We start from the raw sequence: 112,851 nt of genomic DNA, 5'->3' as shown, positions 1-112,851 counted from the left end.
CGGCGGGCGCGCCGCCGGGGGGTTCGCTCCGGGGCTCGGACGGGGGGCGGACGGCCGCGCCCAGGGTCGGCACGTAGGGGGGCGTGGCGCGGGCGGCGCTGATCCGGCGGCTCAGTTCATGGGCGTCGCGGGGGCGGGCGTCGGGCTCCTTGGCGAGGAGGTCGAGGATGATCTCGTCCAGGTAGCCGGGGAGTTCGGCGCGGTGGGCGCGGGGCGGGGTGGGCGCGGTGTCCCGGTGGCCGACCAGGATCGCCCAGGGGTCCGCCAGGTCGAACGGGGGTGCTCCGGTGGCGATCTCGTAGAGGACGCAGCCCAGGGAGTAGAGGTCGCTGCGCTGGTCCACCTCGCCGCCGCCGATCTGCTCGGGGGACATGTAGAGCGGGGTGCCCATGGCGACGCCGGTACTGGTGAGCCGGGAGGTGAAGCCGATGTCGTGGCCGAGGCGGGCGATGCCGAAGTCGCAGATCTTCACCGTGCCGTCGGTGAGCCGGACGATGTTCGCGGGCTTCAGATCCCGGTGCACGACCCCTTGTTGATGGGTGTAGGCGAGGGCGGCGGAGACCTGTCCGGCTATCTCCACGACGTCGTCGACGGCCAGTGGGTGCTGCCGGTTGTCGTCCAGCAACTGGCTGAGGTTGCGGCCCTCCAGCAGTTCCATGACGAGGAACAGCACGCCCTCGGACTCGCCGAAGTCGTGGACGACGGTGATGCCGCGGTGCTGGAGCGCGGCGGCGACCCGGGCCTCCCGGCGGAACCGCTCACGCAGCACCCGGGTGAAGTCGGCGTCGTGCTGGGGGCCCATCGGCTTCAGGCACTTCACGGCGACCTGCCGCCCCAGTGACTCGTCGCGCGCCCGCCACACCTCGCCCATGCCGCCGCGCCCGACCTGGTCGAGCAGCCGGTACCGGCCCTGGATCAGCCTGGTCTCCGCCATCGCCCGCAGTCGCCCCCGTCACCGTTGCCGCGCCCTCCCCTGGCCCGTCCAGTATGCGACCGCCCGCCCGGCGTCGAACGCCGCCGGACACCCGTCACCGGACTCCGGACCCCACCCCATGTGATCGGGAGCGGGGCCAGCGTAACCGCGAGCGGAGGGTCCGCGACACGCGCGGGGGCCGCCGGAAGGGGGCAATCGCCCTGTTCCGGCGGGGGTTTCGGGGCGTCCGGGACATCTGTGGTGAACTCCGGCGGGGGCGCCTCCCTGGGGGCCGGGTGCGGTCAGCGGCGGACCCGGGGCAGGTCGATGACGCGGCGGCCGTCGGTCGGCTCGGTGTCCATGGCCCGGCGCTGGACGTCGGGCGCGGCGCGGATCGCCATGGTGCCGTGGGCGACGGGGACGCGGATGTTCTCGTAGTGGCCGGCCGGGGTGACGGCGGACTCCGGGAGGATTTGGCGATAAAAGGGGTATTTCGACTGGTCGTGGCACTCTTTTGGGGGTATCCATGAGGTATGAGCAGCGCACCGATGTATCTGGCAGCGCCCAGCGGACTGCTCAGCCTCGTCCTCTTCGTGGTCGCGGTGGCAGTCCTCGCCGTTCTGGCGGGCAGCTTCTGGCTGGGCAATCGGATCAAGGACCGTGAGCCGCCGCCGCCACGGCCCGAGGAGCAGCCCCGGCCGCCGGAGACCGGGCCGGTCCACGAGGTGCTGGAGAACCGCGAGCCGGACGAGGTCCCCAAGGTGCCCAAGGGCGGTCGCGCCCTCACCCCCTACGAGCTGACCAATATGCAGACCAAGCCGGGGACGGGCAAGGACCGGCCGCGCTGGAGCAAGGGCAGCAGCGGGTCCTTCGGCGGGGGCGGGCTCGGCGCCCACTGAGGGCGGCTCGGCGATCGAGGCCCCCGCTGAGCGCGCCCGGCCATGGGCGCGTCCGGCCATGGGTGGGCGCCGGTCCGCTGAGGCCCTGGAGGGTGCCTGTCCCCTGAGGACCTCGCTGAGGCTCCTGGGCCTCACGCCCGCTTTCCCGGGCTGCCCGGCCCACCCCCGTCGAACCCCGCGTAGAACGCCGCCGCCATGTCCTCCCCGCCGTGCCCCTGGGCCTCCGCGCGGGCGAAGCGGGCGGCGCTCGCGGCGACCAGGTCCAGGCGGACGCCGTGCCGCTCCCCCGCCTCGACGATCAGCCGGGCGTCCTTCGCCGCCGTGGTGACGGCGAACTCGGGCGGGGTGAGCCGTCCCTCCCGCAGCAGTGCGGCCTTGTTGCGCAGCAGCGGGGTGTCCAGGGGGCCGCCCTCGATGGCGTCGAAGAAGCTCTGCGGGTCGACGCCGAGCGCCTCGCTGAGGCCGAGGATCTCGCCGGTGGCGTTGGTGGCGGTGACCAGCCAACTGTTGGCGACCAGCTTCAGCCGGGTCGCGCCGCCCGCGGCGGCGTCCTCGCCGGTCCACACGGTCCGCGCGCCGATGGCGTCGAAGACGGGGGTGATCCGCTCGCGTCCCGCGGCGGGTCCGGCGGCGAGCACGGTCAGCTTCCCGGCCTCCGCCGGGCCCCGGGTGCCGAGGACCGGCGAGTCGTAGAAGGGGACGCCGTGCTCGGCGGCGGTCACGGCCAGCGCGGCGATGTCCTCCAGGCTCGCGGTGGTCGTCTGGGCCCAGACGGTCCCGGTGCGCAGCGCGGGCAGGGCGCGGCCGATGACCTCCCGGACCGTGCCGCCGTCGTAGAGCATGGTCACCACGGCGTCGGCCTCGCGCACCGCGTCCGCGGGGGTGTCGGCGACGGTGACCCCGTCGGCGGTCAGGTGCTCCGCCTTGGCGCGGCTGCGGTTCCAGGCGATGACGGTGTGCCCGGCGCGGGCCAGGTCGCGGGCCATCGCCGAGCCCATGATGCCGGTGCCGAGGACGGAGACGGTGAGCGGGTCGTTCATGGCGGCGGGTGTCCTGACTGTGGGGGTGCGGGGGGGGGATGTCGGGATCCGGGGGCGGCGGGATCCGGTGGGGACGGCTGGACCCGGGGGGGGACGGCTGGACCCGGGGGGGGGCGGGATCCCGGGGACGTCTGGTCAGTCGTCCGGCGGCAGCAGCAGCCGGGCGCTCTCCCCGGGGCCCAGCGTGAAGGCGCGGTCCGGGAGGCGCACGTCGATGGGGGCCGCCTCGGTGTGGTTGGGGACGGTGATCTCCAGGTTGCCCTGGCGCAGCCGGATGCGGACGCCCCAGTGGGCCTGGTAGCGCATGGAGAAGCCGTAGGACGAGAGTTCGGGCAGCGGGACCGGGTCGAGCCACAGGGCGCCGTCCCGGGTCTCCAGGCCGGTCAGTCCGCGCTGGACCAGGTCGAGGGTGCCGGCCATGGCTCCCAGGTGGATGCCCTCGCCGGTGGTGCCGCCCTGGATGTCGGCGATGTCGCCGCGCAGCGCCTCCTGCACGAACTCCCATGCCTCGGCGCGCCGGCAGCGGGCCAGGACCCAGCCGTGGACGAGGCCGCTGAGGGTCGAGCCGTGGCTGGTGCGGTGCAGGTAGTAGTCGACGGTGCGGCGCCAGGTCTCCTCGTCCAGGGGCATGCCGAGGCGGTGGAAGAGGGTGTGCAGTTCGGCCGGGGAGAAGAGATAGCCGAGCATCAGGACATCGGCCTGCTTGGACGCCTGGTAGCGGTTGACGGTGTCGCCCTCGGCCTCCAGGATCCGGTCCAGGCGGCGGATGTCGCCGTAGCGGTCGCGGTAGCGCTGCCAGTCGAGTTCGGCGAGGTCGCCGTAGCCGTCGAACTGGCTGATCACCCCCTGGTGGAAGGGGACGTGGAGCCTGCGGGAAACCTCGTCCCACCGGTCCAGTTCGCCGCCGTCCAGGCCGGTGCGCTCGGCGAGTTCGCGGCGGCGCGGCAGCGGCAGGGCGGTGAGCAGGTCCCGGGTGCGGGCGAGCACCCAGGCGGCGGTGACATTGGTGTACGCGTTGTCGACGAGGCCGGGTTCCTCGGCGTCCGGGTAGGCGTCGTGGTACTCGTCGGGGCCGACCACGCCCGCGATGCGGTAGCGGCCGAGCCCCGGGTCGTACACGGCGGCGTCGGCCCAGAAGCGGGCGATCTGGAGCAGGGTCTCGGCGCCCTTGGTGTGCAGGAACTCGGTGTCGCCGCTGGCCTCGCAGTACTGCCAGACGTTGTAGGCGATGGCGGAGCCCACATGGTGCTGGAGCCGGGAGTGATCGGGCAGCCAGCGGCCGGAGTTGGGGTTGAGATGCAGTTGCTGGGTCTCCTCGCGGCCGTCGCTGCCGCTCTGCCACGGGTACATGGCGCCCTGGCGGCCCGCGTCCCGGGCGGCGATCCTGGCCTGTTCGAGACGGCGGTGGCGGTAGAGCAGCAGGGCCCGGGAGACCTCGGGGAAGTGCAGATTGAGGAAGGGCAGCACGAACAGCTCGTCCCAGAACACATGCCCCCGGTACGCCTCGCCGTGCAGGCCCCGGGCGGGGACTCCGACATCGATGTCGGCGGTGTGCGGGGAGAGGGTCTGGAGGACGTGGAAGAGATGCAGCCGCAGGATCCGGCCCGCCTCGCCGGGGACGTCGAGGTCGGCGCGGCGCCACAACTGCGCCCAGGCGGTGCGGTGGGAGGCGAGCAGCCCGTCGAAGCCGGGCGCCCGGTCGACCCGGGCCAGCGCCGCGTACAGGGGGTCGCTGATCGCGGGGTCCCGGGAGGTGTGCAGGGCGACGGTCTTGTCGACGGTGGCGACGGCCCCGGGCACGAGCCGCAGGGTGAGCCGCTGGACCGCCCGGGGCGGGGTGTGGCGTACGGCGATGGCGGTGGCGGCGGTGATCCGGCTCGCCATGCCGATGCGGATGTCGGAGGTGCGGGTGCGGCAGCGCAGCCAGACGGTGTCCGGGGAGTGGGTGCCGGTGTGGGCGTGGGTGAGATGGCGGCCGTCGAGGTCGCGGTAGCGGGCCACCCCGGAGTTGCGCACCCCGCCGTCGAGGGCGGCCTCGACCTCCAGTTCCACCGGGGTGTCGGCGGTGAACTCGGTGCGCAGGGCGGCGAGATGCGGGTCGCCCATATGGACCAGACGGATCTGCCGGACCGTCAGTTCGCCACCGCCGGGCAGGCCGTAGCGGGTGCGGCGCTCCAGGGTCCCGGCGTCGAGGTGCAGGGCCTGGTGGTGGTCGAGGACGGGGGTGGTGTCCGGGGTGAGCCAGCGGTGGCCCGCCGGGCGGAAGCGCAGCGGGAGCCAGTTGGGGACGTTGACCATGTCCTCGTTGTCGACCTCGCGGCCCGCGACCACGGAGATGAGCCGGTTGTAGCAGCCGGCCACATAGGTGCCGGGGTGGTGAACGCCGTCGGCGCTGCACTCGGGGAAGGCGCCCCGGGTGGCGAAGCCGCCGTTGCCGAGGGTGCACAGGGACTCGCGCAGCCGCTGGTCGGCGGGGTCGTAGCCGTCGTACTCCCAGATCCAGCGGGTCACTCGGGCTCCTAGCGGTGGGGGGCTCGGGGGAAGGGGCCGGCGGCTGCGGTGGGGAGGGGTTGCTGCCGTGGGAAGGGGTTGCTGCGGTGGGGAGGGGTTGCTGCGGTGGGTGTGGGGGGCTTGCTGCGGTGGGGGCTCAGGGTGAGCCGGTCGGGGCGGGGCGGGCCTCGATGTCCGCCAGATGGGCGACATTGGCGCGGTCCTCGGGGTCGGTGCTGGGCCCGGCGGCGAACCAGGCGTCCAGGATCTCCCCGAGCAGGGGTTCGGAGGTCAGGCGCAGGCTCAGGGCGAGCACATTGGCGTCGTTCCAGCGGCGGGCGCCGTCCGCGGTGGCGGCGTCGGCGCACAGCGCGGCGCGCACGCCGGGCACCTTGTTGGCGGCGATGGAGGCGCCGGTGCCGGTCCAGCAGCACACCACGGCCTGGTCGGCGGTCCCGGCGGCGACCTCGCGGGCGGCGGCCTCGGAGCACACCGCCCACTGGGGGTCGTCGCCGGGGCTGAGCGCCCCGTGGACCACCACCTCGTGCCCCCGTTCGCGCAGCGCTGCCACGAGCCGGCGCGCGACGGGCTCGTCCATGTCCGAGGACACGGAGATCCTCATGCCCTGCTCCCCTCTCCCCGGGTCGGGGGACCCCGATGGTCGGCGACATCGCATTGTGGACATCGCCCCGTCCGGACCTCAACAGTGACACGACCCGCTCCGGCGGGCCCCGCGCCGACTACGCCGAACGGGCCGCACCGGCCCCGGCGCACCGCACGGCCCCGTGCCCGAACGGCTCCGCGTCCCCGCTCCCGCCGGGCCGGGTGGGCCGGTCCGGGTCATGCTGGAACCGGGAACCCCGCAGCCGGGGCGGCGGCGCGACGCGCGGTCCGCGCCGGTTCCCGACCGAAAGGGCTCCCGGCTGAAAGGGGTCCCGACCGAAAGGGCTCCGGCTGAAAGCAGGACGGGCAAGGACGGACACAGGACGCGGACACAGGACGGACGCAGGACGCACGAAGGGCGGACGGACCATGGGCCCTGCCGCAGCCGCCTCCCGGGGCGGCAGCCGGTTCGCCGCCGTGCTCGACAGCCCGCTGCTGGGCATGGCGCCCTGGATCGTCTTCTCGGTGCTGGTCGGCCCCTCCCGGTTCGAGCTGTCGGTGCTGCTCGCCCTCGCCCTCACCGCCGTCATCGTGATCGCGGGACGGCTCAGACGCCCCGGCGGCTCCCTCAAGCTGCTGGAGCTGGCGGACGCCGCCTTCTTCGCCCTGATGGCCGTGGTCGGGGCGCTGGCCTCGCCCGGGACCCACCGCTGGCTGGAGACCTACGCGGGCGAGGTGTCGAACATCGCCCTGGTCGTCATCGCCTTCGGATCGATGGCGGTACGGGTGCCCTTCACCATCCAGTACGCCCGTGAGCAGGTCGAGCCCCGGCTCTGGACCGCACCGGCCTTCCTGCACACCAACTACGTCATCACGGGGGTCTGGGGTCTGGCGTTCCTCGTCGCGGCCGTCGCCGGGGCCTACGGCGACCTCGTGCTGCGCAACCCGGGCAACCTCTGGACCGGGTGGATCATCCAGATCCTGGCGATCCTCGCCGCCCTGCGCTTCACCGCCTGGTACCCCGAGGTCGTCCGCGGACGCGCCCGGCCCGGCGGGAGCCCGCCGCCGCTGCGCGATCTGCTGGTCCCGCTGGGGAGCCTCGCGCTCCCCCTCGGTGTCGTCGTGCTCGCCTTCGACGGGGGCCCGGTCTGGTTCGCGGTCCTGCTGATCGCCGCGGGCCTGGTGCTGGGCGGTGCCCGGCGCAGAACGACGGCACACGGCGGGGCGTCCGGCTCCGGGGAGCCCCTGCCGGGCGACGGCTCCACGGAGGGCGGGCCTGCGGGCGGTGGCTCTCCGGGCGGCGGCCCATCGGACGGCGGGCCTGGGGACGGTGGCTCTGCGGGCGGCGGGCCTCCGGGCGACGGCTCCCCGGGCGGCGGGCCGCCCGGCCGGTGACGCCGGGCGCCCGAGCCCGATGACCCCGCGCCCGGGCGGCGGTCACACCGCCACGGTCGCCAGGTGGCCGGTGACCCGGCCGCCCAGGGCCGCCGAGAACAGGTCGGTGACCCGGGCCAGGGCCTCGGCGGGGGCCGGGGCCAGGGTCGTCGTGCCGTCGGCCGCCGTGCTGATGTCCTTGTCGACGGTGAACCAGCCCGGCACGATGTGCGCCGCGCCCATCGAGCTGAGCACCGGGCGCAGCGCGTAGTCGAGGGCCAGGACGTGGGCGGTGCTGCCGCCGGTGGCGAGCGGCAGCACCGTCTTGCCGGTGAGGGCGTACTGCGGCAGGACGTCCAGCAGCGTCTTGAGGAGTCCGGAGTAGGCGGCCTTGTAGACGGGCGTGCCGATGACGATGCCGTCCGCCCGCGCGAACCGGGCCGCCGCCCCGGTGATGGCGGGGTGGCCGAAGTCGGCGCCGAGCAGGGCCTCGGCGGGGAGGGTGCGGACGTCCAGGGTGGTCACCTCGTGGCCCTGGCCGCGCAGACGGTCGTCGAGGTGGCGCAGGAGGCGGGCGGTGCGGGAGGTGGCGGAAGGGCTGCCGGAGACGGACAGGACGGTGGCCATGGGCAGGGCCTTTCAGGGGGAGAGGGACGGAGCGGGGCGGGGCGGGGCGTGGCGTGGCTCAGGGGGTCAGGGGGTCACCAGGCGCTGGACTCCACCCTGATCAGCGGGGTCAGGTCGTTGCGCACGGTCTCCAGGAAGGTGACGATCTCGGCGGCCACCGAGCGGTGCTGGAGGTCGTTCAGGACGTCGTGGTGGGCGCCCCGGACCACCGCCAGCCGGGCGCGGGCCAGGGACTTGGCGGTGTGGGTGAGCGTCTCGTGGTCGGTGAGCGGGTCGGCGTCACCGGCCAGCAGCAGCACCGGCACCTCCGGCTCGGCCTGCCGGGCGGCGGTGAGCAGGGCCTCGGGGAGCGGGGTGGTGAGGGCGCCCCGGCGCACTCCGGTGTCCTCGGTGAGGGTGCCGCGGTGGGCGGGGCAGGAGGTGCGGAGGTCCAGTTCCTGTTCCCAGGTGGTGGCGGTGGCCGTGGCGGTGTGGTGGGCGGCGGGCGGACCGGCCAGGACCAGGGCGTCCGGGCGGAGGGCTGCGGGGTCGTCGTCGGGGCCGCCGTCCGGCACGGCGGCGACGGCGAGGGCTCCCGAGTCGGCGCCCAGCAGCACCAGCGGCCGGACCACCCCCTCCTCCCCCGCCGTGCCCGCGGCGGCGTCGGTGACCCGGTGGGCGAATCCGGCGGGGTCGAGGCCGGGTTCGGGGGCGTCGATCACACGGACCCGGTATGCGTCGGCGGCCAGCCGCCGGGCCAGCCGGGTGTAGGTCGCCCGGGTCTCGCCCCGGCCGGGCACCACGACGACGGTCCCGCGGGTGCGCAGACCGGCGGGGGCGTGGTGGTCGCTGTACTCGGTGGGGGCGGGGGTGGCGGTGGGGGTCGGGGCGGGGGTGGCGTCGGTCGTCATGTCGGGCTCACTCCTCGGGTCGCTGGGGGGTGGGTTCGGGGGCGGTGGCGGGTTTCCAGCCCAGGGCGGGGGCCACCTCGGTCGCGATGCGTTCCAGGGCGCGGAGCGCGGTGCCGTGGTCGAGGACGGCCGGGTTGAACTGGGTGATGAGGTCGGTGGCGACGGGCAGCACCCGCTCCCGCCGCAGCGCGGTGACGATCTCTTCGGGGTGGCCGTAGAAGCAGTGGAAGCGGCGCAGGGCCTCCTCCGGTCCCGGGCCGGGCGGGAGGGTGCCCCGGCCGGCCATGGCCAGGGCGGCGCGGTGGACGTCGTCGCGGATGTGGGCGAGGGCGGTGCGGCGGTCCTCGGCGGGAAAGACGAAGCGGGACAGTCCGACGCGGGGGCGGTGGGGGCGGTCCCAGGCGGCGAGGTAGGTGTCCGCCCAGGGGCGCTGGACCTCGTCGGTGGGGGCGTCGTGGCCGTAGGCGGCGCGGTTGAGGAGGAGGTGGGAGCCGGCCGCGGCGGCGTGGGCGGCGCCGGTGGGGCTGAAAACGCCCTGCCAGATCCGGTCGGCGAGACCGGCGGCGGGCGGCGGCTGGATACGGAAGCCGGGGGCGCCGACCTCCTCGCCGGACAGGGCGGCGCGGAGCACCCGGAGATGGTCGCTGGTGAGCCGGCGTCTGCGGTCGGGGTCCTTGCCGAAGGCCGTGTACTCCAGGGTGCCGGAGCCGCTGCCGACGCCGATCTCGACCCGGCCGCCGCTGAGGATGTCGACGGTGGCGATGTCCTCGGCGAGCCGGACCGGGTCCTCCAGCGGGAGGACGGTGACGGCGGTGCCGAGCCGGATGCGGCGGGTGCGGGCGGCGGCGTGGGCGAGGAAGGTCCAGGGCGAGGAGAGTCCGCCGCCGCCCGGCGCCACATGGTGCTGGGCGACCCAGCCGATGTCGAAGCCGAGCTGGTCGGCGGCGACGAACAGGTCCTGGGCGTCGCGGTAGGCGCGAGCGAAGTCCTGGTCGCGGCCCTGCACATGGGTGAGGAAGCCGAGCCGCAGGCGGGGTGCGCCCATCAGGCCGGGACACCGTCGGGCGCGGGGCGCTCCCGGGTCCAGCGGTTGGCCGGGACCGGCAGGCCCAGGTTGCCGCGCAGGGTGTCGGCGGTGTACTCGGTGCGGAACAGGCCGCGCTTCTGGAGGATCGGGACGACGCCGTCCACGAACAGGGTCAGCTCGTCCTCGGTGCGGAAGGCGAGGTTGATGCCGTCGAAGGTGCCCGCCCGGAACCACTCCTCGATGGTGTCGGCGACCGTCTCCGGTGCCCCGACGAACGGCGAGGCGTGGAACTCCGACACCAGTCCGGCGACCTGGCGCAGGGTCAGGTTCTCGGCGCGGGCGCGCGCGATGAGCTGGGCGGCGCCGGTGCGCCCGCCCTTCTCGGCGAGGTGGGCGACGTCGGGGAAGGGGGCGTCCAGGTCGTGGGCGCCGAAGTCGTAGGCGCCGAAGGAGCGGCCGAGGAGGGCGAGATTGCGGTCGAAGTCGTTGTCCTCCTCGAAGATCTCCCGCTCGCGGCGGCGGGCCGCCCCGTCGGTGGCGGCGACGACCGGGCCGCCGTGGATGAAGATCTTGATGTGCTCGGGGTCGCGGCCGTGGGCGGCGGTACGGGACTTGATGTCGGCGTAGTACCGCTGGGCCTGCTGGAGGCTGCCGCCGGGGGCGTAGATGCCCTCGGCGACCCGGGCGGCCAGGTCGCGGCCCTCCTCGGAGACCCCGGCCTGGAAGATCACCGGCTGGCCCTGCGGGGAGCGGGAGAGGTTGAGGGGGCCCGCCACCCGGAAGTGCTCGCCCTCGTGGTCGAGGCGGTGCAGCTTGTCCGGGTCGAGGAAGAGGTCGCGGGCCACGTCCGCCGGGAAGGCGTCGTCCTCGTAGGAGTCCCACAGGCCCTGGGCGACCTGGACGAACTCCAGGGCGCGGGCGTAGCGGGTGGCGTAGTCGAGGTGTTCGTCGAGGCCGAAGTTGCGGGCGGCGCCGGTGTCGAAGCTGGTCACCACGTTCCAGCCGGCCCGGCCGCCGCTGATGTGGTCCAGGGAGGCGAAGCGGCGGGCCAGGTTGAAGGGGGAGTTGTAGGTGGAGCTGGCGGTGCCGACGAGGCCGAGGTGCCGGGTGTGGGTGGCGACGGCGGAGAGCAGGGTGAGGGGCTCCAGCCGGTTGAGGTAGTGGGCGGGGTAGGTGTGGTTGATGAACTGGCTGTCCACGATGAACAGGGCGTCGAACAGGGCGTGTTCGGCGGCCTGCGCCTGGCGGATGTAGTACTGGATGTCGATGCTGGCGTTCTTCGCGACGCGCGGGTCCTTCCACAGCCCGTGCTGGCCGGGGCCGCCGACTCCGTAGGGGTGCAGGGCGAGATGGAGGGTGCGGGACATGGGCGGGTCCTTCCGAAGCGGGATGGGGTCGGGCGGGGCGGGGCAGGGTGGTCGGTGGTGCTGGTCAGACGTGCAGGAGGGCGCGGAGTGCCTCGCGTTCGGCGCGGTCGGCGGGGGCCGCGCGCAGGGTGGGCGCGGAGCGCACCAGGAGGCGGGTGTACGGGTGCCGGGGGCGGGCCACGACCTCGCGGGCGGGGCCGGTCTCGACGAGTTCGCCGCGGTGCAGGACCGCGATCCGGTCGGCGGTCCCGGCGACCGAGCCGAGGTCGTGGGAGATGAAGACGAGGGCGGTCCCGGCCGCGCGCAGTTCCTTGAGGATGGTGAGGATCTGGACGCGGTTGGCGGCGTCCAGGGCGCTGACCGGTTCGTCCAGGATGATCAGCCGGGGTGCGGTGACCAGGGCGCGGGCGACGGCGACGCGCTGGCGCTGCCCGCAGGACAGCTCGCCGGGCAGCCGGTCCAGCAGGTCCCCGTCCAGATGCACCCGGGCGAGCTGGGTCCGGGCGCGGGCGGCGGCCTCGGCGGCGGCCACGCCCCGCACGAGGAGCGGTTCGGCCAGGGAGGCGGCGACGGTGAGATCGGGGTCGAGACTGCGCAGGGGGTCCTGGAAGACGTATTGGAGCACGCCCCGGCGGCGCAGGTCGCGCCACTGGCGGGGGCTGTGGGAGGTGACCTCCTCGCCGTCGAGGACGATGGATCCGGCGGTGGCGGGGACCAGGCCGAGGACGGTCCGGGCGAGGGTGGACTTGCCGGAGCCGGTCTCGCCGATGATGCCGAGGATCTCGCCGGGCGAGACGGTCAGGGCGATGTCGTGCAGGATGCGGCGGCGGCGCCGGCGGGGGCCGTAGTGGACCTCCAGGCCGGAGACCTCCAGGACGGGGCGGGGGTCGCCGGTGGCGGGCTGTTCGCGGGGCTGCCGTTCGGTCACGGCGTCTCCTCGGGGGCGGGGCCGGATTCGGGTTCGGCGGGGCCGGATTCCGGTTGCGGGGCGGGGTCGAGGAACTGCTCCAGGCCGTACTGCTCGTGCTCGTCGACCAGGAGCCGGGTGTAGGGGTGGCGCGGGGTGTGCAGGACCTGGGCGGTGGGGCCCTGTTCGACGACCTCTCCGTGGCGCATGACGAGGACCTCGTCGCAGAGCTGGGCGACGACGGCCAGGTCGTGGGAGACCACGACGAGGGCGAGCCCGGCGCGTTCGCGCAGGTCGGCGAGGAGGTCGAGGATCTCGGCCTGGACCGTGACATCGAGCGCGGTGGTGGCCTCGTCGGCGATCAGGACGGCGGGGTCGGCGGCGACGGCCGCGGCGATCAGGACGCGCTGGAGCATGCCGCCGGACAGTTCGTGCGGGTACTGCCCGTACACCAGCTCGGGGTCGCGCAGCCTGACGTCCGCGAGGAGTTCGAGGGCGCGGCGGCGGGCGGCCCGCCGGGACGCCTTCTTCTTGACCCGGACGACCTCGGCGATCTGGGCGCCGACCGGCAGCGAGGGGTTGAGGTAGGAGGCGGGGTCCTGGAAGACGGCGGCGATGGTGGTGCCGCGCAGCTCGGTCCAGCGGGCGGGGCTGAGTCCGGCGATGTCGCTGCCGGCGAGTTCGATGGTTCCCCCGGCGATCTCGAACCGCTCGGGCAGGATGCCGAGGGCCGCCCGGCAGGTGAGGGTCTTGCCGCTGCCGGACTCGCCGACGATGCCGACCACCCGGCCGGGGGTGAGGGTGAATCCGACGCCGTGGACGGTGTCGTGGCCGGTGAGACGGTCGCGGATACGGACATCGCGGAGGGCGAGAACGGGGGCGCCTTCGGGGTTCGGGGCGCCCTTTCGTTCCTCGGCGCCCGGGACGGGGGTCCCCTCGGGAGCGGCCGGAGCAGGCTCCCCCGGGGACACCGGCCGCGTGGTCCGGTCGGGGACGATCTCGTCCGGGACGGTCGTCGTCGCCATCACGCACCCCCTCCGGTCGCCGCGGACCGCGCCCGCTCCGCGCGGGCCGCGCGGCCCGCCAGCAGGGCCCGGCCCGCCTCGCCCGACACATCGCGGACGGCGTCGGCGAGGAGGTTGCTCGCCCAGACCGTGGCCATGATGAGGAGGGCGGGGGCCACCGGTGCCCAGGGCCGCTGGGCGAGATAGCCGAGGTCGGAGGCGAGGAGCCCGCCCCAGGTGGGGTCGGGTGGCTGTACGCCGATGCCGAGGAACGTCAGGCTGGAGACGATGACGAAGCCGACGCCGATGGTCTGGGCGAGGGCGACCGCGATCGGCGGCAGCACCTTGAGCGCCACGTGCCTGCGCACCACCCGGCCGACCGAGGCCCCGGACAGCAGCGCGGCCTCGACGTACGGGGAGCGGGCGACGGTGAGGGTGGCGGCGCGGGAGACCCGGTAGAACAGCGGCGCCACCAGGACGCCGGTGACCAGCATGGCCTGGGTGAGGCCGTTGCCGAGGAGCGCGATCACGGCGACCGCGAACAGCAGGAACGGCAGCGCCACCAGGGTGTCGGCCAGCCGCAGGGTGACCCACTCGAAGGTGCGGCCCCAGTAGACGGAGAGCACTCCGGGCACGGTCCCCACGACCAGTGCGGTGACGGCGACTTCGAGGGCGCCGAGGACGCTGAGGCGGGAGCCGTCCAGGAGGCGGCTGAGGACATCGCGGCCGAGGTAGTCGGTGCCGAGCCAGTGCCCGGTGGACACCGGGGCGAGCACCTGGTCGCTGGTGGCGAGGGGGTCCTGCGGGGCGAGCAGCGGGCCGAGCAGGGCCAGCAGGGCGACGGCGGCGAGGATGCCGGTGGCGATCCGGCCCGACGGCAGGGCGAGGACACGGCGGAACACGGGGTCACACCCCCCTCTGGGCGGCCGGGGTGACCCGGGCCAGCACCAGGTTGACGACGAGGTTGAAGGCGACGACCAGGGCGATGGACACCACCAGGACGCCCTGGACGGCGGGGACGTCCCCGGCCTGGGCGGAGTCGTTGGCGAAGCGGCCGAAGCCCTGGAGGCCGAAGATCCACTCGGTGACGACGGAGGCGCCGACGAGGGCGGGGAACTTCAGGCCGAGGGTGGCGAGCGCGGGGCCGAGTCCGTTGCGCAGGACATGGCCGAAGAAGATCCGCCGGGGGCTGAGCCCTCGGACGATCGCGCCGGTCACGTAGTTCTCCCGGTACGCGGCGACCAGGCTGCCGCGCAGTTGGCGGGCGACATCGGCGATCACATCGAAGCTGAGGGCGATGGCGGGCAGGGTGATGTGGGCGAGCCAGGGGCCGAGTCCGTCGGCGGCGGGGACGTATCCGGCGGACGGGAAGAGGCCGAGGCCGACCGCGAACACCGCCACCAGCACGATCCCGACGACGAACGGCGGCATCACCGAGATGACCGTGACGAAGCCGGTGACGGCCCGGTCGATCCAGGTGGTGCGGCGCAGCGCGGCGAGGGTGCCGAGGGCGAAGCCCGCGCTCACGCCGATGAGCAGGGCGAGGGTGGCGACCGAGAGGCTGACACCCAGGCCGAGGCCGATGAGGGTGGAGATGTCGGCGCCATTGGTCCAGCTCACGCCCAACTGGCCCTGGAACACCCCGGCGAGCCAGTCGCCGTACTGGACCAGGAACGGCCGGTCCAGGCCCCATTCGGCCTCGACGCGGGCGATGGCCTCGGGGGTGGCCTGTTCGCCGAGCTGGATGCGGGCGGGGCTGAGGCCGCTGAGCGAGCGCAGGGCGAAGGTCACGAACGTGGCGACCAGGAACACCGGTACGAAGATCGCGACCGACCGGGCGAGAGTGGCCAGGACCCGGCCGAGGACTCTGCGGGCGCGGGCCGTGCCCGGCCTGCGAGCGGGGCGGGGCGGGGTGGCCGCCCGCGCCTCGGTCGTCGTCATGTGCTCCTCCTTTCTCGGGGGGGTGGACGGGGTGTCAGCCGGTGGCGCCGGAGATGGTGACGCCGGTCCAGTCGATGTGGGCGGGGTTCTTGGGCAGGTCGGAGATGGTGCTGCTCTTGGCGATGAGGTTGGGCTGCGAGTAGGTGAAGACCAGGGCGCGGCTGGCGAGTCCGGCGCGGGTGGCGGCCTGGAGACTGGCCTCGTAGTCGGGTGCGTCCAGGGGGGTCTGGCGGACCTTGGCGACGGCGTCGGCGAAACCGGCGGGCTCATGGGGCGAGCTGAGGTTCAGGGGTCCGTCGGGGCCGAAGTGGGCGGTGAGCGTCTGGACGGCGGAGTCGCGTCCGGTGGTGCCGTAGAGGGAGAAGGTGAGGTCCTTGGCGAAGAACGGGGTGGCCCAGTTCTTGTCGATCGTGATGTCGACGGTGATCCCGACGGCGGCGAGCTGGGACTGGACGATCTCCGCCTGCGGGTCCTCGGCCGGGATGACCAGGTCGAGGGTGATCTCGCCGCTGTCGTAGCCCGCGTCGGCGAGGAGCTGCCGGGACTTCTCCGGGTCGTAGGGGTAGGCGTTCTCGGACTCGGGGTCGTAGGCCACATAGCCCTTGGGGAAGGGCTGGTCCGTCACCTCGCCGTAGCCGAAGGTGAGTTTGTCGACGAACTCCTCGCGGTTGACGGCGTGCCGTACGGCGTCGACGACATCGGGGTTGTCGAAGGGGGCCTTGTTGATGTTCAGGCTGAGGTTGGAGGCGTTGAAGCCGGGCTGGACGAAGACAGCGAGTCCGGCGTCCTCGGCGGCCTCGGCCTGGCTGGGGTCGATGTCGGCGAAGTTGTAGACGCCGGTGCGCAGTCCGTTGACGACGGTGGCGGCGTCGGGCGCGGAGGTCAGCTCGACCTGGTCGATATGGATGTTCTCGGCGTCCCAGTACTCCGGGTTCTTCTTCAGGACGACCTTGGTGCCGGGGACGAGCTGGGTCACGGTGAAGGGGCCCGCGCCGATGGGCTGCTGGTCCAGTTTCTCCGGGTCCGCCGCCGCCTTGGGGCTGGCGATCTGGAGCACCCGCTGTCCGAGGAGCTGGGGGATCTGGTAGTCGACCTGGGTGAGGTGGACGGTGGCGTCGAGTCCGTCGGCGGTCACGGACTCGATGGAGGTGAGGTCGCCGAAGAGGGCGGAGTTCTTCTGTTCCTTGGCCCGCTCGATGGCCGCCTTGACGGCGGCGCCGTCGACGGGTTCACCGTCGCTGAAGGTGAGGCCGGGGCGGAGGTGGAAGGTGATCTCGTCGCCCGTGTCGTTGTACTCCCAGCTCTCGGCCAGGTCGGGCACCGCGGTGCCGTTCTCGTCGGTGCGGGTCAACGAGGCGTAGACCAGGGCGAGTTCGCGGAACTGGGCGCCGCTGCCGCTGACCACCGGGTCCCAGTGGGTGGGGAAGTAGGACGAGGTCCACTTGAGGGTGGCGGTGCCGGTACCGGCGCCGGCCTCGCCGCCGCAGGCGCTGAGCGCGGGGACGAGCACGGTGAGCAGGGCGGCGCCGAGCGCGGTGGAGCGCAGGGTGCGGCGGCGGGAGGGGGTCGCGGGGGCGGGGGCGGGACGGCGCTGGAGCAGACGTACGGGCATGGGTTTCTTTCTGCGAGGGTGCGCCCCGGTGCGGGGCGGTGGACCCCGGGACCGGCACACCGCGGCACCGGCGCACGGCGGCAGCGGCATGCGTCGGGGCACGGACGGGGGCACGGGTCGGCGCACGGTTCGGGGTGCGCCGGGGGCGGGGTGGACGGCGTCGGCGGTACGCGGGACCGGTCCGGGCGGGACCGGGAGGACGGCGGACACCGCGTCAGGGGTTGCCGGAACGGGCGCGCTCAGGGGCGCGGTACGGCGGGAGCGGCACGGCTGCGGGAAGGTCGGCCGAGGGGCCGCGGGAGCCGTGGGCGGTGGGACGGGGGCGGGTCAGCGACAGAGAGCGCTACAGGTGCGCCGCAGGTCCACGTAGCGGCACACCACACCGGGGTGCGTCGTGAGCATGCGGCAATCCTGGGGCCGGTTCTCGCCGTCTGTCAATGGACACCTTTTGATGTCTCATGGGGCGGGACGGGCCCGGTCGTCTTGATGGCTCACGGGGCGGGACGGGCCCGGTCGCCGTCGCCGTCGTTCCGGCGCCGGGGGTGCGGGGGCCGGTGGGCGGGCGGTTCGGCGCGGGGTCGGCGCGCGGTGTCAGCCGGGCGCGGGGGTGGTCGCCGGGTGCACGGCGGCCTCCTCGGGGTGCAGCCACAGGGGGGCGTTCGCGGTGTCGATCCGGACGGCCCCGGCGGGCGGCCAGGCGCCGCGGGTCAGCGTCCGGCGCTCGGGGTCGGTGAGGCTGCGGTAGTGCTCCAGGGCCCGGCCGGCGGGCAGTCGGGGCGGGGTGGGCGGCGGGGGCGGGGCGAGCGCGCCGACGGCCGCCGCGTACTCCTCGTACGGGCGCCAGCCGGGGACCACCCGGTGGGTGCGGCCGGACCGGACGAGGAGGGTGGGCAGGGCGTAGCGGAAGCCGCCGTCGGGGGTCTCCTTGGCGGTGCCCGGGTGGGGCGAGGCGCCGGGGGCCGGTCGGTGTGCCTCGGGGACGGGTCTGCGGGCCTCGGCGCGGTCGGCCCGGACGCCCTCGCGGACCCGGTCGGAGGCCGCGTCGGCGGTGAGCCGGGCGAGGTCCAGGGCCCGGCATCCGGTGGTGGCGGCGAGGGCGGCGGGCAGCGTGTCCGCGGGGCTGCCCAGCACGAACACGGTCTCCCGCAGCCGGCGCAGGACCCGGTCGGCGATCTCGGGGCCCTGGAGTTCGGCCGCCTTGGCGACCAGGGAGGCCGGCCAGGAACTCGCCGCGACCCGGTCCAGCCGGAGGGCGCGCGGGGCGCCGGTGTGGGTGGCGATCTCCTCGACGTACCGGGCGTACCAGGCGGTCTCGGCGGCGGGGTCGGGGGCGGGGTCGTCATCGTCGTCGAAGAGGACGCAGAACACCCGGCGCCAGACGGCCCGTCCGGCGACGGCGGCGCGCAGCTTCCGGAAGACGGGTTCCGCGCCCCAGGCCCAGGGGCACAACGGGTCGGTGTACTCGACCACTTCGAGCGGCGGCGGCCCGGGTGGGGCGCTCACGCCGCGCCCTGCCGGCTCAGCGGCCGGTCCCGGTCGGCGGCCCCGTCCTCGGGGAGCAGGGAGGCGACGGTCACCCCGCCGAGGATCGCGGCGGCCTCGGCCTCGATCCGCCGCCAGATGCCGGGGAGCCGGGTGGCGGCCCCGGGGTAGGCGAGCGCGCCGGGGGTCTCGCCGCGCAGGGTGAGCAGTTCGCCGTCCACGGCGCGGGAGACGTCGAGCAGGGTGATGGTGTCGGCGGGGCGGCCGAGCCAGTAGCCGCCCTCGCAGCCGCGCTGGCTGCGGACCAGGCCCGCTCTGCGCAACTCGCCGACGACGGATTTCAGGAAGCGGAACGGGATCTGCTGTGCGGAGGCGATGGCCTCACAGGTGAGCGGGCGGTCCGGTTCGCGGGCGAGTTCCAGCAACGCCCGTGCGGCGTAGTCCGCCTTCGCGGAGATATGCATCACCCCATCATGCCCGACCGGGCGGCCGTCGCAGGGGCGTCGCCCGGCCATCCTCGCGGTGGCCGTACCGCTTCATTGCGGGAACATTGCCGCAGGTGAACGAGAATGGACACCTCTTGACGTCCTTTACGGACCGCGCCTAGCGTCGCCAGCCATGAGCGAGCCCGTGACCCTTCCCGGCGAAGGCTTCCACCCCCATCTGCCCGGCACTCCCCCGGAGCCGGTGGCGCCCCTGAGCACCCGGCTGCACCACATCCGCGCCGACGCGCTCGACGGTGACACCGCCCAGACCGGGGGCATGCGCAGGTTCGCGGCGGTGAGCGGCCGGGCGGTCGGGTCGGAGAAGCTGTGGATGGGCCAGACCCATGTCGCCCCGTCCACCTCGTCCTCCGACCACCATCACGGCGAGTCCGAGACGGCCATCTATGTGGTCAGCGGGCACCCGGAGTTCGTGTTCCTCGACGGCACCGGGGACGGCGGCGAGGAGGTGCGGCTGCGGACCTCGCCCGGCGACTACATCTTCGTCCCGCCCTTCGTCCCGCACCGCGAGGAGAACCCGGATCCGGCCGAGGAGGCGGTGGTGGTGATCGCGCGCTCCACGCAGGAGGCGATCGTGGTCAATCTGCCGGAGCTGTACGCCCTGCCCGCCAACGGCAACTGACGGGGCCTCAGCCGGTGGTCAGCACCATCCGGAAGCGGGCCTGACCGGAGAGCATCCGCGCGAAGGCGTCGCCGACGTCCGCGAGCGGCACGGTCTCGGTCATCGGGCGGATGTGGTGCAGGACGCTGAAGGCCATGGTGTCGGCCACGTCCTGGGCGGTGCCCGAGGGGTGGCCGCGCAGGACGTACGCCTTGAAGATCAGGTCGGCCGGGCTGATGCCGAGGGGGGCGGTGTCCGCGCCGATGACGACGAGTTCACCGCGCGGCGCGAGCCCGGGGACGACGGCGGTGATCGCCTCCGAGCTGCCCGCGGTGGCCAGCACCACCCGGGCCCCGCCCAGCGCGGCCAGCGCCTCGCCGGGCGGGGTGGCGCCGGTGGTGTCGAGGTAGTGGTGCGCGCCCAGTCGCTTCGCGAAGTCGGCCTTCTGCGGGCCCCGGGCGAGGGCGGCGGTCTCGAAGCCCATGGCGACGGCGTACTGCACCGCCAGATGCCCGAGGCCGCCGAGCCCGAGGACCGCGACCAGGTCCCCGGACCGGGCGGAGCTGCGCCGCAGCCCGTTGAAGACGGTCACCCCGGCGCAGGCCATCGGCCCGGCGTCGGCGGCCGTGAGGGCGTCGGGGATCCGGGCCAGGGCGTCGACGGGGGCGATCACCTGCTCGGCGAAGCCGCCGTCGTAGGCCCAGCCCGGGACCTTCAGTTCCCGGCAGACGATGAAGTCGCCCGAGCGGCAGGGGACGCAGTGGCCGCAGCTCCCGCCGAACCAGCCGACCGCGACCCGGTCGCCGACCGCCCAGCCGTACTCCGCGGCCCGCTCGCCCAGGGCCGCCACGCGTCCGGCGATCTCGTGCCCCGGCACCTCGGGGAAGGTGACACCGGGCAGCGCCCCCGCCACGAAGGCGGCGTCGCTGTGGCAGACACCGCACGCCTCCACGGCGATCCTGACGTGCCCGGGGGGCGGGTCGGGGATCTCCCGCTCGGTGAGTGCGAAGGCGCCGTTCGGGGCGGTCACCTGGGCGACCCGGTAGGTGCTCATCCTCAGTCCTCCACCACGGCCCTGTGCGACACGGGCGTGCCTTCTTCGAGGATGACCACTGTGTCCGCGGGCGACAACTCGGGCGGAGTCAGGGTCGCGGTTCGGATTCGGTGGCCGTTGCGCCGGAGCGGGCGGCCAGGGCGCTCAGATGGGCCTCGATGTACGGGACGGCGGCCTTGTCGAGTTCGCCCGGGATGAAGGCGGGCTGGACATTGACCTCGAAGACCACCCCGCCCTGCTCGATCGCCAGGTCGACCCCGGCGAACGGCAGACCCATCGAGGCGGTGGCGGCGACGGCCAGTTCGGTGAGCCGGGGGTCCAGGGCGGCGGGCTCGATGAAGACGGCGGTGGCGCCCTGGCTGGTGTTGCAGGGCTGGTCGGGCCGGGGCTGGAGATGCTCACGGGCGTGCACCACCCGGCCGTGCAGCACGAAGACCCGGAACTGGTGGCGGGCCCCGTCGGCGGTGATGTTCCCGGCGTCCCGGGACAGCATCCAGTCGGTGCCGCGCCCGGCGTAGAAGGCGCGGACCTGCTCCAGGCGGTCGAGGTCGGTGACATGGAAGGTGTCGTGGCCGCCGGTGCCGATCACCGGGCGGGCCCAGACGTCCCCGCCGAGCTTCTCGAAGGCCGCGGCGGCCTCCTGGGGGCTGGGCCGGGACAGGACGGTGGTCTCCATGTGGGCGATGCCGTCGCGCTGGAAGCGCTCGACGGTGAGGTTCTTCTCGGTGGCCGTGCGCCAGGCGGCGACCCCGGTGCCCAGGGTGACCGCGTCGTGGCGCTCCAGCAGGCGCTGGAACCCGGCCAGGGTGTGGCGGGTGTGCGGCGGGATCTCGTACAGGACCACCACGTCCGGTTCCACCCCGGTGGGCGCGTCGGGGACGGTCAGCCGCAGCCGGTTCCCGGAGGGGACGGCGCGGCCGGTGCCGCCGGTGGCGAAGTGCCGGGAGTCGATCCGCACCGGGGGCAGGCCGGTGAGCTGCTCCACCGCCGCGGCGAGGACATCGCCGCAGCCTTCGGGCGAGGTGGGATCGGTGACGAGGGCGACGCACGGTCGGGACACAGCAGCCTCCAGCGGCTTCGGGGCGCGCCGGTGGAGCCGCGCAGTTCCGACTGCGCGGCGGCCGGGCGCTCTCACGGGTGGTGCCTGACACGCGCGGCCACCGGCGTCCGTCGCTCGCCGCCCTGGCCGGTACCCGGTGTGGGGTCCGGGTCGGCGGGGCCGGTGACCGTACTGGTGGGGCGGGGGCCCTTCTCATGGGGCTCGGCCCTGCCGGGCGGGTCCGCAGGGCTGGGCGACACACTGTAGGCGCCCGGCGCCGGGGCGTGACAGGGCGCACAGCGCCCCCGCCCTCTGCTCCCGGCTCTGCGCCTCGCGCCCCGCCCGTGCGCCGGGGTACGCGGTGGGGGTGCGGCGGTGGTGTCGCGGGGTCAGGGGGTGTCCGAGGTCCGGTCGGTGACCTCGGGGGGACCCGTGCCGCGGGCTCAGCCGTGCCAGGTCCAGTCGGTGAGGTCCGGGAGATCCGTGCCGCAGCACTCACCCGTCCCAGGTCCAGTCGGTGACGTCCGGGGGACCCGTGCCGCAGCACTCACCCGTCCCAGGTCCAGTCGGTGACGTCCGGGGGACCCGTGCCGCAGCACTCACCCGTCCCAGGTCCAGTCGGTCACCTCCGGGAGATCCGTGCCGTGGCGGCGGATCCAGTCGTGGTGGCGCAGCCGGACGTCCGCCATCCGCTGGCGTACGGCGGCGGCGCGGACGGCGAGGCCGGGGACGCGGTCGATGACGTCCATGACCAGCCGGTAGCGGTCGAGGTCGTTGCGGACGACCATGTCGAAGGGGGTGGTCGTGGTGCCGATCTCCTTGTAGCCGCGGACATGGAGCTGGGCGTGGCCGGTGCGCCGGTAGGCGAGGCGGTGGATCAGCCAGGGGTAGCCGTGGTAGGCGAAGATCACCGGCTTGTCGGCGGTGAACAGGCCGTCGTACTCGAAGTCGGTCATGCCGTGCGGGTGTTCGCCCGCGGGGAGCAGCCGGGCGATGTCGACGACGTTGACGACCCGGACGGCGAGGCCGGGCAGTTCGGTGCGCAGGAGTCGCGCGGCGGCGAGGACCTCTTGCGTGGGGACGTCTCCGGCGCAGGCCAGGACGGCGTCGGGCAGGCCGCCGTCCTCGGTGCCGGCCCACTCCCAGATCCCGGCGCCGCGGGCGCAGTGGGCGCGGGCCTCGTCCATGGGGAGCCAGTCGAAGCAGGGTTGTTTTCCGGCCACGATCACATTGACGTAGTCCTTGCTGCGCAGGGCGTGATCGGCCACCGACAGCAGGGTGTTGGCGTCCGGGGGGAGGTAGACCCGTACGACCTCGGGGCTCTTGTTGAGGATGTGGTCGACGAAGCCGGGGTCCTGGTGGGAGAAGCCGTTGTGGTCCTGGCGCCAGACATGGGAGGTGAGGAGGTAGGTGAGGGAGGCGACGGGGGCGCGCCAGGGCAGGGCGCGGGTGACGCGCAGCCATTTGATGTGCTGGTTGACCATGGAGTCGACGATGTGGGCGAACGCCTCGTAGCAGGAGAACAGGCCGTGGCGGCCGGTGAGGAGATAGCCCTCCAGCCAGCCCTGGCAGGTGTGTTCGGAGAGGATCTCCATGACCCGGCCGTGCCGGTCGAGGTGTTCGTCCACGGGCAGGACTTCGGCCTGCCACGCCTTGCCGGAGGCGGCGTAGACGGCGTCGAGGCGGTTGGAGGCGGTCTCGTCGGGGCCGACGAGGCGGAAGTCGCGCCGGTCGGCGGTGGCCGCCATGACGTGCTCCAGCAGCCGGCCGAGGACCCGGGTGGGTTCGTGCAGGATGGCGCCGGGCCGGGCGACCTCGACGGCGTAGGTGTCGAGGGGCGGCAGGGGGAGTTCGCGCAGCAGGAGGCCGCCGTTGGCGTGCGGGGTGGCGCCGAGGCGGCGGGTGCCCTCGGGGATGAGGGCGAGGACGTCGGGGCGGGGGCGGCCGTCGGCGTCGAAGAGTTCGCCGGGGCGGTAGGAGCGCAGCCATTCCTCCAGTTGGCGGCGGTGTGCCGGGTTGTCGCGGACGGCGGACAGCGGGACCTGGTGGGCGCGCCAGGTGTTCGCCACCGGGAGGCCGTCGACCTCGGCGGGGCCGGTCCAGCCCTTGGGGGTGCGCAGCACGATCACCGGCCAGCGCGGGCGTTCGGTGGAGCCGTCCTCGCGGGCGGCGCGCTGGATGGCGGCGATCCGGTCGAGGGCGGTGTCCAGCGCGGCGGCGAGATCGCGGTGGACGGTGGCGGGGTCGTCGCCGGTGACGTGCAGCGGGGCGTGGCCGTGGCCGCGCAGGAACTCGTCCAGCGCGGGTTCGTCGATGCGGGCGAGGACGGTGGGATTGGCGATCTTGTAGCCGTTGAGGTGCAGGACCGGCAGGACGGCGCCGTCGTGGACGGGGTCGAGGAAGGCGGTGGAGTGCCAGGAGGCGGCCAGCGGCCCGGTCTCGGCCTCGCCGTCGCCGATCACGCAGGTGACGAGCAGGTCCGGGTTGTCGAAGGCGGCGCCGTAGGCGTGGGAGAGGGAGTAGCCGAGTTCGCCGCCCTCGTGGATCGAGCCGGGGGTCTCGGGGGCGACATGGCTGGGCACCCCGCCGGGGAACGAGAACTGCCGGAAGAGCCGGGCCATGCCCGCCGCGTCCCGGGTGACGTCCGGATAGACCTCGGTGTACGAGCCGTCCAGCCAGGAACCGGCCACCACGGCGGGGCCGCCGTGCCCGGGGCCCCAGACGCACAGGGCGTCCAGGTCACGGGCCCTGATGACCCGGTTGAGGTGGGTGTGGACGAGGGTGAGGCCGGGTGAGGTGCCCCAGTGGCCGAGCAGCCGTGGCTTGATGTGCTCGGGGCGCAGGGGTTCGGTGAGCAGCGGGTTGGCCAGCAGATAGATCTGGCCGACGGCGAGGTAGTTGGCGGCCCGCCAGTGCGCGTCGAGGAGGCGCACCTCGTCGTCGGTGAGGGGGCGGGGGTCGTCGGCGGTGGGCCGCGCCGGGTGCTGGTGGGGGTCTGCGGGCATCACGGATCCCTTCGGGGGCGGCGGGCCGGGCCTGCGGCACAGCCGTCACAGGCAGGCACGGCCACTCCCCCACCTTCACCCGATTCCGCGGATACCGCGCGCCACCCCTCCCCACCTGCCTTCTGACACCTCTTCGTGTCCATGCCATTGACAAAAGTCAACCCGGCCAGAAATCTGTCACCCAAGCCGCGCAAACTTGCGATGGATTCACGCAAAATCCCAACTCCGCCCCGGTAGTTCCGGACAACAGCTCCAGCGCCACCCCTCCCCCCGTCGTCCCCCGCCATGGAACGAGGACGCCATGAGACGGAAAAGACACGGTCTGCGGACGATCACCGGCCTGATCCTGGCCGCGCTGGTCGCCTTCGGCCTGCAACCCGGCACCGCCGCCGCCGCGGTGGCCGCCGGCCCCGACATCGCCCTGGGCAAGAGCGCCACCGCCAGCGGCGCGAACGGCGGCTATCCGGCCGCGAACGTCACCGACGGCAGCCAGGCGAGCTACTGGGAGGGCCCGGCCGGGTCGTTCCCGAGCTGGGTCCGCGTCGACCTGGGCAGCGCGGTCGAGGTGAACCAGGCGGTCCTGAAGCTCCCGTCGTCCTGGGGGGCCAGGACCCAGACGCTGGCCGTCGAGGGCAGCACGGACGGCTCCACCTTCTCCGCCCTGTCCGCCTCCGCGGCCCGCCGCTTCGACCCGGCCGCCGCCAACACGGTGACCGTCGACTTCACCGCCCGCACCGTGCGCTACGTACGGGTCCTGGTGACCGCCAACACCGGCTGGAACGCGGCCCAGCTCTCCGCCCTGGAGGTCTACGGCACCGACCCGGACCCCGGTGAGCCGCCGGTCAACGGGACCAATCTGGCCCGGGGCAAGCCGATCACCGCCACCTCCACGATCCACTCCTTCGTCGCGGCCAACGCCAACGACGGCCAAGTGGGCACCTACTGGGAGTCCAGCGGCCAGCCCGCCTCCCTCACCGTCGAACTGGGCGCGAACGCCGATCTGTCGGGCGTCGTCGTCAAGCTCAACCCGGACGCGGCCTGGGCGACCCGGACCCAGAGCATCGAGGTGCTCGGCCGGGCCCAGGGATCGACGGCGTTCACCTCGGTCAAGGCCCGCGCCGACTACACCTTCAACCCCGCCTCCAACGCCAACACCGTCACCATCCCGGTCACCGGCCGCTACGCCGATGTCCGGCTCACCTACACCGCCAACAGCAGCGGCTACGGTGCCCAGGCCGCCGAGTTCGAGGTCATCGGCACCGCCGCGCCCAACCCGGACCTGGTGGTGAACGAGCTGACCTGGAGCCCGGCGTCACCCAGCGAGTCGGACACCGTCACCGCCCAGGTCACCGTGCGCAACGCGGGCACCGCCGCCTCCCCGGCCTCCACGGTGAACGTCAGCCTGGACGGCACGGTCGCGGGCAGCGCCTCGGTGGCCGCGCTCGCCGCAGGCGCCCAGACGACCGTGCCGGTCACCCTCGGCAAGCGGCCGATGGGCAGCTACACCGTCTCGGCGGTGGTCGACCCCACGGACACCGTGCCGGAACTCGACAACACCAACAACAGCCGTACGGCAGCCTCCAAGCTGACCGTCGGCCAGAGCCCCGGCCCGGACCTGGAGGTCCGCGCCATCGCCACCAACCCGTCCAGCCCGGCGGCCGGTGCCGCCGTCTCCTTCACCGTGTCGGTGCACAACCGGGGCACCACGGCCGTCGCGGCCGGTACGGTCACCCGGGTCACCGCCGGTTCGACCACCCTCAACGGCACCGCCCCGTCGATCGCGGCGGGCGCCACCGCCGAGGTCGCGATCAGCGGCACCTGGACGGCGACCAGCGGCGCGGCCGTGCTCACCGCCACCGCCGACGCCACCAACACCGTCGCCGAGACCAACGAGGGCAACAACGTCTACTCCCGCTCGATCGTGGTCGGCCGGGGCGCGGCGGTGCCCTACATCGAGTACGAGGCGGAGAACGCCGCCCACAACGGCACCCTGCTGACGGCGGACCAGGAGCGGACGTTCGGGCACACCAACTTCGCCACCGAGTCCTCCGGCCGCAAGTCGGTACGGCTCAACACCACCGGCCAGTATGTGGAGTTCACCTCCACCAGCGCCGCCAACTCCCTCGTCGTGCGCAACTCCATCCCGGACGCGGCGGGCGGCGGCGGGGCCGAGGCGACCCTGAGCCTGTACGCCAACGGCACCTTCGTCCGCAAGCTGAACCTGTCGTCCAAGTACAGTTGGCTGTACGGCACCACGGACGACCCGGAGGGGCTGTCCAACACCCCGGCGACCGACGCGCGCAGGCTCTTCGACGAGTCCAACGCGCTGCTGGCGCAGAGCTACCCGGCGGGCACCAAGTTCCGGCTCCAGCGGGACTCCGGGGACACCGCGGCCTTCTACATCATCGACCTGATCAATCTGGAGCAGGTGGCGCCGCCCACCCAGCAGCCGTCCGGCTGTGTCTCGATCACCCAGTACGGGGCCGTGCCCAATGACGGTCTGGACGACACGGACGCCATCCAGCGGGCGGTGACCGCCGACCAGAACGGGCAGATCGGCTGTGTCTGGATCCCGGCGGGCCAGTGGCGCCAGGAGCAGAAGATCCTGACCGACGACCCGCAGAACCGGGGCCAGTACAACCAGGTCGGCATCAGCAATGTCACCATCCGGGGCGCCGGTATGTGGCACTCGCAGCTCTACACCCTCACCCCGCCCCACCAGGCGGGCGGCATCAACCATCCGCACGAGGGCAACTTCGGCTTCGACATCGACAAGAACACCCAGATCTCGGACATCGCGATCTTCGGCTCGGGCACCATCCGGGGCGGCGACGGCGGCGCCGAGGGCGGGGTCGGGCTGAACGGCCGGTTCGGCACCGGCACCAAGATCAGCAATGTCTGGATCGAGCACGCCAATGTCGGGGTGTGGGTCGGCCGCGACTACGACAACATCCCCGAGCTGTGGGGTCCGGCGGACGGGCTGGAGTTCTCCGGCATGCGGATCCGCAACACCTACGCGGACGGCATCAACTTCTCCAACGGCACCCGCAATTCGACGGTGGAGAACTCGTCCTTCCGCAACACCGGTGACGACGCGCTCGCCGTCTGGGCGAACAAGTACGTCAAGGACCAGTCCGTGGACATCGGCCACGACAACACCTTCCGCAACAACACCATCCAGTTGCCCTGGCGGGCCAACGGCATCGCGGTCTATGGAGGCTATGACAACACCATCGAGAACAACCTGATCTCCGACACCATGAATTACCCCGGCATCATGCTGGCCACCGACCACGATCCGCTGCCCTTCTCCGGACAGACCCTGATCGCCAACAACGGGCTGTACCGCACGGGCGGGGCGTTCTGGAACGAGGACCAGGAGTTCGGGGCGATCACCCTGTTCGCCCAGGGGCAGAGCATCCCCGGGGTCGTGATCAGGGACACCGAGATCCATGACTCGACGTACGACGGCATCCAGTTCAAGACCGGCGGTGGCACGGTGACCGCGCAGATCTCCAACGTCGTCATCGACAAGTCCAACAACGGGGCCGGGATCCTCGCCATGAGCGGGGCCCGGGGCACGGCCACCCTGTCGAATGTGACGATCACCAACTCGGCGGACGGCAACATCGTGGTCCAGCCGGGATCGCAGTTCGTGATCAACCAGTAGGCGGATTCCCCCCTCGTACGGCGGCGGGCCCGCACTCCGGATTCCGGGGTGCGGGCCCGCCTGGGTGCGGGCCGCCCGGGTTCGTTCCTACTCGGCTGCCGTGCGGGCGCGGGCGCGGCGGTGGACGTACCAGCCGGTGGCCGTGAGGAGCGCGGCCAGCGCGGCGGCGGTGCCGACGGTGGCGCCGGTGGAGGCGAGGCTGCCGCCGCCGGTGGCGGTCGTGCCGCCCCCGGAGGTGGACGTGCCGCCGCCGGAGGTACCGCCGGTCGAACCGCCGGACGCGCCGCCGCCCGTGGAGCCGCCGCCGGTGTCACCCCCACCCGTGTCACCCCCGCCCGTGTCCCCGCCGCCCGTGTCGCCGCCGTCGTCGGGGTCGGTGTCCACCGGGTCCTGGCCGGTGAAGGCGACCGGCACCTTGACGTCCTGGCTGCGGTCGCCGGAGAGGGTGTGGTCGGCGCGGGTGGCGAGGACGCAGGTGACCTTGAAACAGTCGGTGAACTCGTCCTTGGCGTCCACGGTCAGCTCCACCTCGAAGGTGCCGCCGGTGCCGTACGGGATCGCCAGGTCCTGGCCGTAGTCCGGCGGGTTGGAGGAGATCCAGGCGGAGGAGTGGGAGGTGCCGGTCATGTCGACGCCGCCGACGCAGGGGCTGGGGAGTTCGCCGGGCCCGTTGTCGACGCACAGGGCGGCGTAGATGCCCTTGTCGGTGTCGTAGCCGGAGCCGGTGACGGTGAGCTTCTGGTCCTCCAGGGCCAGATGGTTGACCGGGGTGACGGTGAGCTTCTGCCCCTCGGGCCCGGTCCCGGTGCGGGTGCCCGACGGGTCCTGGTCGCCGCCGTCGCCTCCGCCGTCGTCGCCCCCGTCGTCGGGTGCCTCGACGGTGAGGGTGACGGGGGTGGTGCGGGTGGTTCCGGCGGAGTTGGTGAACTCGGCGCGGTAGCGGTAGCCGTTCTGGGCGAGCCGGGCGGTGAAGCGGTAGGCGTTCTCGGTGGCGCCCTCGACGGTGGTCCAGGTCTGGCCGCCGTCGGGGCTGACCTGCCAGCGGACCGTGGGCGCCGGGGTGCCCTCGGCGGCGGCGACCAGGGTGACCGGCGCGTCCGGGGCGGCGGTCTGGTCGGTGGGGGCCTGGGTCACCTTCGGGGACATCCGGCGCTCCAGCCGGAGCACCTCGCTCTCCGCGGTACTGGTGACGAAGACGGTGCCCGCGCCCGGGGTGACCGCGATGCCCGCGTACGCCCCGGCGCGGCTGCCGGGCAGGGCGAGGGACTCGGCGGCCCTGGCGAAGGTGGTGGCGGAGTGGACGTCGAGCGAGCCGGTGTTGTCGGCGCCGTCCTCGGCGCTGCCGTAGTCCTCGCGCAGCACGAACGCCTCGCCGGTCGTCGCGTCGAAGGCGAGCGCGGTGGGGCGGTCCTTGCCGGTGAGGGTGGTGAGGAGGGTGCCGTCCTTGTCGTACACGAGGACGTCGTAGCCGGTGCCGACCCAGACGTTGCCGGTGGCGGGGTGGACGCTGACGAAGGCCACCAGGTCCGAGGTGAGGTCGGCGGTGGCGGTGACCTCCAGGGTGCGGGTGTCGATCCGGCGCAGCTTCTTCGTCGTGTAGTCGGCGGCCCAGAGCGCCTGGCGGGCGTTGTCGGTGGCGAGTTCGCCGGTGCCGTCCAGGGTGGCCGAGCGGCGGACGGTGCCGGTGGCGTGCTCGATCTCGGAGAGGGTGGTGCCCTGGGCGACGAAGACGGTGGCGGCGGCGGTGCCGGGCGCGATGCCGTTGACGGCGGCACCGGCCGGCCAGAAGCCGGTGGCGGCGGTGTCGCCGTCCTTGGCGGAGCCGATGCCGCGCACCGGGTACTGGAAGACGACGCCGTCCCCGGCGAGCGGCCCGGCGAGACGCTGGACGTTGCGGGGCGCGAGCACCCCGGTGGAGCTGGGCGCCTGGGCGACATGGCTGCGGACCCGGCCGTCGGCGGGGTCGAGGACGTACAGTCCGGCCTCGTTGACGTCGGCGGTGTCGGGGATGTTGTTCGAACCGACATACAGCTTCCCGGAGTCGGGGTGCAGCAGCAGATCGTTGGGCTGGCCCGCGGTGCCGTACTCGGCGGCCCGGACATAGCTGACGGTCCCGGCGGGGACGTCGACGCCGTCGCCGTCGCCGGGGCCGCCGGGGTCCTGGCCCTCGAAGGTGACGGGGATCCGGACGTCCTGGGAGCGGTCACCGGCGGCACGGTGGTCGACGCGGGTGATGACCGAGCAGGTGACCTGGGTGCAGTCCAGGCCGCCGTCCTTGGCCTCGATGTCGAGCTGGACGTCGAAGGTGCCGCCCGTGCCCCAGGTCTCGGTGAGGTCGCCTTCGTTGGGGTCGCCGGGCGGGACGATCCACTTGGAGGAGCCGCTGCCGCCGGTCTGGTCGGCGCCGCCGAGGCAGGGCGTGGGGATGCGGTTGTCCCCGTTGTCCTTGCACAGGGCGACATACAGGCCCTTGGTGGCGTCGTAGCCCTCGCCGGTGACGCGGAGGGTCTCGCCGTCCGGGTCGAGGTGGGCGGAGGCGGAGACGGTGAGTTTCTGGCCGTCCTTGCCGAGGCCGGTGCGCGGGGTGTCGGCGGCCTGGGCGGGCGGGCCGAGGGTGACGGCGGTGGCCCCGGCGGCGATCAGCGCGGCCGAGCCGATGAGCGCGGCGGGCCGCCGCAGCCGGGCGCCTCTGGCGGGGGTGTCCGGACGGGTTTCGTCAGTCATGGCGGGTTCCTCGTGGCTGGATGTGCGTCCGGCGGCCCCCGGGGACGCCGAGGGCCGGGCGCCCGCGCGTGGCGGTGCGCCCGGCCGGACGGGACTACTGGAAGCTGAGGGGGACGTGGACGTCGTACTTCCGGTCGGTGGTGTCGGTGTGGTCGGCGCGGGTGATGACGGCGCAGGTGACGTCCTCGCCGCAGACGCTGCCGTCGTCGAGGGTGGCCTTGACGAAGATGTTCACGGAGAAGGTGCCCCCGGTGGAGAAGCGGGAGCTGTTGGGGACGGTGCCGCCGCCGAAGTTGGACACCCAGTGGGAGGAGCCGGTGGTGCCGGTCTGGTCGGCGCCGCCGAGGCAGGGGGTGGGCTGGCTCTGCCCCGGGGCACCACTGACCGCGCACAGGGCGACGTACACACCCTGGGTGGTGTTGTACCCGGAGCCGGAGACGGTGATGACCTGACCGGCCGCGGTGGCGGTGTCGGGGGCGGTGAGGGAGAGGTTGTAGGTGGTGGCGCCGTCGGTGATGGTGCGGGTGGCGGTCGCGGCGGACGCCGAGCCCGCGAGGCCCAGGGTGAGGGCGGCGGAGGCGAGGACGGCGAGACCGGCACGGGCGGCGGTGCGACGGGCGGTGCGGGGGGTGGCTGCGCGCATGGGGGGCCTTTCGCAAGGGGTTTCTCGGAACAGGGGCTTCAGGGGTTGAGGGGGGTGCGGGCCGGTGGGACGGCCGGCCCGCACCGGGGTGGTACGGGCCGGGAAGCTGGCCCGCACCACGTCCAGGGGTGCCGTCGGCTGCTACGAGAAGCTGATCGGCACGTGCACGTCGTACTTGCGGTCGTTGGTGTCGAAGTGGTCGGCGCGGGTGACGACGGCGCAGGTGACGTCCTCGCCGCAGACGCTGCCGTCCTCCAACTGGGCCTTGACGAAGATGTTCACGGTGAACTTGCCGCCGGTGGTGAACTTGGAGCTGTTGGCGAAGAGCCCGCCGAAGGTCTGGTTCACCCAGTGGGAGGCGCCGGTGGAACCGCTCTGGTCCTGGCCGCCGAGGCAGGGGGAGGGCTTGTTGGCGCCCGGGGCCCCGCTGACGACACACAGGCCGACGTAGATGCCCTGGCCGGAGTTGTAGCCGGACCCGGAGACCGTGATGACCTGGCCCGCCGCCGACGCCGAGTTCGGCGCGGTGAGGGAGAGGTTGTACGTCGTACTGCCGTCGGTGATGGTGCGGGTCGAGGTCGCGGCGGACGCCGAGCCCGCAAGGCCCAGGGTGAGGGCGGCGGAGGCGGCGACGGCCAGCCCGGTACGGACGGCGGTACGCGTGGAAACGGGTCTCATACGAGGTTCCCCTTCTCAGAGTCTCAGTGCGGCCCAATTAGGTAAGGCAAACCTAAGTATGAATGAGGGATGATTGTCAACGGTTCGCAAAGACTCCCAACTCACCTTTTTTCAGCGGGAGTTGCCGATGCCCGACGACCGGATGCGGGCATGCCGAGGAGCGGACCCGGTGAGTCGAGTCCGCTCCTCGTGCGCCCCGGAGGTGAGCCGGGCGCCGGTACACGCATGGGTCAGTCGGGCGGCGGGTCAGTGGGTCGGTGGGGCAGCCGGTCGGCGGGTCAGTCGGGGCTGCGCACCTCGAAGCGGGCCACCGCGCCGCCGCCCCCGCCCGTGACCGGGGTCAGCGCGGCGGTGTGCTCCCCCGCGACCGCGTTGGCGTAGACGGGGAACGCCCGCTCCACCCGCCCCTGTTCATCGGCGACCGCCTGATAGCGGGTGTCACCGTCGATGGCGACCAGGACGACCGCGCCCGGGGTGAATCCGGTGCCGGTGACGCGTTGCTCGCCACCGGCGGTCAGCGCGGGGTGGGCCACGGTCGCGGCGGGTGGACCGCCGGGGTCCGGCACCCCGGCTGCGGGGGGTTCCGGCGCGTTCGGGGTGGGCGGCGGAGCCGTGGGGGTCTCCTCGGTGCCGTCCGGTACCGGTGACGGTGGCTCGGGAGTGCCGTCCCCGGTGCCCACGGTCACGTCCAGCAGTCCCAGCGGATCGCCCGCCGCGAACTCCCGCCCGCTCCAGCCGGACAGCAGCGCGGCCCCCTCCCCGGTCAGCGCCGCCCGCAGCCCGGTCCAGGTGGCCCCGGTGTCCCGTACGACGGGGCCGGTGTCGCCCTGCCGCACCTCAGCGAGGGCGAACTCGGGTTGGTCGGGGCCGGGTTGGCGGGCGTGCAGGGTGCCGGTGCCGTCGTCCAGGGTGAGGCGCAGCCCGGCCAGCGGCAGCGCGGCCCGGCCGGCCGCGCCGAACGCGGCGGTCCCGGCCAGCTCGACCCGGGCATCCGTGCCGTCCACCTCACCCCCCTCGGCGCGGAACCAGGTGCGCCCGGCGGATCCGGTCCCACCCGTCAAAGTCACTCCGGCCCCGGCCAGTTCACCCGTGGACCAGCTCACATACCCGCCCGACACCTCGGCACCGCCCGCCCCGACCGCGGTCCCCGGCGTGAGCAGCGCGAGCACCGCTGCGCCCGCCACGACCAGCGCGGCGGCGGGCCTCTTCCTCGCCTTCACTTCCACCGTCCCTCGAACCTCCCGAAGAAACTGACTGCGCGTGACCGGCTCGGGGCCGGTCTCATCGCACACCGGACGCACCAGATGCACCGGACGCACCGGACGCCGACCGGCGTTTGCGGGCCACGGCCCAGGTGGCGCCCCCGGCGACGACCAGCCCGGCCGCGGTGATGCCCAGCGGCAGCGCGAGCCCGGAACCGGTGCTGGCCAGCGGGCCGCCACCCGTGGTGGCGCCGGTCGTCCCGCCCCCGGTGCTGGTACCTCCGGTGGCGGTACCGGAGCCCGCCGTGGCGGTCGGTTCCGGTGACCCCTCGCCACCGCCCGTGGACCCCTCCCCACCCGTCGACGCCCCGCCGTCCGCCGCCGCCGCGCCGCCGAACGACACCGGGACGCGGACCGTCTGGGTCTGGTCGCCGCCCCGGGTGTGGTCGTTGCGGGTGATGACCGCGCAGGTCACCCCGGACGCGGTGCAGTCGGTGTTGGCGTCCTTGGCGCGGACCTTGAGCTGCGCCGAGAACGAGCCGTCGTGGCCGCTGCCCTCGTAGGGCTGGGCGAGCCCGTCGCCGTAGGACGGCGGATTGGACGAAATCCAGACGGAGGCCCCGGACTCCCCGGACATGTCGACCCCGCCGACGCACGGCGTCGGGGTCTTCCCGGCCCCGTTGTCGACGCACAGGGCGATGTAGATGCCCTTCTCGGTGTTGTATCCGCTGCCGGTGACGGTGACCGTCTCCCCCGCCTCGGTGAGGCCGGAGGTCTTGGACACGGTGAGCCGCTGCCCCTCCGGCCCGGTCGCCGAGCCCCCCGCCGCGACAGCGGGCCCCGGCACCGCCAGTGTCAGCGCCGCCGCGACCGTGACCGCGCCGATCAGGCCAACGCGCGTACGGGTCGGGCCACTTGCCGATGACATGGAACACCCCCACCTCAGGAAACTTAGGCCAGCCTAACCTAAACTATCGCCCAAGTGAGTGCCAGTAAGTGCCATCGAAGGGGAAAGGGCAACGCATGAGGGTCAGGGGTGCGGTCCGATGGACGGCGTCCGTCCAGAGCGGGGACGCGGACGGGGCCGGTACGGGGGCGCGGAGTCGTACGCGTCCGGCGCGGCGGCGGGGCGGGGCGGCGGCGCTCGTGCTGTCGCTGGCGCTGCTGACCGGGGCCTGCGCGGGCGGCGGCTCGGGGAATTCGGGTGACGCGGGCGGGGATTCCGGTTCCGGCGCGTCCCCGGCGTCGGTGGGCGAGCGGGCCGAGGCGGCGCGGGAACGGCTCGACGCGAACACCCTCGTCCCGCTCGCGGGCGAGCCGCCCACCCCCGAACTCCCGGTCACCGTGGACTCGTCCGACGGACGGCGGGTGACCGTCGAGGACGCCTCGCGCATCCTGCCGCTCAACGGCGGGGTCGCGGAGATCGTGTTCACCCTCGGGCTCGGGGACCGGGTGGTCGGCCGGGACATCACGGCGACATTCGAGGAGGCCGCGGATCTGCCGCTGGTGACCAAGGCGCACGATGTCAGCGCGGAGAGCGTGCTGTCGCTGCGGCCGACGGTGGTGCTCGCGGACACCGACACCGGGCCGTCGGAGGCCATCGACCAGATCAGGGACGCGGGGGTACCGGTCGTCGTCCTCGACCCGGCGACCGAACTCGCCGATGTCACCACCCGTACGACCCGGATCGCCGGGGCCCTCGGTGTACCGGCGGCGGGCGAGGCGCTCAACTCCCGGATGGAGAAGGAACTGACGGCGGCGCGGGACGCCGTACCGGAGGGCAGCACGCCCAAGGTGGCGTTCCTGTACATGCGGGGCAGCGCGGCCGTCTACCTCATGGGCGGCAAGGGGTCCGGCGCGGATTCGCTGATCGCGGCGGCGGGCGCGGTCGACGCGGGCGTGGACGCCGGACTGGACAAGCCCTTCACCCCGCTCACCAGCGAGGCACTGGTCAACGCCCAGCCGGATGTGCTGCTGATGATGACCAAGGGCCTGGAGTCGGTGGGCGGGGTGGACGGCCTGGTGGAGATCCCGGGCATCCGCGAGACCCCGGCCGGGCTGGACCGCCGGGTCGTGGCCCTGGAGGACGGCGTCCTGCTCGGCTTCGGGCCGCGGACGCCGCTGGTGATCGACATTCTGGTGGAGGGGTTGCACGGGGGGTGACGTGACGTCCCGTCGGGGCGGGGAGGGGCAGCGGGGCAGATGAATCGCGGGCGGGCGGGTCCGGTTCCGGGCACCGCTCTGCCCATGACGTCTGACCAGCGGAGACAACCGATCTCCGGACGGAAGGCATGGAGGACGTACGCGCTACGCCGCCGCACCGTCCCGCTCCCTCACCGGCAGGCGCCCTCCGGCCACAGAATGCGCACCGGAACACCGGTCCGTTCGGCGTACGCGACCACATCGGCTGTCCCGCCGTACCCCCGGGCGGGCTTCCCGTCCCACACCGCGACCAACTGGTCGACCAGGCCCACGAGAATCTCGCTGCCCGCCTGGTGCGCCTCGGAAGTCGACTCGTTCATGCCGGTTTCGTGGACATCGGCCGCGCTGCGGTAGAGCGCGTCATAGACCGGGTGGTGCCATTCCGGGAGGCCCTCGCGGTACTCGGCGGCGGGAACGACCACCTCAAGGCTTCCGCCGTGCTCCAGTACCGCCTCGGCGAACCAGGAGTCAGGGCCGTCGGCGATGCATGACACGGCGGTCAGATCGTCCCTCGCGAAGCCGCGTACGGCCTCGTCAAGCATCTCGCGGACGCGCTGCTCCACGTCCTCGCCCAGTCCGCGATGTCCGGTGATACCCACGCGCATCCCGTTGTCTCCCCTCCACGGGCCGTCTGGCCTGGTGGAACAGGCCATGGACCCACCGTACGTCCGCACACCGACACCCGGGAACGTCAACGCCCCGTCCGCTCAAGGGAGCCACGGGGCGTTGACGCGAGTACCGTTTTGAGTGTCTAAGCCAAAACGGAGGCTTCAGTATGCCGCACAACTCAACTCCCTTGGGAGACACCGTCCGTGCCTACCGCCGGACGGCAGGATGGGGTCAGGAACGACTCGCGGAAGAGTCCGGTCTCTCCGTGAGCACCATCAGGAACATCGAGCAGCGCGGACACGCAAGACTGGACACACTGAGCCAGGTGGCACAGGCATTCGGCGTGCCGGTCTCCGCGCTCTTCGCGCCGGGAGTGCCGCATCCCGTGGGGGAGGACGACAGCGCGAACCGGCAGTTGCTCGCGTCGCTCCGGCAGGCCCTCATGCCGCCGGTGGGGATCGAGGCGGAGAGCATGGCGGACCCCGGTGAGGCGGTGGAGCTGTCAGCCATCCGCCGGTCGATCGAGGATGGGCTGTCGCTCTACAACTCGGATCGGTACGAGTCTGTGGCGCTCATGCTCCCGGGACTCCTGCGGCAGGCCGACGCCGCGGTGGTCGCGGCGGAGGAGGAGGACCATCAGCGGGAGGCCGTTCTCGTCCGGGCCCACGCCCTGCAACTGGCCGGGAAGTACCTCACGCAGGTTCGCCAGTACGACATGGCCTATCAGGCACTCGTGGAGGCGATCAGGCTTGCCCGGGAGGTGGACGACCGGCTGGTCGCGGCGACGGGCGTCACCGGGCTGTGCTGGCTGCTGCTCAGGCAGGACCGGTTCGACGAGGTGGAGCGTCTGGCGGCCACGACGGCCGAGGCCATCGAACCGAAGTGGTCCACGGCCTCCATGGGGGAGTTGGCGCTTTGGGGGGAGCTCTGCCTCCGTGTTACCGCCGCCGCCATCCGCAACGGCAGGGAGGACGTGGCGGATCAGGCTCGGCGGAGGGCGGCCAGCGCGGCGTCCGCCATGGGGCGTGAACACAGTGACTATCGCAGCCACTGGGGGCGCTTCGGCCCGGCAACGGTGGAGTTCAAAGCGGTGGAAGACCTCTGCCTGGCCGGGGACGCCCACGGCGTCCTCCGCCGCAAGGACCAAGGGACCCTGTCGAAGGAGATGCTGGAGGCGGTGGGCCGGCCCTCTGCCAACAACTGGCACCGGCACCGGCTGGACGTCGCCCGAGCCCACCTCACAGTGGGGTCGACCCACGACGCCGTGCAGGAGCTGAGCCGCGTCAAGACGGGTGCGCCCACCTGGATTCGCCATCAGCCCATGGCCCGGTACGTCATGGAGGACATCCTCAAGACCCGTAAGCGGACGCTGACCCAGGAGATGCGGGAGATGTCCACGTACCTCGACGTACGGGCCTGACGGCGCATCTGAACCGGTAGAGCGATGGGTAGTTCGCGGCGCTCGGCTGCGAACTACCCACCAGCTTGGTAGCCCGCAGACATCATTCCGTGAACTGACAGTCACTCTCCGTGGCATTCGCCGCCCCCTGGCCGTACGGTCCAAGTGTCAACTAGAGACCCACGCCAGGGACTTACCATGCGTAGAACAACCGCTGATCGGGAGCGGCGTCGTGAGCTGGCCGATGCCTCCCAGGAAGCCGTCACGCCCGTGACCGGGAGCGATCCCCTCTTCCCCCACCCTCCCGCATACCTCCAGCCCCGCCGGGCCCTGCCCCCGACCGAGCCCTTGCGGCCGGTGGAGGAGGAACCGGAGGGCGGGCCCGGTGGTGAGGAGTCCGGCACCTGTGCCGTCGAGCGGCCCGCAGGGGTGACGGGCGGCCCTGAGCGGCAGCTTGCCGTAGCGCAGTGGCTGCTGTCCGCCGCCCAGGACGTGGACAGGGCCCGGGTCCATTGGCAGCAGGGAAGCCACCTCGCACTCCTGGCGTGCGGCGGGATCTTCTCGGCCGTCAGGGTGCCCGCCCATCTCGTGTGGGCTGCCACCGGGTCCGAGGACCTGGCCGAGGTGGACGCGCGCCTCCGGACCTGGTTCGACGGAGGCGCCGCGATCATGGACCTCCACTCACACCACTACTACTTCCTCGTGCCCACCTCGGCCGCCCCGAGCTGCGGGGATCACCCCCGCTCCGATGTGGCCGTACTCGGCCGGGACCACTACCTGGGCGTGCCTCCCGTCAGTCTCACGGAGCCGGGCGGGCGCTCGTACTGGTCCGTTCCCATGTGGGGCCCCGGCGCCCTCTGCTACATGGACGAAGTGGAGCAGCTCATCCAGCGCGGGCGCGCCGCCCGCGACGAGGCGGACAACGCGTGACGGCGCTGCCGCTCGCCCCCGCGCCCGTTCTCTCCCGTCTGCACTCGGCGCGGAGGGACCGGACCCTCTCCGCCATGGGCCCCATGCCCTGGCTCATGGCCACCGGGCGCCTGGAACGCGTCCTCACGGCGTGGGCCAACGGACACCTCGCGGAGGTCCCGGTCGGCGTGGGGTTCGACGTCCTCAATGTTCCCGCCGGGCTCGGCCGGGAGGCTGTTCGCCGCCTCCACCGGGAAGGCCACCGGGTTGGGCCTGTCTTGTTCGGACCGCTCGGCGCGGAGTTCATCATCGAACGCGGCTCCGCGGCAGGCTGGTCCGCGCCTCTCTCCCTGGTGCTGCGCGCGGGCGCGCTCGTCCTCCTCCCGCCGCCCGGGGACGAGACCCGGACGGTGGGTGGACGGCGCTGGCTGATCCCGCCGTGCCACCCGGGGACAGGCGCCCCGCTCCACCCCGAGCTGACGCACGGCGGCACGCTCCTGAAGCCCTACCAGGCGGCCGTCCGGGCCGCGCAGGAACGCGGGGAGTGGCCGTGCGCCCGTTGAGACCCGACAGCCGGGTGGGGCAGATCCTCTACGCCGTCGTCGTGGCCGCCCTCATGGGCAGCCTCGCGTTCGGCATCCTCACCCGTTAGTCGTCCCGGCGCGAACCCGGACGCCCCCGGCCGCACCCCGGCCGGTCTGGAGCGGGAGTGGGCGGCCCTCGGCCGGGACCGGCTGGAGGACGAGTTCGCCAGGGTCTCGAAGCTCCACCAGGCCGTATGAAGACTCCGCCCCGGCGCTGCGGTGCCGTGCCGGGGCGGGAGAGCGGGCCCCGAGACGGGCCCGGGTCCGGCGCGCCCCTTTCATATCCCCCGGGGACGCGCCGGGCCGACCACCCCTCTGCGCACGACCGAGCCGCCCCAGGAGGCGCCCATGACGATCAGCGTGTCTGCCGCACCGGCCCGTGACCATCTCCCCGGGATCGGGGACGTCTTCGGGTACGCCGCGACGCAGATACACACGGCCGCCGCCGAGCTCTGGCCCGGTGCCCCGGTCGTCCTGGAGCGGCATGTCCCCGGCATCACGGCGTACGTCCATCAGGGCCGCGTGGGGGACCGCGTGCTCTACGGCAAGGTTTCCGTCCTCGGCGTCTCCCTGGTCTCCGTCCTGCTCGGTGCGTGCGGGGACTGGTCTTCGGCGCGCCTGGCGCAGGAGGCGTACGTGATGCGGCCGGACGGCCTGGTCCCGAGGGAGGCTGCGCAGCTCACCGCCCTCGCCGACCTGGACGACGGCCCGCAGGTCAGCCGGGTGGCCGGCGTACACCGCGGTGTTCTGTTCACGGAGCCCGTGCCCGGGCCGTGCCTCGGGGACGTCCTCCTCCTGGAGCCGGGCCGTACCGCGGAGCTCCTCTCCGACCTCTACGCCGAGTTACGGCCGCTCCACCGGCCCGGCGCGGCCCGCCACCTCGGTGTGGGCGGCGCGATCGCTGAACGCGGCATCGGCGGGACCTTCCTGCGGAAGTTCAACGGGATCTCCGGGACGGCCTACGTGGACCGGCTCGGGGAGGAGCGGTGCGCGCCGGGCACGCGGGAGGACGTCGTCCGTCTCATGCGGACGTCCGTCCGGCGGCTCCGCCGCCTGCGCGCGACGCTCCCGGCCGCGGAGGGGACGACGCTCGCGTACGGGGACCTCAAGCCGGAGCACGTGAAGTATCCGGAGGGTCCGGGTGGGCGGCCGGTGCTCCTGGACCCCGGCCTCGTGCGGATGAGCCCGGCCGTGGATGTCGCCAAGCTGGTGAGCCGGGTCGCGCTCTCCCTCGTCGCCCACCGGCCCGGGGAGGCGGCGGTACGTCAGATCCTGGAGGGCGTGGACGAGTTCGCCACGGGCCTGGTCCGTCTCTCCTCCCGGGACCGGCGGATGTGGCTCGGGAACGTCCTGACGCTCTGGCTCACCGACACGGTCAACATCCTCTCCTCCTATCTCTCCGCCCCGGCCGCGCTCCCCCTCGCGGACCTCGGCCTGGAGCTGGTGGAGCGGGCCGTCCCGGTGTGCTCGTTCATCGACACCGTGAGCGCCGACACCGTGAGCCGGTCCGACGCGGACGGCGTGTGGGACCGGGCCCTGGAGCGTGCCGTGGAGATGGCGTGCTGAGCCCGGGGGTGACGGCGGTCGGCGTGATCGGGGCCGGTGCGGTCGGCCAGGCCGTGGGCGCCGCGCTGGTCTCCGCCGGTCTCGCGGGCCGCCTCCTGCTGGCCTCCCGCTCCGTGGACCGGGCCGCCGCCCTGGCGGACGACCTCAACGACATGGGCGTCGGCCTCGGCTCGCCGGTGCGCTCCCACCCGGTGGAGGTGCCGGAACTGGTCCGTTGCTGACGCCGTACGCGGGCACGTGATCGGTGAGCACGGGGACGGCGCGGTGGTGTGCGCCTCCTCAACCACCGTCAACGGCGCGCCCGCGCCGGTCCCCCTTGAGCGGGTACGCGCCGAACTCGCCGGACGGCCCGGCCGGGTCAGCGCCGGGATCGGCCGCACCCGCTACGGCCCGGCCGGAGCCCTGGTGACCGCACTCCGGCTGGCCCTCGGCATGGAGGACGGGATCACCGAACTCTCCGCCCCGCACGGCGGCGTCTGCCTCGGAATCCCCTTGCAGTTCACAAGGGGCCATCCCCTACCGTGCGTGCCTGCGCTGGACGACACCGAGGCCCGCCAGTGGGAGGCCGCCCACTCCAAGCTCCGCGCCGCCTACGAAGGCGTGCGCGGTATCCCGATCCCACCTCTTCCGCCTGGGAGGAACACATGACCCCGCACGCTGTCCGCCTGGAGACCGCCGGCGCAGCCATCACCGTGGTTTCCACGGTCAAGGACGTCACGGACTGGACCGGCCGCTACATCGGACCGTGGTGGAACGCGGCGGAGACGGACCCGGCAAGCATCTGCACCGGCCCGCTCCTCACCGCGACGGTGGACCGGAAGGCGTACGACGACGCGGCGTTCCTGGTGACGCAGCATCCGCACCGGAGCACCACGTACGCCCGGGAGACCATGCTCCTGTCGAGTGACGTCTCCTCCGGGGTGATCCGGGCCGTCACCGAGGGGAGCGGGCTCGCCTACCGGTCGGAGCCTGCCGCGGGCACGCTGGAGATCATCGGCCACGACCCGGAGGCCGTCTCCACGGCGACCGCCCGCCTCGCCCGGGAGATGATCCGCGGCGCGCTCCTCCAGGACGGGTGGTCCCTCCTCCACGCCTCCGCCGTCGTCCATGAGGGCCGGGTGGTTCTCACGGTCGGCGAGAAGGGGGCCGGGAAGACGACCACCGCCGTGGCCCTCGCGCACACGCACCGGCTCGGCCTCCTGGCCAATGACCGTGTGTTCGTCCGGGCCGACGAGGGCGACGGCGTGGACGTGCTGCCCTGGCCGTCCGCCGCGGCGCTCGGCCTGGGCCTCCTGGACGCCCTCGGGTGGTCCGCCGTCGCCCGGGACCGGCTGGAGCACGGCGAGGCCCTGCACCCCACGCAGGACGAGCAGGTCACACAGGCGCTGCTCAGCGGCCGTACCGAGCCCCTGTGGCGTCGCGGGCGGGAACTCAAGGCACAGATCTTCCCCGACCAGTTCCCCCACTGGTTCGGTCTGGCCCTGGCGACCGGCGGCCGGGCCGCCGCGATCGTCTTCCCCCGGATCGAGCCCGGCGCCACCCCGGCCGTGGAGGACCGCGGCCGGAAGCTGGAGGACGGCGACTTCATGAGCGGGGCGACGGAGGACCGCTACCCCGACGTGTTCGCCCTGGCCCGGGGAGTCGACGGCGGGGGCGCGCCCGCGGCCCGGGACGAGGTCACCAGGCGGCTGGCAGCCCTGCCGCACCACAGTGTGGTCCTCGGCCACGACGTGGCCGGGAACGCGGCCTTCCTGGCGAAGCTCACCGGCTGCCTGTGAGCCTGGCGTGAACGACTACCGAGGAGAAGAAGCCGATGGGTGAACGCACCTGGGACCAAGTGGGCCGTATCCGGGAGTGGCTGGACGAGAAGGCCCCGAGCGTAGGCGGGGCGGATGTCCGGCTCGTGCGCGTGCTGAAGATCGCGGAGGAGTACGGGGAAGTCGCGGAGGCGCTGCACGGCGCGCTCGGCACCAACCCCCGCAAGGGCCACTCGCACACCTGGACGGATGTGGAGAAGGAACTGGTGGACACCATCGTCACGGCGATGGTCGCCCTGGACACGATCGCGCCCGACGCCCGGGGGGTCTTCGAGGCGCGACTGGACGCCCTGGTCGACCGGGTGCTTCCGGGGGATCAGGTCCCATGACGGACCGGACGGCCCGGGAACTGAGGACCGACCCCCCGGACGCCCCCACCCCACCCACAACAACGCCGGGGCCCCGGCCGACCTCCGTCGACCAGGACCCCGGCGTGAGGTCCGTCCGCGCCCGCCCCGTCCCAAGGCGGGCGCGGCTCACCACATGCCGCTCACATGTGGACCGTGGGGGCGGCGTCGCCGTCGGTGGACGGGACTCCGCGCCGGTAGAGCAGCAGGGTGATGACGGCGCCGACCGCGAAGAAGGCGGCCGACCACCAGTAGGCGGTGGAGTAGGACTCCAGCGCGGCCTGGGCCTGGACCACCGGGTCGGTGACATCGCGGCCGGTGAGGTAGGTGGTCGCGGCGCTGGCGGCCAGGGTGTTGAGCAGGGCGGTGCCGATGGAGCCGCCGATCTGCTGCATGGTGTTGACGGAGGCGGAGGCGACTCCGGCGTCGTCCGGGGCGATTCCGCTGGTGGCGAGGCTCATGGCGGGGGCCATGACCAGGCCGATGCCGATCCCGGCGACCACCAGGGCGGGCAGGACGTCGGCGGTGTAGGTGCTGGTCAGTTCGAGGCGGGTGAGCCAGGCCAGGCCGACCGCGCCGAGCGCCATGCCGAGCCCGACGACGGTCTTCGGGCCGACCCGGGGCAGCAGCAGGCTGGTGGCGAGGGTGGCGGCGACCATCAGGGACAGCACCATGGGCAGGAAGGCGAGTCCGGTCTTCACGGCGGAGAAGCCCAGGGAGAGCTGGAGGTAGTAGGTCAGGAAGAGGAACACACCGAACATTCCGGCGCTGATGATCAGCATCGCCAGGAAGGACGCCCCGCGGTTGCGGTCCAGCAGGACCCGCAGCGGGAGCAGCGGGTGCGTCGACCGGGTCTGCCACCAGGCGAAGACGGCCAGGACGACGGCACCGGCGGCCAGGAAGCCCCAGGCCATCCAGTTGCTCCAGCCGTGCGACTCGGCGTTGGAGAAGCCGTAGACGACGGCGAACAGTCCGCCGGTGACCAGGATCGTGCCGGGGATGTCGAGCCGGGCGCCGGACTCGCGGGTGCCGCGCTGGAGCAGGAACCAGCCGCCGGCCAGGGCGACCGCGGCGAAGAGCACGTTGACGTACATGGTCCAGCGCCAGTCGAGGTACTCGGTGAGGACTCCGCCGAGCAGCAGGCCGACGGCGGCGCCGGAACCGGCGATGGCGCCGTAGATGCCGAACGCCTTCGCGCGTTCCTTGGCGTCGGTGAAGGTCGTGGTGAGCAGGGAGAGCGCGGCGGGCGCGAGCAGGGCGCCGAAGAGTCCCTGGAGGGCGCGGCCGGCGACCAGGACCTCGAAGCTGGTGGCGGCTCCGGCGAGCGCGGAGGCCGCGGCGAATCCGGCGACGCCGGTGAGGAAGGCGAGCTTGCGGCCGAAGAGGTCGGCGATCCGGCCGCCGAGCAGCAGCAGGCTGCCGAAGGCGAGGGAGTAGGCGGTGACGATCCAGGTGCGGTTGCCGTCGGAGAAGCCGAGGTCGGCCTGGGCGGACGGCAGTGCGATGTTCACGATGGTCGCGTCGAGGGTGACCATGAGCTGGGCGGTCGCGACGACGGCGAGGATCCACCAGCGGTGCGGCGAGGCGGTGGTCCGGGCCGGTGCCGCGGCCTTGGCGAGGGACGGCGTGTCCGCGGCCGTGTCTGTCTGTGCCATGGAGACACAACTCCTGTCAGGGACGGCGCTCAGGAGAACGAGCTCAAGAGCGTGCTCAAGGACGTACGAGGGAGCACGGGGGGCGGGCCGGGAGCGTGTCCGGACCGGAACCCCACGGTGCGAAACGAAACCGTTTCGTACGAGAAAGAGACTAGGCTCCCCCTCCGCGAAACGCAAACGTTTCGATGGCCGGGTGAACAGCGTCACGTCCGCCCTGTGGGCCGTCTGTGCGGGCACCGGGTCCGCGCCCGCCCCTTGGGGAATCCCGCGGAACGTCTTGAATCGTCCTTGGACGCGCTGGTCAGCAGCCGATACGCCGGAGGGATGGGCTCATGACCGGAGGGCGGTGCCGTGCGGTTCGGGGTGCTGGGCGTCGTCCAGGTGTGGCGGGACGGGACCCCCGTGGACGTGGGCCATGCCCGGCAGCGGCAGGTGCTGGCGGCGCTGCCGGTGGACGCGGGCCGGGTGGTTCCCGGGGAGGTGCTGACCGAGCGGGTGTGGGGCGACCGCGTCCCGCGCCGGGCCCGCGAGACCCTCCACGGCTATGTCTCCCGGCTGCGCGGGGCACTGACGGCGACCGGCGTCACCCTCCCCGGGAACCGGGCGGTTACGGGATCCCCGTACCGGACGAGACGGTGGACCTGATCGCGGACGCCCTGCTCGGGATCGGCGCCGCCCAGGAGGCGCTGGGCCGAGCGGAGGAGGCCCGGGAGAGTTGGCGGCAGGCCCTGGAGCTAGCTGTTCCGCGCCCGGCACCGCGCGGGCCGCGCCCGGCGCACCGAGGACCGTCTCACGGCCCTCGCCCGACCCGGGGCGCCCGCGCCGGGTCCCCGGGGCGTCGGGGCCGGGTCCCCGGTGACCCTGGGATCACCGGCCATGACCGTGAACGAGGCCCCCTCCCGTGACCCCCGGCCACGCCTTCGACAACGACAGCGCGCACGCCCCCGTGCAGCACCGCTGTCTGACGACCGGGCTCGACGGGGCGACCGCCCGCGCGCCCGCCCGGCTCGAACCGCGGCGCGGGATGCGGTGCCTGGAGGTGGGCGCGGGCGGCGGGAGCATCGCGCGGTGGCTCGCCGGGCGGGTGGCGCCGGGCGGCTCGGTGCTGGCCACCGACATCTAGCCGCACCACATCCCCCGGATGCCCGGTCTGACCGTCGAGGTCCACGACATCACCCGGGACCCACCTATGGCCCGCTCGTCCCGGTCGGCGGGCTGGACGACGCCGGGTCGGCCGCGGCCCGGCGGGTCATGGCTCACCGGGACTTCCTGGCCACCTCCTGCGTCCTGTACTGCACCCGGGGCCGCCGTCCTCAGGGCGTGTCCGACGGCAGGGTGCTGCGGTAGGGCGGCATGAACCGGGTGCGGGGCATCTGGTCGGCGAGGACCCCGCCGTCCACGACGATCCGGGTGCCGGTGATGTAGCTCCCGGCGTCGGAGGCGAGCAGCAGCAGGGCTCCGGCGCACTCGTCGGGGCGGGCGTAGCGGCCGAGCGGGATGCGGTCGCGGTAGGCGGCCTCGAACGCCTCGCGGTCGAAGGGGAACTCGCCGTCGATGGGGGTCTCGACCATGCCGGGGGCCACCGCGTTGACGGTGATGCCGTGCGGGGCGAGTTCGATCGCGAGGCTCTGGGTCAGTGACTCGGCGGCGGCCTTGGAGGCGTTGTAGTGGGCGAGTCCGGCCTCGGCGACCAGGCCGTTCTTGGAGGTGACGGTGATGATCCGGCCCGCCACCCCGTCCCGGATCATGTGCTCGGCGACCCGCCGGCTGAGGAAGAACACCGCGTCGAGGTTGACCCGCATGATCCGGGACCAGCTCGCCGGGGTGATCTCGTTGAACCGCTCCAGGGCGGCGACCCCGGCGTTGTTGACCAGGATGTGCAGTGGACCGGCCGTCTCCCGCACCCGGTCGGCGAAGTCCGCGAGTTCCTCGGTGCGGGACAGGTCCTGTTCCTCGGTCCGGGCCGTCCGGCCGGTCGCGCGGACCAGGTCGGCGGTCCCGGTGAGACCGGGGGCGCCGGGCAGGTCGACGAGGACCAGATCGGCGCCGGCCTCGGCCAGCGCGAGGGCGAGCGCCCGGCCGAGGCCGCGGGCGGCGCCGGTCACCAGGGCGGTGCGGCCGGTGAGGTCGAATCGGTGCAAGGGGCGCTCCCGGTGGTTCCAGATGGTGGTGCGGGTGGGGCGGTTGTTGGTGCGGGTGGGGCGGGTCAGGCGAGGCCCAGCAGGTCCAGTGCCGGGCGGTGGATGAGGGCCTCGACCGCGTCCCGGTCGAGCGGGTCGAGCCCGGGGATGCCGGGGATCCGGGCGATACGGCGCAGCCCGGCCACGGAGTCGTCCACCGTGGTGAAGGGGTAGTCGCTGCCGAACAGCAGCTTGTCCCAGACCCCGTAGTCCTGGACCAGCCGCAGACTGTGCCAGAGCTGGAAGGGGCGGTAGTGCAAGGCGCTGATGTCGGCGTAGACATGGCGGTGCTTGCGGATGACGGCGATGCACTCGCCCTCGAAGGGGTGCCCGAGGTGGGCGAGGACCATCCGCAGCTCGGGGTGGCGCATGGCGACCGGGTCGAGATGGCGGGGCATCGCGTATTCCAAGGGCGCCTGGGAGACGAAGGTGGTGCCGGTGTGGACCAGCATCGGCAGGCCGTGGCGTTCGGCGTAGGCGAAGAGGTCGTCGTAGACGCGGTCGGCGGGGTTGAAGCCCGCGTACATCGGCATGATCTTGATGCCGCGCAGGCCCAGTTCCTGGTGGCCGTGGCGGAGTTCGTCCTGCCAGCCCGGCTGGGTGGGGTCGACGGAGAGATAGCCGATGAGCCGGTCCGGGTGGGCGCCGACGTAGGCGGCCACCGCGGTGTCGTCGACCCAGAGGCCGCTGCGGCGGGCCTTGCCGCCGACGACGACCGTGCGGGTGGTGTCGGGGGCGGTGCCCGCGTAGTCCTCGTAGCGGACGGTGAGGTCCACCTCCCCGGCGTGGGCGCGGGCGGACTCGGCGCGGAAGGTGGCGTCGAAGTCGTGGCTGTGCCGGAAGAGGTGGGAGTGCACGTCCGTGATCATGCGGGGGCCTCGCCGGTCATGGTGTCCGGTGTCCGGTCCTGCTCGCTGCTCATGTGCGGTGCTCGTGGTGCGTCGTGCCCGGTGTCCGGTGCCCGGTCCTGCTCCGTGCTCATGTGCGGTTCCTCTTCTCCCAGCCCTCGGCGAACATGTTCCAGAAGCGGTGGGTCGGCGGGTGCTCGGCGAACACCTCGTCCACCAGTTCCACGCCCAGCCCGGGGGCGGTCGGCAGGTCGACATGGCCGTCGGTCACGGGCAGGACGCCCTTGAGCGCGTCGAAGACATACGGTTCGAGGAGTCCGTCGAAGGTCTCCAGGATCTGGAAGTTGGGGATGCCGAGGGCGGCGTGGACGGAGACGGTCGTGCACAGCGGGGAGTTGGAGTTGTGCGGGGCGACCGTCATGCCGTGGGCGTCGGCCTGGGCGGCGATCTTGCGGACCTCGGTGAAGCCGCCCGCCATGGACAGGTCGGGCTGGACGATGTCGACCGCGCCGGTGGCGAAGAGCTGCTTGTACTCGTAGCGGTTGTGGAAGTGCTCGCCGCCGGAGATCGGGAAGGGGGCCAGGGCCCGCAGTTCGGCGTAGCGCTCGATATGGGTCCAGGGCATCGGCTCCTCGAACCAGCCGATGTCGTACGGGGCCAGGCCGTGCACGAGTTGGCGGGCGGTGCCGGTGCCGAAGCGGGCGTGGCCCTCGATGAAGAGGTCGATGTCCGGTCCGACGGCCTCGCGGACGGCGGCGACCAGGTCCAGGGAGCGGCGCAGTTCGCTCTTCTCCAGATGGGTGAGGCCCGCGCCGAAGGGGTCGAACTTGAGGGCGGTGTAGCCCTTGGCGACGGTCTCGCGGGCCCTGGCGGCGAACACCTCGGGGTCGCGGTCGCCGGTGTACCAGCCGTTGGCGTAGACCCGGACGCGGTCGCGGACGGCGCCGCCGGTGAGCCGGTAGGCGGGCAGTCCCAGGGCCTTGCCCATCAGGTCGTACAGGGCCTGGTCGATGCCGGAGACGACAACGCCGCCGACATCGCCGCCGCGCAGGAAGTCGCCCTGGTACATCCGCAGCCAGATCTCCTCCACGTCGAAGGGGTCGGCTCCGACGAGGTGGCGGGCGCCCATGGCCTCGGCGAGGGCGCAGGTCTCGGCGACGCGGTAGGGGTGGGTGATCTCGCCGATGCCGGTGAGGCCCTCGTCGGTGTGGAGGCGGACATAGCCGAAGTCGCGCCAGGCGGTGCCGAGGGCGAGGGTCTCGACGCGGGTGATGCGTCCGGCGGGACCTGCGGGGCGGGTGGTGTTGACGGTGAGCATCAGCGCTGGGCTCCGCCCATGGTGGAGGTGTGGGCCAGGTCGGCGGGTCCGCCGTCGGCGAGGGTCTTGCGGGCCGCGGCCCCGGTCGCCTCGATGAGCCGGTCGATGTCGGCGTCGGTGTGGGCGTAGGAGATGTGGCTGCGCTTGAGGTTGAGGGGGAGTTCGAAGATGCCGTGCTCGGTGAGGTTGCGGCGGACGCCGATGAAGCGGGCGGCGTCGTTGGCGAGCAGGTCGTCGTAGGAGCGGGGGGCGGGGCCGTCCATGAAGTAGGTGACGAAGACGGAGCCGTAGCCGGTGACGACGGCGGGGATGTCCAGGGCCTGGTAGAGCGCGGCGAGTTCGGTGCGGGCGCGGGCGCCGAGCCGGAAGGTGTGCTCGTGGACGGGTTCGTCGGTGAGCTTGCGCAGGGTGGCGAGGGCGGCGGCGACGACCTGGGGGTGACCGTTGTAGGTGCCGGCGAAGAAGGCGGGGCCGCCGGGGCGGGTGCTGAACAGGTCCATCAGGTCGGCGCGTCCGCCGAGCGCGCCGACGGGGGCGCCGTTGGCGATGGCCTTGCCGAGGGTGGTGAGGTCGGGGGTGATGCCGCAGATCGACTGGTAGCCGCCGAGCGCGTGCCGGAACCCGGTGATGACCTCGTCGAAGACCAGGACGCTGCCCGCGCGGGTGCACTCCTCGCGCAGGGTGCGCAGGAAGTCGTCGGTGGGCAGCAGGGCGCCCACGTTGTGCGGGACGGGTTCGAGGATGACGGCGGCGATGTCGTGGCCGTGGTCGGCGAAGACCCGGCGGACGGCCTCGGTGTCGTTGAAGCGCAGGACGAGGGTGGCGTCCAGGACCTCGGGGAGGATGCCGGTGGAGGTGGGGTCGTGGGCGCCGATCCGGTCCGGGGCGGAGATGACATTGAGGCTGACGGAGTCGTGCCAGCCGTGGTAGCAGCCCTGGAACTTGACGACGAGCCGGCGTCCGGTCGCCGCGCGGGCCACGCGCAGGGCGTGGAAGGTGGCCTCGCTGCCGGTGCTGGTGAGCAGCACCTTCTCCAGTGAGGGCACCAGTTCGGTGAGCCGTTCGGCGAGGGCGACCTCGCCGTCGGTGACGGCCACGCCCGGCAGGGCGAGCGCCGTTCCGGCGGCGGCGGTCGCGGCGGCCACGTCGGGGTCGTTGTGGCCGAGCAGCGCGGGCCCGAAGGCCGCGTGGTAGTCGGTGAATTCCCGGCCGTGCTGGTCCCAGAAGCGGGCGCCCCTGGTGCGGGTGATCACCAGATCGGTGAAGCCGGGGATGCTGCGCTGGCCGCTGTTGACGCCTCCGGGGATGACCCGGCGGGCGCGGTCGGCGAGCGTCATGCGGTGCTCCTTGCGTCGATTGCTTGTCGGTCGGGCCGGGGCTCTGCACAGCCACCGGCCACGGGTGCCATCCGCTCAGGCAGTCGTCGCGATGTACTTCGGTGTTTCGATCCTGAAGCTTTTTCGCTCCCTGAAGCTTTTTCGCTCCCTGAAGTTTTTTCGTTTTCAGAACACTGTTCTACATAGCAGAACAGTGCCCTTACCCTAGATCGCGGTTTCTTCGGCGTCAAGAGTCGTTTGGCACTCACATCACCCGACAGCCGACTACCCTGTTCGGATATGCAGAACAGCCAGAGCCAGGAAGAGGCGGCCGGACCCGAGGCCCCCGAGGCCGCCGAGCGCGCCAAGTACTGGGTGAAGACCGTCGGCCGGGGCGCGGAGATCCTGGAGGCGCTCGCCACCAGGGGCGCCGGGAACGGTATGAGCGTCACCGAGGTCGGCCAGGCGTGCGGGATCTCCAAGAGCGCCGCCTTCGGCATCCTCCAGACCCTGCGCCACTACGGGCTGGTCGCCGACGAGGGCGAGGGCATGCACCGCCGCTACCGCCTCGGGATGACCCTCGCCCGGCTCGGCGACCGGGCCCGCTCCCAGGTCTCCCTGCGGGACGTCGCCCGGCCCGTGCTGCTGGAGCTGTCCGGGGCCACCGCGATGGCCTCCCGGGTCGCGGTGCTGGAGGACGGGCACGCGGTCGTCATCGACCAGGTCGACCTGGTCGACGGACCCCGGCTCGATCTGCGGATGGGCACGCGGGAGCTGCCGCACTGCTCCGGCCTCGGCAAGGCGCTGCTCGCCGAGATGCCCGAGGAGGAGGCACGCGCGCTGATCGCCCGCACCGGGCTGCCGCGGCGCACCTCACGGACGATCACCGACGAGGACACCCTTCTCACCCATCTGCGGGACATCCGGCGGTCCGGCTACGCGCTGGACGACGAGGAGGACGCGGAGGGGATCTTCTGCGTGGGGAGCGTGGTGCGGGACCACCGGGGCGGGACGGCCGGGGCGATCAGTGTGACCGGGCTGAAGCTGGATCAGCCGAGCTGGCGGTTTCAGGAGATCGGGCGGCATGTACGGGGGGCTGCCGCCCGGATCAGTGGGGCGCTGGGGTATCGGGCTGAGGGGTAGGGGGCGGGTGCGGGTCGGTGGGGGCTGGTCGCGCAGTTCCTCCCCCAGAGGGGGTACCCCCAGCGCCCCTTAAAAGCCTCCCGCTCGCCCCTCGTTGGAAAGGTGGGCCGGAATTGGTCGATGCGCGGGGGTTGACCGCGGCTTCCTTGGCGGCTTACGTTCCTGGCGTGCTGAGCGGGTTGTCCCGTTCACCCCATGGGCGTTGGTGGTTCACCACCGGGGCTGCTCCCCCGAAGACCATGGCCGGTCGCACTCCCCCACTTTTTTCAGCCATCCGCTCATGCGCTTGTCGCGGGACCCCCCTCACCTCACTTGCCCGCCCTCTCGAAGGCTGAGGACCCCGTGAGCTCTGTGCCCCGCCCCTTCGCGCGTCCCGTCACGGACGCCGCCCCCGTATCGCCGGACGACAGCACCGGCCGACGGCATCTGCTGCGCGCCGGCGGTATCGGTGGGCTGCTGGTCGCCGCCGCCGCGGCCGGTACCGTACCGGCCGTCGCCGCGCCCGGTCAGGACAAGGACGCGCGTGCCAAGGCGGCCGAACGCATGCGTGCCGTCGCCCATGTGAAAGCCCTGCGCGAGCTGTCGACCCGGCAGCTCGCCGACGGTGAGATCGCCGTCGTCGCCGGTTACCTGGCCGCCGGGGACGGTGGTGGGTCGACCGTCCGCTGGGACGCCGCCTCCACCGCCGGCCACAACGGCGGCACCGTGCTCGCCCCGGCCAAACCGGGTGCCCGAGGACGCTGGCACCAGCTCCACGACGGTGTCGTCGACTTCCGTTCCTTCGGTCACTTCGACGCCGACAGCCCGGCCGACGACGCGCTGGACGCGCTGGTGAACGACCCGTCCGTGCACCGCGTCGAGGCGCACACCGATCTGCTGTTCACCCGGCGCCACACCTTCGCCCGCTCCGGCATCGAGCTGGACTTCGGCGGCAAGCGGGTGCTGACCACCGGCATCGAGCGCAACACCGCCGACAACCCCTTCGGCGCCGTCCTGTACTTCCGCGGCGAGGTGACCGACACCGTGGTCACCGCCACCCTGTCGGCGCCCATGCCCGACCTCGCGGACATCTTCGAGGTGCCCGACTCCGGCGCCTTCGAGGTCGGCCAGTGGTGGGCCGTGGAGATCGACGGCGTCAAGGGCGGCGGGCGCTGGGAGCGCGAGGTGCAGCGGCTCGTGCAGATCACCCAGCGGGTGGACGCCACCCGTATCCGGGTCAACTACAAGATCGGCTGGGAGCTGGCGGCGGGCCGCACCTTCCGCTGGACCCGGGTGAAGCCCGTCGAGCGCAGCCATGTCCGCAACATGGTCTTCGAGGGCGTGGCGGGCGGCGACCAGTACACCGGCTCGCACCCGGTGGCGTACGAGTACGCGGTGTCCTGCGATGTCTCCGGGATCGACGCGACGGGGTCGTTCTGGCCGGTGGTGATGCGCCGCTGGTGCACCTACTTCCGCACCTACCAGTGCCAGTTGCGCAACCCCGCCTCCGTCACCTGGGGCGGCGCGGGCTATCTCACCCAGCAGATCTACTGCCTGTACGGCCATGTCGAGGACTGCCATGTGTCCAACGCCCGGCACCTCAACGACTGGACCGCCTCCGCCTACTGCTATGTCACCAACTGCCATGGCGACGGCGACGACCAGGGCCCCTTCGTCACCCACGGCCAGTTCGAGCACGACCTCGTCTACACCGGCAACTCGGGGCTGATGACCTTCGCCAACTCCGGCGCCGCCTGGGGCTCCGCCGCCAAGCGGATCACCGTACGGCAGCATGTGTGCTCCTGGTTCGTGGCCCGGGTCAAGGTGACCGATCTGACCCTGGAGGACGTCCGGGTCATCGGCAACGCCCAGTCCGGGTCGGGGATGCTCTGGGTGAACGCCGACGGAGTGCAGGTGCGCGGCTGCACGGCGTCCGGTCCGCTGGTCATCACCCAGGCGTCGGCGCTGTCCAAGCGGGCCAATGTGATCGCCGACTCCACCTTCCACCACGGCAAGGACTCCGTCGTCACCCAGACCAATGTCCGGGCGGCCGTCCATCTGGAGCGGGTCACCCTGACCGGGCTGGACGGGGCGGCCTTCAAGGGCACCGGTGATCTGGTCCTGGACCGCTGCCGGTTCACCGGGGCGTCCGACAAGGCCGCGCCCAGCACCCTGGCGCACCCCTCCACCGAGATCGGCGGCGGACGCTTCCAGGACACCGGGTTCGTGCTGAACGGCGGCGGCGACCAGGAGATCAGGCTGTCCGACGGGGCCCGCTTCGGCGGCACCAACAGCGCGGGCGCCTACCTCGGCCGTACCGGCGGCGACCGCACGGTGAGCTGGCGGCTGGACGGCTTCCAGGGCGAGGCGGGCGCGTCCGGCACCGCCCATCTGAAGATCACCGAGGGCACCAACCGCTACCGGGCCGCCCACTCCACCTTCACCGGCGGACGGCTGGAACTCGCCGCGGACGCCTTCAAGGGCTCCGGTCATCTGCTGCACAGCGGCTGCGTCGAGGACGGCACGACCCGTACCGCGATGCCCCCCGAGGGCGACCGGGTCCGGCACGAGACCGGCAACCTGCTGCTGGGCTAGCCGACCCCGGCCGGGGGGCGCCGGTATGAGCAGCGCGCCCCCCTTCTGACCCACCCCCCTCCCCCGTCCGATCACGCACCCGTGGACCGAGTGGACCGACATGCCCGAACACCCCGCCCCGCCCCCCGCCGGCCGACGCCAGCCGATGGACCGGCCCGTCCGGATCGCCCTCGTCGGCGCGGGCAACCGGGGGCTGACCTACACCGACTGGATCCACGACCACCCCTCCCGGGCCCGGCTCACCGCCGTGGCCGACCCCGACCCGAGGGCCCGGGAACGGGCCGCCGCCCGCGCCGCCGGGACGGTCACCTCGTACGACGACTGGCGGCATCTGCTCACCCCCGGCGAACGCGTCGGCGAAGGGACCGGCGACGGGACCGGCGGGCGCGTCGGCGAAGGGACCGGTGAGCGGATCGCCGACGCCGTGCTGGTGTGCACCCAGGACCGGGACCATGTCGAGCCGGTGCTCGCGCTGGCCCGCGCCGGGTACGCCATCATGACGGAGAAGCCGCTCGCGCCCACCGAGGACGAGTGCCGGACGCTGGTCGACGGGGTGCGGGAGACCGGTGTGCCGTTCGCCGTCTGCCATGTCCTGCGGTACACGCCCTACACCGATCTGGTGAAGGGCGTGGTGGACAGCGGGGTGCTCGGCAGCCTCACCGGTATCGAGCATCTGGAGCCGGTCGGCTGGTGGCACTACGCGCACAGCTATGTGCGCGGGCCGTGGCGGCGCCAGGACGAGTCGTCGCCGATGATCCTCGCCAAGTCCAGTCACGACCTGGACTGGATCACCTATGTGACGGGCCGCCGGATCGAGACGGTGGCGAGCTTCGGCTCACTGGCCCACTTCCGGCCCGAGAACGCGCCCGAGGGATCCACCGACTCCTGCCTGACCTGCCCGGCCGAGGTCGAGGCGGGCTGCCCCTACTCCGCCCGCAAGCTCTACTACCCGGCGCTGCTGCGCACCGGCGGCCAGTGGCCGGTCAGCCATGTCACCGACCGGGCGCACGGCCCCGGGGACGAGGCGGTGCTGACCGAGGCGCTGCGCACCGGGCCGTACGGGCGCTGTGTGTACCGGTCGGACAACGACGTGGTCGACAACCAGGTGGTGGCGATGCGGCTGTCGGGCGGGCTGACCGGCACCTTCACCATGACCGCGTTCACCGAGCAGACCCACCGCCAGACCCGGATCTTCGGCAGCCACGGCTGGCTGCGCGGCGACGGGGAGCGGGTCACCGTCCATGACTTCCGCGACGACACCGTGACCGTGCACGAGACGGCCGCCACCGGCTCCAACGCGGCGGACGGCCACGGCGGCGGCGACACCGCGCTGATCGCGTCGTTCGTCGCGGCGCTGGCCACCGGGGACCGGTCGTTCATCCGGTCCGGTCCGGCCGAGTCGCTGAGCAGTCACCTCGCGGCCTTCGCCGCCGACCGCTCCCGGCTGAACGGCACGGTCGAGCAGGTCCCCGAGCACTGAGACACCTCCCCATCGGCCCCGCCGGGCCGGGACTTCTTCCCGCACCACCCGCACCACCCTCACCAGGAGACGAGAGCATCATGCGAAGCAGCAAGCGGATCGGCAGAACCCTGGCGTGTACCGCCGTCGCCCTCACCACCGTCGCCGCCGTCGGCGCCTGCGGCTCGGGCGACAGCTCCAGCACCGGTGGCGGCACGGTCACCACCTGGGTCTACCCGGTGATCGCCGACGAGAAGGCCAACCAGGCGTACTGGGACGGTCTGGTCGCCGCGTTCGAGAAGGCCAACCCCGATATCGACGTGAAGGTGTCCACCTACCCCTGGGCCAACCGGGACACCGCCCTCGCGACCGCGCTGGCCGCCAACAAGGGCCCGGACGTGGCCTATCTGATCCCGGACCAGCTCGCCGCCTACGAGCGCAATCTCGTCCCGGCCGACGAGTATCTGTCCGGGGCCGACCGGGAGGCGCTGCGCCCCGCCGCGCTGAAGGCGGTCACCGTCGGCGACACCGCCCTCGCCACGCCGGTGCTGATGTCGGCGTACCCGCTGCTGTGCAACAAGAAGGTGTTCGACGACGCCGGGCTCACCGACCGGTACCCCACCACCTGGGAGGAGCTGAGCGCGCTCGCGCCGCAGCTCAAGGAGAAGGGGTACTTCGCCACCAGCTACAGCGGCGACACCACCGCCACTCTCAACATGACGTTCTATCCGCTGCTGTGGCAGGCGGGCGGGGATGTGTTCTCCGAGGACGGCACCAAGGCCGCGTTCAACAGCCCGGCCGGAGTGAAGGCGCTGACCTGGCTGAAGACCTTCATCGACGAGGGCTGGGCGCCCAAGGACCTGGTCACCACCACCCCGAAGATCGAGCAGACCGACCTGGCGAAGAACAAGGTGGCCTGCACCTGGCAGAACTCCGCCGCCGAGGTCGAGCCGTTCTGGGGCAAGGACAACATCGTGGTCCGCCCGGCGCTGAAGGGCGACGCCGAGGCCGCCTACGGCACGGTCGGCACCCTCGCCGTCTTCAAGGGCGGTGACACGGACGCGGCCGGCAAGTGGGTCTCGTTCGTGGCGCAGGAGAAGAACAGCGCGGGGCTCCAGAAGCCCGGGGGTTACTTCCCGACCCGGACCGGGGCCGCCGACCTGTACCCGGGCGACACCCGTCAGCAGGAGACCGCGGCGGTGCTGGACACCACCCAGGTCGGGCCGCTCAACAAGGCCGCCCGGGATGTCATGGGCGTGCTCGCACCCGAGTTGCAGGCGGCGCTGCTGGACCAGAAGAGCCCCCAGGACGCCCTCGACGCGGCGGCCGAGGCGGCGGACCAGCTCATCGCCCGCAAGCGCTAGTCACCCCTCTCACCCTTCTCGCCCCTCTCACCCCCTCACCCCTCTCACCCCTCTCACCGATCGATCCGCCGTACGAAGGAGGTCCCGTGGCCGCAGTCGCGGAACGCCCCCGCCCGACCAAGGTCCGCCGCGGGCCGCACTCCCGACGGGAGGCGCGGATCGGGCTGATGTTCGTCCTGCCCGCGCTCCTGGTCTTCCTCGCCTTCCGCTTCGGGCCCGCGGCGGCGGGCCTCCTTCTCGGCTTCACCGACTACACCCTGGGCGCCGAGACCAGTTTCACCGGGCTGGAGAACTTCCGGCGGCTGCTGGACGACCCGGTGTTCTGGTCGGCGCTCAAGGTCACCGTCCTCTACACCGTGATGGCGGTGCCCGTCACCATCGGGCTCTCGCTGGGACTGGCGCTGCTCACCCGCCGCGCCTTCCTGGGCTCCAAGCTGTTCCGGTCGGTGTTCTTCCTGCCGGTCGTCACCAGCCTCATCCTGGCATCGACGGTGTTTATCTGGATCTTCTCCACCGACGGGCCCTGGTCCACGGTGATGGGGTGGCTGGGCCTGCCCGACCAGTCGTGGCTGAGTGACTCCGCGCTGGTGCTGCCCGCGCTCGCGCTGGTCGGGGTCTGGTCGCGCTGCGGCTACGGGATGCTGATTCTGCTGGCCCGGCTCCAGGAGGTGCCGCGCGAGCTGGAGGAGGCCGCGCTGATGGACGGCGCGGGGCCGGTGCAGCGCTTCCGGTACATCGTGGCCCCGCAGCTCAAGGGCTCGTTCTTCTTCCTGGCCGTGATCGAGACCACCGCCAGCTTCCAGGTCTTCGACGCCGTCTACATGATGACCGGCGGCGGCCCGGCCAACGCCAGCTACAGCCTGGTCTTCCAGTTGTACGACGCCGGTTTCAAGTACTTCGACCTCGGTTACGCCAGCGCCATCGGCTGTGTCCTGTTCGTTCTCACGCTCGTGGTGGCCGGGATCCAGCGACTGGTCATCGGAAAGGAGCAGTGAGAGAAGCCGTGAAGGAAACAGCCGTGACGCCCATGAGCGACACCCCCCGGACCACCACCACCCTCACCGCCGACCGCCCCGCCCCCGCGCCCCCGGCCCCGCCGAAGAGCCCCCCGGCGCCCCGGCGCCCCCGCGAACGCGACACCCTGCCCGGCTCCCTGCGGATGCGCCCGCGCGGCAAACTGCTGCGCGCCCTGCTGCTGGGCCTGGCCTCGGTCGTCACCCTCTTCCCGTTCTACGCGATGGTCGTGCTGTCGCTGAAGCCGGAGGGCGCGATCGATCTGCCGGGCAGTCTGGCGCCCTGGCCGCTGGAGGGCGGCGCCTACGGCGATGTCCTCGGCTCGCAGGACATCCCGCGCTGGCTGTTCAACACCCTCGTCTACTCGCTGGTGTCGGTGGTGGGCACGCTGCTGCTGGCCGCGCTCGCCGGGTACGCCTTCGCGAAGAAGCGGTTCCCGGGCCGGGAGGCGATGTTCTGGTCGTTCCTTTCGATGGTGATGGTCCCGTACCACGTCACGATGATCCCGACCTTCATCCTCATCGCGAAGCTCGGCGGGGTGGACAGCTACTGGGGGCTGATCGTGCCCACCCTCGCCAACGCCCAGGCGGTGTTCCTGATGCGGCAGTTCATCATCGGGCTGCCCGACGAACTCTTCGAGGCGGCCCGGCTGGACGGGGCGGGGGAACTCCAGATCTTCTTCCGGATCGTGCTGCCGCTGCTCAAACCCATTCTCGCGACCCTCGGCACCTTCGTCTTCCTGTGGCACTGGAACGACTTCCTGTGGCCGCTGGTCATCGGGCAGAGCACCGAGATGCGCACCCTCACCGTCGGTATCGCCTCGCTGCAACAGCAGCAGGTGCCCCTCAATCAGGTCCTCGCCGGTTCCGTCATCGCGTTCGTACCGATCTTCAGCGCCTATCTGGTGGGCCAGCGGTACTTCACCGAGGGCATCACCGGCTCCGCAGTCAAGGGATGACGATGACCACAGCCACACCCCTCACCCACGCCTCGCCCGCCTTGCCGGACGCCTTCCCCGACGGCGAGGACGCCCTCGAAGACCTCCTCGCCACCCCCTCCCCCGGCCTGGTCGCCGATCTCGCCGGTCTCGAAGGGGATCTGGTGATCCTCGGCGCGGGCGGCAAGATGGGCCCGAGCCTGGCCAGGCTGGCGCGGCGCGCGCTGGACGCCGCCGGCCGCCGCGACCTCGCCGTGCACGCCGTGTCCCGGTGGACCGACCGGACCGCCGCCGACCGCCTCACCGCCGACGGGATCACCCCGGTCCCCTTCGATCTTCTGGACGGCGACCCGGCCGCGCTGCCCGACGCGGGCAATGTGGTCTTCATGGTGGGCGCCAAGTTCGGCTCGGCGGGCAGTCCCGCGCACGCCTGGGCGGTCAACGCGGCCCTCCCCGACCGGGTTGCCCGCCGCTACCGCACCGCCCGGATCTCCGCCTTCTCCACCGGCAACGTCTACCCGCTGGTGACGACCGCCTCGGCGGGCAGCGCGGAGAGCGACCCGGTCGGCCCGGTCGGCGAGTACGCCATGTCCTGCCTGGGCCGCGAACGCGTCTTCGGCCACCACAGCGCCGAACACGGACTGCGCCTCGCGGTGATCCGCCTCAACTACGCCGTCGATCTGCGCTACGGCGTCCTCGCCGACATCGCCACCGCCGTGCACGCCGGGGAACCCGTCGACCTCACCACCGGCCACCTCAACGCCGTGTGGCAGGGGTACGCCAACGAGGTCGCCCTGCGCGCGCTGCGGTACGCGTCCGCGCCGGAGCCGTTCACCCTGAACCTCACCGGCCCCGAGACCGCCTCCGTGCGCCGGCTCGCCCAGTACTTCGCCGACGAGTTCGGTACGGCCGCGCTCACCACCGGCGCGGAGTCCGGCACCGCGCTGCTGTCCGACGCCTCGCTCTGCCACGCCCTGTTCGGCTACCCCGGGCTGCCGCTGCGCACCCTGGTGGGCTGGCAGGCGGAGTGGATCCGGCGCGGCCACCCGCTGTCCGGCAAACCCACCAAGTTCCAGGTCCGCGACGGAAGGTTCTGACCCACCGTGCCCACCCTCACCCCCGCCCCGGCGACCCCCTCCGCGCTCGATGTGCTGGCCTCGGGAACGGTCGTCCCCGCCCATCCGCTCGCCCTCGACGCCGGGCGCCGCCTCGACGAGCGGCGGCAGCGCGCCCTGACCCGCTACTACCTCGCCGCAGGCGCGGGCGGTCTCGCGGTCGGGGTGCACACCACCCAGTTCGAGATCCGGGAACCCTCCGTCGGACTGCTGCGCCCGGTGCTGGAGTCGGCCGCCGACATCGTCCGCGCCCACGAGACCGAACGGGGGCCGGGTCACCCGCCGGTCGTGAAGGTCGCCGGGGCCTGCGGCTACACCGCGCAGGCGGTCGCCGAGGCCGAACTCGCCGCGTCCCTCGGCTATGACGCCGTCCTGCTGAGCCCGGCGGTGCCCGGCGCCGACGAGGCCGGGCTGCTGGACCGCACCCGCGCGGTCGGCGAGGTGCTCCCCGTCATCGGCTTCTACCTCCAGGACGCGGTGGGCGGACGCCACCTCTCCCCGGCCTACTGGCGGGCGCTCGCCGACATCCCGTCCGTCGTCGCCATCAAGACGGCCCCCTTCGACCGCTACCGCACCGCCGAGGTCATCGCGGCCGTCGCCGCCGCCGACCGGGCCGACGAGGTCGCCCTGTACACCGGCAACGACGACGCCATCATCCAGGACCTGCTGACCCCGTACCGCACGGCGAGCGGGCTGCGCTGGTTCGCCGGGGGGCTGCTCGGCCAGTGGGCGGTGTGGACCCGGGCCGCGGTCCGCCTCTTCGAGGAGGTACGGGCCGCCCGCGCCGGCGATCACGCCCTCACCGTCGATCTGCTGCGCCGGGCGCCCCAGCTCAGCGAGGCCAACGCGGCGGTGTTCGACGTGCGCTACGACTTCCGGGGCTGTATCGCCGGGGTGCACGAGGTGCTGCGCGGGCAGGGGCTGCTGGCCGGGACCTGGTGCCTGAACCCCGAGGAGCGGCTGTCGCCGGGCCAGGCCGAGGAGATCGCCCGGGTCGCCGCCGCCCACCCGTGGCTCACCGACGACGACTTCGTCAGGGAGCACCTCGATGACTGGCTCCGCTGACCCGCCCGGGATCGTCGTCGCCGTACCCGAGGGGCTGCGGGCGGAGTTCTTCACCGCCGCCGCGTGGGAGCAACTGGGGGCGCTGGCGCCGCTGACGGTGGTGGACGCGCACCGGGACCGGGCGGCGGTCGCCGCCGCGCTGGGCGGCGGGGCCCGGGTCCTGGTCACCGCGTGGGGCGCGCCCCGCCTGGACGCCGGGCTGCTGGCGGCGGCGCCCGGCCTGGGTCTGGTCGCCCACACCGGGGGCGCGGTCAGCCCGTTCGTCACCCCGGAGGTCTTCGCCCGGGGCATCCGGGTCACCCAGGCCGGTGGGGCGATGGCGGCGCCGGTCGCCGAGGTCGCCCTCACCTTCACCCTGTCCCTCCTCCACCGGACGCACCGCTTCGACCACGCCCTGCGCTCCGGTGCCGACTGGGCGGCGGCGGAGGTCGCGCCGCCGCGCCATGAGATCCGGGGCTGCCCGGTCGGCGTCATCGGCGCCTCCCGCACCGGCCGCGCCTATCTGGCCCTCGTCCAGGCGCTGGGCGCCCGGGTGTCGGTCTTCGACCCGTATCTGACCGACGCCGAGGCGGCGCGCCTCGGGGTGACTGCGGCCCCGCTGGACGAGGTGCTCCGCACCAGCCGGATCGTCGCCGTGCACGCCCCGGCGCTGCCCGCCACCCGTCATCTGCTGGGCGCCCGCGAACTGGCCCTGCTGCCCGACGGCGCGGGCCTGGTGAACACCGCCCGCTCCTGGCTGGTGGACGAGACGGCCCTGCTCGCCGAACTCCGCACCGGCCGCCTGGACGCGGCCCTGGACGTCTACGACCATGAGCCGCTCCCCGTCGGCCACCCCCTGCGGAGCCTGCCCAACGTCCTCCTCACCCCGCACCGGGCGGCGGCCACCGTCGAGGGCCGCCGGGCGCTCGGCACGTCCACGGCCGCCGAGGTGGACCGCTTCCTGACCGGCCGCCCCCTGCTCCACGCGGTGGGCCCGGAGTCCTTGACCCGGGTCGAGTGACGCGGAACGAGTGATCCGGGCCCAGTGAACCGCCCTCCCTTTCCGAACCACCTGAACGGAACCCCATGCGACTGATGCGCGTCGGCACCCCCGGCGGCGAACGCCCCGTCCTGTACGCCCCCGACGGCCGCCACTACGACCTGACCCCGCTCACCGACGACCTCACCCCCGAGTTCTTCGCCGGGGACGGCCCCGCCCGGGTCGCGGCGGCCCACGCGTCCGGCGCCCTGCCCCCGGCCGATGTGACCGGTCTGCGGATCGCGCCGCCCCTCGCCCGCCCCGGCGCGATCCTCTGCATCGGCCAGAACTACGCGGCGCACGCCGCCGAGTCGGGCGCCGAGCCGCCGCCGGAGCCGATCCTCTTCTACAAGGGCCCCAGCTCCCTGGCCGGTCCCGCCGACGACGTGGTGATCCCGCCGGGCTCGGAGCAGACGGACTGGGAGGTGGAGCTGGGGGTGGTGATCGGCCGCCGCGCCCACCGGATCGCCCCGGACGAGGATCCGCTGGCGTATGTCGCCGGGTATGTCCTCAGCAACGATGTCTCGGAGCGGGCCGTGCAGTTGGGGGCGCCGGGCGGTCAGTGGTCGAAGGGCAAGAGCGCCCCGACGTTCAATCCGCTGGGGCCCTGGCTGGTGACGGCCGACGAGATCGGGGACCCGCAGCGGCTGCGGCTGCGGTCCTGGATCAACGGGGAGCCCCGCCAGGACTCCACCAGCGCGGACATGATCTTCCCGGTGGCCGAGATCGTCCGCCATCTCTCCCAGTACCTGGTCCTGGACCCCGGCGACCTGATCAACACCGGCACCCCGGAGGGGGTGGCCCTGTCGGGCCGGTTCCCCTATCTGCGGGCCGGGGATGTGATGGAGCTGGAGATCGAGGGCCTGGGCCGACACCGGAACGAGTTGGTCGAGGCTTCCTAGGGCAGGCCCGCGAGGTCGCGGCGGACGGTCTCGGCGTCCGGGTGGTCGAGCGCCTCCAGGAGGGTGAGCGCCTGTTCCCAGGCGGCTCGGGCGCCCGCCGGGTCGCCGAGGGCGCGGTGGAGGGAGCCGATGCTGCGGAGGGTGACACTGCGGAAGTGGTGGTCGCCCAGGGCCTGCCAGAGGGCGAGGGCCTCGTGGTGGGCGGCGAGGGCGTCGTCGTACCGGCCGAGGCAGCCGTGGGCGTGGCCGAGGGTGTCGAGGGCGCCGGCCTCGCCGTAGCGGTTGCCGAGGGCGCGGTGCAGGGTGAGCGCCCGGTGGCTGTGGTCGAGGGCCTGTTCGTGGTCGCCGAGGCGGGCGTACCAGCGGCTGACGTTGGTGAGGGCGTCGGCCTCGCCGGATGCGGCGCCGGTCTCGCGGAAGAGGGCGAGGGCGGTGAGGTCGTGGGTGAGGGCCCCGGCGTGGTCGCCCGCGCGGCCGTGGGCCCAGCCGAGGCCGTGATGGGTGGCGGCCTGCCCGGTCCGGTCGCCGAGCCGGGTGTAGAGGGCGAGGGCGTGGCCGAGTTCGGCGCGGGCCTCGGGGTAGCGGCCGAGGCGGGCGCAGGTGTTGCCGAGGAGGCGGTGGCTGGTGGCCTGGGCGGGGCGGTCGCCGAGGCGGCGGGCGGCGGCGAGGGCGGTGCGCAGTCCGGCGGCGCGGTCGAGCCAGTGGCCCTCACGGTCGAGGAAGGTGGCGAAGGGCCAGGGCAGTTGCCAGGCGTGCCGGTCGAACCCGGCTTCGGCGGCGAGTTCGACGGCGGCGGTGAGGTTGGCGTGCTCGGTGCCGAACCAGCGCATGGCCGCGGTGTGGCCGGGGACGGCGAGCGGGGTGACGCCGGGCCGGGGCGGGGGCACCTGGAGGGGCTCGCGGTGCGGGGCGAGGGGGCGGTTGGCGGCCAGGGCGGTGTGGAGGTAGAAGTCGAGGACGCGGTGGACGGCGTCGTGCCGCTGCGGTTCGGTCAGCTCGGTGGCGGCGAGTTCGGCGGCGTAGGCGCGGAGCAGGTCGTGGCAGCGGTAGCGGCCGGGGAGGTACTCCTCCAGGAGGTGGGCGGCGGTGAGTTCGGCGAGCAGGGCGCGGGTGCGGGCGGGGCGGGTGGCGCTCAGGGAGGCGGCGGCGTCCAGGCCGAGGTCGGGTCCGGGGTGCAGGCCGAGGAGGGTGAACAGATCGGCGGCGGCCGGGGTGAGGGCGGTGCGGGACCAGGAGAAGACGGCGCGGATGTCGGTGTCGTCGCCGTCGCCCGTGGACAGGGCGATCAGCCGGTCCCGTACGTCGTCGAGTTCCGCGGCGAGGGCGGTGAGCGGGAGGGCCGGGGCGGTGGCGGCGCGGGCGGCGACGATGGCCAGGGCGATGGGCAGCCCCGCGCACCGCTCGGCCAACTGGTCCACGGCACCGGCCTCGGCGGTGACCCGGTCGGCGCCGAGGAATCCGGTGAGCAGGGCGCGGGCCTCGTCGGCGGAGAGCAGATCGAGGGTGAGCTGCCGGGCCTGTTCCCGGGCGACGAGTCCGGTGAGCGCCCGGCGGCTGGTGACGAGGACGAGGCAGCCCGCGCCGCCGGGCAGCAGGGGCCGTACCTGGGCGGAGTCCCGGGCGTTGTCGAGGACGATCAGCAGCCGTCTGCCCTCGGTCAGGGTGCGGTAGAGGGCGGTCTGCGCGTCGAGGCCGGTGGGGATGCGGTCGGCGGGGACGCGGAAGGCGTCGAGGAACCCGCGCACCGCCTCGTCGGCCGTCATGGGCGCCCGCCCCGGGGCGAACCCCCGCAGGTCGACGTAGAGCTGCCCATCCGGGAACCGTTCCCGGTGGAGCCGTCCCCAGTGCACGGCGAGGGTGGTCTTGCCGATCCCGGCGGTGCCGCCGAGGGAGCTGATCACCACGGCCCGGCCTGCTCCGGCCCCGTCCTCCAGCCGCCGCAGGAGCAGCCCGAGTTCGCGTTCCCGGCCGACGAAGTGGGGGATGCCGGAGGGGAGTTGGGCGGGGATCACCGGGGGTGCCTTGCCGGGGCCGCCGCCCTGGTGGATGTGCACACCCCCGTGGATGGTCCCGGCCTGGACGACCGTCCCGGCGGTCGAGTCGGCCACGACGTTGCGCACATCACGGTTGTCGTCCACCGGCGCCCCCTCCCGTACCGCGGATCCGCTCCCGGGATTCCGCTCCCCGGGACTCCGCTCGCCGGGAATCGGCCCCGGGAATCCCCCGGGAATCCACTCCCCGGGGAATGGGTCCCCAGCGGACCGGAGAAGAACCGGCCATGGGTGAGGAAAGCCCCGCAGAACCGGGTAACGATTCGACGGAACCACCTCCCCCTCACCTCACGTCCACTCCAGGTGACCTCTCAATCGCGGAGCGTGATGTTCATGGAACCGATCTCGGTGGCACTGCTGGCGGCCCTCGCGGGAGGTGCCGGGGGCGAACTGGGCCGGGAGGCATGGGCGGGCCTGAGCGCGCTGGTCCGGCGCCCCTTCCGGCGCGAGGACACCCCGGCGCTTGCGGCCGACGGGGAACCGGAGGCGGACGAGAGCGCGTTGGCGCGGGTGGCGGAGGCCCCCGAGGACCGGGCCCGCGTCCAGGTCCTCAGTGCCGCCCTCGCCGCCCGCGCGGCCCAGGACCCCGAGTTCGCCGCCGCCCTGTCCGCCTGGCACGACCGGGCACGGCAGCTCCACACCGGCCAGGGCTCCGTGTCCAACACCATCAGCGGCGGCACGTTCGACGGCCCGGTGATCCAGGGCCGCGACTACCACGGCGGCATCACGCTGTCCGCGACTCCGCCGCCCGCCGCCGGGCCGGACCCGGGGGAAGCGCGGGGCTGAGCAGGGTGGCGGGGGGCTGCGGCCCGGGGGGCCGGGGTTACCGGCACGGGGGTCCGGGGGTGACCGCTCCCCTGGGGGTCCGGAGTTGACCGCTCCCTCCCGAGGGCCAGGTCACCGGCATGCGAGGTCCGGGGTTGACCGCCCCCGGCGAGCCGGGCTCAGCGGCACGAGGGGGGCCGGGGTCGTCGGCCCCCGATGGGTCGGGGGCACCGGCACGGGGGAGCGCCGGAGTCACCCACCCCCGACGAGCCGAGGTCACCGGCACGGCAGGGCCGCAGTCACCCACCCCGGTGAGCCGGAGTCACCCACCCGCGCCTGTGCCGACGTCACCCACCCCCGCCGAGCCGGAGTCACCGCCCCGAGGGCTCCCCAAGGGCAGCCCCCATCTCCCCATAGGTACCGGCCAGTTGCCGCAAGGCAGCCGCCGCCGTCTCCGTGTCCCCGGCGACCAGGTGGTACTGCGCACCGCCCAGCAGCCGCGCCTGCCGGTCGGCGATCCCGGCGGCGTCCCGGGCCCCGGCCTCCGCCAGCCAGTAGGAGGCGTCGGCGAGGCGTCGGGTGCCGACGCGGACGGCGAAGTCGACGAGATGGGCCCGCGTCCGGTCGTCCAGCCCCGCCCGGACCCGGTCGGCGAGCTGCTCCACCGCACCGGACGGGCCCCGGCCCGCGTCCCCCCGGGTCCGGAATCCGCTGTCCGGACCACCTCCCGACACCCACCGCCGGGCGGCCGGAAGAGAATTCCGGACCGCGTCCAGGATGTCGACCTCGCGCACGCGCCGGAATTCACTGCGCAGGGTGAAAGGGCGCGCGAAACGCACCTCGCAACTGTTCCAGGCGGCGACGAAAGCGGCGACGGGAAGGGTGACGAAGGGAAATCCCTCCGGGTCGTGGAAGACGACCTCGTCGCCCTCGACGGCCAGGACGACGACCCAGTGGTCGGTGCCGTCGGCCGTCCCGGCGGCCCCCGGCTGGTGCAGCAGCAACCCCATGTCGACCGGCCCGACGAGGGCCGGGCCCGACCGGGTGGCGTCCCTGAGCCGCCGCACGGCCGCGGCCCCGTCCCCGCCGCCGGTGCTCCGGCAGGTCCAGCCGAGCAGGTCGAGGGCACGGTCGAGGCCGAGGTCGGGATCCCAGCCTGGCGGATCGAAGAAGGGCAGGCCGTTCTCCTCCCACTGCGCGCCGAACGGGGAGCCGGTCAGGACTTCGAGGGCCGAGGGCGGGGGTGCGGGCGCGGCTGCGGCGGAACCCATCACCATGGCCAGTGAATTCGCATAGCAGTAGGGCGTGGCGCCCCTGAAGACAAGTGCCATGCCACGACCCTGACATTTTCAATTTTTTCCGGCAAGACCCTTCCGAATTGGGCGTCGGAAAGCGCAGTTGGCCCGCCCCGCCGTGAATTCAGTGGGCGGGAAAGGGCGCAGGAGGGCCGGGCGGGCCGGTGACGGGGCCGCCGGATGCACTGTGCTCGGCTCAGTCGACACCCCGTCGGCGGTGGTGGAAGTGCAGGACCCGGTCGCCGAACTCGGACGCGGCGAACTCAGAGGTGGTCACGACGCTCCCCACCGAGGTGAACTCACCGCCGGGGGCGTGGCACACCTCGGCCGCGTACAGTGCGCTGCCCGCCGCGACGGTCATCAGTTCCTCGCGGACGTCCGCCCGCCAGCGGGGCCGCGGCGAGAGCGCGGGCCGGAAGAGGATCTGGTGCGGCGGCGCGCCGCCGTAGTTGATGGCGCCGGTACGGTCGCGGAAGGTGAGGTGGTCGATGTCCATGCGGAACGGGTCCGGGAGTCCGATGACCCGGGCGAGCAGCGGGCGGGAGAGGCGTCCGGCGGCCGAGACCGGCTCGGGGAGGATGTTGGTCAAGGGGTCCCGGAAGAAGTCCTGGGGTCCCTCCTGGCCGTCGATCGAGGCGGTGACGTGCAGGTTCACCGAGGGATGGCCGTCGATGAGGAACTTGACGGCCATGGCGGGCGAGAAGCCGCCCTCCTCGGGGTGGCCGCCGATGGAGAGCCGGACGAGGAGCGGGCAGCCGTCGAGGACGCCCCCCGCGCGGACCCCGGGCAGGCCGCGGAACTCCGCCGTGGCGACGACCCCGAGGGGGTGGGAGAGCTTGGTGCGGGGCTCCGTCGTGTCCAGATGCCGGCGGAACGTTCCGCGCCCGCCGGCCAGCAGACCCTTCACGATCCTCGCCGCCGGTACGGGTCCGGTCACCCGGCGGGGGGCGGGGAGCACGGGGTAGCGCGACGCGAGGACCCTCTGCCACAGCATCCGCTGCTTGTCGGCGGCGGAGTGGCGTTCGTAGTCGTGCGCCAGGTGGGCGGTCGCCGCCGGGGGCGGGTGGGACATGGGAGTGCTCCCTTCGCAGTCGCCTTCTCGCCCGACCGGCGCTTCCGGGTCGGGGTCCTCCCGTCCGGCGCGTCCGGGTCGGGGTCCTGGCCGGGTGGTCCGGTCCGGCGTTCCCTCAGGGGGAGTCGTGCGGTGTGCGCCGGTCCGAGGACGCCGCGAGGAGCGCGTCGGCCACCCGCATCGCGGAGCGCAGACCGCTCTCATGGGTGTCGACGTCCTCCAGGTAGCTGCCCGCGAGCCACAGCCCGCCCGCGCCCGGCGGGAGGGCCGCCAGCCGGGCCTGGGTGCGGTAGTAGCCGGGAGTCATCCGGGGATGGGAGTAGCGGTACATCGCGTGCAGGTCGCGGGGCGTGGACGTGCCGAGGGTCACCCAGCTCCGGAACACGTCCACCCCGTCGCGCGCCCCGCACCAGAAGGTCTTCTCGCACTCCCCGCGATGGTCGACGCGCATGTTCACATAGGACCAGGCGGCGCGGGGCCGGGGCATGAGGGCGGGGTCGCTGTGGACCGCGATGGCGGTCTCGTAGTACTCGATGCCCTGGAGCAGGCTGCGCAGGGGCCCGGCACCGGCCAGGCCGGAGAGGAGGTGCGCGGTCCGGTCGGCGGGGGTGGCGAGGACGACCTGGTCGAAGGAGTGCTTCCGTCCGCCGCGTTCCGTCAGCAGGAAGCGCCCGGCGTCCTTGCGCACCCCGACGACCTCCACGTCCAGCCGGACATCGGCCTTCTCCAGCGCGGCGAGCAGCGCCCGCACATAGGTGTGCACGCCGCCCCGCACGCGGAGTTCCTCCAGCGCCAGCCGGGTGCCCTCGATCCGGGGGCAGACGAGGAACTTCATCGCGGCACGGGCCGAGAACTCCATGGCCTCCTCGACGGAGGTACCGACCAGTGCGGCGAGGAAGGGACCCATGACCCGGGCCGCGAACGCGGGCGGCAGCAGCCGCAGATACGCGCGCACCGGCATGCTCCAGTCGCCGTGCGTCTCCAGCGGGACGGCGGCGTCGATGGCCCGGCCGAACGCGACCAGGTTCCGCACCCCCGCCGGCCGCACGGCCGCGCCGAGGTGCGCCGGGCGGCCGGACGGGAGCACCATCAGACTGCGCCGCTCGGGCGCCGAGTACAGGGTGAACGTGGCCCGCGCGCGCTCCACCCCCACCCCGAGGCGGCGCAGGAACGCCTTGAAGGTGGGGTGGGTCGCCGTCGTGAGATTCGAGAACGCGGTGTCCACGGGGACGTCGGCTCCGTCGCGGCGCACGGTCAGGGTGTGGGCGTGGCCCCCCGCCCAGGGGTTCCTCTCGAAGAGGACGACATCGTGCCCCGTGCCGTCCAGCAGCCATGCCGTGGCGAGGCCGGTGATTCCGGCGCCGACTATCGCGATCCGAGTCACCTCGGCGATCACCCCCCTGCCGCGCGGAGCCACCCCGTGGACCCGGGAGTGACGATGGCACAGGGACCGGGCGATTTCGCCGGACGGCCATGGACCGTGCCCGTGATCCGCGCCGATGCTGCCCCATCGTGCACGCGCAGTGCACACGCAGTCCGCGCGGAGTCCGCGCTCAGGGCCCACGGAGTCGGCGCGGAGAACGCCGAGGCGGTGCGCGCCGGGATGCCGGGAGTGAGGGTCACGGGTGCTCACGGTGGTGCGGGGTTCAGCGGATGTCCGGGGAGCGGAGGTGGGTCACCATGGAGGCAGGCCGCATACCGGCCGGCCGCGCGGCTGCATGCGGCAGGTGACCGTCGGCGGGCCCCGCCGGGATGGCGCGGGGAGCGCGCGGGGATCTCGTGCGCCCTGCGGCACCCGGCCCGGCGGCACTCCCGCGCGTGCCCTTCACTTTCGCAGGGCGGATACTGCCAGCAGGGGCACGCCCGTGGAGAGCTACCGATCAATGCGGGCGGCCGACCTGCCTGTTAGCGGCCTTTTCCGGAGGTTACCGATGAAGATGCTGATCAACGTCCCCGAATCCGTGGTCGCGGACGCGCTCCGGGGGATGGCCGCCGCCCACCCCGAGCTGGTCGTGGACGTGGAGAACCGGGTGATCGTACGGCGGGACGCGCCCGTCGCCGGGAAGGTGGGGCTGGTCTCGGGCGGTGGCTCGGGGCATGAGCCGCTGCACGGAGGGTTCGTGGGGCCCGGGATGCTGTCGGCGGCGTGTCCGGGGGAGATATTCACCTCGCCGGTGCCCGATCAGATGGTGCGAGCCGCCGCGGCCGTGGACAGCGGGGCCGGGGTGCTGTTCATCGTCAAGAACTACACCGGGGACGTCCTCAACTTCGACATGGCCGCCGAGCTGGCCGAGGACGAGGGCATCCAGGTGGCGAAGGTGCTGGTCAACGATGATGTGGCGGTGACCGACAGCCTCTACACGGCGGGGCGGCGCGGTACCGGGGCCACCCTGTTCGTGGAGAAGATCGCAGGCGCGGCGGCCGACGAGGGGCAGCCGCTGGAGCGCGTGGAGGCCATCGCCCGGCAGGTCAATGAGAACTCCCGCAGCTTCGGGGTCGCCCTGAGCGCGGTCACCACACCCGCCAAGGGCAGCCCCACCTTCGATCTGCCGGCCGGTGAGCTGGAGCTGGGCATCGGCATCCACGGCGAGCCCGGCCGGGAGCGGCGGGCGATGATGACCTCCGGGGAGATCGCCGACTTCGCCGTGCACGCGCTCCTGGAGGACATGACTCCGCGCGGCCCGGTGCTGGTCCTGGTGAACGGCATGGGCGCGACCCCGCTGCTGGAGCTGTACGGCTTCAACGCGGAGGTGCAGCGGGTGCTGGGCGCGAACCGGGTCGCCGTCGCCCGCACCCTCGTCGGCAACTACGTCACCTCGCTCGACATGGCCGGCGCCTCGGTGACGCTGTGCCAGGTGGACGAGGAACTGCTGCGGCTGTGGGACGCGCCGGTCAGCACCCCGGGTCTGCGCTGGGGCAGGTGACAGGCCGTCGCCCCGCCGCCCGCGTACCTACCAGGCAAGGAGTTCCTGTGCTCGACGCCGATTTCTTCCGCCGCTGGATGACGGACGCCGCCGCCTCCGTGGCGCGTGAGGCGGACCGGCTCACCGCCCTTGACTCACCGATCGGGGACGCCGATCACGGCAGCAATATGAACCGGGGGTTCGCCGCGGTCTCCGCGGCGCTGGCGCAGGAGGCGCCGGACACCCCGGGCGGGGTGCTGCTGCTGGCGGCCAAGCAGTTGATCTCGAAGGTCGGCGGTGCCTCGGGGCCGCTGTACGGCACGCTGCTGCGCCGTACCGGCAAGGCGCTGGGCGACGCTCCCGAGGTGAGCGAGGAGGAGTTCGCGGGGGCGCTGCGGACCGGAGTGGAGGCGGTGATGACCCTCGGCGGCGCGGCGCCCGGCGACAAGACGATGATCGACGCGCTGGTACCCGCGGTGGACGCGCTCGGCGATTCCTTCGCGGCGGCGCGGACGGCGGCGGAGCGGGGCGCGGAGGCGACCACGCCGCTCCAGGCGCGCAAGGGCCGGGCCAGCTATCTGGGCGAGCGCAGCATCGGTCACCAGGATCCGGGCGCCACCTCGGCGGCGCTGCTGATCGCGGCTCTGGCGGAGGCACACGATGAGTGACGGCAACCCGGTGGGGATCGTCCTGGTGTCGCACAGCGCGGAGGTGGCCGCGTCGGTGGCGGCGCTGGCCAGGGCGCTGGCGGGCGGCGGGGAGAACGTGCCGGTGGCGCCTGCGGGCGGCACCGAGGGCGGTGAGCTGGGGACCAGCGCGGAGCTGATCGCCGCGGCGGCGGCGTCGGTGGACCGGGGTGCGGGGGTCGCCGTGCTCACCGACCTCGGCAGCGCGGTCCTCACGGTCAAGGCGCTGCTCGCCGAGGGCGACGAACTTCCGCCGGACACCCGGCTGGTGGACGCGCCCTTCGTGGAGGGCGCGGTGGCGGCGGTGGTCACGGCGGCGGCGGGCGCCGACCTGGCCGCGGTGGAGGCGGCGGCGGCCGACGCGTACACCTACCGCAAGGTCTGACGCCCCGCGTCGCGGGTCAGCGGACGAACGCCCTCGCTCTGCGCTCCCCTTCCCGTACCGCCGTCGCGTGGTCCTCGATGGGGGTGGCCACGGTGTCCTTGAAGAGGATGTAGGTCACCCCCGACGCCGTTCCGCCGTGCCGGGGGTCGGGGTCGATGCCGAGGGCCTCGGCGGTGGCGTAGGACGCCTCGCCGATGAGGTCGCGGGGGCCGCGGTCGCCGACGACGGCGTACTGGACCCGGTTCCGGTACACCACGGCGGCGACCGTCCCGCGCCGCACTCCGTGGTCGCCGTGGTCCCAGATCCCGCTGGGCACGGGGACGACGATGTGGGGGAGGGTCTCGGAGTCCAGGGCACGGCCGTCGGACTGCTGGTAGGCGGTGTGGGGGGAGAAGTAGGGGTCGGTGCGGGAGTTGCAGTGGCGGCCCGCGCGGCCGTCGCAGTCGATGTCCATGTCGGCCTTCCAGAACACGGCGTCCGTGGTGCCGCAGACCGGGACGGTGGCGCGTCTCCCGGTGTCGGTGCGGTAGCGCCCCCGGGAGACGGGGACGCAGTCGCGCACCCGGGCGAGCAGGTCGGCGGCGGGGACGGAGCCCTCGCCCAGCACCGCCGGAACATCGCGCGGGGGCGGCGCGGGGGACGGCGCGGGGGCGTTCGTCGGGGCGAGCAGGGCGGCGCCCGCCATGACGAGGGTCAGCGACTGGACACGCACGATAGGGGAACCTCTCCGAGGATCGGGGATCAGGGATCGGGAATCGCGGATCGGGGATAGGGGATAGGGGATAGGGAATCGCGAATCAGGGATCGAGGATCGGGGGATCAGGGATGAGATATCACCGGCAATTCATCACATCCCGGACATTCAGCCCTATCTGACGCCCTTTCCGATCCCGGAACCGCCCAACAGGGCCGGACAGCACCCGTCCGGCGCGTCTGAAATTTCCCGGAATGTTCGAATACCGGTCGGATACCGGTCGGATACCGGAGGGAAGACCCCTTGGAGGGCGACAGGGGGCGGGGGCCCGAGCCTCGGAGGAACTCCGTCGGCCCCGGCCCCCGGCGCCCGCGCCGGCGCGGCAACAGCGACGACAGCGATCCGCGCCACAGGCATGAACTGGCCCGCACCCTGGGAGAGTTCGGGAAGTCCGGCCGTTGGGGCTCTCAGCATACGTAACTCCGGGCGATGCCCACCAGCGGTGTCCGGATGCCGTCCGCCGGCCCACTCCGGGCACCGTCCCCTCTTGATGTGATCCCGTCAGGCGCGCAGAATTGGTCCGGACCATTGCCACCGCCTGGGGAGGCAGAACCGTGCGACGCGCCCCCGTTCCCGCCGTGCTTGTCAGCGGCACTCTGCTGCTCGTGACCTCCTGCGCCTGGGGCGGAGCGGAGGGGGCCGAGCGCCCGCCCGGGATCCCCGCCGGGGTCACCGCCGAGGCCGGCAGCGCGACCAGCGTGCATGTGATGTGGAACCAGGTGACGGGCGAACCTCCCATCACCGAGTACGAGATCTACCAGGGCTCGAAGAAGGTCAAGGAGGTCGACGCCGACGAGCACATGGCCGATGTCGTCCAGCTCAAGCCCGGTACCCGGTATGTCTTCTCGGTGCGCGCCAAGGACGCGGAGGGACGGCTCAGCGAGCCCAGCCGCGAGGTCGCGGCGACCACCCCGGCCGCCGTCGCCGCCGACGACTCCCCGCCCACCGCCCCGGGCCGCACCACCGGCCGGGCCGCCGGGAGCCGGGCCGTCCAACTGGAGTGGGGCGCGGCGAAGGACGACCAGAAGGTGGTGTCGTACGACATCTTCCAGGGGGATTCGAAGATCCACAGTGTGGGCGGGAGCCAGACGGCGGCCGTGGTGACCGGGCTGCGACCGGGGACCGACTATGTGTTCACCGTCAAGGCGCGGGACGCCGCCGACAATGTGTCGCCCGCTGGGAACACGGTGGAGCTGACCACCGCCGCCGGGGACGACGCCAGCGGGCAGGACACCGCGCCGACCGATTTCAAGGCGACGACCAGCGAGGTGGACGGGGCGTACAACCTCGATCTGTCGTGGATGCCGCCGCCGGTGGACGGGGTGATCTCCGAGTACCAGATCCAGTTGGACGGCAAGAGCGCCACCTCGCTGGTGTGGGGCGGCGATCCGCCCGAGGGCCGCTCGGAGTACAGCTTCTACATCGGGGAGAAGGCCGGGGAGTCCCACCGGGTGCGGCTGCGCGCCAAGCTGCCGGACGGCACCTGGGGCGGGTACTCAGCGGAGCTGACGGTGACGACCGGCGCGCCCTGACCCGGGGGTCCGGCCCCGCCCGGCGCGCACGGACCGGCGGGGCCGGACGGCGGAATCCGTCACCCGGCCGGGTGCGGCCGGAGTGCGGCGCGCGGCGCGGCGGCATTGGCTGCCGGTGAGGCGCACGGACGTCCCCGACCACGGCGGCGCCACGGATGTACCGCCGACCGTGCCGCCGGAGGACAGATCATGCGTATTGCCCGGCACATCCTGCGCTCCGGCCCGATCCTGACCGCCGCCGCGGTGCCCCTCACCCTGGCCGCCGCCCCGGCGGGTGCGGCGAGCGGAGTCTCCGTGAGCACCTCGGGCTCCTCGGTGTCGGTCACCACCACCGTGTGCACCCAGATGAGCGGAAGCTGGGGCAACGCCTCACTGCTCAACAGCGCCCAGTCCGACTTCGCCCAGGGCCGCCAGGTCGCCCTGACCGGCACCGCCAACCTCCAGTCGGCCGCCTGGTCCAATGTCGCTCCCGGCACCTACACGGTCAGCGTGGTGTGCGCGGGCGGGAACACGGCCGGCACCCAGTCGGTGATCGTCTCCGCCGTCCCGGCCACCCCGACCATCTCGGCGACCTCCTCCCCCGCTCCGTCCCCGTCCCCGTCCGCCTCCGCCTCGCCGAAGGGTGTGCTGGGCGGGGTCGGCGGCGGCATCCAGGACTACGGCACGCTGACGCTGGTGGCCGGCGGGGTGCTGGTGGGCGCCGGGGCCATCGCGGCGGGCTGGTTCCTGCGCAAGCGGTCCAAGCCCTACCGGCTCTGAGGGCCCTCGCCCGTCCCTGCGGGGTTCAGCGGTTCTCCAGCAGCACATGCAGCTCCCGCTCCTGGTCGCCGGACGCGGTGGACAGGTCGCTCACCGCGAAGAGCGAGTGGAGGGTGGTGCGGAAGCGGTCGATGGCCCAGTAGCCGCCCTGGACGTCCGCCGTCACCGACGCGGAGAGCCGTCCGGGGGCCGCGCCCGGGTGAGTGTCGGCCACGTCGAAGGTGCCCAGCCACACGGCCGGGCGGGTCTCGTGCAGGTTCTCCGGCACGTCCTCGGCGCACCGGTCGGAGGTGAAGGACGCGCACAGGCTGTCGAACACGACCCGGGCGTCCTCCTTGCTGCACCCGCTGATCTCCACCGAGACCGATTCCGGGTGCGGGGCTGCTGTGTCCATCGCGACCACTCCTTCCCTGGCCTGGCCGCGGCCCGTGCCGCCACTCCCAGGGAAGCACCGCGCGCGGGAGAACACCAACGGCGGCGGCCGGGGCGGCGGCAGAAGCGGGCGCCAGAAGCGGGCGGGAGGCGCGGCGGAGGGCGCCGGGCGCGCCACGAGAGGGGAGCCCGGCAACCACGACGACGTGACGGTCCTGATCGCACCGTCGCGGGAGACGGCCCCCGGAGCCCCTGGGCCCCTCCCCCGGCGCGGATCAGTCCGGCAGCCCCCCGATCACCACATACGCGTCCGTGTCCGCGCACACCGCCACCTCCGCCGTCAGCCCGGCCCGGGTGTAGGCGTCGACCGCGCGGGGCGCCTGGCGGGCGCTGGTCTCGGTCAGCAGCCGCCCGCCGGGGGCCAGCCAGGGCGGGGCACCCGCGGCGACCCGGCGCAGGACGTCCAGCCCGTCGCCGCCGCCGTCGAGCGCGGCCCTCGGTTCGTGGTCGCGGGCCTCGGCGGGGAGCAGGGCGACCTCCCCGGTCGGCACATAGGGCACATTGGCGGCGAGGATCCCGACCCGGCCGCGCAGCCCGGCGGGCAGCGCCGCGAACAGATCACCCCGGTGCACCCGGCCGCCGTAGGCGGCGACATTGCGCGCGGCGCAGCGGACCGCGGCCGGGTCGATGTCGGCGGCGTGCAGTTCCACGGGGCCCAGGGCGGCGGCCAGCGCCGCGCCGACCGCGCCGGAGCCGCAGCACAGGTCGACCACCACCCGCGCGTCCGGCACCCGGGCGAGGGCCTGTTCGACGAGGTACTCGGTCCGGCGGCGCGGGACGAACACCCCGGCCGCCACCGAGACCCGCAGGCCCCGGAACCCGGCCCATCCGACGACGAGTTCCAGGGGCAGCCCGGCGACCCGGCGCTCCACCAGGGCGGCGAGTTCGGCGGGGGTGCGGGCGGCGGCGAGGATCAGCGCGGCCTCGTCCTCGGCGAACACACACCCCGCGGCCCGCAGCACGGCGACGACCCGGTCAGGGGTGAGCAAAGGGGATGGCGACGAGGACGGGGACGGGGACGGAAGCGGGGATGACGACATGGGAGGTGCGGGAGCCTTTCGGGACACGAAGGGCGCTCCCGGCGGTCACCGTCCCAGGGCCCAGGACCTGCCCTGACGGTGATCCGCGCCGGTTCGAGGAGGGAGCACCCCGGCTGGCACAGCGGGAATGGGTCTCACCTCCTCGGTCCTGCGGCCGGGGTCCACCCCCGGCCGGACGGCCACCATACACCTGCTCGATCGGCACCCGGCGGGCCGCTCAGGACACCGCCATCGCCCGTTCCCCGCCGGTCGGTTGCGGGGCGCGGGCCGCCATGAACGCGGTGCTGCGGCGCAGCCGGAAGCCCAGGTGCTCATAGAGGCGGATGGCGTTGGTGTTGGCGGCGCCGGTGTGCAGGAAGGGGGTCTCGCCGCGCTCGCGGATGCCATGGGCGACGGCGAGGACCAGCCGGGTGGCGAGGCCCTCGCCGCGGGCGGCGGGGTCGGTGCAGACCGCGCTGATCTCGGTCCAGCCCGGCGGGTGCAGCCGCTCCCCCGCCATGGCGACGAGCCGCCCCTGCCGCCGGATGCCCAGATAGGTGCCCATCTCGATGGTGCGGGGCAGGAACGGGCCGGGCCGGGTGCGTTCGACCAGGTCGAGCATCTCGGGTACGTCGGCGGGTCCGAGGACGATCGCCTCCGGCTCGGGCGCGGCGTCGATCCCGTCGTCGACGAGCTGGACGCCCTCCGCGTGGAAGGTGATCTCCCAGCCGTCCGGGACGGGCCCCTGATGCCCGAGGAGCGGCACCTCGGCCCCCGGCCCGGACAGCGCCGCCAGATCCGCCCAGTCCTCCGGCTCCAGCCGATCGGGCAGCGCGAGCCAGGGGGACACGTCGACCGGGTACCGCAGAATCCGCCCCCGCCGCTCGGCGAAGTGCGCATGCGGCCCGGTGAGCGCGGCACGGGCGGGGTTGTCGAGGATGTGGGGGGTGGTGGGGATGGTGGGCGTGGTGCGGGTGGTGGGGGTGGCGGGGGTAGTGGGGATGCTGGCGGTGTCGGGGGTCCGGGGAGTGACCGGGGTCTGGGAGCCGCCCGGCACACGGGAAGCGCCCGACACCCGGGAACCGCCCGGTACACGGGACTCACCCGCCGCCCCGGAGGCACCCCGCATCGGAGGAACGTCATGCCTCGCGGCGGCGTCCGCTGTCCCCGAGGCGCCCGCAGTCTCCGAGGCACCCGGTGTCCACGGAACACCCGGTGTCCCCGAGACCCCCGGCATCCCCGAGACCCCCGGTATCCCCGAGGCCCCCGGTATCCGGGAACCCCCCGTCGTCCCGCCCTCCCCGTCTCGGGTCATCGGGACACCTCGATGACCGTCTTGCCGTGGGCGTGGCCCTCCTCGACCGCGCGGAGCGCCTCCCCTGCGCGCTCCAGCGGGTACGTCCCGGTCACGTGGGGATCCAGGGCCCCGTCGGCCGCGAGGGCGGCTACGGCGTCCAGGACGGCCGCGTTGCGGGCGCGGGCCACCCGGGCGCCGCCGAGCCGCTCGGCCTCCTCGGGGCGGACCGCGGCGGTGATCAGGCGGGTCCCGCCGGGGACGAGCGCCGCGGCCTCCTCGAAGACCTCGCCGCCGACCAGGTCGAAGATGCCGTCGACACCCTCGGGCGCGGCGGCCCGGACGCGCTCGGGCCAGCCCGGACCGGACGGCACATGGACGGCGCCGAGGGAGTCCAGCAGGTCCTTCTTGGTCGCCCCGGCCAGCCCCAGCACCCGGATCCCGGCCGCGCGGGCGATCTGGACCGCGGCCACGCCGACACCGCCGCCCGCGCCGGTCACCAGCAGGGTGCTGCCGGAGGGCAGGTTCAGTTGCCGGATGCCGTCGTAGGCGGTGGCGGCGGCCACCGGGAGGGTCGCGGCGGTGGCGAAGGAGAGCGCGGCGGGCTTGTGCGCGGCCACCTCCGCCGGGAGCACCGCGAACTCGGCGTAACCGCCCGAGACCGGCGACCCGAACACCGCGTCGCCGACGGCGAACCCGGTGACCCCGGGACCGACCTCCTCGACCACCCCGGAGACCTCGCTGCCGAGGACGGCCGGGGGCTCGACGGCACCGACGCCCGCGCGGCGGTACCCGTTGCGGATCTTGTAGTCGACCGGATTGACCCCGGCGACGCGCACGGCGACCAGCAGCTCGCCGGGGCCGGGTACGGGCCGGTCCCGGTCGACGAGCGCCTCGGTCTCCGGACCGCCGTTCCGGGTGAAGACGTATGCCTTGGGCATGGTGGCTCCCACGTTTCGCGCTGTCGCCGGGGCACGAGGGGGACGTGCGCCCCGGCGGATCGGGCATCTCGGGCAAGGAAGATCGCTGTCGAGCTATTCCCGGGCCGCGGAAGACTTCATACGCGGTTCACGATCGCGGATCCGTTCGGGCGACCCCGCCGGACTCATCCGGGAATGTCCGCTTCGATAGATACCCGCCGGGATGCTCGATGGAGGGACGGACGGGGTACCTGATGCTTAGAACCACTCGCGCGTCCGAGGGCGAGGAGGTCGGCATGCGGAACCGGGTACGGGGCTGGCGCTGGCGGTCCAGTCCGCTGCGGCGCCGGTCGGATGTGATCGAGGCGTGGCTGCTCCTCGTGGTCGCCGTGCTGCTGCTGCTCGGCGCGCCGCTGGCGGGGGCAGCGACGGGCATGTGGGCGTACGGGGACGCGCGGGCGACGGTGGCCGCGCAGCGGGCGGAGCGGCACCAGGTGAGCGCGGTGGTGGCGGGCGAGCCCCGGCGGGCGCTCCCGGCGGTCGGCGGCGGCCCGTACGCCTTTCAGGCGACGGTCCGGTGGACGGATCCGGGCGGCCGGCCGGAGTCCGGGGTGACCTCGGTGCCGGAGAGCGCGCGCCCGGGGGACACGGTCCGGCTGTGGCTGGACCGGCAGGACCGTGATGTGGGGCCGCCGCCGGACGCGTCGATCGTCTGGCAGCACGCGATCACCCTGGGTGTCTGCGCCACCGGCGGTACGGCGGCGGCCGTGCTGCTGGGCTGGTCGGCGTCGCGCCGGGTCGCCCTCGGCCACCGGCTGGCGGAGTGGGAGCGGGACTGGGACCGCACGGAACCGGAGTGGACCCGCCGCTGGGCCTGACCGCCGCCCCGGCCAAACCGCCCCCGAGCCGGAGAGCCGTACGGCCCTCGCGCCCGGGTGTCCCTCTGGTGTCCCGTCCCGCCCCGTGCCTACGGTGTGATCATCCAGGCCGCCCTCGCCCGCTGCGCGGCCTTGCCCCTCTCCGTGAAAGTGATCCCGTATGCCCCTGTTCGATCTGCCCCTCGCCGAGTTGCGGGAGTACCGCAGCACCTCCGTCGCCCCAGAGGACTTCGACGCCTTCTGGGCCAAGACGCTCCAGGAGGCCCGGGAGCACGATCTGGACGCCCGCTTCGAGCCGGTGGACAGCGGGCTAAGCACGGTGGAGGTGTACGACGTGACCTTCGCCGGGTTCGGCGGGCACCCGGTGAAGGGCTGGCTGACCCTGCCCGCGACGGCCGCCGGGCCGGTGCCGCTGGTGGTGCAGTTCCTCGGGTACGGCGGCGGGCGCGGGCTGGCGCACGAGCATCTGCTGTGGGCGTCGACCGGCCGGGCGCACTTCGTGATGGACACCCGGGGCCAGGGCAGCGCCTGGGGCGGGGGCGGCGGCACCGCGGACCCGGTGGCGGGCGGTCCGGCGTACCCCGGTTTCATGACCCGGGGCATCGACGCGCCGGAGAACTACTACTACCGGCGGGTCTTCACCGACGCCGTGCGGGCGGTGGAGGCGGCCCGCTCGCATCCGCTGGCCGATGCCTCCCGGACCGTGGCGCTGGGCAGCAGCCAGGGCGGCGGGATCACGGTGGCGGTGGGCGCGCTGGTCCCGGACCTGGTGGCCGTCGCGCCGGATGTGCCGTTCCTGTGCGACTTCCCGCGCGCGACGACCCTGACGGAGCGGCACCCGTACCGGGAGATCGCCCTGTGGCTGAGGACGCACCGGGGCCGCACCGAGGACGCGCTGCGCACGCTGTCCTACTTCGACGGGGTGCACTTCGCGGCCCGCGGCCGGTCCCCGGCCCTGTTCTCGGCGGCGCTGGAGGACCAGACCTGCCCGCCGTCGACGGTCTTCGCCGCGTTCAACGCGTGGGCGCACGAGGACAAGGCGATCGAGGTGTACGACTTCAACGACCACGAGGGCGGCGGGCCCTACCAGGAGGCGGCCAAGCTGCGCTGGCTGCGGTCGTACGCCTGACCCGGCCGGTACACCTGACCCGGTCCGGGCCGGGCGGATCACCCCCGGGGACGCGGTCTTCCTCGCGGTCGCGGCCCTGGCTGGCGTTCGCCGGACCCGGGCGGCGAGCGCGCGGCCCGGACCCGCGAGGTGAGGGAGGGCCGCTCGTGTCCGAGCCGGAGTACCAGGTCCGGGGCGACTGCGCCCCGGCGTTCGCCGGGGTGCGCGAGGCGTTCGAGGAGAACTTCCGGGAGCGCGGCGAACTGGGCGCCGCGGTCTGTGTGACCCTCGGCGGCGAGACCGTCGTCGATCTGTGGGGCGGCTGGGCGGACGCGGCCCGCACCCGCCCCTGGGAGCGGGACACCCTGGTCAATGTGTGGTCGACGACCAAGGGCCCGGTGGCGCTCTGCGCGCTCCCCCACTGCCTTAAGGGCGTGGGAGGTGCCCCCACCTCGCCGACCGGGGCCTCCTCGATCTCGACGCCCCGGTGGCGGCGTACTGGCCGGAGTTCGCGGCGGCCGGGAAGGAGGGGGTGCTGGTGCGGCATCTGCTCTCGCACCGGGCGGGGCTGGCCGGGCCGCGCGAGGCGATGACGCTGGAGCAGTTCTACGCCTGGGAGCCGGCGGTCGAGCGGCTGGCGGCGACCGAGCCGTGGTGGGAGCCGGGCACGGCGTCGGGCTATCACATGCTTACCTTCGGCCATCTGGTCGGTGAGGTGGTGCGCCGGGTGTCGGGGCTGCGCCCGGGGGCGTTCCTGGCCCGGGAGATCACCGGCCCGCTCGGGATCGACTTCACCGTCGGACTGCCCGCGGCGCAGGCGGGCCGGGTGGCGGACCTGGTGCCTCCGTCGGCCGAGGAGTACGCCGGGCAGGCGGAGTTGCTCGGCCAGTTGACGCCGGTCGCCCTGGCCGTGCTGTCCAGTCCGCCGGTGGACGTTCCGGTCGCGAACAGCGCGGTCTGGCGGGCGGCGGAGATCCCGGCCGCGAACGGCCACGGCACCGCGCGGGCGGTGGCGGCGCTGTACGGGATCCTCGCGGACGGCGGCAGCGCGGGTGGGCGGCGGGTGCTGTCGCCGGGGGCGGTGGCGCGGGCCCGGGAGGGTCAGGGAGCCTGCGTCGACCTGGTGCTGGGGGCGGCGCTGGGCGGGGAGACCGAGCTGGCGCTGGGGTTCTGGCTCAGCGGACCGCGCGGCGCTTACGGACCCAACCCGCGGGCTTTCGGACACGACGGCTTCGGCGGGTCGTTCGGGCTGGCCGACCCGGAGGCCCGGCTCTCGGTGGGCTATGCCATGAACCGGATGGGCCCGCGCATCGTCGATGATCCACGAAAGTCGGCCCTGGTCAACGCCGTGTACAGCGCGCTGTAACAATGCCTGGCCGAGGCCGGACGGTCCGGTTTCGGCCGAACCTCCCAACCACTCTTCCTCGGCGATTCACGCCGGTGCTAGATCTGGTGGCGCAATGAGCCCGCACGGCTACAGCACGTCACACTGGAGGGCGCGGCATGGCCTGCACCACCCCGCACGACCACTCTCGGGGCGAGGCGCCGCCCCTGTATCGGCGGATCGCGACGGAACTGCTCGGTGAACTCCGCGACGGAACGATTCCGCCCGGCGAGCGGCTGCCGGGGGAACGGCAGTTGTCCGAGCACTTCGGCGTGAGCAGAGAGACGGTGCGGCAGGCGCTGGAGGTGCTGCGCCGCGAGGGGCTGGTCGCCACGGACCGGCGGGGCAGCCATGCCACGCTGCCGGGGGCACCGGTCGAGCATCCGGCGGCGCTGAGCTTCCCGGTGGGGATCCGGGCGACCGGCGGTTCCGACCGGGCGACGGTCGCCTGGGAGCTGCCCTCGGCCGAGCACGCCCGCGCGCTGGGGCTGGCCCCGAACCGGCCGACGCTGGTCCACCGCTATGAGTCGGCGGGCGCGGACGGGGTCGGCGGGTCCACCGCGATCACCACGTTCTCGGCGGTGGCCCTGTCCGAGGTGGCGGAGCTGGCCCGGTACCGCGAGCGCCCGCTGACCAGCGACTCGGCCCAGTTGCGACGGGTCTACGACTGGATGCGGCGGGCCGGTCTGGCGCTGCACCACCGGGACGCCATCACCCCGCTGCACGACATGCCGTCGATGCGGGTGACCCGGCTGGTGCACGATCAGCACGCCCGCCCCCTGGAGATCACCGATCTCCTGGTGGAGGCCCGGCAGGACGCGCTGGTCTACGAGTTCACGGTGCCGGCGGCGGGCTGAGTCGCCCGGTGGCCGCCGTCAGGTACCGGCGGCGGGCCGGGCGGCGCGGATCAGCCGGGCCTGGCGCCCGAGGGCGAGGAGCCGGCCGTCGGCGGCCCAGACGGCGCTGTCGTCGACGGCCCAGGCCCCGTCCGCGCGCTCGGTGCGGATCCGGACCAGCGCCGGGCCCTCGGGGGCGGCGGCGGTCAGGGCGTCGGTGAAGTGGACGGTCAGTTCGGCGGTGGGTACCGGCCGGGGGGTGTGCCAGCGGGCGTAGAGGGCGGGCGGCAGCACATCGGTGAGGGTGGCGACCGCCGCCGCGTCCAGCGCCCGGCCGTCGGTGAAGCGGACCCAGGCGGTGAGTTCGGCCCGTTCGCCCCCGGCCAGCGGCCGGTCGTCGGTGGCGGGCCGGATCTCCAGTTGGCGGGCGAACGGGACGAGGTCTCCGGGCGGTTCGAGGACCGGGCAGTCGGCGGGGCCGGGCACATCGGGCGCGGGGCGACCGTCGTAGCCGGGTCCGGAGCGGCCGGGGGCGAAGAGGGCGGTGCCGAGGAGGACGGGGGACCCGTTCTGGTGCCCGGTGAACAGACAGGCGGCGCTGCGGCGCCCGGCCGCCGGGGCGGCCCCGGAGAAGTGCAGCGGGCCGACGTCGACGGGGGCGAGGAAGTGCGTGGTCAGGGTCCGCACCGGCCGCGCCGCCCCGGCGAAGCGGTCCCGTACGGCGGCCAGGGCGAGGGCGGCGACATGCCCGCCGTGGGCGCCCTCCCAGGACCACCACAGCGGGTCCACGCGGGTCTGGATATCGCTCGTCAGGGTCACGGCACCACCGTAACCTTACGAGTTGGAAAATCAAACCCTCAAACCCTCAAACCCTCAATCCCCCGGTCCCCCGGCCTCCCGGTCCCCCGGCCTCCCGGTCCCCCGGCCTCCCGGCCTCCCGGCCTCCCGGCCTCCCGGCCTCCCGGCCTCCCGGCCAGAGATCGTCACTGCGCGCGGGCCGTCACCATCCGTACCCGGGGGCTGCCGTCGTCGCGGCGGCCGAATTCGGGCAGGGTCGTCAGACCGACCCGGAATCCGGCGGCCGTCAGCTCCCGCTCCATCGCGCCGGGGCCGAAGGCCCGGTAGTACATGACGAACGGGGGCCGCCACAGCGCGTTGCGCACCCGCATGACGGCGTCGAAACCGGCCAGCATCCAGTAGGCGCGGGTGGTCGGCCGGGGCGGGGCCAGCACCGGGAAGACAAAGTCGCCGCCGGGCCGCAGCACCGAGCGGACCTGTGCGAGCAGCGCGGGCAGTTCACGGGGCAGGAAGTGCCCGAAGGCGCCGAGGCTGACGACCAGGTCGAAGGCGGGCGCGAAGGGCAGGGCGCGGGCGTCGGCGCGCACCCAGGACACCCGGGGCGCGGCGGGCCAGGGACGGGCGCGGGCGACGTCCAGCATCCCGGTGCTGAAGTCGACGCCGGTCGCCGTCTCCCGGCAGACCCTGGCCAGCACCTCCACCCCGGCGCCGGTGCCGCAGCACAGGTCGAGGCCATGGGCGTAGCCGCCGGGGCGGACGCCGGGGCGGGTGAGCGCGGTGGCCATGGCGCCGAGCAGGGGCGCGGGGGTGCGGAACGGGGTGCGGTCGAACTTGGGGGCGAGCAGGTCGTAGCCGTGCTCGACGGACGACAGGGCCTGGACGGTGAGTTCACGCAGGCTGGGGCCCTCGGGATGGAACATCGGCGTCATCCCCGGCCCGCGCGCGCGGCGCGCCGTTCGAGGACCGCGAGCACCCGGTCGCACCAGGCGAGGTTCTCCCGCTCGAAGGCGATCCCGCCCATCAGCGTCAGATACGGGCCGATCCGCCGGGCGTCGTCGAGGTAGGCGTCCTCGTCGCGGCCGTCCAGCAGGCGTTCGCGCATGTGTTCGTAGCGGTCGAGCCGGCCGCCCGCCCGGGTGCGGCGCTCCTCGATCAGCTCGCGGGTGACGGCGGGGTCGGTGCCGTCCATGGCCCGGACCTTGATCAGGAGTTCGTCGCGCAGGGCGGTGGGGCGCCGGACGGGTGCGGCGGCGAAGGCGCGCAGCTCCTGGTGGCCGGTCTCGGTGAGGGTGAACATCCGCTTGTCGGGCCGCCGCTCCTGGCGCACCACCCGCGCCCGGATCAGCCCGTCCCCCGCCAGCCGCTCCAGCTCCCGGTAGAGCTGCTGAGGGGTGGCGGGCCAGTAACCGGCCGGTGAGACATCGAACGCCTTGGAGAGCTGATAGCCGGACGCCTCGCCCTCCAGGAGGGCCGCCAGTACGGCGTACTTCAACGACATGGGGACACGCTAGCAGGAGCTGATTATTCGCATCCGCACTTAATCAATAAATTGGATACCAGATGCTCTGATGCGCCGACACACCGAGGCGCGAGCGGCTTGATCCCGCCCCCTTGTCCCTGCCGGGTTCGGTGCCGCCGCGCACCGCGGGGTTGGATGACCCCATGACCGGCGACGAGGACGACCACCGGATGCGGGCCAACCGCGCCAACTGGGACGCACGCACCCCCGTTCATCTCGCGAGCCGCTTCTACGGGGTGGACACCGGGGCCGACCCGGAGCGCTGGTTCGCCCCGTTCGAGTGGACCGACCTCGGGGATCTCGCCGGGCGCGAGGTGCTGCATCTCCAGTGCCATCTGGGCACCGAGACCCTCGCCTTCGCCCGGCGCGGCGCGGCCACCGTGACCGGCCTGGACTTCTCCCCGGCGGCGGTCACCGCGGCCCGGGACATCGCCGCCCGCGCCGCGCTGGACGTGACCTACGTCCAGGCCAATGTGTACGACGCCGTGGCGGCGCTCGGCGGGCGGCGCTTCGACGTCGTCTACACCGGCAAGGGCGCCCTGTGCTACCTGCCGGACCTCCCGCGCTGGGCCGAGGTGACCGCCCGCCTGCTGAAGCCGGGCGGGGCGCTGTACGTGGTGGAGTTCCACCCGCTGCTCAACGCGCTCGGCCCCACCCCCGGCCCCGGTGAGGGACCGGAGCTGCTGCTGCGCCACGACTACCTCGCCGGGAGCGGGGCCGTGCGCCGGGACGCCACCTTCACCTACACCGACGGGCCCGCCGTCGAGGGCGCCACCGAGAGTTTCGAGTGGATGCACGGAATAGGAGAGGTCGTCACCGCGTTGACGGAGGCGGGACTGAAGGTCCGGCGGCTGCGCGAGAGCGACGAGCTGCCCTGGCCGCGCTGGGACCGCATGGAGCGCACGCCCTCGGGCTGGTGGCGCCTGACGGAACCCCGGATCCCCCTCCTCTACGGGCTCCTCATGGAGCGTTGAGCTGGAGGACTGAGCCGGAGAACTGAGCCGGAGGGCTGTGTCGGAGCGCCGAGCCAGGACCCCGAGCCGAAACTCCGGGCGATTTCCGCCCCGTACCCGCCCCTCGGGTGGTACCGTACGGGCAGCACTTGTGTTTCGTCCCGTCGTGGACGCCGGTGCCGGATGGTTCTTCCTCTTCTTCTCTCCCCCGCCGACGCTTCGCTCGGCAGGCTCTCCAGCATCTCCCGTTCCGGGTGAGCTGTTCTCCGCCGCACCCAGGCGCGTCGCCCCTCCGGGCGCCCGGTCGCCTCTCTCTCGCGGCACCCCCTTCCTTCGCATGTCTCATGCCCGTGTCCTCGAAAGGACCGCACTTCATGACCACCACACTCGAACACCCCCCGGTACGGCAGCAGACCGCTTCCCGTCCCGCCGTCGGCGTCCTCGACATCGACGGCAACGGGAAGGGGCATCTGCGCGCCGGGACCCTGCTGCCCGACCCCGCCGACCCCGCCGTCTCCCCCGCCCTGATCCGCCGTCACCAGTTGCGCAAGGGCGATCTGGTGGAGGGCACCCGCGGTGAGCGGGGCGGCCTCACCGAGGTCGCGCTCATCAACGGGCGCACCCCCGACGACCGGCGCGGACGCCGCCACTTCCATGACCTGACCCCGCTGCACCCGCGGGAGCGGCTGCGGCTCGAACACCCGGCGGCCGGGCTCACCGGCCGCGTCACCGATCTGATCTCCCCGGTCGGCAAGGGCCAGCGCGGGCTCGTCGTGGCCCCGCCCAAAACCGGCAAGACCGTCCTGCTCCAGCAGATCGCGGCGGCCGTCGCCGGCAACCACCCCGAGTGCCGGCTGATGGTGGTACTGCTGGACGAACGCCCCGAGGAGGTCACCGACATGCGGCGCTCGGTGCGCGGCGAGGTGTACGCCTCCACCTTCGACCGGGCGCCCAAGCAGCACATCGCCCTCGCCGAACTCGTCGTCGAACGCGCCAAGCGGCTGGTCGAGGCGGGCGAGGACGTGGTGATCCTGCTCGACTCGCTCACCCGGCTGTGCCGGGCCCACAACAACGCGGCGGCCTCCGGCGGGCGCACCCTGAGCGGCGGCGTCGACGCGGGCGCGCTGCACGGCCCGAAGCGGCTGTTCGGCGCCGCCCGGCTGGCCGAGGAGGGCGGTTCGCTCACCATCCTCGCCACCGCGCTCGTCGACACCGGGTCCCGCGCGGACGACTTCTACTTCGAGGAGCTGAAGAGCACCGGCAACATGGAGCTGCGGCTGCACCGCGAACTCGCCGCCCGCCGGGTGTACCCGGCCGTCGACATCAACCGCTCCGGCACCCGCCGCGAGGAACTCCTGCTCCCCGCCGCCGAGTTGACCACCGTGCACGGACTGCGCCGGGTGCTCCAGAACCGCGACGGCGAGGCGAGCCTGGAGACCCTCCTCGACCGGCTGCGCACCACCCCGGACAACGCGACCTTCCTGCGCCGCATCCAGCCGACACTGCCGGGGACCGGGGGGCAGTAGGCGGGCGCGTCCGCTGTCGGCACGGCCCCCTTCACCGTCACCCTCATCGTCATCGCCACCGTCATCGCCACGGCCGTCGCGACCGCCGCTGCCACTGCCACTGCCACTGCCACTGCCACTGCCACCATCGGGCAACCGGGCGATGAGACCGGCCCCGGGAGAGTCCTCGCTCCCGACCTCCTGAGTCCCCTCACCCCCTGCGCCCCGTCACCCCGACACGCCGCACGCGTGCGGCATACGGGTGCTCGCGTGGCCCGTTCGGACCTTGCAGCGCGGTGCTCGGCCTCCGGCTTCCTACGTTGATCGTATGACGATCGGATTCTCCTCCCGGACGGCCTCCGTGTCCTGCGCGCTCTGTGTCGCGGGCGTCCTCGCCCTCGGCCCCGCTCCCGCCGCCGTGGGCGCGGGGGCCGCACGGCCCGGCGCGGATCCCCTGGCCCCCGGACAGAGCGCCCTGACCCCGCATCCGTCCCTGCTGTACCGCTCCGGTACTCAGGTCCGCCCGCATGCCGGGGCACCCCGGGTCCCGGACGTCTCCGCGCTGTCATGGCTGGTCGCCGACGCCCGTACCGGCGAGGTGCTCGCCGCCCACGAGGCGCACCGCGGACTGCCGCCCGCCAGCACCCTCAAAACCCTGTTCGCGCTGACCGTGCTGCCGGTGCTGCCCGGCGGCATCGAGCACGAGGTGGCCGACGACGAACTCCTCGACGTGGGACCGGGCAGCAGCCTGGTCGGGGTCCAGGAGGGCGTCTCCTACCGGCTGGAGGATCTGTGGCGGGGGGTGTTCCTCAGTTCCGGCAACGACGCGGTGCGGGTGCTGGCCCGGCTCAACGGCGGCTGGGGGCCGACCGCCCGGCGGATGCAGGAGAAGGCGCGCAGCCTGGGCGCCCGGGACACCCATGTGGAGTCCCCCGACGGCTACGACACCGACGGCCAGGTGTCCTCGGCGTACGACCTGGCGGTGTTCGGGCGGGAGGGGCTGCGCAACGCGGACTTCGCCGGGTACTGCCGGACGGTCGAGGCGAAGTTCCCCGGGGGCGGCGGCTGGACGTTCCCGATCCGCAACACCAACCGGCTGCTCACCGGCGACGACGGGGTGGAGCCCTACCAGGGGCTGCTCGGCATCAAGAACGGCTACACCAGCAACGCCGGGTACACCCTGGTCACCGCCGCCCACCGGGACGGCCGCACGCTGGTCGTCACGGTGATGAACCCGCAGGTCGGCGGCGCCTCCGCGGTCTACGAGGAGGCCCGGTCGCTGCTGGACTGGGGGTTCGACGCGGCCGGGCGGGTGAACCCGGTCGGTTCGCTGGACGCGCTGCGCTCGCGCCCGCGGCGGGACCCCGACGCGGTGCCGGTCGCCATGGCCGCCGTACCGGAGACCGGGCCGGGGTGGCCGGAGGTGGCGGCCATCGCGTTCGCGGCCTGTCTGGGCGCGGGCGTGATGTCGGTGGCACTGCGGCGGGTGGGCGAACGGGCGGCGGACTGACCGGTCGGCAGCCACAGCAGCAGACCGAGGGTGAGCCAGGTGTAGAGGTTGCTGCCGAGGAAACCGTCGAGGCCGGAGGCGTCGTCGAACCAGAGCCAGACCACGCTGGTGCAGAGCAGCGCGTAGAGGGTGGCCGCGGCCCCGCGGTGTCCGGCGCGGACGAGGACGGCGAAGGCGGGGAGCAGCCACACCAGATGGTGGACCCAGGTGATCGGGCTGATGAGACAGGCCGTCAGCCCGGTCAGCGCGAACGCGGCCCGCCAGTCGCCGGAGGCCACTGCCCGGCGCGTGCGCCACACCCAGACGCCGAGGACCAGGGCGACCGCGAGCGCCCAGGCGGGGCGGCCGGTCTCGCCGAGCCGGGCCAGCAGGCCCTGGAGGGACTGGTTGGAGACATAGTCGAGGCGGCCGACGCGGGTGGTGTCCCAGAGTGCCTCGGTCCAGTAGAAGCGGGAGGCGCCGGGCGCCACCAGGGCCGCGAGGCCGGTCGCGGCGGCGGCCACGAGACCGGCGACGGCGGCGGCGCGACGGCGCCCAGCGATCAGCAGCAGCCCGATGAAGACGGCCGGGGTCAGTTTGACGGCGGCGGCCAGCCCGATGCCGATGCCCGCCCAGCGGGCCGGGGCCCGGGGGGCGTTCGTCAGCAGCCACAGGTCCGTCAGGACCAGCGCCAGCAGCACCACATTGACCTGGCCGAAGCTGACGGTGTCCCGCAGCGGTTCGAACAGCGCCAGGGCGCAGGCGGCGAGCGCGCAGCCGTACCAGCCGTGGCGGCGCCAGGCGCGGCCGGTCAGGACCCGGAGCACGGCCAGGAGCGCGGCCAGGTTCAGGAGCAGGGCGAGCGCGATGGCGAGGGACAGCGGGACCAGCGCCATGGGGGCCATCACGACGGCCGCGAACGGCGGATAGGTGAAGCCGTAGACCGTGCCGGGCACCCGGTAGTCGTAGAGGGCGCCGCCGTCGCGCAGCCAGTTCTGGACGGCGCCGTGGTAGACCCGCAGGTCGAACCAGTCGCGCAGCAGGGGGACGGTCGCGGTGAACACGGTCACGGCGGTGAGGAGGGCGAGGATCAGAGCCAGCCGTCCGCGTTCGGTGCGCGGTGCCCGCGGCCATGGTCCGCCGGGCCCGGTCGCCCGGTCCCGGGCGGTCACGCGGTCCGTCCCACGACCGCGGGCCGCGCGGACGCGGACTGGTGGGCCTGCCACAGCACCACCACCGCGAGCACCCCGCCGGACACCGCCAGCACCAGTTGCCCGGGATCGGCCGGGCCCCCGCCGGGCAGCACGGCCAGCGCCAGCACGGCCGTGACGGCGGCCACCCGGTGCCGTACGGAGGCGCTGGGCGCGGCGGCGGCGATCAGGAACAGGCCCCACAGCGCGTACCAGGGGCGGATGGCCGGTCCGAACGCGGCGAGCGCGGCGAGGCTCAGCCCCAGCGCGTACACCGGGCTGGGGCGCAGCCGGACCCAGATCAGCAGCAGGGCGACGGCGGTGAGGACCAGGCCGAGGGCGTGCCAGGCGGGGACGGCGAGGGGGGCCAGATCGCTGCCGGTCCGCTCCAGGAAGGAGGCGGTGGCCCGGCCGAGGAGGCTGGTCAGCGCCCAGTTGCCGGCCGAGACGGGGGTGTTGAGGGCGCCGATCCAGCCGTAGCCGGTGCCCGCCACGGCGGTCGCGGCGACGGTGGTCGCCCCGGCGGTGGCGACGGTGGTCAGCGCCGCGCGGACCGGGCCGCGCCCGGCGCGGAGCTGGAGCAGGACGATCACGGCGAGGGCGAGCGCGGCCGGTGCCTTCACCAGCGCGGCCAGCGTGACCAGCACCGCCCCGAGGACGGGCCAGCGGCCCAGTGCGGCGACCAGACCGACCCCCATCAGGCCCAGCATCAGGGCGTCGTTGTGCGCCCCGGCCACGAGGTGCAGCAGTACCAGCGGGTTCAGGGCGCCGAGCCAGAGCGCGGCGGACGGGTCGGCGCCGCTGTGCCGGGCGAGCCGGGGCAGGGCGGCGGCCATCAGGGCGACCCCGAGCAGCGCCATCAGCCGCATCCCCAGGAGCCCGGCGGGCAGTTCGCCCCGGGTGAGCCCGGACAGCGCGGAGGCGGCGGCGAGGAACACCGGGCCGTACGGGGCGCCGGTGTGCTGCCACACCGGGGCCACCTCGTCGGCGAGCGGCCCGCCGAGCATGCTCGGGCCGTACGCGTACACGTCCATCCGGGCGTCGACCATGGCGCCCTGGGCGAGATAGCTGTAGACGTCCCGGCTGAACAGCGGGGGCGCGAGCAGCAGGGGCGCCGCCCAGACGGCGAGCACCAGCAGCAGCGCGCGGGGCGCGGGCGGGCGGGGGCCGCGCACCAGACGGCCGAGCAGCACCCAGGCCGCGATCAGCAGGACGACTCCGAAGTAGACCCCGACGAGGCCGAGCGCGGCGTGCGCCGAGGACGGCGCGAGCAGCTCGCGCACGGGCAAGGCTCCGGCCGTCTCACCGCCCGCCGCGAGAAAGGCGGTACCGGCCAGACCGAGCGCCTGGCACCGGCGGAGATCGACGGGGAAAGCCATGGCCAACACTCGGGCAGCATGTCAACGGTACGTTGCCACGGGGCATCGGGGGCGCTGCGGGGCGGGGGGTGGGGGGTGACGGGAGGGTGGGGGTGCGGTGAGGTGGGGGGGGGATGGGGGGCGGGGTGGACGCGGGGGGGGTGGGGGGTGGTTGGGAGGGGGGCCGGGTGCGGGTGAGTGGGGTGGAGTCGGGGGCGGTGGGGGGTGGTGGGGAAAGGGGCCGGGTGCGGGTGAGTGGGGGCTGGGCGCGCAGTTCCCCGCGCCCCTTGGGGGGGTTGGTTCAGCCGGTGATGGCAGGTGCTGGGCGTATGTGGCCCACTGGGTGGCCGCCTCCCAGGAGGGGGGTTTCCGCGAAGGGGGTGAGGAGGGACGGGTCCACGCCTGCTCGGGTGAGGGCCGCGGCGGTGACCGGGCCCCGGGCTCGGCCGGCGCCGTCGGAGATCTTCACGGCGACGGTCCGGCCGTCGGGCAGGGCGGCGACCTGGACGCCCTCGTAGCCGTCCTTGGCGAGCAGTCCCGGTACGGCCGCCATCAGCGCCGCCGGCTCGCGGCCGGAGCCGGAGGCCATCTCGGGGTGCGCGCGCAGCGCGTCGGCCATCCGGGCCTCGGGGGTGCCGGGGGGCGCGGTGGCGATCCGGGCGGTGGCGCGGGCCAGGCCGTGCAGGGAGATCGCGAACAGCGGGGCCCCGCAGCCGTCCACGGTGACCCGGGCGACCCGTCGGCCGGTGAGGTCCTCGACGGTGGCGGCGACGGCTTGCTGGAGGGGGTGGGCGGGGTCGAGGTAGTCGTCCAGGGTCCAGCCGTTGAGGTGGGCGGTGTGCAGCATGGCGGCGTGCTTGCCGGAGCAGTTCTGGGCGAGCCGGGAGGGCGGGCGGCCCTCGCGTATCCAGGTGTCCCGGACGGCCGGGTCGAGCGGCAGGTCGGGGACGTTGCGCAGGGCGTCCTCGGTGAGTCCGGCCAGCTCCAGGATGCGGCGGCTGCCGGTGAGATGGCGGTCCTCGCCGGAGTGGCTGGCGGCGGCCAGGGCGAGCAGCGGGCCCGCCAGCGGCAGCCCGGCCCGGAGCATGGCGACGGCCTGGACGGGCTTCACGGCCGAGCGCGGGTAGAAGGCGGCCTCGATGTCACCGAGCTGGAAGTCGACGCCGCCGTCCGGACCGAGCACGACGACCGAGCCGTAGTGGATGCCCTCCACGACCCCGCCGCGCACCAGATGGGCGACCGGGGCGTGCAGGGGCTCGCGGATCGCGGGAGCGGAGGCGGGGGCGGAGGCGGGGGCGGGAGCCGGGGCCGGGGCGGGGGCCGAGGGAGAGGGCGAAGGCGAGGTGGGGTGCATGGGTGTCCGGGTTTTCTGGGGAGGGGGTGGCGGTATCGGGGGAAAGGTTTCTGCGGGGCGGTTTCCGCACTCGGGTCGCGATGAGCCGGGGCTCATCGCTGCGCGTTCCCGGCGTCAGGGGCTGTGGTGGGCGCGGGCGCGGGCGCGGATGCGGGTGCGGGTGCGGCGGGTGTCCTTCGCACGATCTCGGCCAGGCTGCTGCTCACCCGGTCCAGATGGTGCGCCATCGCCTCGCTCGCGTCCGGCGCGGACCCCCTGATCAGCGCCTCGACGATCGCCCGGTGCTCGCGGTCGGACTGCTCACGGCGTCCGCCCAGTTCGTTGAGGAACGCCGACTGGCGGGCCAGGGCGTCGCGGATCTCCTCGATGACCCGGCGGAACACCGGGTTCTGGGCGGACTCGGCGACGGCGATGTGGAACAGGGTGTCCATGGCGACCCAGGCGAGGGTGTCGTCCTCGCGCTCCATCCGGTCCAGGAGGCGGGCCAGTTGGTCCAGGTTCTCGGGGGTGCGGCGGACCGCCGCGTATCCGGCGACCGGGATCTCCATGTGCCGCCGGACCTCCAGCAGATCGCTGGCCGCGTAGTCCCCGAAGGTGGGGTCCTCCACGCGGTGGGCGATCACGAAGGTGCCCTTGCCGGTCCTGGCCACGGTCAGCCCGAGGGTCTGGAGGGCGCGCAGGGCCTCGCGGAGCACCGGCCGGGAGACCCCCAGGGTGCGGCACAGCTCCGCCTCGGAGGGGAGCTTGTCCCCGAGGGCGTAGTCGCCGCGCTCGATGGCGGCGCGGAGGTGGCCGAGGACCGCCTCCATCGCGCTGACGCGCCGGGGGCCGCCGCCCGGTCCACCTGTCTGGCTGTCTGACAGGTTCACGCTGCGCATGGTGCGTTTCGGGGGGCGGGTGTGTCAAGGCGCGTCATGGCCCCCGGCCGTCTCGTCAGGTGCGGCGGGCCGGCCCCCGGCCGCACAGGGGGGTTACCACCACCCCGTTCCGGGGGCGAGCGCCATTCCGCGCGGTGAACGGCGTTCCGATACTGATGCACATGGCCAATCCCCTGGTGCTCACGGGACATCCGTCCGCGTATGAACGACCGAATGCGGGCGCCCCCCACACGACCGACAGAGAATCCCGGCAGACCGGCGGCAGTGATTTCGCCGAATTGTCCCGCCGTATCAATGAGGCGGGTCTGCTGCGCCGCCGTCCGCTGTATTACACGGTCCGTTTCGGACTGGTCGGACTGGCCCTCGCTGGAGGGGTGGCCGCGTTCGTCGCGCTGGGGGCGAGCTGGGCGCAGTTGATCGTGGCCGTCGCGCTGGCCGGGGTCTTCGGCCAGCTCGGACTGGCCGCGCACGACCTGGCCCACCGGCAGGTCTTCAGCCGCCGCCGGCCCAGTGAGATCGGCGGGCTGCTGGTGGCGAATCTGCTGCTGGGCATGAGCTATGGGTGGTGGATGAACAAGCACACCCGGCATCACGCCCACCCCAATCACGAGGGCAAGGACCCGGATGTCTCCCCCGACATTCTGGTCTGGTCCCAGCGGCAGGCCCGCAAGGCGCGGGGAATTCCGGCGTTCATCGGAAAGCACCAGGCGGTGCTCTTCTTTCCGCTGCTGACGCTCGAAGGGCTCAATCTCAGTTTCAGCAGTTTCAAGGCGCTGCGCAGTCCGGTGCTGAAACGGCCGGTGCTGGAGGGAACCCTCCTCGTCATACATTTCGTCGTGTATTTCGGCGGTCTGTTCCTGGTGCTGTCACCGCTTCAGGCGCTGGCCTTCCTCGCGGTGCACCAGGGGCTGTTCGGGATCTATCTCGGGTCGGTCTTCGCACCCAACCACAAGGGCATGCCGATGATCGAGGAGGGCACCCGACTGGACTTCCTGCGCCGCCAGGTGCTGACCTCGCGCAATGTCCGGGGCGGGGCGGTGATCGACGCGTACATGGGCGGGCTCAACTACCAGATCGAGCACCATCTCTTCCCCAGCATGCCGACCCCCGCGCTCGGCCGGGCCCAGCTCATCACCGAGCGGTACTGCGCCGAACTGGGCATCCCGTACCACCGGACCGGGCTGCTCGCCTCGCACCGGGCGGCGCTGCGGCATCTGCGGAGCGTCGGGGAGCCGCTGCGCGACGCGGGCTGAGCCACGGCCCCCGCCGTACGGGCCGTCATCCCCCGTATCCCCCGTATCCCTCTCATCCCTCTCATCCCTCCAGGACACCGGTCCCCAGCAGACCGAACAGCAGCAGCCCCACCGCGACCCGGTAGATCACGAAGGCGTTGAAGGAGTGCTGGGACACGAACTTCAGCAGCCAGGCGATGGACGCGTACGCCACCACGAAGGACACCGCCGTCCCCGCGATCAGCGGGGCGGCGCCCGCTCCGGTGCCGAGCGCGTCCTTCAGCTCGTAGATCCCGGCGCCGGTGAGGGCGGGGATGCCGAGGAAGAAGGAGAGCCGGGTGGCCGCCACCCGGTCCAGGTCGAGCAGCAGGGCGGTGGACATGGTGGCGCCGGAGCGGGAGAAGCCGGGGAAGAGCAGCGCGAGGATCTGGGAGCCGCCGACCAGCATCGCGTCCGAGAGCGAGGTGTCGTCCTCCCCGCGCTTGTGCCGGCCCAGCCGGTCGGCCGCGAACATCACCCCGCTGCCCGCGATCAGCGACCCGGCGACCACCCACAGGGAGGCCAGCGGCCCCTGGATCAGCGGCTTCGCCGCCAGCCCCACCACGACCACCGGGACCGTCGCGAGGATCACCCACCAGGCGAACTTGTAGTCGTGCCGGTAGCGCTGCTCGGGATCGGCGATCCCGCGCGCCCAGGCCCGGAGGATCCGGGCGATGTCCTTGGCGAAGTAGACGAGAACGGCCGCGATGGCGCCGACCTGGATGACGGCCGAGAAGCCGACCACCGCGTGGTCGTCCACGGGGATGCCCATCAGCCCCTCCACGATCTTCAGATGGCCGGTCGAGGAGACGGGCAGGAACTCGGTCACCCCCTCGACGGCTCCGAGAATGACGGCCTGACCGATGCTGATGGCGCTCATGTGATCCAGTTCTGGTGCGTGCGGTACGGCTTCACGGGCGCGGGCCCCCCACTCCGCGGCGCTCGGCTGCCGCTGCCTCGCCGAGGGCGGGGTGCGGGGCGCGAGTGCGGTGGATCACTCCTACTACACGCGGGCGTGAATCCCCGCTTACCCACACCCCGGCGTGTACGCCCCGGGGGACGGCTCCGCGCCCGGGGTGAGGGCCTCCGCCCCGGTGGCGGGGACGGCCGTCGGCCCGTTCCGTTCACAACGACCTCTTACCGACCCCGATCCGCACCGAGGGTGCGGGCCCGGCACCGCCCGCCGACGGCGCCGGGCCGTGCGTGCGCCTACCACCCCTTCTCGAAGAACCTCGCGACCTCGGCGATCCGGAACTCGTCCCGCCGGTAGCAGGTGCGCCGGCGGACCCGCTTGACACGCAGCATGCCGATGTCGGCGAGGAGCCTGAGATGGGTCTCGGCGACCGCGCGGCGCACCCCGAGCTTGGCAGCGACGGCCTCCGCCGGGACTCCGTCCTCGAACAGATCGATGCGGCGCTGCGGCGGGAAGTGGGCCGGCGGGTCCTTGAGCCACTCCAGAATGACCAGGCGCAGATCGCCGCCAGGAGTCCTGAGCATCACGTCCTCCAGGGTCCGGGCCGTTCATACGGTGTTTTCCCACTCTGGCGGGCGGCCGACCGCCGCGTCCGGTACTCGCCGACGCTTGACCGGTACGAATCGGCACGATGGCTCAGGTGAGCGGCACGACCCCCTTCCGGGCACGCTCCCGGCCCCGCCTCCCCGTGGAACCACCGGCGCAACCGTCAGCGCAACCAGCAGCGCAACCAGCAGCGGAACGACCGGCGGAACCACCGCCACCGCACCCGGCGAACAGTGCTAGTTGCACACTCAACGATCGGCGGTTTCGGTGTTACCGTGCCCTTATGGGAACGCACACGATCGAGGCGGGGCTGGAAGCGCGCTGGCGGGACATCCTGGCGGTGCACGCGCGCACGATGTGTGAGATCGACCGGGCACTGCACCCCCATGGGCTTGGAGCGAGCGACTTCGAGGTGCTGGACATCCTGGTCACCGAGGCTCCCGAGGCCGGCGCCCAGTGCCGGGTGCAGAACCTCGCGGGGCGGGTCCATCTGAGCCAGAGCGCGCTGTCCCGGCTGATCGGCCGCCTGGAGAAGGACGGGCTCCTGGCCCGCTCGATGTGCACCGAGGACCGGCGCGGCGTCTGGGTCTCCCTGACCGACAAGGGCCGCGCCCTGCACACGGAGGTACGGCCCCTGCAACGGGCCGCGCTGGAACGGATGCTGGGCGGCGGCGGCTGAAACTCCGCCATCATCTCGGATCCGAGGAACCATCCATCTCCGAGACATCCTCTGTCGATGACCGAGGGCGCGGTGAAGCTGCTGGAGAGCCAGGGGACGGTGCGGCGGACCCGGGCCGCCGGGGAGCGGGTGGACCGGGTGGATCTGGACCCGGCCAGTCGGCAGCCGCAGACCTTCGACTCCACGCTCCACACCGAGCACGCGGCGCTCTTCCGGGAGGGCCTGGCGCTGCTCGCCGACGCACCGCCGGAGCGCCGGGCGCCGCTGGAGGAGATGATCGCGCTGGCCGATTTCCTCGCCGAGCGACTGCCGCGGCTGATGGACGAGCGGCACGCCCACCGGGACGGACTCCGCGCGACGGGCCACCTGCCGCCACCGTCGGCCCCGTCCCCCTCCGCCTGACGGCCTCATCACCTGATGACCTGATCACCGGGCCTCCGGTCCGGCCCCCTCCACCCGATCACCACCCCCGACCCCCGACAGTGGACGACCCGACCCCGGCGCACCCACACCGAGAGGCAGACCCCGTGACCGACCACCGCCCCGCCCCCGAATCGTCCGACGAGACCGACCTGTTGATCGAGCGAGCCGCCGAGAACGCCGACCTGCCCGCGCTGCGCCGCCTCGCGGCGACGGGCAACCCGACCGCGATCGAGCAGCTCGTGGAGACCGCCACCGAGCTGGACGACCGGGACGAACTGCGCCGCCTCGCCGAAGCGGGCAACACCGACGCCGCCGGGATCCTCGCGGAGCTGTCCGACAACTGCGCCTAGAAGAAAGGGCGTCAGAGGACGAACTCGGTGCCGTCCGGGAGGACTTCGATGCCCACCTCGGTCAGCCGGGCCCGTGCCGCCGAGGCCGGGTCGAGCAGGGGGTCGGGGTCCTCCAGCCGGGTGAGGACGCGGCGGGGTTCGCGCCAGGCCGAGGACTCCAGGGGCTCGGTGGGGCAGTGCGCCGCGTCCAGGACGGCACCGTCGGCGTCGGCCACCAGCTCCTCCAGCTCGGCGGTCCAGGAGTGCAGCCGGGGGGCGTAGAAGAGGACTCCTCCGGTGCCGAGGTCCTCGATCCGGTACGCGGTGGCCCAGTGGCCGCCGCCGGAGCGGGCCGGGAGATAGCCGGGCGGGCCCGCGGCGACCGGGTGGGCGGTGACCACCAGCCCCCCGGAGAGCACGAACCCCTCCTGCGGCGTGCTGTCCCGCCACTCCCAGGTCGCGTACCGGGCGAGGGCCGTGCGGGCCGGGGTGAGGGCGGTGAGGACCGGCGGGGCGGCGTACACCGTCAGTCCCGGGGCCGTGCGCAGGACGCCGAGGCCCGCCAGATGGTCAGGTTCGGCGTCGGTGAGCAGCACGCCCCGCAGCGGGCTCGGCCGGGGGCCGGGCCACAGCGCGCCGGTACCGGCGAGCTGGACACGCAGATCGGGCGAGGTGTTCAGCAGCCACCAGTCGCGGGAATTGCCGGTGACGGCCGCGCACTCCACGGTGCGGGCCGGGAGTTTTCCGTCCCGCGCGGCGGCGCACAGCGCGCAGGCGCAGTTCCAGCGGGGAAAGCCACCGGTGGCGGCGGTGCCCAGCAGCACGACCCTCAAGACAACCCCCGGCCCTCTCCGCTCTGTTCTCTTGTTCCTGTGTCGCCTGGCGGCGCCTCTCGGCGTCCACCGGTCCCGGTCGGGGTCTCCCCGTGCCGCGCGTCGGTGCTGCCCCGCGCGGCCGTGAGGCCCTCCGGTGGGGTCTTCCCACGGGGGGCCGCCCGGCCACCCGGCAGGAGGGCAGATTTCCGGCCGACCTCGCACCGCCCCCGGCGTATCGCCCGGCGCACCAGGTGGACGCGTGAAACCATCCGCTCGGCGTGAACGGGCGGAACGGAGGGCGAAGGTGACGCGCATCCTGGTCATCGGCGGTGGCATCGCGGGCACGGCGTCCGCACTGGCACTGCGCAAGGCGGGGTTCGAGGTCGCGGTGTACGAGGCGCACCCGGACGGCGTCGAGGACATCGGCGCCTTTCTCACCCTGGCCAGCAACGGAATGCGGGCGCTCGCCGCGATCGACGCGACGGCCGCCGTCACCGCGATCGGCTTTCCGCTGACCTCGATCCGGCTGCTGGACGCGTCGGGCGCCGAGGCGGCGCACGCCCCGATGGGCGAGGCGGCCGTGCCGGAGCTGAACTTCCGCTGTCTGCGGCGCGGTGACCTGAACGCGGCGCTCCGGGCGGAGGCGGCCCGGCGGGGCGTCCCCGTGCGGCACGGGGCGCGTCTGGTCGGCGTCGAGGACGGCCCGGACGGGGTCACGGCCCGTTTCGCCGACGGTTCGGCGGACACCGGGGATCTGCTGCTGGGCGCGGACGGGCTGAACTCGACCGTGCGGGCGCTGATCGCGCCCGGGGTCCGGCCGCGGTACGCGGGCCAGCGGGTGTTCTACGGCCGCACCACCGACGCGGCCCCGATCGGCGCGAGCGACTGCATCACCATGGTCCGGGGCAGCGCGGCGGCGTTCGGCTGCGCGGTCTCCCCCGAGGGCGAGAGCTTCTGGTTCGCGCGGATCGCGGACGAGCCGCTGACCGCCGGGGAGATCGCCCTGGGCACCGCCGGCCGCTGGCGGGATCTCCTCGTACCGCTGCTGCGGGCCGATGACGGGCCCGGGGCGGACATCGTCGCGGCGACCGGGGCGCGGCTGATGGTCACCAACGCCATGGAACTCCCGCTCGGCATGGACTGGCGGTCGGGGCGGGTGCTGCTGCTCGGGGACGCCGCGCACGCCGCGTCCCCCGCCACCGGGCAGGGGGCCTCGATGGCGCTGGAGGACGCGGTGGTCCTGGCGAAGGCGCTGCGCGATCTCCCCGGCACCGCCTCCGCCCTGGACCGCTACGAGACACTGCGCCGGGAGCGGGTGGAGCACAACATCACCACCAGCGGGGCCATCTCCCGGGGCACGTTCGCCCCGTCGGACTCCGCGGGCCGCCCGGCCGGCAAGACCCGCCCCGGCGAGGACGGGCTGGCCGAGCTGCTGCGCTGGGAGTCCGGCATCGGGGCGTAGACCCTTGTACCTGTACCTGTACCGGTTCAGCCGCTGTGGACCGTCACCCCGTACAGGGAGTACCCCCAATCGGTGGCGCGGTCCTGGAACTGGAGGCGGACGTACCGGGCGGGCACGGCGTCGAAGCGGGCGGTGTCGAGGCCGCCGTCCCCGGCGGTGGTGGACCAGGCCGTGGTCCAGCGCTGTCCGTCGGTGGAGAGTTCGACGCGGTAGGCCCTCCCGTACGCGCGCTCCCAGTCGAGGGTGACCCGGCCGACGCGGTGGGTGGCGCCGAGGTCGAGGCGCAGCCACTGGTCGTCGCTCCAGTCGCTGGCCCAGCGGGTGCCCGGGTCGCCGTCGACGGCCCGGCCGGGGGCGTAGCTGGTGAACGGGTGCCACTCGGCGGAGCTGGCGGTCGCCGCCGCGCCCCGGGCGAGATCGGTGCCGGAGGCGTGGGACTCGGTGGCGCCCCAGGTGCCGAGATAGCTCTCCGCGCCGCGGAAGAGGTCGTCCACCACGTCCTGGCCGCCGGTCAGCCGGATGTCCTCGATCCAGTCGGGGACCAGGCCGTAGTGGGCTGCGCCGTCGGTGTTGAGGTCCCAGGTGCGCTGTCCGGTGGTCTGGCGGTCGATGACGGAGCCGCCGTCGGTGCTGGTGAAGGGGTAGCGGACGGGGTGGGGGGTGTCGGCGCCGCGCGGGGCGGGCCAGCCGCCGACGCCGTTCATGTCGGTGCCGTAGCCGTAGCCGACGCCGTACTTCTCGCGCAGGGCGTCGGTGCGTTCGGCCTCGGCGCTGAACGCCTCGGAGCCGTTCATGTACTGGGCGATGAACCCGCCGAGTCCGTAGACGCGTTCGGTCCAGTTGAGGTCCATCCAACTGTGGGAGGAGAGGACGCCCGGGTAGGACTCGGCCTCGAAGAGGTCGAGGACGCGGCCGGTGGCCTTGACGCTCATGTGGTCGACTTCGAGCATCATCTTGCGGTCCATCATCCCGCGTACGGCGTACTCGCCCAGCGCGGTGAGGCCGCGGACATTGCACTGCGCGTTCTCGTCGTAGGCGGGGACCTCGACGCCCGCGGGGAGTTCGTCCTCGGCGGCGGGGGCGGCGGTCAGGCCGATGGGGTTGTCGTGCTGGGCGCCCGCGCACTTCTCGGTGCGCCAGAAGGTGCCGGTGGACAGGAACTGGCCGACGTTGATGGCGGTGCCGAGGGCGCCCTCGTCGAAGCGGACGCCGCACAGCGCGTTGTCGAACTTGTGGCACAGGAACATGCTGCGTACCCCGAGCCCGTACAGCTCGTCCAGCCCCTTGTCGATGTCCTCCTTGCTGCACTGGGGGACGTCGAGGATCATCTTGCATCCGAACGGCTCGGAGGTCTCCACCCCGAGGATCACGGCGAGCTTGCCCTGCTCGATCACCTGGCGGGCCTGGGCGCTGTCGGTGACGATCCGGAACCAGCCCTTGCCCGGTCCGCCGTACATGTAGTCCACGAAGTCCTGGAGGTCGTAGGTCAGTTGCGCCTGGAGGCGGATGGAGGTCATCTCGTCGCAGGAGCGGTCCTTGAAGAAATAGACCGAGCAGATCACCCCGTTGGTGACCAGGTCGTTGACCATGACCCGCTGGCCGCCGCGCCAGGCGCGCTCGACCCAGGCGTAGTAGTTCTGCTGGTGGGTGAGGGAGTCGTACGCGGGCCAGTCGGCGAAGGTGGGCCAGCCGTCCGGGTCGTGCTTGCCGTCGCCGCCCTTGGTGATGAAGTCGAAGAGGGCGAGGGAGCCGTCGGGGTAGTGCTCGGGGCAGTCCTTGAGGGCGTCGGCGATACCGGCCCCGGAGAAGGGCTTCCCGCAGATCAGCCGACCGCCGAACGCCTCGTTGGACATCAGGTGGTTGTGCGCGTCGACGAAGCCGCGGACCTCGCCGTCGGCGGTGGTGCCGGTGAAGGGCGCGCCGGTGACATTGATCGCGGAGTCCGGGGCGGGGCGGGCGGCGGGGTTCCACCAGTCGTCGCCGGCCGCGGAACTGGGCGTCGGGCCCAGGGCGAACGCCAGCACGAAGAGCAGCAGCGGGATCAGCGTCAGCCTGGTGCGGCGCCGGTCGGGGTGGGGGCGGCGGGCCACGGGCACGGGTCACATCCCTCGGTCAGCGGGACGGCACGGTCGACGCGCCCGGCGGCGCGGGCGCGTGTGCCCTCCCCCGGAACGGGGTTGTCATGACCGGCGCAAGGTGTGGCACGAGGATCGCTACTGGCGGGTCACGAGTCAAGAGGCGGTACGGGAGAACCTACTCGGCGGTACGCAGGGATGGGTTCCGGTCCGGGTCCGGGTCCGGGTCCCGGTCCGGGTCCAGCCGTGCCGACGCCAGGTCCGTGAGGATCGCGGTCACCGTCTCCTCGGGGGTCAGCGCCGTCCGCCACCAGCGCGGAGATCGAGTGGCGCAGCCGCAACCGGGCGCGGGAAACGAGTTACCGGGGCACAGGCTCCCCGTCCCACGGACTCCCCGGGGTAGGGGTTCCGGGCGGAGGCGTTCCAGGTGGCGGCCGGTGGGCTCGGGCGGCGGGGCGAGGCAACGGCGGGGGGCGGGCGCGCCGCGCGCGCCCCGGCCCGGCGGGGGCGGTGCCGTCCCCTCGGGTCAGGGGCGGGGCCGGAGTTGGTTCAGGATCGTGGGGTCGGTGATGGCGCTGTCCGCGGCCAGCAGGAACGCCTTGCTGAGGATCAGGGAGAGCCGCTCGTCCTCGAAGGGCAGGAAGAGGGTGCCGGGCGGTCTTGTGGTGCCGGGGACGATGCAGAGATAGGTGTCGTCGGGGTCCATGAGGATGTTGGCCGAGCCAAGGTGGACGCGGTAGGTGCGCAGGTCGCCCCGGACGGTCAGGAAGCGGCCGTCGAGGGTGCAGCGGCCGGCGATCCGCAGCTTGGGCAGGATCCGGGCCAGGGCTTCGCGGCGCACCTCGGCGGTGGCGGTCAGCTCGCCGAAACCGGCCGCGCGCCGGTAGGCGGTGTGGCGGTCCTCGCCCCGGTCGGTCCAGTCGGGGTCGGCGGCGATGGAGGTGACCGCGACGAAGAGATCGACGTCCCGCATGGCCTCGCTGAAGACCAGCGGGGGCACCTCGGCCAGCGGGACCGGTTGCCAGGTGCGGCCGTCGCGGCGCTCGAAGCGGACCTGGTCGGTGGTGGCGTGGGCGGGCGCGTGGCCGTGGCCGTCGTCGGCGGCCGGTTCGTGGTGGAGGCCCGCCCGCCAGCGGCCGTCGGCGGACTCGCGCAGGGCGAGCCCCTCGCCGCCGCCGTCCCAGCGGCCCAGGAAGTTCGCCCGCCAGCCCCGTTGCTTGAACAGGGCGTAGAGCCGCGGGTAGTGCACGATGTGCGCGGCGAACCGGTTGGAGTAGGTCCCGGTGGCCAGCTCGGCCGGGGTGAGCGGATAGATCTCCCGGTACGCCTGCTTGAACGGCTGCCGCAGCCGCTCGGCGACCAGCCGCTCCCGCCACGCCGCAATGTCGTCCGCCGTGGCCCGCACCGGGTGCCACAGCCGGACGGCCACGGGCCGCCGCTCGTCCGGGCCGGGCTCGGTCAGGGGCGCCACCGGCTGCCAGACGCCGTCGGGGTCGCGGAACTCCCGGATCAGGGCGCGTACGACGGTGCCCGTGACCGGGTGGTCCCGGTAGTGGCGGCACCAGTCGTCGTAGGGCCACTCCCGGCCTGCGGCGAGCTGTGCCTCGATCCTGGCCCGCTCCCCCGACAGGGTGCCGCGTACCTCCTTGGCCAGGTCCTTCAGCTCCTTGAGCCGCTCGGGGTGGCCGTCCCTGAGCGCGGCGGGGGCCGTGCGGGAGGTGGCGCCGCCGGGCGCGGTGAAGGTGAGCCGGACGGTGGCCGCGTCCTCGATCAGCAGCCGGACCCGGTGGCCGCCCAGCGTCCAGTCCCGTGAGCCGTCCGGCCCGAGTCCGTGGTCGGGGACGCCCCGCTCGATGAGCTGCTCGGCGGTGAGGCCCTGTTTCCCGGCGGCGGTGATCAGTGCGGCGTCGATGCGCTTGCGCAGGCCCTGGTGTGTGATCCGGTCCCGGAGGTGGCGCAGGGTCTCCAGGGCGGTGGGGTCCCCGATGTCGCCGAGGGCGTTGATCGCCGTACCGGCGAGGGCGGGGTCCTGGCTCACCGGGGCGCCGCGGCCGGAGCCGGTGCGCAGGGCGAGGGTGCCCAGGTGCCAGACGGCCGCCGGACCGCCGGTCCACGCCGCCGCCCGGACGACACCGCGGGCCAGGTCGGCGCCGCTCTCCTCGACCAGGACGTGGGGGTGCCGGGCGGGGGCGCCCGGGCCGGGGGAGGCCGGGTCGGTTCCGGCCGGGCCGGGGGCGGCCGGGCCGGGGGCGGCCGGGTCGGTGGCGGTGCAGGTGCCGCCCACGCACACCGGGTCGCCCTCGGCCAGTGCCCCGAGGACCTCGCCGAGCAGTTCGCGGGCCCCGGCCGCGTCGACCAGCGCGGTGCTGGTCCGCCGCCGGCGCTGGGTGGGGCGGGCGCCCGCCGGGTCGGCCAGGTCCCTGACCAGTTGGGCGAACTCCGGCGAGGGCTCCTTGCGGGCCCGGATGTCCAGGGCGGCGGCCCAGGGGGCGCCGGGCGGGATCAGTCCGTCGGCGACGACGGTCTCGTCCACGTCGGCGATCAGCTCGCGCAGCCGGTGGGCGGGGGCGGCCGGTTCGCGCGCGGCGCCGGTCTCCATGGCCCGCGCGTGGGCCTGCCGCAGGCGGGGCAGGAGCGCGCGGCGCCCGTCGGCGTCGAGCAGGTCGGCCGCGTCCAGCGCGTGGTGCAGGGTGTCGGAGATCAGGGTGAGCGTCTCGTGCTCCCCGGCGCGCACCAGCAGCACGGCGACCTCGTCCGGGGTCCAACCGCGGATCCGCTCGGCCAGGGGCCGGATCTCGTCGCGGTGGTCCCACAGGATGTCGTCCCAGCCGGCGGCCAGCACGAGGGTGATGACGGCGGCCCTGCCGTCCTCGTCCCCGCAGGCCGCGAGCCGTCCGTTGATCCGGGCCCGTATCGCGGCCCCCGCCCCGCCGTCCGGCCGGTACCCGGCCCCCGCTGTGTCGTGGTACGCGGCCCGTTGCCGCTCCAGCAGGTCGACCAGCCAGCGGCTCCGGTCGAGCGCGGCGAGGCGCACCCCGTCGAGCGGGTCGTTCGTACGGGACGCGGCCACCAGGCTGTCGTAGAGCATGGGGAGATAGTGGCAGGGGGGACTGACAATGCGGTCCGGCCAGGGGTGGTGTCCGTCGGCGGGGAGGTGGGGGTCCGTCAGCTCGGGCCGGGTGCCGGGCTCCTGGGGTCGTGGTCGCCGGGGTTCACGGGGGCCGGGGTGTCGTCCCCGCCGAGCAGCGCCCCGGCGACACCCCGCCGGGGCGGTCCCATGCGCAGGCCGAAGTCGGGGCAGGGAAGGGGGTCCGCCGGGTCGGGGTGGGTGCGCAGGCCGTCGAGGAGGAGGCGGAGATAGCGGCGCCACAGGTCCGGCTGGCCGGTGCGGTCGGTCACGGCGGCCAGCATCTGCTGGACCAGCATCAGGTCCCAGGGCTCGGCGTCGGGCCGCAGCACGCCCTGCGCCTTGGCGCGTGCCACCATCAGATCGATCTGGTGCCGGATCCGCTCCTGGAACTCCCGCTCCCCCGGCATCGCGTCCCCGGCGCCGAAGAGCACCTCGCGCACCCCCCGGTCGAACGCCTGGAGCTCCGCGACCCGTGCCATCTGTGTCGCGAGCCCGCGCCAGGCGTCGGTGTCCTCCGAGCCCTCCCGGGTGGCCTCCTCGATCCGGGCGAGCATGTCGTCGAAGAGGGCGTCGATCAGGGCCTGCTTGTTGCGGAAGTGCCGGTAGGCCGTGCCGACGCCGAGGCCCGCGCGGTGGGCGACGTCGTCCAGGGTCGCGCGCAGTCCGTGGTCCTGGAACACCTCGCGGGCGGCGACCAGCAGCTTGCGGCGGTTCGCCTCGGCGTCACGCCGCTTCCGGGGGGCGTCCGGCGGGGTCATCGGCGGCTTCCTCTGCTCGACGTCATCATGGGTTCGACCTGCCATCCGGCCGGTTCCTCACACAGCCTACCCCAAATGGAGATACTACCTCCGGTTTGCCGCATCCGGGTCACCATGGCGAGAAGCACTCCCCCTCCGTGCCGTGACACGGCAGTGTGTGCCGTGAGAAGGTACGAATGCGGGGGCGGGAGCGAGGGAGTCGACGAGGATGCAGAACGTTCTCAACGCGTTGCGGGTGCTGGAGGAGGTCGCGATACGGCAGCCGATCGGGGTCGGTGAGCTGTCCCGCGTCCTGGGCATGCCCAAGAGCACCGTGCAGCGGGCGCTGCGGACGCTGCACGAGGCGGGCTGGATCCGCCCGGCCGGCGGCGAGCTGACCCGCTGGGCGGTCACCACCAAGGCCCTCGACGTGGGCCGCCACGCCAGCGGCGACCTCGGGCTGCGGGACGCGGCCGTCCCGGTGATGGAGGAGCTGCGCCGCCGCACCGAGGAGACCATCCACCTCACGGTCCTGGAGGGCGACCGGATGGTCCTGATCGAGCGCCTGGAGACCACCAAGCCGGTCCGCACCAACATGTCCCTCGGCCACGCGCTCCCGATGCACGCCTCCGCCAACGGCAAGGCGGTCCTGGCGAGCGGCGCCCCCGGGGCGGTCGACGCGCTGCTCGCCGGGGACCTCCCGCGCTTCACCGACACCACCATCACCGACCCCGACGGGCTCCGCACCGAACTGGACCTGGTCCGGGCCCGGGGCTACGCCGTCAACCGGGGCGAATGGCGCTCCGACGTCGGCTCGGTCGCCTCCGCGGTCCTCGGCGCCGACGGTGAGCCGGTGGCGAGCCTCAGCGTCAATGTCCCGATGAGCCGCCTCACCGACGAGACCGAGGCGACCTTCGCGGCGGCGGTCACCGAGGCGGCCCGCACGCTGTCGGCGCGGCTGGGGCATCTGCCGTAAGGGCGGACCGGGCGCGGGCGCCCGGCATCCCTGCTCCCGGCGCCGCCCCCCGGCCTGCGCCAGTCGCAGCGCGGTGACGGAGCCGCCGTATCCGGTGCCGACGACGAGGGCTTCGACCCGGGCGCCGGGTTCGATGACCTGGGCCCGCGGCCGTGCTCAAGGGTTCTGCTGATATCCAGTGGAGAAGTGAAGTCACGAGATACCGGCAGGTAATTTCAGGGCTTTCCGATCCCCGCCGCCCAGGGATAGGTCAACTGCACCGAGTTCAGCGGCGCACCGGTCAGACCCGGCTTCAGATAAAGGGGATTGAAGGGGGTGTAGAGCGGAATCCAGACCGACTGCTCCACCGCGATCTCCTGCGCCCGGGAGATGAGTTCCGCGCGGCGGCCGGTGTCCGCGGTGGCTTTCGCCTCGTCGATCAGCCGGTCGAACTCCGGGTCGGAGAACCCGGCGAAATTGAAGGTGTCGCCGGTCCTGAGGTACTGGTAGATCGCGGTCGGGTCGGGATAGTCCGCCTGCCACAGCGAGAACAGCATGTCGATGCCCTCCCGGGCCTTCGCGTCGCTGTAGAGGGCGTTGTAGTTGTCGGCGGGCAGGGTCTTGATGTCGACCTTCAGCCCGATGGCCTCCCCGGCGCGCTTGACCTCCGTACCGATGACCGGCATCTCCGACTGGGAACCGGTGACCGCGATGGTGATCGGCTCCGCCGGGGCACCGGCCTCGGCGACCAGCTTCTTCGCCTCCTCCACCGGCCCGCCCGGCTCCGGCAGCGCCTCGTACGCCGCCTTCAGCTCCTTCTGCGCGTAACCCCAGGTGCCGGGGGCGGCGGGCGCCTTGAGGGGTTCGGCGGCCCCGGACACCGCCGCCGAGATGATGCCCTCGCGGTCGATGGCCAGCGACAGCGCCCGGCGGATCCGGACATCGGCGAGCGGCCCCTTGAGGTCGGTGACCATCCCGACGTAACTCCCCGAGGTCCGGCCGAAGTACAGCGACTCCCCTTCCGGGGCGGCGGTGCCGCCCTGCGCCAGCAGCTTGCCGTAGCCCGACGCCGGGACGAACCAGGAGCCGTCCAGCTCCCCCGCGAGCATCGCCGTGGTCCGGGCGGCGGGATCGCGGATGAACTCGAACTCCACCTTCCCGGGCTTCGCCGCGCGCGGCCGGTCCCAGTAGCCCTCGTGGCGCTCGATGGTGATGGACTCGCCCGCCGACCAGTCGGCCAGCGCGAACGGGCCGGTGCAGTCGATGCCGCCGTCCGGGCGGCCCAGCCGCTCCCCCGCCCGCTCGGCCTGAGCCCTGCCGACGATCCGCCCGGCCGGGGTCGCCATCGCCTGGTTGAACTGCGCGTCCGGCGTGCTCAGCCGGACCGTGATCCGCCGCTCGCCCGTCGCCTCGATCGACTTGACGTTCTGATAGACCGCGTCGTGGTAGGAGCCCAGCTTCTTGTCGAGATTGCGGCCCAGGCTGTACGCCACGTCCTCGGCGGTCAGCTCCGCCCCGCTGTGCAGGGTGACCCCGGGCCGCAGCTCGTACACCCAGGTCAGCGGGTCCGGGTTGGACCAGGACGCGGCCAGGGACGGCTTCAGGCTCAGATCGGGGTCGATCCTCAGCAGGCTCTCGCAGACGTTCGCGAGGACCTCCATCGGCGGGAAGTCATTGCTGTAGATCGGGTCCAGCGACGACGGCTCGGCGTACAGCGCCCATCTCAGCGTCTCGACCCCGGACGTCGCCGGGGGCATCGACTCCGTCAGCTCCGGCGTACCGGTCCGGCCGCCGCCCGCGCCCTCCACCCCACCACAGGCGGACAGCGCGAGCGCCGTACAGGCGGTGAGGGCGACGAGGACGGAGGTACTACGGGTAGTGGGAGTAATGCGGGTAGTGGGGGTCCGGTGGGTGCTGTGCGTACTACGGGTGCTGCGGGTGCTGCGGGTCCGGTGGGACATGGTGGTGGCTCCAGGGGAGAGGGGTACGGGGGCGGCGGGGGCGGCCGGGGTCAGCGGGCGGCGAGGAAGTCGCGCCGGGCCCGGGACACCTCGGCCGGGTCCCAGCCCAGCCGCGGCACACTGGACAGCAGCAGCCGGGTGTAGGGGTGTTCGGGGTGGTCCAGCACCTCGGCGGTGCTGCCGCTCTCGATCACCGCGCCCCGGAACATCACCACCACGTCCTCGGCCACCCAGCGCACGACCTCCAGGTCATGGCTGACGAAGATCAGGGCGACCCCGGTGTCCCGGCGGATCTCGGAGAGCAGATTCAGGATCTGCGCCTGGATCGACACATCGAGCGCGGCGACCGCCTCGTCCAGCACCAGCACCCTCGGATCGGCGGCCAGCGCGCGGGCGATGGCGACGCGCTGCCGCTGCCCGCCGGACAGCTCCCGGGGCAGCGCCGCCGCCTCCCGGGTGCCGAGCCCGACCTGCCCGAGCAGTTCCGCCCGGCGCGCCGCGCGCCCCCCGCCGTCCAGATCTCCCCGGTGCAGCCGCAGCACCTCGTCGAGAGCGTCCCCGACGGTCTGCCGGGGGTCGAGACTCTGGTAAGGGTCCTGGAAGACGAGCTGGACGGTCCGGGCCCGGTGCCGCCGGGCCGCCCGGCTGCCCCCGGTGCCGGTCTCCGCCCCGTCGAACAGGACCCGGCCCGCGTCCGGTTCCTCCAGCCCGACGATCAGCCGGGCGGTGGTGGTCTTGCCGGAGCCGGACTCCCCCACGATGCCCAGCGAGCCGCCCGCCGGCACCTCGAAGGAGACCCCGTCCACGGCGACGACCCGGCCGCGGTCGTAGGTCTTGCGCAGCGACTCGACCCGGACCACCGGGGTCGTGGGCGGGGTCGGGGTCGGGGTCGGGGTCGGGGTCGAGCTGGAACGGGCGGCGGCGTCGGTCATGACCGCGCTCCCTTCTTCGTGAGCGGGTCGGAGGAGGACACCGGGCGCTCGGGAGGCGCTGAAGCCGTCGGGGACACCGGGGGCTCCGGGGATTCCGGGGACACCGGGGGCTCCGGGGGCGGGGCGGAGGGCTCGTCGGCGAGATGGCAGCGCACCGCGCGCCCGCCGTGCTCCCGGTTCTCCGGGGCGGCCTCGTGGCAGGCGTCGGCGGCCCGGGGGCAGCGGGGCGCGAACGCACAGCCGCCCGCCACCTCCGACAGTCCGAGCGGACGCCCGGAGACCGTTTGGAGTTCGGCGCGGCCGGGGGCCGGGCGGGCGGCGAACAGGGCGGCGGTGTAGGGGTGCCGGGGCGCGCGGGCGAGGTCGGCGGCGGAGGCGGACTCCACGATGGACCCCGCGTACATCACATGGATGCGGTCGCAGCAGGAGACGGCGAGATCCAGGTCATGGGTGACCAGGACGATGGACAGGCCCCGGTCGCGGCGCAGCCGCAGCAGGATCGACATGATCTCGGCCTGGGTGGTGACATCGAGGGCGGTGGTGGGTTCGTCGGCGAGCAGCAGCCGCGGTTCGCTCGCCAGGGCAGCGGCGATCATCACCCGCTGGAGCATGCCGCCGGACAGTTCGTGCGGGTACTGGCGCAACTGCCGGGCCGGGTCGGGCAGTCCGACCTCGGTGAGCAGCGCGGTGGCGGTGCGGGTGGCCTCCGCCCGGGACTGGCCCCGGTGCAGGCGCAGCCCCTCGGTGAGGAAGGTGCCGATGCGCTGGAAGGGGTTGATGTGGGCCCGGGGGTCCTGGAAGATCATCGACGCGGTACGGGACCGTACGTCGGCGAGGTCGCGCGGCGAGGCACCGAGGACGTCCCGGCCGCCGACCCTGACCCGGCCGCCGACCTCGGCGTGTTCCGGGGTGAGGCCGACGGCGGTGCGCAGGGTCATGGACTTGCCGGAGCCCGATTCCCCGACCAGGCCGACGATCTCGCCCTCGGCGCAGCTCAGCGAGACCGAGTCCAGGATCGGCTTGCGGTCCCGGCCGCGCCGCACGGCGAGGGACAGCCCTGCCACGTCGAGCATCGCGGTGTGCGGCGGGGCCGTCGGGGTGGGTGCCGCGGGGCTCATCGGAGGGGCCTTTCGCCGAGGGGCTTGCGGAGGGGGGTGCGGAGGGGCTTGCGGAGGGGGGTGGGCTTGGGGGGCGGGGTGGGTGCGGGGTGCTGGGTCGTCGCCGTGGGCGGGGCCGTCGCCTTGCGCGGGGTCGCCGCCATGCGCGAGGTCATCGCCATGCGCCGAGTGCTCGCCGTGCGCGAGGCCGTCGCCGGGCGCAGGGCCGTCCTCGTGCGCGAGGCCGTCGCCATCGCCATGCGCCGAGTGCCCGCCGTGCGCCACGCGCCCGTCATGCGCCACGCACCCGTCATGCGCTGGGCGGTCGCCGTACGCGAGGCGGGCGGTGTGCGCGGGACGGGTGTCGTGCGCGGGAGGCTCGTCGTACGCGAGGCGCGCGTCGAGCGCCGGGCGGCTGTCGTACGCGAGGTGGGTGTCGTACGCGAGGTGGGCGTAGAGCGCCAGGCGGCTGTCGTACGCGAGGTGGGCGTCGAGCGCCGGGCCGTCGCCGGGCGCCGAGGGCCCGTCCTCCCCCGGGCCCTCCTGCGCGGCGCGCTCCTCATCGGTCCGCCCTTCTGATGCGGTCCGCCACCCCTTCGCCGATCAGGCTGAAGGCGACGACCGCGAGGACGATGAGGACGCCGGGCGCGAGGGCCGACAGCGGCGCGCCCTGGAGCAGGGCCACCTGGCCCTCGGAGATCATCGCGCCCCAGTCCGCCTGGGGCGGCTGGACGCCGAAGCCGAGGAAGGACAGTCCGGCGAGGTCGATCATGGCGTAGCCGAAGCACAGGGACGCCTGGGCGAGGACCATCGGGGCGATGTTGGGCAGCAGATGCCGGACGATGATCGCGGGTGCGGAGAACCCCTGGATCTCCAGGGCGCGGATGTAGGGGCGATGGCGTTCGCCGAGGGCGGCGCTGCGGGTCATCCGGGCCATGTAGGGGGTGTAGGCGATGGCGAGGGCGAGGACGGTCGCCTTGAGTCCGGCGCTGAGGACCGCCACCAGCAGGATCGCGAGGAGGACCCCGGGGAAGGCGAAGATCAGCTCGATGGCCCGGGAGAGCACGGTGTCGACCCAGCCGCCGCGCCAGGCGGCGACAACGCCGATGGTGACGCCGAGCAGGGTGGCGCCGGTGACGACACCGAGCGGGCCGAGCAGGGAGGTGCGGGCACCGTGGATCAGCCGGGACAGCACATCGCGGCCGGACTGGTCGGTGCCGAGGAGATGGTCGGCGGTGGTGCCCTGGAGGCTGTCGGAGAGGGAGACGGCGTCGGGGTCGTGCGGGGCGAGCCAGGGGGCGAACACCGCGACCAGCACGAACAGGGCGAGGACCGCGACGGACAGGGTGACCGAGAGGCTCCCGCCGACGCGCCGGGGCCAGATCCGGCGGCGGACCAGCGCGGTGCCGTTCTTCCCGCCGTCCGGGGTGCCGGTGCCGTCCTTCGGGTCGGCCGGGACGGACCCGGCGGGGGTGTCGGTGACGGCCGGCATCAGGCGCCCACCTTTCCTCGGACCCGCGGATCCACCAGCGGGTGCAGCAGATCGACCAGCAGATTGCACAGGGCGAAGACGCCGACGATGATCAGCACGATCGCCTGGGTCACCGGGAAGTCCTTGGCGTTGACGGACTGCACCAGCAGGGAGCCCATGCCGTTGAGGCCGAAGGCGGTCTCCACCAGGGTGGTGGTCACCAGCAGCCCGGAGACAACCAG

99 protein-coding genes and 2 pseudogenes (2 of these 101 cut by a window edge) are annotated in these 112,851 nt (G+C 73.5%); 45 read left to right on the top strand and 56 right to left on the bottom strand.

All coding sequences use genetic code 11. The annotated features are described in order from the left end of the window. Positions 1-934: the start of a serine/threonine-protein kinase gene (locus tag AB0O01_RS11145; RefSeq protein WP_365312267.1), read on the bottom strand. Its footprint begins 1,412 nt before the window's first position; 934 of the gene's 2,346 nt are visible here — the first part of the coding sequence; its start codon is at positions 932-934; its stop codon lies beyond the left edge, outside the window. Positions 935-1,446: 512 nt separating this feature from the next. On the opposite strand from AB0O01_RS11145, the gene AB0O01_RS11140 reads away from it, so the two are divergent. Then, positions 1,447-1,812 carry a DUF6479 family protein gene (locus tag AB0O01_RS11140; RefSeq protein ID WP_365312265.1) on the top strand — a complete coding sequence of 122 codons (366 nt, stop codon included), beginning with the start codon at positions 1,447-1,449 and terminating at the stop codon, positions 1,810-1,812. A 131-nt stretch (positions 1,813-1,943) separates the two neighbouring features. Here the strand turns inward: AB0O01_RS11140 and AB0O01_RS11135 are convergent, their stop codons facing one another. The 3 genes from AB0O01_RS11135 to AB0O01_RS11125 form a co-directional block, all read right to left on the bottom strand. Next, entirely contained in the window at positions 1,944-2,852 is a 909-nt protein-coding gene (locus AB0O01_RS11135) for an NAD(P)-dependent oxidoreductase (RefSeq protein WP_365312264.1), read from the bottom strand. Positions 2,853-2,987: 135 nt separating this feature from the next. Beyond that, positions 2,988-5,363, bottom strand: a complete 2,376-nt coding sequence (locus AB0O01_RS11130; RefSeq protein ID WP_365312262.1) for a glycosyl hydrolase family 65 protein — start codon at positions 5,361-5,363, stop codon at positions 2,988-2,990. A 136-nt stretch (positions 5,364-5,499) separates the two neighbouring features. Further along, complete coding sequence (locus AB0O01_RS11125; protein WP_365312261.1) at positions 5,500-5,964, bottom strand: RpiB/LacA/LacB family sugar-phosphate isomerase; 465 nt, start codon at positions 5,962-5,964, stop codon at positions 5,500-5,502. Between the two features lie 410 nt (positions 5,965-6,374). Between AB0O01_RS11125 and AB0O01_RS11120 the strand changes: the two genes are divergently transcribed. Next, positions 6,375-7,340: a hypothetical protein gene (locus AB0O01_RS11120; protein ID WP_365312260.1), complete on the top strand. Its 966-nt coding sequence runs from the start codon at positions 6,375-6,377 to the stop codon at positions 7,338-7,340. Positions 7,341-7,382: 42 nt separating this feature from the next. Here AB0O01_RS11120 and ssuE read toward each other — a convergent pair whose 3' ends face one another. From ssuE to AB0O01_RS11065, 11 genes are all read right to left on the bottom strand, one after another. Further along, positions 7,383-7,946 carry an NADPH-dependent FMN reductase gene (ssuE, locus tag AB0O01_RS11115; protein ID WP_365312259.1) on the bottom strand — a complete coding sequence of 188 codons (564 nt, stop codon included), beginning with the start codon at positions 7,944-7,946 and terminating at the stop codon, positions 7,383-7,385. 74 nt (positions 7,947-8,020) lie between these two features. After that, a complete protein-coding gene (locus AB0O01_RS11110) occupies positions 8,021-8,836 on the bottom strand; it encodes an alpha/beta hydrolase (protein ID WP_365312257.1) in 816 nt (271 codons plus the stop codon). Positions 8,837-8,843: 7 nt separating this feature from the next. Further along, the gene (locus AB0O01_RS11105; protein ID WP_365312255.1) at positions 8,844-9,881 is read right to left on the bottom strand and encodes an LLM class flavin-dependent oxidoreductase; all 1,038 of its coding nucleotides are present in this window, start codon (positions 9,879-9,881) and stop codon (positions 8,844-8,846) included. Further along, positions 9,881-11,230, bottom strand: coding sequence for an NtaA/DmoA family FMN-dependent monooxygenase (locus tag AB0O01_RS11100; RefSeq protein ID WP_365312254.1), 1,350 nt, complete (start codon positions 11,228-11,230; stop codon positions 9,881-9,883). Before AB0O01_RS11100 ends, AB0O01_RS11105 begins: the two co-directional genes overlap by 1 nt. 64 nt (positions 11,231-11,294) lie before the next feature. Continuing rightward, positions 11,295-12,158, bottom strand: a complete 864-nt coding sequence (locus tag AB0O01_RS11095) for an ABC transporter ATP-binding protein (RefSeq protein WP_365312252.1) — start codon at positions 12,156-12,158, stop codon at positions 11,295-11,297. Next, positions 12,155-13,162 carry an ABC transporter ATP-binding protein gene (locus AB0O01_RS11090; protein ID WP_365312250.1) on the bottom strand — a complete coding sequence of 336 codons (1,008 nt, stop codon included), beginning with the start codon at positions 13,160-13,162 and terminating at the stop codon, positions 12,155-12,157. The genes AB0O01_RS11095 and AB0O01_RS11090 overlap by 4 nt, the downstream gene beginning before the upstream one ends. Next, complete coding sequence (locus AB0O01_RS11085; RefSeq protein ID WP_365312249.1) at positions 13,162-14,043, bottom strand: ABC transporter permease; 882 nt, start codon at positions 14,041-14,043, stop codon at positions 13,162-13,164. Before AB0O01_RS11085 ends, AB0O01_RS11090 begins: the two co-directional genes overlap by 1 nt. A 4-nt stretch (positions 14,044-14,047) precedes the next feature. Beyond that, positions 14,048-15,082: an ABC transporter permease gene (locus AB0O01_RS11080; protein WP_365312248.1), complete on the bottom strand. Its 1,035-nt coding sequence runs from the start codon at positions 15,080-15,082 to the stop codon at positions 14,048-14,050. A gap of 34 nt (positions 15,083-15,116) precedes the next feature. Next, on the bottom strand, positions 15,117-16,694 hold the full coding sequence (locus tag AB0O01_RS11075) for an ABC transporter substrate-binding protein (RefSeq protein WP_365312246.1): 1,578 nt from the start codon (positions 16,692-16,694) through the stop codon (positions 15,117-15,119). A 591-nt stretch (positions 16,695-17,285) separates the two neighbouring features. Further along, the gene (locus AB0O01_RS11070) at positions 17,286-18,197 is read right to left on the bottom strand and encodes a DsbA family protein (RefSeq protein WP_365312244.1); all 912 of its coding nucleotides are present in this window, start codon (positions 18,195-18,197) and stop codon (positions 17,286-17,288) included. Then, positions 18,194-18,640 carry an Rrf2 family transcriptional regulator gene (locus AB0O01_RS11065; protein ID WP_365312243.1) on the bottom strand — a complete coding sequence of 149 codons (447 nt, stop codon included), beginning with the start codon at positions 18,638-18,640 and terminating at the stop codon, positions 18,194-18,196. The genes AB0O01_RS11070 and AB0O01_RS11065 overlap by 4 nt, the downstream gene beginning before the upstream one ends. A 154-nt stretch (positions 18,641-18,794) precedes the next feature. Here AB0O01_RS11065 and AB0O01_RS11060 point away from each other — a divergent pair, with 154 nt between their 5' ends. Beyond that, a complete protein-coding gene (locus AB0O01_RS11060) occupies positions 18,795-19,301 on the top strand; it encodes a cupin domain-containing protein (protein ID WP_365312241.1) in 507 nt (168 codons plus the stop codon). A gap of 7 nt (positions 19,302-19,308) precedes the next feature. On the opposite strand, the gene AB0O01_RS11055 is transcribed toward AB0O01_RS11060, so the two are convergent. From AB0O01_RS11055 to AB0O01_RS11045, 3 genes are all read right to left on the bottom strand, one after another. Next, entirely contained in the window at positions 19,309-20,334 is a 1,026-nt protein-coding gene (locus AB0O01_RS11055) for an alcohol dehydrogenase catalytic domain-containing protein (protein WP_365312240.1), read from the bottom strand. Positions 20,335-20,422: 88 nt separating this feature from the next. Beyond that, positions 20,423-21,394, bottom strand: a complete 972-nt coding sequence (locus tag AB0O01_RS11050) for an alpha-L-glutamate ligase (RefSeq protein ID WP_365312238.1) — start codon at positions 21,392-21,394, stop codon at positions 20,423-20,425. Between the two features lie 578 nt (positions 21,395-21,972). Continuing rightward, positions 21,973-24,378, bottom strand: a complete 2,406-nt coding sequence (locus AB0O01_RS11045; protein WP_365312237.1) for a phosphoketolase family protein — start codon at positions 24,376-24,378, stop codon at positions 21,973-21,975. A gap of 301 nt (positions 24,379-24,679) precedes the next feature. On the opposite strand from AB0O01_RS11045, the gene AB0O01_RS11040 reads away from it, so the two are divergent. Continuing rightward, a complete protein-coding gene (locus AB0O01_RS11040; protein WP_365312235.1) occupies positions 24,680-28,048 on the top strand; it encodes a CARDB domain-containing protein in 3,369 nt (1,122 codons plus the stop codon). An 87-nt stretch (positions 28,049-28,135) separates the two neighbouring features. Here AB0O01_RS11040 and AB0O01_RS11035 read toward each other — a convergent pair whose 3' ends face one another. The 5 genes from AB0O01_RS11035 to AB0O01_RS11015 all read right to left on the bottom strand — a co-directional run bounded on the left by AB0O01_RS11035 (position 28,136) and on the right by AB0O01_RS11015 (position 34,223). Then, positions 28,136-30,772 carry an immunoglobulin domain-containing protein gene (locus tag AB0O01_RS11035; RefSeq protein ID WP_365312234.1) on the bottom strand — a complete coding sequence of 879 codons (2,637 nt, stop codon included), beginning with the start codon at positions 30,770-30,772 and terminating at the stop codon, positions 28,136-28,138. Positions 30,773-30,866: 94 nt separating this feature from the next. Continuing rightward, on the bottom strand, positions 30,867-31,415 hold the full coding sequence (locus AB0O01_RS11030; RefSeq protein ID WP_365312233.1) for a hypothetical protein: 549 nt from the start codon (positions 31,413-31,415) through the stop codon (positions 30,867-30,869). Between the two features lie 141 nt (positions 31,416-31,556). Continuing rightward, positions 31,557-32,093, bottom strand: coding sequence for a hypothetical protein (locus AB0O01_RS11025; RefSeq protein ID WP_365312231.1), 537 nt, complete (start codon positions 32,091-32,093; stop codon positions 31,557-31,559). 278 nt (positions 32,094-32,371) lie between these two features. Beyond that, positions 32,372-33,313 carry an HtaA domain-containing protein gene (locus tag AB0O01_RS11020; protein ID WP_365312230.1) on the bottom strand — a complete coding sequence of 314 codons (942 nt, stop codon included), beginning with the start codon at positions 33,311-33,313 and terminating at the stop codon, positions 32,372-32,374. Between the two features lie 61 nt (positions 33,314-33,374). Continuing rightward, positions 33,375-34,223, bottom strand: a complete 849-nt coding sequence (locus AB0O01_RS11015; RefSeq protein ID WP_365312228.1) for a hypothetical protein — start codon at positions 34,221-34,223, stop codon at positions 33,375-33,377. Positions 34,224-34,318: 95 nt separating this feature from the next. Between AB0O01_RS11015 and AB0O01_RS11010 the strand changes: the two genes are divergently transcribed. Then, entirely contained in the window at positions 34,319-35,458 is a 1,140-nt protein-coding gene (locus AB0O01_RS11010) for an ABC transporter substrate-binding protein (RefSeq protein ID WP_365312227.1), read from the top strand. Between the two features lie 170 nt (positions 35,459-35,628). Here AB0O01_RS11010 and AB0O01_RS11005 read toward each other — a convergent pair whose 3' ends face one another. Continuing rightward, positions 35,629-36,102: a hypothetical protein gene (locus AB0O01_RS11005; RefSeq protein ID WP_365312225.1), complete on the bottom strand. Its 474-nt coding sequence runs from the start codon at positions 36,100-36,102 to the stop codon at positions 35,629-35,631. 170 nt (positions 36,103-36,272) lie between these two features. Between AB0O01_RS11005 and AB0O01_RS11000 the strand changes: the two genes are divergently transcribed. From AB0O01_RS11000 to AB0O01_RS10965, 8 genes are all read left to right on the top strand, one after another. Beyond that, on the top strand, positions 36,273-37,526 hold the full coding sequence (locus AB0O01_RS11000) for a helix-turn-helix transcriptional regulator (RefSeq protein ID WP_365312224.1): 1,254 nt from the start codon (positions 36,273-36,275) through the stop codon (positions 37,524-37,526). Between the two features lie 177 nt (positions 37,527-37,703). Continuing rightward, positions 37,704-38,435, top strand: coding sequence for a hypothetical protein (locus tag AB0O01_RS10995; protein WP_365312222.1), 732 nt, complete (start codon positions 37,704-37,706; stop codon positions 38,433-38,435). Then, the gene (locus AB0O01_RS10990) at positions 38,432-38,977 is read left to right on the top strand and encodes a hypothetical protein (protein ID WP_365312221.1); all 546 of its coding nucleotides are present in this window, start codon (positions 38,432-38,434) and stop codon (positions 38,975-38,977) included. The genes AB0O01_RS10995 and AB0O01_RS10990 overlap by 4 nt, the downstream gene beginning before the upstream one ends. Positions 38,978-39,346: 369 nt before the next feature. Continuing rightward, positions 39,347-40,564 (top strand): hypothetical protein, encoded by a 1,218-nt coding sequence (locus AB0O01_RS10985; protein ID WP_365312220.1) that lies wholly within the window; start codon positions 39,347-39,349, stop codon positions 40,562-40,564. Continuing rightward, entirely contained in the window at positions 40,558-40,785 is a 228-nt protein-coding gene (locus AB0O01_RS10980) for an NAD(P)-binding domain-containing protein (protein ID WP_365312219.1), read from the top strand. Before AB0O01_RS10985 ends, AB0O01_RS10980 begins: the two co-directional genes overlap by 7 nt. A gap of 16 nt (positions 40,786-40,801) precedes the next feature. After that, complete coding sequence (locus AB0O01_RS10975) at positions 40,802-41,212, top strand: hypothetical protein (RefSeq protein WP_365312218.1); 411 nt, start codon at positions 40,802-40,804, stop codon at positions 41,210-41,212. Then, positions 41,209-42,342 carry a hypothetical protein gene (locus AB0O01_RS10970; RefSeq protein ID WP_365312217.1) on the top strand — a complete coding sequence of 378 codons (1,134 nt, stop codon included), beginning with the start codon at positions 41,209-41,211 and terminating at the stop codon, positions 42,340-42,342. The genes AB0O01_RS10975 and AB0O01_RS10970 overlap by 4 nt, the downstream gene beginning before the upstream one ends. Positions 42,343-42,377: 35 nt before the next feature. Further along, a complete protein-coding gene (locus tag AB0O01_RS10965; RefSeq protein WP_365312216.1) occupies positions 42,378-42,710 on the top strand; it encodes a MazG-like family protein in 333 nt (110 codons plus the stop codon). A 161-nt stretch (positions 42,711-42,871) separates the two neighbouring features. Here AB0O01_RS10965 and AB0O01_RS10960 read toward each other — a convergent pair whose 3' ends face one another. After that, complete coding sequence (locus AB0O01_RS10960) at positions 42,872-44,383, bottom strand: MFS transporter (RefSeq protein WP_365312214.1); 1,512 nt, start codon at positions 44,381-44,383, stop codon at positions 42,872-42,874. A 351-nt stretch (positions 44,384-44,734) separates the two neighbouring features. Here AB0O01_RS10960 and AB0O01_RS10955 point away from each other — a divergent pair, with 351 nt between their 5' ends. Both AB0O01_RS10955 and AB0O01_RS10950 read left to right on the top strand, forming a co-directional pair. Beyond that, entirely contained in the window at positions 44,735-45,028 is a 294-nt protein-coding gene (locus AB0O01_RS10955; protein ID WP_365312213.1) for a winged helix-turn-helix domain-containing protein, read from the top strand. Between the two features lie 256 nt (positions 45,029-45,284). Next, on the top strand, positions 45,285-45,506 hold the full coding sequence (locus tag AB0O01_RS10950; RefSeq protein WP_365312211.1) for a hypothetical protein: 222 nt from the start codon (positions 45,285-45,287) through the stop codon (positions 45,504-45,506). Between the two features lie 190 nt (positions 45,507-45,696). Here the strand turns inward: AB0O01_RS10950 and AB0O01_RS10945 are convergent, their stop codons facing one another. The 4 genes from AB0O01_RS10945 to AB0O01_RS10930 form a co-directional block, all read right to left on the bottom strand. Then, the gene (locus AB0O01_RS10945) at positions 45,697-46,524 is read right to left on the bottom strand and encodes an SDR family oxidoreductase (protein WP_365312209.1); all 828 of its coding nucleotides are present in this window, start codon (positions 46,522-46,524) and stop codon (positions 45,697-45,699) included. Positions 46,525-46,589: 65 nt separating this feature from the next. Then, positions 46,590-47,432, bottom strand: a complete 843-nt coding sequence (locus tag AB0O01_RS10940; protein WP_365312207.1) for an amidohydrolase family protein — start codon at positions 47,430-47,432, stop codon at positions 46,590-46,592. Positions 47,433-47,541: 109 nt separating this feature from the next. Continuing rightward, positions 47,542-48,729, bottom strand: a complete 1,188-nt coding sequence (locus tag AB0O01_RS10935) for a mandelate racemase/muconate lactonizing enzyme family protein (protein WP_365312206.1) — start codon at positions 48,727-48,729, stop codon at positions 47,542-47,544. After that, positions 48,729-50,066, bottom strand: coding sequence for an aspartate aminotransferase family protein (locus tag AB0O01_RS10930; RefSeq protein ID WP_365312204.1), 1,338 nt, complete (start codon positions 50,064-50,066; stop codon positions 48,729-48,731). Before AB0O01_RS10930 ends, AB0O01_RS10935 begins: the two co-directional genes overlap by 1 nt. 279 nt (positions 50,067-50,345) lie before the next feature. On the opposite strand from AB0O01_RS10930, the gene AB0O01_RS10925 reads away from it, so the two are divergent. The 10 genes from AB0O01_RS10925 (at position 50,346) to AB0O01_RS10880 (ending at position 62,636) form a co-directional block, all read left to right on the top strand. After that, positions 50,346-51,188 (top strand): IclR family transcriptional regulator, encoded by an 843-nt coding sequence (locus AB0O01_RS10925; protein ID WP_365312203.1) that lies wholly within the window; start codon positions 50,346-50,348, stop codon positions 51,186-51,188. A 543-nt stretch (positions 51,189-51,731) separates the two neighbouring features. Beyond that, on the top strand, positions 51,732-53,762 hold the full coding sequence (locus tag AB0O01_RS10920) for a peptidase C14 (protein WP_365312456.1): 2,031 nt from the start codon (positions 51,732-51,734) through the stop codon (positions 53,760-53,762). A gap of 100 nt (positions 53,763-53,862) precedes the next feature. Beyond that, positions 53,863-55,242 carry a Gfo/Idh/MocA family oxidoreductase gene (locus AB0O01_RS10915; protein WP_365312201.1) on the top strand — a complete coding sequence of 460 codons (1,380 nt, stop codon included), beginning with the start codon at positions 53,863-53,865 and terminating at the stop codon, positions 55,240-55,242. A gap of 80 nt (positions 55,243-55,322) precedes the next feature. Next, positions 55,323-56,585 (top strand): extracellular solute-binding protein, encoded by a 1,263-nt coding sequence (locus tag AB0O01_RS10910; RefSeq protein WP_365312200.1) that lies wholly within the window; start codon positions 55,323-55,325, stop codon positions 56,583-56,585. Positions 56,586-56,671: 86 nt separating this feature from the next. Next, the gene (locus AB0O01_RS10905; protein ID WP_365312199.1) at positions 56,672-57,580 is read left to right on the top strand and encodes a sugar ABC transporter permease; all 909 of its coding nucleotides are present in this window, start codon (positions 56,672-56,674) and stop codon (positions 57,578-57,580) included. Positions 57,581-57,744: 164 nt separating this feature from the next. Continuing rightward, positions 57,745-58,557 (top strand): carbohydrate ABC transporter permease, encoded by an 813-nt coding sequence (locus AB0O01_RS10900; RefSeq protein ID WP_365312454.1) that lies wholly within the window; start codon positions 57,745-57,747, stop codon positions 58,555-58,557. A gap of 2 nt (positions 58,558-58,559) precedes the next feature. Further along, on the top strand, positions 58,560-59,633 hold the full coding sequence (locus tag AB0O01_RS10895; protein ID WP_365312198.1) for an NAD-dependent epimerase/dehydratase family protein: 1,074 nt from the start codon (positions 58,560-58,562) through the stop codon (positions 59,631-59,633). A 6-nt stretch (positions 59,634-59,639) separates the two neighbouring features. Next, a complete protein-coding gene (locus AB0O01_RS10890) occupies positions 59,640-60,716 on the top strand; it encodes a dihydrodipicolinate synthase family protein (RefSeq protein WP_365312196.1) in 1,077 nt (358 codons plus the stop codon). Then, positions 60,700-61,716, top strand: coding sequence for a hydroxyacid dehydrogenase (locus AB0O01_RS10885; RefSeq protein ID WP_365312194.1), 1,017 nt, complete (start codon positions 60,700-60,702; stop codon positions 61,714-61,716). Before AB0O01_RS10890 ends, AB0O01_RS10885 begins: the two co-directional genes overlap by 17 nt. Positions 61,717-61,781: 65 nt before the next feature. Continuing rightward, positions 61,782-62,636, top strand: coding sequence for a fumarylacetoacetate hydrolase family protein (locus AB0O01_RS10880; protein ID WP_365312192.1), 855 nt, complete (start codon positions 61,782-61,784; stop codon positions 62,634-62,636). On the opposite strand, the gene AB0O01_RS10875 is transcribed toward AB0O01_RS10880, so the two are convergent. Then, positions 62,633-64,774 carry a tetratricopeptide repeat protein gene (locus AB0O01_RS10875; protein ID WP_365312190.1) on the bottom strand — a complete coding sequence of 714 codons (2,142 nt, stop codon included), beginning with the start codon at positions 64,772-64,774 and terminating at the stop codon, positions 62,633-62,635. The genes AB0O01_RS10880 and AB0O01_RS10875 overlap by 4 nt on opposite strands. 246 nt (positions 64,775-65,020) lie before the next feature. Here AB0O01_RS10875 and AB0O01_RS10870 point away from each other — a divergent pair, with 246 nt between their 5' ends. After that, positions 65,021-65,473, top strand: a complete 453-nt coding sequence (locus tag AB0O01_RS10870) for a hypothetical protein (RefSeq protein WP_365312189.1) — start codon at positions 65,021-65,023, stop codon at positions 65,471-65,473. Positions 65,474-65,823: 350 nt separating this feature from the next. On the opposite strand, the gene AB0O01_RS10865 is transcribed toward AB0O01_RS10870, so the two are convergent. The 3 genes from AB0O01_RS10865 to AB0O01_RS10855 all read right to left on the bottom strand — a co-directional run bounded on the left by AB0O01_RS10865 (position 65,824) and on the right by AB0O01_RS10855 (position 69,203). Beyond that, positions 65,824-66,783 carry a hypothetical protein gene (locus AB0O01_RS10865; protein WP_365312187.1) on the bottom strand — a complete coding sequence of 320 codons (960 nt, stop codon included), beginning with the start codon at positions 66,781-66,783 and terminating at the stop codon, positions 65,824-65,826. 160 nt (positions 66,784-66,943) lie between these two features. Next, positions 66,944-67,819 (bottom strand): hypothetical protein, encoded by an 876-nt coding sequence (locus tag AB0O01_RS10860; RefSeq protein WP_365312185.1) that lies wholly within the window; start codon positions 67,817-67,819, stop codon positions 66,944-66,946. A gap of 115 nt (positions 67,820-67,934) precedes the next feature. Then, a complete protein-coding gene (locus AB0O01_RS10855; RefSeq protein ID WP_365312183.1) occupies positions 67,935-69,203 on the bottom strand; it encodes an FAD-dependent oxidoreductase in 1,269 nt (422 codons plus the stop codon). Between the two features lie 547 nt (positions 69,204-69,750). On the opposite strand from AB0O01_RS10855, the gene dhaK reads away from it, so the two are divergent. From dhaK to AB0O01_RS10840, 3 genes are read left to right on the top strand one after another with little or no spacing between them, the layout of a single operon-like run. After that, the gene (gene dhaK, locus AB0O01_RS10850; RefSeq protein ID WP_365312182.1) at positions 69,751-70,743 is read left to right on the top strand and encodes a dihydroxyacetone kinase subunit DhaK; all 993 of its coding nucleotides are present in this window, start codon (positions 69,751-69,753) and stop codon (positions 70,741-70,743) included. A 47-nt stretch (positions 70,744-70,790) separates the two neighbouring features. Continuing rightward, the gene (gene dhaL / locus AB0O01_RS10845; protein WP_365312181.1) at positions 70,791-71,390 is read left to right on the top strand and encodes a dihydroxyacetone kinase subunit DhaL; all 600 of its coding nucleotides are present in this window, start codon (positions 70,791-70,793) and stop codon (positions 71,388-71,390) included. Further along, positions 71,383-71,793 (top strand): PTS fructose transporter subunit IIA, encoded by a 411-nt coding sequence (locus tag AB0O01_RS10840; RefSeq protein WP_365312179.1) that lies wholly within the window; start codon positions 71,383-71,385, stop codon positions 71,791-71,793. The genes dhaL and AB0O01_RS10840 overlap by 8 nt, the downstream gene beginning before the upstream one ends. 16 nt (positions 71,794-71,809) lie before the next feature. On the opposite strand, the gene AB0O01_RS10835 is transcribed toward AB0O01_RS10840, so the two are convergent. Next, positions 71,810-72,505 carry a glycoside hydrolase family 75 protein gene (locus AB0O01_RS10835; RefSeq protein WP_365312178.1) on the bottom strand — a complete coding sequence of 232 codons (696 nt, stop codon included), beginning with the start codon at positions 72,503-72,505 and terminating at the stop codon, positions 71,810-71,812. Between the two features lie 596 nt (positions 72,506-73,101). Between AB0O01_RS10835 and AB0O01_RS10830 the strand changes: the two genes are divergently transcribed. Together AB0O01_RS10830 and AB0O01_RS10825 are read left to right on the top strand one after the other, a co-directional pair. Further along, positions 73,102-74,079 carry a fibronectin type III domain-containing protein gene (locus tag AB0O01_RS10830; protein ID WP_365312176.1) on the top strand — a complete coding sequence of 326 codons (978 nt, stop codon included), beginning with the start codon at positions 73,102-73,104 and terminating at the stop codon, positions 74,077-74,079. 189 nt (positions 74,080-74,268) lie between these two features. After that, the gene (locus AB0O01_RS10825; RefSeq protein ID WP_365312174.1) at positions 74,269-74,838 is read left to right on the top strand and encodes a hypothetical protein; all 570 of its coding nucleotides are present in this window, start codon (positions 74,269-74,271) and stop codon (positions 74,836-74,838) included. A gap of 25 nt (positions 74,839-74,863) precedes the next feature. On the opposite strand, the gene AB0O01_RS10820 is transcribed toward AB0O01_RS10825, so the two are convergent. The 4 genes from AB0O01_RS10820 to AB0O01_RS10805 all read right to left on the bottom strand — a co-directional run bounded on the left by AB0O01_RS10820 (position 74,864) and on the right by AB0O01_RS10805 (position 78,524). Beyond that, complete coding sequence (locus tag AB0O01_RS10820) at positions 74,864-75,232, bottom strand: hypothetical protein (RefSeq protein WP_365312172.1); 369 nt, start codon at positions 75,230-75,232, stop codon at positions 74,864-74,866. Between the two features lie 253 nt (positions 75,233-75,485). Continuing rightward, positions 75,486-76,310, bottom strand: a complete 825-nt coding sequence (locus AB0O01_RS10815; RefSeq protein ID WP_365312170.1) for a putative protein N(5)-glutamine methyltransferase — start codon at positions 76,308-76,310, stop codon at positions 75,486-75,488. Positions 76,311-76,527: 217 nt separating this feature from the next. Beyond that, positions 76,528-77,247, bottom strand: coding sequence for a GNAT family N-acetyltransferase (locus AB0O01_RS10810; RefSeq protein WP_365312452.1), 720 nt, complete (start codon positions 77,245-77,247; stop codon positions 76,528-76,530). A 353-nt stretch (positions 77,248-77,600) separates the two neighbouring features. After that, positions 77,601-78,524, bottom strand: coding sequence for an NADP-dependent oxidoreductase (locus AB0O01_RS10805; RefSeq protein ID WP_365312168.1), 924 nt, complete (start codon positions 78,522-78,524; stop codon positions 77,601-77,603). Between the two features lie 233 nt (positions 78,525-78,757). On the opposite strand from AB0O01_RS10805, the gene AB0O01_RS10800 reads away from it, so the two are divergent. The 4 genes and pseudogenes from AB0O01_RS10800 (at position 78,758) to AB0O01_RS10785 (ending at position 82,730) form a co-directional block, all read left to right on the top strand. Next, positions 78,758-79,381, top strand: a complete 624-nt coding sequence (locus tag AB0O01_RS10800; protein ID WP_365312167.1) for a hypothetical protein — start codon at positions 78,758-78,760, stop codon at positions 79,379-79,381. Between the two features lie 160 nt (positions 79,382-79,541). Further along, positions 79,542-80,510, top strand: a complete 969-nt coding sequence (locus AB0O01_RS10795; protein ID WP_365312165.1) for an acetylxylan esterase — start codon at positions 79,542-79,544, stop codon at positions 80,508-80,510. A 146-nt stretch (positions 80,511-80,656) separates the two neighbouring features. Further along, a pseudogene (locus AB0O01_RS10790) lies at positions 80,657-81,855 on the top strand (serine hydrolase domain-containing protein). Positions 81,856-81,992: 137 nt separating this feature from the next. After that, positions 81,993-82,730, top strand: coding sequence for a GntR family transcriptional regulator (locus AB0O01_RS10785; protein WP_365312164.1), 738 nt, complete (start codon positions 81,993-81,995; stop codon positions 82,728-82,730). Positions 82,731-82,748: 18 nt separating this feature from the next. Here the strand turns inward: AB0O01_RS10785 and AB0O01_RS10780 are convergent, their stop codons facing one another. From AB0O01_RS10780 to AB0O01_RS10770, 3 genes are all read right to left on the bottom strand, one after another. Beyond that, the gene (locus AB0O01_RS10780; protein ID WP_365312162.1) at positions 82,749-83,528 is read right to left on the bottom strand and encodes a thioesterase family protein; all 780 of its coding nucleotides are present in this window, start codon (positions 83,526-83,528) and stop codon (positions 82,749-82,751) included. A gap of 164 nt (positions 83,529-83,692) precedes the next feature. Then, complete coding sequence (locus AB0O01_RS10775) at positions 83,693-84,427, bottom strand: class I SAM-dependent methyltransferase (RefSeq protein WP_365312161.1); 735 nt, start codon at positions 84,425-84,427, stop codon at positions 83,693-83,695. 5 nt (positions 84,428-84,432) lie between these two features. After that, positions 84,433-85,005: a PadR family transcriptional regulator gene (locus AB0O01_RS10770; protein ID WP_365312159.1), complete on the bottom strand. Its 573-nt coding sequence runs from the start codon at positions 85,003-85,005 to the stop codon at positions 84,433-84,435. A gap of 164 nt (positions 85,006-85,169) precedes the next feature. On the opposite strand from AB0O01_RS10770, the gene AB0O01_RS10765 reads away from it, so the two are divergent. From AB0O01_RS10765 to AB0O01_RS10755, 3 genes and pseudogenes are all read left to right on the top strand, one after another. Continuing rightward, positions 85,170-86,000, top strand: a complete 831-nt coding sequence (locus AB0O01_RS10765) for a class I SAM-dependent methyltransferase (RefSeq protein WP_365312157.1) — start codon at positions 85,170-85,172, stop codon at positions 85,998-86,000. A 353-nt stretch (positions 86,001-86,353) separates the two neighbouring features. After that, positions 86,354-87,505 (top strand): transcription termination factor Rho, encoded by a 1,152-nt coding sequence (rho, locus tag AB0O01_RS10760; RefSeq protein ID WP_365312155.1) that lies wholly within the window; start codon positions 86,354-86,356, stop codon positions 87,503-87,505. A gap of 307 nt (positions 87,506-87,812) precedes the next feature. Further along, positions 87,813-88,709 (top strand): annotated as a pseudogene (locus AB0O01_RS10755) (serine hydrolase); the annotation flags it as partial. A gap of 35 nt (positions 88,710-88,744) precedes the next feature. Here the strand turns inward: AB0O01_RS10755 and AB0O01_RS10750 are convergent. The 4 genes from AB0O01_RS10750 to AB0O01_RS10735 form a co-directional block, all read right to left on the bottom strand. Further along, positions 88,745-90,145, bottom strand: coding sequence for a glycosyltransferase 87 family protein (locus AB0O01_RS10750; RefSeq protein ID WP_365312153.1), 1,401 nt, complete (start codon positions 90,143-90,145; stop codon positions 88,745-88,747). Then, on the bottom strand, positions 90,142-91,542 hold the full coding sequence (gene mptB / locus AB0O01_RS10745; RefSeq protein ID WP_365312151.1) for a polyprenol phosphomannose-dependent alpha 1,6 mannosyltransferase MptB: 1,401 nt from the start codon (positions 91,540-91,542) through the stop codon (positions 90,142-90,144). Before mptB ends, AB0O01_RS10750 begins: the two co-directional genes overlap by 4 nt. 280 nt (positions 91,543-91,822) lie before the next feature. Continuing rightward, a complete protein-coding gene (locus AB0O01_RS10740; RefSeq protein WP_365312150.1) occupies positions 91,823-92,875 on the bottom strand; it encodes an asparaginase in 1,053 nt (350 codons plus the stop codon). Positions 92,876-92,967: 92 nt separating this feature from the next. Continuing rightward, positions 92,968-93,684, bottom strand: a complete 717-nt coding sequence (locus AB0O01_RS10735) for a FadR/GntR family transcriptional regulator (protein ID WP_365312451.1) — start codon at positions 93,682-93,684, stop codon at positions 92,968-92,970. Between the two features lie 230 nt (positions 93,685-93,914). Here AB0O01_RS10735 and AB0O01_RS10730 point away from each other — a divergent pair, with 230 nt between their 5' ends. Further along, entirely contained in the window at positions 93,915-95,006 is a 1,092-nt protein-coding gene (locus tag AB0O01_RS10730; RefSeq protein WP_365312148.1) for an acyl-CoA desaturase, read from the top strand. A 61-nt stretch (positions 95,007-95,067) separates the two neighbouring features. Here AB0O01_RS10730 and AB0O01_RS10725 read toward each other — a convergent pair whose 3' ends face one another. Then, a complete protein-coding gene (locus tag AB0O01_RS10725) occupies positions 95,068-95,904 on the bottom strand; it encodes an undecaprenyl-diphosphate phosphatase (protein WP_365312147.1) in 837 nt (278 codons plus the stop codon). A gap of 329 nt (positions 95,905-96,233) precedes the next feature. Beyond that, complete coding sequence (locus AB0O01_RS10720; RefSeq protein ID WP_365312145.1) at positions 96,234-96,521, bottom strand: ArsR family transcriptional regulator; 288 nt, start codon at positions 96,519-96,521, stop codon at positions 96,234-96,236. Between the two features lie 305 nt (positions 96,522-96,826). Between AB0O01_RS10720 and AB0O01_RS10715 the strand changes: the two genes are divergently transcribed. The 3 genes from AB0O01_RS10715 (at position 96,827) to AB0O01_RS10705 (ending at position 97,995) form a co-directional block, all read left to right on the top strand. Further along, complete coding sequence (locus tag AB0O01_RS10715) at positions 96,827-97,222, top strand: MarR family transcriptional regulator (protein WP_365312144.1); 396 nt, start codon at positions 96,827-96,829, stop codon at positions 97,220-97,222. Positions 97,223-97,279: 57 nt separating this feature from the next. Continuing rightward, positions 97,280-97,624 carry a hypothetical protein gene (locus tag AB0O01_RS10710; protein ID WP_365312142.1) on the top strand — a complete coding sequence of 115 codons (345 nt, stop codon included), beginning with the start codon at positions 97,280-97,282 and terminating at the stop codon, positions 97,622-97,624. Between the two features lie 125 nt (positions 97,625-97,749). Then, positions 97,750-97,995: a hypothetical protein gene (locus tag AB0O01_RS10705; RefSeq protein WP_365312140.1), complete on the top strand. Its 246-nt coding sequence runs from the start codon at positions 97,750-97,752 to the stop codon at positions 97,993-97,995. An 11-nt stretch (positions 97,996-98,006) separates the two neighbouring features. Here AB0O01_RS10705 and AB0O01_RS10700 read toward each other — a convergent pair whose 3' ends face one another. Continuing rightward, entirely contained in the window at positions 98,007-98,798 is a 792-nt protein-coding gene (locus AB0O01_RS10700; protein ID WP_365312139.1) for an MBL fold metallo-hydrolase, read from the bottom strand. A 295-nt stretch (positions 98,799-99,093) separates the two neighbouring features. Between AB0O01_RS10700 and AB0O01_RS10695 the strand changes: the two genes are divergently transcribed. Next, the gene (locus tag AB0O01_RS10695; protein ID WP_365312137.1) at positions 99,094-100,251 is read left to right on the top strand and encodes an NAD(P)/FAD-dependent oxidoreductase; all 1,158 of its coding nucleotides are present in this window, start codon (positions 99,094-99,096) and stop codon (positions 100,249-100,251) included. A 26-nt stretch (positions 100,252-100,277) separates the two neighbouring features. Here AB0O01_RS10695 and AB0O01_RS10690 read toward each other — a convergent pair whose 3' ends face one another. The 3 genes from AB0O01_RS10690 to AB0O01_RS10680 form a co-directional block, all read right to left on the bottom strand. Continuing rightward, positions 100,278-102,347, bottom strand: a complete 2,070-nt coding sequence (locus tag AB0O01_RS10690; RefSeq protein WP_365312135.1) for a discoidin domain-containing protein — start codon at positions 102,345-102,347, stop codon at positions 100,278-100,280. A 505-nt stretch (positions 102,348-102,852) separates the two neighbouring features. Beyond that, positions 102,853-105,414, bottom strand: a complete 2,562-nt coding sequence (locus tag AB0O01_RS10685; RefSeq protein ID WP_365312133.1) for a DUF4132 domain-containing protein — start codon at positions 105,412-105,414, stop codon at positions 102,853-102,855. A gap of 77 nt (positions 105,415-105,491) precedes the next feature. Next, entirely contained in the window at positions 105,492-106,214 is a 723-nt protein-coding gene (locus AB0O01_RS10680) for a TetR/AcrR family transcriptional regulator (protein WP_365312132.1), read from the bottom strand. A gap of 208 nt (positions 106,215-106,422) precedes the next feature. Here AB0O01_RS10680 and AB0O01_RS10675 point away from each other — a divergent pair, with 208 nt between their 5' ends. Further along, positions 106,423-107,169: an IclR family transcriptional regulator gene (locus tag AB0O01_RS10675; protein WP_365312130.1), complete on the top strand. Its 747-nt coding sequence runs from the start codon at positions 106,423-106,425 to the stop codon at positions 107,167-107,169. A 215-nt stretch (positions 107,170-107,384) separates the two neighbouring features. Here the strand turns inward: AB0O01_RS10675 and AB0O01_RS10670 are convergent, their stop codons facing one another. The 3 genes from AB0O01_RS10670 to AB0O01_RS10660 are packed head-to-tail and all read right to left on the bottom strand — an operon-like array spanning position 107,385 to position 111,159. Further along, entirely contained in the window at positions 107,385-109,109 is a 1,725-nt protein-coding gene (locus AB0O01_RS10670; protein ID WP_365312128.1) for an ABC transporter substrate-binding protein, read from the bottom strand. 50 nt (positions 109,110-109,159) lie between these two features. Continuing rightward, positions 109,160-110,041 carry an ATP-binding cassette domain-containing protein gene (locus tag AB0O01_RS10665; RefSeq protein WP_365312127.1) on the bottom strand — a complete coding sequence of 294 codons (882 nt, stop codon included), beginning with the start codon at positions 110,039-110,041 and terminating at the stop codon, positions 109,160-109,162. Then, a complete protein-coding gene (locus AB0O01_RS10660; protein WP_365312126.1) occupies positions 110,038-111,159 on the bottom strand; it encodes an ABC transporter ATP-binding protein in 1,122 nt (373 codons plus the stop codon). The genes AB0O01_RS10665 and AB0O01_RS10660 overlap by 4 nt, the downstream gene beginning before the upstream one ends. A gap of 66 nt (positions 111,160-111,225) precedes the next feature. On the opposite strand from AB0O01_RS10660, the gene AB0O01_RS10655 reads away from it, so the two are divergent. Beyond that, the gene (locus AB0O01_RS10655; RefSeq protein ID WP_365312124.1) at positions 111,226-111,717 is read left to right on the top strand and encodes a hypothetical protein; all 492 of its coding nucleotides are present in this window, start codon (positions 111,226-111,228) and stop codon (positions 111,715-111,717) included. Here the strand turns inward: AB0O01_RS10655 and AB0O01_RS10650 are convergent. Both AB0O01_RS10650 and AB0O01_RS10645 read right to left on the bottom strand, forming a co-directional pair. After that, positions 111,698-112,630: an ABC transporter permease gene (locus AB0O01_RS10650; protein WP_365312122.1), complete on the bottom strand. Its 933-nt coding sequence runs from the start codon at positions 112,628-112,630 to the stop codon at positions 111,698-111,700. The genes AB0O01_RS10655 and AB0O01_RS10650 overlap by 20 nt on opposite strands. Next, positions 112,630-112,851, bottom strand: the 3' portion of a protein-coding gene (locus tag AB0O01_RS10645; RefSeq protein ID WP_365312120.1) for an ABC transporter permease. Its footprint extends 780 nt past the window's final position; only the last 222 of its 1,002 coding nucleotides appear in the window; its start codon lies beyond the right edge, outside the window; it ends in the stop codon at positions 112,630-112,632. The genes AB0O01_RS10650 and AB0O01_RS10645 overlap by 1 nt, the downstream gene beginning before the upstream one ends.

The sequence above is a fragment of the Streptomyces sp. NPDC093252 genome (genome assembly GCF_040683675.1).
GTDB lineage: Bacteria > Actinomycetota > Actinomycetes > Streptomycetales > Streptomycetaceae > Streptomyces.
This window is presented reverse-complemented; position numbering and strand designations above follow the sequence as displayed.

What these genes read in the sequence shown, in the direction of transcription:
- AB0O01_RS11045 (WP_365312237.1), bottom strand. Translation starts at nt 24,378, where the DNA reads ATGCCCGCAGACCCCCACCAGCACCCGGCGCGGCCCACCGCCGACGAC.
- AB0O01_RS10920 (WP_365312456.1), top strand. Translation starts at nt 51,732, where the DNA reads ATGCGTGCCGTCGCCCATGTGAAAGCCCTGCGCGAGCTGTCGACCCGG.
- AB0O01_RS10650 (WP_365312122.1), bottom strand. Translation starts at nt 112,630, where the DNA reads ATGCCGGCCGTCACCGACACCCCCGCCGGGTCCGTCCCGGCCGACCCG.
- AB0O01_RS11080 (WP_365312248.1), bottom strand. Translation starts at nt 15,082, where the DNA reads ATGACGACGACCGAGGCGCGGGCGGCCACCCCGCCCCGCCCCGCTCGC.
- AB0O01_RS10985 (WP_365312220.1), top strand. Translation starts at nt 39,347, where the DNA reads ATGACGATCAGCGTGTCTGCCGCACCGGCCCGTGACCATCTCCCCGGG.
- AB0O01_RS10825 (WP_365312174.1), top strand. Translation starts at nt 74,269, where the DNA reads ATGCGTATTGCCCGGCACATCCTGCGCTCCGGCCCGATCCTGACCGCC.
- AB0O01_RS10685 (WP_365312133.1), bottom strand. Translation starts at nt 105,414, where the DNA reads ATGCTCTACGACAGCCTGGTGGCCGCGTCCCGTACGAACGACCCGCTC.
- AB0O01_RS11105 (WP_365312255.1), bottom strand. Translation starts at nt 9,881, where the DNA reads ATGGGCGCACCCCGCCTGCGGCTCGGCTTCCTCACCCATGTGCAGGGC.
- AB0O01_RS10915 (WP_365312201.1), top strand. Translation starts at nt 53,863, where the DNA reads ATGCCCGAACACCCCGCCCCGCCCCCCGCCGGCCGACGCCAGCCGATG.
- AB0O01_RS11035 (WP_365312234.1), bottom strand. Translation starts at nt 30,772, where the DNA reads ATGACTGACGAAACCCGTCCGGACACCCCCGCCAGAGGCGCCCGGCTG.
- AB0O01_RS10820 (WP_365312172.1), bottom strand. Translation starts at nt 75,232, where the DNA reads ATGGACACAGCAGCCCCGCACCCGGAATCGGTCTCGGTGGAGATCAGC.
- AB0O01_RS10970 (WP_365312217.1), top strand. Translation starts at nt 41,209, where the DNA reads ATGACCCCGCACGCTGTCCGCCTGGAGACCGCCGGCGCAGCCATCACC.
- AB0O01_RS10900 (WP_365312454.1), top strand. Translation starts at nt 57,745, where the DNA reads ATGCGCCCGCGCGGCAAACTGCTGCGCGCCCTGCTGCTGGGCCTGGCC.
- AB0O01_RS10795 (WP_365312165.1), top strand. Translation starts at nt 79,542, where the DNA reads ATGCCCCTGTTCGATCTGCCCCTCGCCGAGTTGCGGGAGTACCGCAGC.
- AB0O01_RS11030 (WP_365312233.1), bottom strand. Translation starts at nt 31,415, where the DNA reads ATGCGCGCAGCCACCCCCCGCACCGCCCGTCGCACCGCCGCCCGTGCC.
- AB0O01_RS11120 (WP_365312260.1), top strand. Translation starts at nt 6,375, where the DNA reads ATGGGCCCTGCCGCAGCCGCCTCCCGGGGCGGCAGCCGGTTCGCCGCC.
- AB0O01_RS10775 (WP_365312161.1), bottom strand. Translation starts at nt 84,427, where the DNA reads ATGTTCCATCCCGAGGGCCCCAGCCTGCGTGAACTCACCGTCCAGGCC.
- AB0O01_RS10895 (WP_365312198.1), top strand. Translation starts at nt 58,560, where the DNA reads ATGACCACAGCCACACCCCTCACCCACGCCTCGCCCGCCTTGCCGGAC.
- AB0O01_RS10965 (WP_365312216.1), top strand. Translation starts at nt 42,378, where the DNA reads ATGGGTGAACGCACCTGGGACCAAGTGGGCCGTATCCGGGAGTGGCTG.
- AB0O01_RS10995 (WP_365312222.1), top strand. Translation starts at nt 37,704, where the DNA reads ATGCGTAGAACAACCGCTGATCGGGAGCGGCGTCGTGAGCTGGCCGAT.
- AB0O01_RS10740 (WP_365312150.1), bottom strand. Translation starts at nt 92,875, where the DNA reads ATGCACCCCACCTCGCCTTCGCCCTCTCCCTCGGCCCCCGCCCCGGCC.
- AB0O01_RS11005 (WP_365312225.1), bottom strand. Translation starts at nt 36,102, where the DNA reads ATGCGCGTGGGTATCACCGGACATCGCGGACTGGGCGAGGACGTGGAG.
- AB0O01_RS10715 (WP_365312144.1), top strand. Translation starts at nt 96,827, where the DNA reads ATGGGAACGCACACGATCGAGGCGGGGCTGGAAGCGCGCTGGCGGGAC.
- AB0O01_RS10925 (WP_365312203.1), top strand. Translation starts at nt 50,346, where the DNA reads ATGCAGAACAGCCAGAGCCAGGAAGAGGCGGCCGGACCCGAGGCCCCC.
- AB0O01_RS10725 (WP_365312147.1), bottom strand. Translation starts at nt 95,904, where the DNA reads ATGAGCGCCATCAGCATCGGTCAGGCCGTCATTCTCGGAGCCGTCGAG.
- AB0O01_RS11090 (WP_365312250.1), bottom strand. Translation starts at nt 13,162, where the DNA reads ATGGCGACGACGACCGTCCCGGACGAGATCGTCCCCGACCGGACCACG.
- AB0O01_RS10935 (WP_365312206.1), bottom strand. Translation starts at nt 48,729, where the DNA reads ATGCTCACCGTCAACACCACCCGCCCCGCAGGTCCCGCCGGACGCATC.
- AB0O01_RS10765 (WP_365312157.1), top strand. Translation starts at nt 85,170, where the DNA reads ATGACCGGCGACGAGGACGACCACCGGATGCGGGCCAACCGCGCCAAC.
- AB0O01_RS11060 (WP_365312241.1), top strand. Translation starts at nt 18,795, where the DNA reads ATGAGCGAGCCCGTGACCCTTCCCGGCGAAGGCTTCCACCCCCATCTG.
- AB0O01_RS10930 (WP_365312204.1), bottom strand. Translation starts at nt 50,066, where the DNA reads ATGACGCTCGCCGACCGCGCCCGCCGGGTCATCCCCGGAGGCGTCAAC.
- AB0O01_RS10660 (WP_365312126.1), bottom strand. Translation starts at nt 111,159, where the DNA reads ATGAGCCCCGCGGCACCCACCCCGACGGCCCCGCCGCACACCGCGATG.
- AB0O01_RS10860 (WP_365312185.1), bottom strand. Translation starts at nt 67,819, where the DNA reads ATGTCCCACCCGCCCCCGGCGGCGACCGCCCACCTGGCGCACGACTAC.
- AB0O01_RS11065 (WP_365312243.1), bottom strand. Translation starts at nt 18,640, where the DNA reads ATGCATATCTCCGCGAAGGCGGACTACGCCGCACGGGCGTTGCTGGAA.
- AB0O01_RS11075 (WP_365312246.1), bottom strand. Translation starts at nt 16,694, where the DNA reads ATGCCCGTACGTCTGCTCCAGCGCCGTCCCGCCCCCGCCCCCGCGACC.
- AB0O01_RS10870 (WP_365312189.1), top strand. Translation starts at nt 65,021, where the DNA reads ATGGAACCGATCTCGGTGGCACTGCTGGCGGCCCTCGCGGGAGGTGCC.
- AB0O01_RS11055 (WP_365312240.1), bottom strand. Translation starts at nt 20,334, where the DNA reads ATGAGCACCTACCGGGTCGCCCAGGTGACCGCCCCGAACGGCGCCTTC.
- dhaK (WP_365312182.1), top strand. Translation starts at nt 69,751, where the DNA reads ATGAAGATGCTGATCAACGTCCCCGAATCCGTGGTCGCGGACGCGCTC.
- AB0O01_RS10880 (WP_365312192.1), top strand. Translation starts at nt 61,782, where the DNA reads ATGCGACTGATGCGCGTCGGCACCCCCGGCGGCGAACGCCCCGTCCTG.
- AB0O01_RS10785 (WP_365312164.1), top strand. Translation starts at nt 81,993, where the DNA reads ATGGCCTGCACCACCCCGCACGACCACTCTCGGGGCGAGGCGCCGCCC.
- AB0O01_RS10940 (WP_365312207.1), bottom strand. Translation starts at nt 47,432, where the DNA reads ATGATCACGGACGTGCACTCCCACCTCTTCCGGCACAGCCACGACTTC.
- AB0O01_RS10840 (WP_365312179.1), top strand. Translation starts at nt 71,383, where the DNA reads ATGAGTGACGGCAACCCGGTGGGGATCGTCCTGGTGTCGCACAGCGCG.
- AB0O01_RS10770 (WP_365312159.1), bottom strand. Translation starts at nt 85,005, where the DNA reads ATGTCGTTGAAGTACGCCGTACTGGCGGCCCTCCTGGAGGGCGAGGCG.
- AB0O01_RS10960 (WP_365312214.1), bottom strand. Translation starts at nt 44,383, where the DNA reads ATGGCACAGACAGACACGGCCGCGGACACGCCGTCCCTCGCCAAGGCC.
- AB0O01_RS10675 (WP_365312130.1), top strand. Translation starts at nt 106,423, where the DNA reads ATGCAGAACGTTCTCAACGCGTTGCGGGTGCTGGAGGAGGTCGCGATA.
- AB0O01_RS10680 (WP_365312132.1), bottom strand. Translation starts at nt 106,214, where the DNA reads ATGACCCCGCCGGACGCCCCCCGGAAGCGGCGTGACGCCGAGGCGAAC.
- AB0O01_RS11100 (WP_365312254.1), bottom strand. Translation starts at nt 11,230, where the DNA reads ATGTCCCGCACCCTCCATCTCGCCCTGCACCCCTACGGAGTCGGCGGC.
- AB0O01_RS11110 (WP_365312257.1), bottom strand. Translation starts at nt 8,836, where the DNA reads ATGACGACCGACGCCACCCCCGCCCCGACCCCCACCGCCACCCCCGCC.
- AB0O01_RS10805 (WP_365312168.1), bottom strand. Translation starts at nt 78,524, where the DNA reads ATGCCCAAGGCATACGTCTTCACCCGGAACGGCGGTCCGGAGACCGAG.
- AB0O01_RS10910 (WP_365312200.1), top strand. Translation starts at nt 55,323, where the DNA reads ATGCGAAGCAGCAAGCGGATCGGCAGAACCCTGGCGTGTACCGCCGTC.
- AB0O01_RS10735 (WP_365312451.1), bottom strand. Translation starts at nt 93,684, where the DNA reads ATGGAGGCGGTCCTCGGCCACCTCCGCGCCGCCATCGAGCGCGGCGAC.
- AB0O01_RS11010 (WP_365312227.1), top strand. Translation starts at nt 34,319, where the DNA reads ATGAGGGTCAGGGGTGCGGTCCGATGGACGGCGTCCGTCCAGAGCGGG.
- AB0O01_RS10815 (WP_365312170.1), bottom strand. Translation starts at nt 76,310, where the DNA reads ATGTCGTCATCCCCGCTTCCGTCCCCGTCCCCGTCCTCGTCGCCATCC.
- AB0O01_RS11025 (WP_365312231.1), bottom strand. Translation starts at nt 32,093, where the DNA reads ATGAGACCCGTTTCCACGCGTACCGCCGTCCGTACCGGGCTGGCCGTC.
- AB0O01_RS10865 (WP_365312187.1), bottom strand. Translation starts at nt 66,783, where the DNA reads ATGGCACTTGTCTTCAGGGGCGCCACGCCCTACTGCTATGCGAATTCA.
- mptB (WP_365312151.1), bottom strand. Translation starts at nt 91,542, where the DNA reads ATGGCTTTCCCCGTCGATCTCCGCCGGTGCCAGGCGCTCGGTCTGGCC.
- AB0O01_RS11040 (WP_365312235.1), top strand. Translation starts at nt 24,680, where the DNA reads ATGAGACGGAAAAGACACGGTCTGCGGACGATCACCGGCCTGATCCTG.
- AB0O01_RS10885 (WP_365312194.1), top strand. Translation starts at nt 60,700, where the DNA reads ATGACTGGCTCCGCTGACCCGCCCGGGATCGTCGTCGCCGTACCCGAG.
- AB0O01_RS11015 (WP_365312228.1), bottom strand. Translation starts at nt 34,223, where the DNA reads ATGTCATCGGCAAGTGGCCCGACCCGTACGCGCGTTGGCCTGATCGGC.
- ssuE (WP_365312259.1), bottom strand. Translation starts at nt 7,946, where the DNA reads ATGGCCACCGTCCTGTCCGTCTCCGGCAGCCCTTCCGCCACCTCCCGC.
- AB0O01_RS11135 (WP_365312264.1), bottom strand. Translation starts at nt 2,852, where the DNA reads ATGAACGACCCGCTCACCGTCTCCGTCCTCGGCACCGGCATCATGGGC.
- rho (WP_365312155.1), top strand. Translation starts at nt 86,354, where the DNA reads ATGACCACCACACTCGAACACCCCCCGGTACGGCAGCAGACCGCTTCC.
- AB0O01_RS10665 (WP_365312127.1), bottom strand. Translation starts at nt 110,041, where the DNA reads ATGACCGACGCCGCCGCCCGTTCCAGCTCGACCCCGACCCCGACCCCG.
- AB0O01_RS11000 (WP_365312224.1), top strand. Translation starts at nt 36,273, where the DNA reads ATGCCGCACAACTCAACTCCCTTGGGAGACACCGTCCGTGCCTACCGC.
- AB0O01_RS11125 (WP_365312261.1), bottom strand. Translation starts at nt 5,964, where the DNA reads ATGAGGATCTCCGTGTCCTCGGACATGGACGAGCCCGTCGCGCGCCGG.
- AB0O01_RS10720 (WP_365312145.1), bottom strand. Translation starts at nt 96,521, where the DNA reads ATGCTCAGGACTCCTGGCGGCGATCTGCGCCTGGTCATTCTGGAGTGG.
- AB0O01_RS10710 (WP_365312142.1), top strand. Translation starts at nt 97,280, where the DNA reads ATGACCGAGGGCGCGGTGAAGCTGCTGGAGAGCCAGGGGACGGTGCGG.
- AB0O01_RS10670 (WP_365312128.1), bottom strand. Translation starts at nt 109,109, where the DNA reads ATGTCCCACCGGACCCGCAGCACCCGCAGCACCCGTAGTACGCACAGC.
- AB0O01_RS11140 (WP_365312265.1), top strand. Translation starts at nt 1,447, where the DNA reads ATGAGCAGCGCACCGATGTATCTGGCAGCGCCCAGCGGACTGCTCAGC.
- AB0O01_RS10800 (WP_365312167.1), top strand. Translation starts at nt 78,758, where the DNA reads ATGCTTAGAACCACTCGCGCGTCCGAGGGCGAGGAGGTCGGCATGCGG.
- AB0O01_RS10730 (WP_365312148.1), top strand. Translation starts at nt 93,915, where the DNA reads ATGGCCAATCCCCTGGTGCTCACGGGACATCCGTCCGCGTATGAACGA.